General features: G+C 45.6%; 94 protein-coding genes, 1 tRNA gene and 1 pseudogene (2 of these 96 running past the window's edge). 49 read left to right on the forward strand and 47 right to left on the reverse strand.

The features are described from left to right. The 8 genes from hemC to QTP81_RS01170 all read left to right on the forward strand — a co-directional run. Positions 1-845, forward strand: the 3' portion of a protein-coding gene (gene hemC, locus QTP81_RS01135) for a hydroxymethylbilane synthase (RefSeq protein WP_289363119.1). The gene continues 85 nt to the left of window position 1, outside the view; the window shows 845 of its 930 coding nt (coding positions 86-930); the start codon falls outside the window, past its left edge; the stop codon is at positions 843-845. A gap of 14 nt (positions 846-859) precedes the next feature. Then, a complete protein-coding gene (locus QTP81_RS01140) occupies positions 860-1,579 on the forward strand; it encodes a uroporphyrinogen-III synthase (RefSeq protein ID WP_289363120.1) in 720 nt (239 codons plus the stop codon). Between the two features lie 3 nt (positions 1,580-1,582). Next, positions 1,583-2,758 carry a uroporphyrinogen-III C-methyltransferase gene (locus QTP81_RS01145; RefSeq protein WP_289363121.1) on the forward strand — a complete coding sequence of 392 codons (1,176 nt, stop codon included), beginning with the start codon at positions 1,583-1,585 and terminating at the stop codon, positions 2,756-2,758. Beyond that, positions 2,755-3,918 (forward strand): heme biosynthesis HemY N-terminal domain-containing protein, encoded by a 1,164-nt coding sequence (locus tag QTP81_RS01150; protein WP_289363122.1) that lies wholly within the window; start codon positions 2,755-2,757, stop codon positions 3,916-3,918. The genes QTP81_RS01145 and QTP81_RS01150 overlap by 4 nt, the downstream gene beginning before the upstream one ends. A gap of 5 nt (positions 3,919-3,923) precedes the next feature. Next, positions 3,924-4,583: a cupin domain-containing protein gene (locus QTP81_RS01155; RefSeq protein WP_289363123.1), complete on the forward strand. Its 660-nt coding sequence runs from the start codon at positions 3,924-3,926 to the stop codon at positions 4,581-4,583. 191 nt (positions 4,584-4,774) lie between these two features. Next, positions 4,775-6,124: a J domain-containing protein gene (locus QTP81_RS01160; RefSeq protein WP_289363124.1), complete on the forward strand. Its 1,350-nt coding sequence runs from the start codon at positions 4,775-4,777 to the stop codon at positions 6,122-6,124. 13 nt (positions 6,125-6,137) lie between these two features. After that, a complete protein-coding gene (locus QTP81_RS01165) occupies positions 6,138-7,037 on the forward strand; it encodes a MipA/OmpV family protein (RefSeq protein ID WP_289363125.1) in 900 nt (299 codons plus the stop codon). A 241-nt stretch (positions 7,038-7,278) separates the two neighbouring features. Next, positions 7,279-9,330 (forward strand): S9 family peptidase, encoded by a 2,052-nt coding sequence (locus QTP81_RS01170; protein WP_289363127.1) that lies wholly within the window; start codon positions 7,279-7,281, stop codon positions 9,328-9,330. A gap of 26 nt (positions 9,331-9,356) precedes the next feature. On the opposite strand, the gene QTP81_RS01175 is transcribed toward QTP81_RS01170, so the two are convergent. From QTP81_RS01175 to QTP81_RS01185, 3 genes are read right to left on the reverse strand one after another with little or no spacing between them, the layout of a single operon-like run. Next, complete coding sequence (locus QTP81_RS01175; protein ID WP_289363128.1) at positions 9,357-10,439, reverse strand: bile acid:sodium symporter family protein; 1,083 nt, start codon at positions 10,437-10,439, stop codon at positions 9,357-9,359. Positions 10,440-10,441: 2 nt separating this feature from the next. After that, positions 10,442-11,377, reverse strand: a complete 936-nt coding sequence (locus QTP81_RS01180) for an aldose epimerase family protein (protein ID WP_289363129.1) — start codon at positions 11,375-11,377, stop codon at positions 10,442-10,444. An 8-nt stretch (positions 11,378-11,385) separates the two neighbouring features. Next, entirely contained in the window at positions 11,386-12,387 is a 1,002-nt protein-coding gene (locus QTP81_RS01185; protein WP_289363130.1) for a substrate-binding domain-containing protein, read from the reverse strand. 361 nt (positions 12,388-12,748) lie between these two features. Between QTP81_RS01185 and QTP81_RS01190 the strand changes: the two genes are divergently transcribed. From QTP81_RS01190 to QTP81_RS01200, 3 genes are all read left to right on the forward strand, one after another. Further along, positions 12,749-13,360 carry a hypothetical protein gene (locus tag QTP81_RS01190; RefSeq protein WP_289363132.1) on the forward strand — a complete coding sequence of 204 codons (612 nt, stop codon included), beginning with the start codon at positions 12,749-12,751 and terminating at the stop codon, positions 13,358-13,360. 95 nt (positions 13,361-13,455) lie between these two features. Continuing rightward, positions 13,456-14,148, forward strand: a complete 693-nt coding sequence (locus QTP81_RS01195; protein ID WP_289363133.1) for a FadR/GntR family transcriptional regulator — start codon at positions 13,456-13,458, stop codon at positions 14,146-14,148. Positions 14,149-14,192: 44 nt separating this feature from the next. Continuing rightward, positions 14,193-15,467: an alpha/beta hydrolase family protein gene (locus QTP81_RS01200; RefSeq protein ID WP_289363134.1), complete on the forward strand. Its 1,275-nt coding sequence runs from the start codon at positions 14,193-14,195 to the stop codon at positions 15,465-15,467. 54 nt (positions 15,468-15,521) lie between these two features. Here the strand turns inward: QTP81_RS01200 and galK are convergent, their stop codons facing one another. Continuing rightward, a complete protein-coding gene (gene galK, locus QTP81_RS01205; RefSeq protein ID WP_289363135.1) occupies positions 15,522-16,670 on the reverse strand; it encodes a galactokinase in 1,149 nt (382 codons plus the stop codon). Next, positions 16,670-17,701, reverse strand: a complete 1,032-nt coding sequence (locus tag QTP81_RS01210) for a UDP-glucose--hexose-1-phosphate uridylyltransferase (RefSeq protein WP_289363137.1) — start codon at positions 17,699-17,701, stop codon at positions 16,670-16,672. Before QTP81_RS01210 ends, galK begins: the two co-directional genes overlap by 1 nt. Before the next feature lie 334 nt (positions 17,702-18,035). Here QTP81_RS01210 and QTP81_RS01215 point away from each other — a divergent pair, with 334 nt between their 5' ends. The 4 genes from QTP81_RS01215 (at position 18,036) to QTP81_RS01230 (ending at position 24,751) form a co-directional block, all read left to right on the forward strand. After that, a complete protein-coding gene (locus QTP81_RS01215; RefSeq protein ID WP_289363139.1) occupies positions 18,036-20,798 on the forward strand; it encodes a TonB-dependent receptor in 2,763 nt (920 codons plus the stop codon). A 171-nt stretch (positions 20,799-20,969) separates the two neighbouring features. Continuing rightward, on the forward strand, positions 20,970-22,493 hold the full coding sequence (locus QTP81_RS01220; RefSeq protein WP_289363140.1) for a tryptophan halogenase family protein: 1,524 nt from the start codon (positions 20,970-20,972) through the stop codon (positions 22,491-22,493). 20 nt (positions 22,494-22,513) lie between these two features. Continuing rightward, entirely contained in the window at positions 22,514-23,278 is a 765-nt protein-coding gene (locus QTP81_RS01225; RefSeq protein ID WP_289363141.1) for a SapC family protein, read from the forward strand. 9 nt (positions 23,279-23,287) lie between these two features. Further along, positions 23,288-24,751: an SLC5 family protein gene (locus QTP81_RS01230; protein ID WP_289363142.1), complete on the forward strand. Its 1,464-nt coding sequence runs from the start codon at positions 23,288-23,290 to the stop codon at positions 24,749-24,751. Between the two features lie 75 nt (positions 24,752-24,826). Here the strand turns inward: QTP81_RS01230 and QTP81_RS01235 are convergent, their stop codons facing one another. From QTP81_RS01235 to QTP81_RS01250, 4 genes are all read right to left on the reverse strand, one after another. Further along, complete coding sequence (locus tag QTP81_RS01235) at positions 24,827-26,677, reverse strand: S8 family serine peptidase (RefSeq protein WP_289363143.1); 1,851 nt, start codon at positions 26,675-26,677, stop codon at positions 24,827-24,829. 138 nt (positions 26,678-26,815) lie between these two features. After that, positions 26,816-27,559, reverse strand: coding sequence for a metallophosphoesterase (locus tag QTP81_RS01240; RefSeq protein ID WP_289363144.1), 744 nt, complete (start codon positions 27,557-27,559; stop codon positions 26,816-26,818). A gap of 91 nt (positions 27,560-27,650) precedes the next feature. Then, on the reverse strand, positions 27,651-28,523 hold the full coding sequence (locus QTP81_RS01245) for a hypothetical protein (RefSeq protein WP_289363146.1): 873 nt from the start codon (positions 28,521-28,523) through the stop codon (positions 27,651-27,653). Between the two features lie 239 nt (positions 28,524-28,762). Beyond that, the gene (locus QTP81_RS01250) at positions 28,763-30,784 is read right to left on the reverse strand and encodes a VIT and vWA domain-containing protein (protein ID WP_289363147.1); all 2,022 of its coding nucleotides are present in this window, start codon (positions 30,782-30,784) and stop codon (positions 28,763-28,765) included. A gap of 170 nt (positions 30,785-30,954) precedes the next feature. On the opposite strand from QTP81_RS01250, the gene QTP81_RS01255 reads away from it, so the two are divergent. The 4 genes from QTP81_RS01255 (at position 30,955) to QTP81_RS01270 (ending at position 34,278) form a co-directional block, all read left to right on the forward strand. Further along, positions 30,955-31,572 carry a TetR-like C-terminal domain-containing protein gene (locus QTP81_RS01255; protein WP_289363148.1) on the forward strand — a complete coding sequence of 206 codons (618 nt, stop codon included), beginning with the start codon at positions 30,955-30,957 and terminating at the stop codon, positions 31,570-31,572. Beyond that, entirely contained in the window at positions 31,569-33,443 is a 1,875-nt protein-coding gene (locus QTP81_RS01260) for an MFS transporter (protein ID WP_289363149.1), read from the forward strand. Before QTP81_RS01255 ends, QTP81_RS01260 begins: the two co-directional genes overlap by 4 nt. A 172-nt stretch (positions 33,444-33,615) precedes the next feature. After that, on the forward strand, positions 33,616-33,969 hold the full coding sequence (locus QTP81_RS01265; RefSeq protein ID WP_289363150.1) for an esterase/lipase family protein: 354 nt from the start codon (positions 33,616-33,618) through the stop codon (positions 33,967-33,969). A gap of 42 nt (positions 33,970-34,011) precedes the next feature. Continuing rightward, positions 34,012-34,278, forward strand: coding sequence for a hypothetical protein (locus QTP81_RS01270; protein ID WP_289363151.1), 267 nt, complete (start codon positions 34,012-34,014; stop codon positions 34,276-34,278). A 75-nt stretch (positions 34,279-34,353) separates the two neighbouring features. Here the strand turns inward: QTP81_RS01270 and QTP81_RS01275 are convergent, their stop codons facing one another. Next, a complete protein-coding gene (locus QTP81_RS01275; protein ID WP_289363152.1) occupies positions 34,354-36,309 on the reverse strand; it encodes a beta-galactosidase in 1,956 nt (651 codons plus the stop codon). Positions 36,310-36,492: 183 nt separating this feature from the next. Between QTP81_RS01275 and QTP81_RS01280 the strand changes: the two genes are divergently transcribed. The 5 genes from QTP81_RS01280 (at position 36,493) to QTP81_RS01300 (ending at position 46,782) form a co-directional block, all read left to right on the forward strand. Beyond that, the gene (locus QTP81_RS01280) at positions 36,493-38,625 is read left to right on the forward strand and encodes an alpha-galactosidase (RefSeq protein WP_289363154.1); all 2,133 of its coding nucleotides are present in this window, start codon (positions 36,493-36,495) and stop codon (positions 38,623-38,625) included. A gap of 233 nt (positions 38,626-38,858) precedes the next feature. Continuing rightward, positions 38,859-43,349 carry a PAS domain-containing protein gene (locus QTP81_RS01285; protein ID WP_289363155.1) on the forward strand — a complete coding sequence of 1,497 codons (4,491 nt, stop codon included), beginning with the start codon at positions 38,859-38,861 and terminating at the stop codon, positions 43,347-43,349. A gap of 146 nt (positions 43,350-43,495) precedes the next feature. Beyond that, the gene (locus QTP81_RS01290; protein ID WP_289363156.1) at positions 43,496-44,263 is read left to right on the forward strand and encodes an ATP-dependent zinc protease family protein; all 768 of its coding nucleotides are present in this window, start codon (positions 43,496-43,498) and stop codon (positions 44,261-44,263) included. A gap of 20 nt (positions 44,264-44,283) precedes the next feature. Then, on the forward strand, positions 44,284-45,789 hold the full coding sequence (locus QTP81_RS01295) for an inactive transglutaminase family protein (RefSeq protein WP_289363157.1): 1,506 nt from the start codon (positions 44,284-44,286) through the stop codon (positions 45,787-45,789). A 3-nt stretch (positions 45,790-45,792) separates the two neighbouring features. Next, the gene (locus QTP81_RS01300) at positions 45,793-46,782 is read left to right on the forward strand and encodes an alpha-L-glutamate ligase-like protein (protein ID WP_434532957.1); all 990 of its coding nucleotides are present in this window, start codon (positions 45,793-45,795) and stop codon (positions 46,780-46,782) included. Between the two features lie 173 nt (positions 46,783-46,955). Here QTP81_RS01300 and QTP81_RS01305 read toward each other — a convergent pair. Further along, positions 46,956-47,032 (reverse strand) — tRNA-Arg (locus QTP81_RS01305). Positions 47,033-47,233: 201 nt separating this feature from the next. Between QTP81_RS01305 and QTP81_RS01310 the strand changes: the two genes are divergently transcribed. Both QTP81_RS01310 and QTP81_RS01315 read left to right on the forward strand, forming a co-directional pair. Beyond that, positions 47,234-47,635 carry a c-type cytochrome gene (locus QTP81_RS01310; RefSeq protein ID WP_289363158.1) on the forward strand — a complete coding sequence of 134 codons (402 nt, stop codon included), beginning with the start codon at positions 47,234-47,236 and terminating at the stop codon, positions 47,633-47,635. A 66-nt stretch (positions 47,636-47,701) separates the two neighbouring features. After that, positions 47,702-50,293 carry a sensor domain-containing phosphodiesterase gene (locus tag QTP81_RS01315; protein WP_289363159.1) on the forward strand — a complete coding sequence of 864 codons (2,592 nt, stop codon included), beginning with the start codon at positions 47,702-47,704 and terminating at the stop codon, positions 50,291-50,293. Here the strand turns inward: QTP81_RS01315 and rep are convergent. Then, positions 50,290-52,311, reverse strand: a complete 2,022-nt coding sequence (gene rep / locus QTP81_RS01320) for a DNA helicase Rep (RefSeq protein ID WP_289363160.1) — start codon at positions 52,309-52,311, stop codon at positions 50,290-50,292. The genes QTP81_RS01315 and rep overlap by 4 nt on opposite strands. A gap of 135 nt (positions 52,312-52,446) precedes the next feature. On the opposite strand from rep, the gene ubiK reads away from it, so the two are divergent. After that, the gene (ubiK, locus tag QTP81_RS01325; RefSeq protein ID WP_289363161.1) at positions 52,447-52,701 is read left to right on the forward strand and encodes a ubiquinone biosynthesis accessory factor UbiK; all 255 of its coding nucleotides are present in this window, start codon (positions 52,447-52,449) and stop codon (positions 52,699-52,701) included. Positions 52,702-52,724: 23 nt separating this feature from the next. On the opposite strand, the gene QTP81_RS01330 is transcribed toward ubiK, so the two are convergent. The 3 genes from QTP81_RS01330 to QTP81_RS01340 form a co-directional block, all read right to left on the reverse strand. After that, positions 52,725-53,474 (reverse strand): SDR family NAD(P)-dependent oxidoreductase, encoded by a 750-nt coding sequence (locus QTP81_RS01330; protein WP_289363376.1) that lies wholly within the window; start codon positions 53,472-53,474, stop codon positions 52,725-52,727. Positions 53,475-53,487: 13 nt separating this feature from the next. Then, positions 53,488-54,609: a carbohydrate porin gene (locus QTP81_RS01335; RefSeq protein ID WP_289363163.1), complete on the reverse strand. Its 1,122-nt coding sequence runs from the start codon at positions 54,607-54,609 to the stop codon at positions 53,488-53,490. Positions 54,610-54,828: 219 nt separating this feature from the next. Further along, positions 54,829-57,264, reverse strand: coding sequence for an endonuclease (locus QTP81_RS01340; RefSeq protein ID WP_289363164.1), 2,436 nt, complete (start codon positions 57,262-57,264; stop codon positions 54,829-54,831). 264 nt (positions 57,265-57,528) lie between these two features. On the opposite strand from QTP81_RS01340, the gene QTP81_RS01345 reads away from it, so the two are divergent. After that, the gene (locus QTP81_RS01345) at positions 57,529-58,332 is read left to right on the forward strand and encodes a transporter substrate-binding domain-containing protein (protein WP_289363165.1); all 804 of its coding nucleotides are present in this window, start codon (positions 57,529-57,531) and stop codon (positions 58,330-58,332) included. Positions 58,333-58,416: 84 nt separating this feature from the next. On the opposite strand, the gene QTP81_RS01350 is transcribed toward QTP81_RS01345, so the two are convergent. After that, positions 58,417-59,190: a putative porin gene (locus QTP81_RS01350; protein ID WP_289363166.1), complete on the reverse strand. Its 774-nt coding sequence runs from the start codon at positions 59,188-59,190 to the stop codon at positions 58,417-58,419. Positions 59,191-59,655: 465 nt separating this feature from the next. On the opposite strand from QTP81_RS01350, the gene QTP81_RS01355 reads away from it, so the two are divergent. Beyond that, on the forward strand, positions 59,656-59,955 hold the full coding sequence (locus QTP81_RS01355; protein WP_289363168.1) for a hypothetical protein: 300 nt from the start codon (positions 59,656-59,658) through the stop codon (positions 59,953-59,955). A gap of 497 nt (positions 59,956-60,452) precedes the next feature. Here the strand turns inward: QTP81_RS01355 and QTP81_RS01360 are convergent, their stop codons facing one another. From QTP81_RS01360 to QTP81_RS01370, 3 genes are all read right to left on the reverse strand, one after another. Further along, positions 60,453-60,986 (reverse strand): hypothetical protein, encoded by a 534-nt coding sequence (locus QTP81_RS01360; protein ID WP_289363170.1) that lies wholly within the window; start codon positions 60,984-60,986, stop codon positions 60,453-60,455. Between the two features lie 439 nt (positions 60,987-61,425). Continuing rightward, positions 61,426-61,857 carry a hypothetical protein gene (locus QTP81_RS01365; protein WP_289363171.1) on the reverse strand — a complete coding sequence of 144 codons (432 nt, stop codon included), beginning with the start codon at positions 61,855-61,857 and terminating at the stop codon, positions 61,426-61,428. A gap of 56 nt (positions 61,858-61,913) precedes the next feature. Next, complete coding sequence (locus QTP81_RS01370; protein ID WP_289363172.1) at positions 61,914-63,854, reverse strand: ankyrin repeat domain-containing protein; 1,941 nt, start codon at positions 63,852-63,854, stop codon at positions 61,914-61,916. A gap of 302 nt (positions 63,855-64,156) precedes the next feature. Here QTP81_RS01370 and QTP81_RS01375 point away from each other — a divergent pair, with 302 nt between their 5' ends. Further along, the gene (locus QTP81_RS01375; RefSeq protein ID WP_289363173.1) at positions 64,157-64,783 is read left to right on the forward strand and encodes a hypothetical protein; all 627 of its coding nucleotides are present in this window, start codon (positions 64,157-64,159) and stop codon (positions 64,781-64,783) included. Between the two features lie 256 nt (positions 64,784-65,039). Here QTP81_RS01375 and QTP81_RS01380 read toward each other — a convergent pair whose 3' ends face one another. From QTP81_RS01380 to QTP81_RS01395, 4 genes are all read right to left on the reverse strand, one after another. Further along, positions 65,040-65,591: a DUF805 domain-containing protein gene (locus tag QTP81_RS01380; protein WP_289363174.1), complete on the reverse strand. Its 552-nt coding sequence runs from the start codon at positions 65,589-65,591 to the stop codon at positions 65,040-65,042. 837 nt (positions 65,592-66,428) lie between these two features. Continuing rightward, positions 66,429-66,800: a hypothetical protein gene (locus tag QTP81_RS01385; protein ID WP_289363175.1), complete on the reverse strand. Its 372-nt coding sequence runs from the start codon at positions 66,798-66,800 to the stop codon at positions 66,429-66,431. Positions 66,801-68,021: 1,221 nt separating this feature from the next. Beyond that, a complete protein-coding gene (locus tag QTP81_RS01390) occupies positions 68,022-68,975 on the reverse strand; it encodes a Fic family protein (RefSeq protein WP_289363176.1) in 954 nt (317 codons plus the stop codon). A gap of 318 nt (positions 68,976-69,293) precedes the next feature. Next, positions 69,294-71,228, reverse strand: coding sequence for a calcium-binding protein (locus QTP81_RS01395; protein WP_289363177.1), 1,935 nt, complete (start codon positions 71,226-71,228; stop codon positions 69,294-69,296). A gap of 484 nt (positions 71,229-71,712) precedes the next feature. On the opposite strand from QTP81_RS01395, the gene QTP81_RS01400 reads away from it, so the two are divergent. Together QTP81_RS01400 and QTP81_RS01405 are read left to right on the forward strand one after the other, a co-directional pair. Beyond that, on the forward strand, positions 71,713-73,785 hold the full coding sequence (locus QTP81_RS01400; RefSeq protein ID WP_289363178.1) for a hypothetical protein: 2,073 nt from the start codon (positions 71,713-71,715) through the stop codon (positions 73,783-73,785). A 351-nt stretch (positions 73,786-74,136) separates the two neighbouring features. Further along, on the forward strand, positions 74,137-74,742 hold the full coding sequence (locus QTP81_RS01405) for an integron integrase (protein ID WP_289363179.1): 606 nt from the start codon (positions 74,137-74,139) through the stop codon (positions 74,740-74,742). Positions 74,743-75,026: 284 nt separating this feature from the next. Here the strand turns inward: QTP81_RS01405 and ubiA are convergent, their stop codons facing one another. Then, complete coding sequence (ubiA, locus tag QTP81_RS01410) at positions 75,027-75,896, reverse strand: 4-hydroxybenzoate octaprenyltransferase (RefSeq protein ID WP_289363180.1); 870 nt, start codon at positions 75,894-75,896, stop codon at positions 75,027-75,029. Continuing rightward, on the reverse strand, positions 75,889-76,449 hold the full coding sequence (locus QTP81_RS01415; protein ID WP_289363181.1) for a chorismate--pyruvate lyase family protein: 561 nt from the start codon (positions 76,447-76,449) through the stop codon (positions 75,889-75,891). The genes ubiA and QTP81_RS01415 overlap by 8 nt, the downstream gene beginning before the upstream one ends. Positions 76,450-76,641: 192 nt before the next feature. Here QTP81_RS01415 and QTP81_RS01420 point away from each other — a divergent pair, with 192 nt between their 5' ends. Beyond that, positions 76,642-77,019, forward strand: a complete 378-nt coding sequence (locus QTP81_RS01420) for a flagellar basal body-associated protein FliL (RefSeq protein WP_289363377.1) — start codon at positions 76,642-76,644, stop codon at positions 77,017-77,019. Here QTP81_RS01420 and QTP81_RS01425 read toward each other — a convergent pair. From QTP81_RS01425 to QTP81_RS01455, 7 genes are all read right to left on the reverse strand, one after another. After that, positions 77,016-77,861: a rhomboid family intramembrane serine protease gene (locus tag QTP81_RS01425; protein WP_289363182.1), complete on the reverse strand. Its 846-nt coding sequence runs from the start codon at positions 77,859-77,861 to the stop codon at positions 77,016-77,018. The genes QTP81_RS01420 and QTP81_RS01425 overlap by 4 nt on opposite strands. A gap of 2 nt (positions 77,862-77,863) precedes the next feature. Further along, positions 77,864-78,184, reverse strand: coding sequence for a thiosulfate sulfurtransferase GlpE (gene glpE, locus QTP81_RS01430; protein ID WP_289363183.1), 321 nt, complete (start codon positions 78,182-78,184; stop codon positions 77,864-77,866). A 5-nt stretch (positions 78,185-78,189) separates the two neighbouring features. After that, entirely contained in the window at positions 78,190-79,212 is a 1,023-nt protein-coding gene (tdh, locus tag QTP81_RS01435; RefSeq protein ID WP_289363184.1) for an L-threonine 3-dehydrogenase, read from the reverse strand. Next, positions 79,213-80,406 carry a glycine C-acetyltransferase gene (gene kbl, locus QTP81_RS01440; protein ID WP_289363185.1) on the reverse strand — a complete coding sequence of 398 codons (1,194 nt, stop codon included), beginning with the start codon at positions 80,404-80,406 and terminating at the stop codon, positions 79,213-79,215. A gap of 69 nt (positions 80,407-80,475) precedes the next feature. Further along, a complete protein-coding gene (locus QTP81_RS01445) occupies positions 80,476-82,920 on the reverse strand; it encodes a bifunctional diguanylate cyclase/phosphodiesterase (protein WP_289363186.1) in 2,445 nt (814 codons plus the stop codon). Between the two features lies 1 nt (position 82,921). Then, the gene (locus QTP81_RS01450) at positions 82,922-84,118 is read right to left on the reverse strand and encodes a TonB-dependent receptor (RefSeq protein WP_289363188.1); all 1,197 of its coding nucleotides are present in this window, start codon (positions 84,116-84,118) and stop codon (positions 82,922-82,924) included. Then, positions 84,115-84,552, reverse strand: a complete 438-nt coding sequence (locus QTP81_RS01455; RefSeq protein WP_289363189.1) for a type 2 periplasmic-binding domain-containing protein — start codon at positions 84,550-84,552, stop codon at positions 84,115-84,117. The genes QTP81_RS01450 and QTP81_RS01455 overlap by 4 nt, the downstream gene beginning before the upstream one ends. Before the next feature lie 259 nt (positions 84,553-84,811). Here QTP81_RS01455 and QTP81_RS01460 point away from each other — a divergent pair, with 259 nt between their 5' ends. Further along, complete coding sequence (locus tag QTP81_RS01460) at positions 84,812-86,014, forward strand: 3-deoxy-D-manno-octulosonic acid transferase (RefSeq protein ID WP_289363378.1); 1,203 nt, start codon at positions 84,812-84,814, stop codon at positions 86,012-86,014. Here the strand turns inward: QTP81_RS01460 and QTP81_RS01465 are convergent. Continuing rightward, positions 85,999-87,024 (reverse strand): glycosyltransferase family 9 protein, encoded by a 1,026-nt coding sequence (locus tag QTP81_RS01465; protein WP_289363190.1) that lies wholly within the window; start codon positions 87,022-87,024, stop codon positions 85,999-86,001. The genes QTP81_RS01460 and QTP81_RS01465 overlap by 16 nt on opposite strands. Before the next feature lie 155 nt (positions 87,025-87,179). Between QTP81_RS01465 and QTP81_RS01470 the strand changes: the two genes are divergently transcribed. Next, a complete protein-coding gene (locus QTP81_RS01470; protein ID WP_289363379.1) occupies positions 87,180-87,905 on the forward strand; it encodes a 3-deoxy-D-manno-octulosonic acid kinase in 726 nt (241 codons plus the stop codon). Here QTP81_RS01470 and QTP81_RS01475 read toward each other — a convergent pair. The 3 genes from QTP81_RS01475 to QTP81_RS01485 are packed head-to-tail and all read right to left on the reverse strand — an operon-like array spanning position 87,899 to position 90,572. Further along, positions 87,899-88,294: an FAD synthase family protein gene (locus QTP81_RS01475; protein WP_289363191.1), complete on the reverse strand. Its 396-nt coding sequence runs from the start codon at positions 88,292-88,294 to the stop codon at positions 87,899-87,901. The two genes, QTP81_RS01470 and QTP81_RS01475, sit on opposite strands and share 7 nt — an antisense overlap. A 24-nt stretch (positions 88,295-88,318) precedes the next feature. Next, positions 88,319-89,092 (reverse strand): glycosyltransferase family 2 protein, encoded by a 774-nt coding sequence (locus tag QTP81_RS01480; protein ID WP_289363193.1) that lies wholly within the window; start codon positions 89,090-89,092, stop codon positions 88,319-88,321. A 13-nt stretch (positions 89,093-89,105) separates the two neighbouring features. Beyond that, positions 89,106-90,572, reverse strand: coding sequence for a capsule assembly Wzi family protein (locus tag QTP81_RS01485; RefSeq protein ID WP_289363194.1), 1,467 nt, complete (start codon positions 90,570-90,572; stop codon positions 89,106-89,108). Between the two features lie 145 nt (positions 90,573-90,717). Between QTP81_RS01485 and coaD the strand changes: the two genes are divergently transcribed. Continuing rightward, positions 90,718-91,200, forward strand: a complete 483-nt coding sequence (coaD, locus tag QTP81_RS01490) for a pantetheine-phosphate adenylyltransferase (protein WP_289363195.1) — start codon at positions 90,718-90,720, stop codon at positions 91,198-91,200. Positions 91,201-91,206: 6 nt separating this feature from the next. Here coaD and mutM read toward each other — a convergent pair whose 3' ends face one another. The 7 genes and pseudogenes from mutM to radC form a co-directional block, all read right to left on the reverse strand. Then, positions 91,207-92,019, reverse strand: coding sequence for a bifunctional DNA-formamidopyrimidine glycosylase/DNA-(apurinic or apyrimidinic site) lyase (gene mutM, locus QTP81_RS01495; protein WP_289363198.1), 813 nt, complete (start codon positions 92,017-92,019; stop codon positions 91,207-91,209). A gap of 16 nt (positions 92,020-92,035) precedes the next feature. After that, a complete protein-coding gene (locus tag QTP81_RS01500; RefSeq protein ID WP_289363200.1) occupies positions 92,036-92,476 on the reverse strand; it encodes a hypothetical protein in 441 nt (146 codons plus the stop codon). Positions 92,477-92,590: 114 nt separating this feature from the next. Next, a complete protein-coding gene (gene rpmG / locus QTP81_RS01505; protein WP_010179093.1) occupies positions 92,591-92,746 on the reverse strand; it encodes a 50S ribosomal protein L33 in 156 nt (51 codons plus the stop codon). 12 nt (positions 92,747-92,758) lie between these two features. After that, the gene (gene rpmB / locus QTP81_RS01510; RefSeq protein WP_100657584.1) at positions 92,759-92,995 is read right to left on the reverse strand and encodes a 50S ribosomal protein L28; all 237 of its coding nucleotides are present in this window, start codon (positions 92,993-92,995) and stop codon (positions 92,759-92,761) included. Positions 92,996-93,145: 150 nt separating this feature from the next. Next, positions 93,146-93,985, reverse strand: a complete 840-nt coding sequence (locus tag QTP81_RS01515) for a glycosyltransferase family 2 protein (RefSeq protein ID WP_289363207.1) — start codon at positions 93,983-93,985, stop codon at positions 93,146-93,148. A 4-nt stretch (positions 93,986-93,989) separates the two neighbouring features. Continuing rightward, complete coding sequence (locus QTP81_RS01520; RefSeq protein WP_289363209.1) at positions 93,990-94,748, reverse strand: glycosyltransferase family 25 protein; 759 nt, start codon at positions 94,746-94,748, stop codon at positions 93,990-93,992. A 76-nt stretch (positions 94,749-94,824) separates the two neighbouring features. Beyond that, positions 94,825-95,498 (reverse strand): annotated as a pseudogene (gene radC, locus QTP81_RS01525) (RadC family protein). Between the two features lie 87 nt (positions 95,499-95,585). Here radC and coaBC point away from each other — a divergent pair. The 6 genes from coaBC to QTP81_RS01555 all read left to right on the forward strand — a co-directional run bounded on the left by coaBC (position 95,586) and on the right by QTP81_RS01555 (position 100,808). Further along, the gene (gene coaBC, locus QTP81_RS01530; RefSeq protein ID WP_289363211.1) at positions 95,586-96,797 is read left to right on the forward strand and encodes a bifunctional phosphopantothenoylcysteine decarboxylase/phosphopantothenate--cysteine ligase CoaBC; all 1,212 of its coding nucleotides are present in this window, start codon (positions 95,586-95,588) and stop codon (positions 96,795-96,797) included. Positions 96,798-96,811: 14 nt separating this feature from the next. Further along, complete coding sequence (slmA, locus tag QTP81_RS01535) at positions 96,812-97,399, forward strand: nucleoid occlusion factor SlmA (protein ID WP_289363213.1); 588 nt, start codon at positions 96,812-96,814, stop codon at positions 97,397-97,399. Positions 97,400-97,491: 92 nt separating this feature from the next. Then, on the forward strand, positions 97,492-98,064 hold the full coding sequence (locus tag QTP81_RS01540) for a TetR/AcrR family transcriptional regulator (protein ID WP_289363214.1): 573 nt from the start codon (positions 97,492-97,494) through the stop codon (positions 98,062-98,064). Between the two features lie 103 nt (positions 98,065-98,167). Beyond that, complete coding sequence (locus QTP81_RS01545; RefSeq protein WP_289363215.1) at positions 98,168-98,491, forward strand: DUF1820 family protein; 324 nt, start codon at positions 98,168-98,170, stop codon at positions 98,489-98,491. A gap of 18 nt (positions 98,492-98,509) precedes the next feature. After that, positions 98,510-100,279 carry a DUF885 domain-containing protein gene (locus tag QTP81_RS01550; RefSeq protein WP_434532958.1) on the forward strand — a complete coding sequence of 590 codons (1,770 nt, stop codon included), beginning with the start codon at positions 98,510-98,512 and terminating at the stop codon, positions 100,277-100,279. Between the two features lie 7 nt (positions 100,280-100,286). Further along, positions 100,287-100,808 (forward strand): hypothetical protein, encoded by a 522-nt coding sequence (locus QTP81_RS01555; protein ID WP_289363216.1) that lies wholly within the window; start codon positions 100,287-100,289, stop codon positions 100,806-100,808. A 37-nt stretch (positions 100,809-100,845) separates the two neighbouring features. Here QTP81_RS01555 and QTP81_RS01560 read toward each other — a convergent pair whose 3' ends face one another. Next, complete coding sequence (locus tag QTP81_RS01560) at positions 100,846-101,562, reverse strand: TMEM175 family protein (protein WP_289363217.1); 717 nt, start codon at positions 101,560-101,562, stop codon at positions 100,846-100,848. A gap of 130 nt (positions 101,563-101,692) precedes the next feature. On the opposite strand from QTP81_RS01560, the gene imuA reads away from it, so the two are divergent. Genes imuA through QTP81_RS01575 form a run of 3 tightly spaced genes read left to right on the forward strand, consistent with a single transcriptional unit; the run spans position 101,693 to position 106,886 of the window. Continuing rightward, positions 101,693-102,382, forward strand: a complete 690-nt coding sequence (imuA, locus tag QTP81_RS01565) for a translesion DNA synthesis-associated protein ImuA (RefSeq protein ID WP_289363218.1) — start codon at positions 101,693-101,695, stop codon at positions 102,380-102,382. Positions 102,383-102,387: 5 nt separating this feature from the next. After that, positions 102,388-103,815 carry a Y-family DNA polymerase gene (locus QTP81_RS01570; protein WP_289363219.1) on the forward strand — a complete coding sequence of 476 codons (1,428 nt, stop codon included), beginning with the start codon at positions 102,388-102,390 and terminating at the stop codon, positions 103,813-103,815. After that, positions 103,815-106,886, forward strand: a complete 3,072-nt coding sequence (locus tag QTP81_RS01575) for an error-prone DNA polymerase (RefSeq protein ID WP_289363381.1) — start codon at positions 103,815-103,817, stop codon at positions 106,884-106,886. The genes QTP81_RS01570 and QTP81_RS01575 overlap by 1 nt, the downstream gene beginning before the upstream one ends. Positions 106,887-106,904: 18 nt before the next feature. Here QTP81_RS01575 and yfbR read toward each other — a convergent pair whose 3' ends face one another. Then, positions 106,905-107,519: a 5'-deoxynucleotidase gene (gene yfbR, locus QTP81_RS01580; RefSeq protein ID WP_289363220.1), complete on the reverse strand. Its 615-nt coding sequence runs from the start codon at positions 107,517-107,519 to the stop codon at positions 106,905-106,907. Positions 107,520-107,652: 133 nt separating this feature from the next. Next, complete coding sequence (locus QTP81_RS01585) at positions 107,653-110,031, reverse strand: PilZ domain-containing protein (RefSeq protein WP_289363221.1); 2,379 nt, start codon at positions 110,029-110,031, stop codon at positions 107,653-107,655. A gap of 258 nt (positions 110,032-110,289) precedes the next feature. Between QTP81_RS01585 and QTP81_RS01590 the strand changes: the two genes are divergently transcribed. The 4 genes from QTP81_RS01590 (at position 110,290) to QTP81_RS01605 (ending at position 115,318) form a co-directional block, all read left to right on the forward strand. Continuing rightward, positions 110,290-112,470 carry a prolyl oligopeptidase family serine peptidase gene (locus tag QTP81_RS01590; protein ID WP_434532959.1) on the forward strand — a complete coding sequence of 727 codons (2,181 nt, stop codon included), beginning with the start codon at positions 110,290-110,292 and terminating at the stop codon, positions 112,468-112,470. 181 nt (positions 112,471-112,651) lie between these two features. Next, positions 112,652-113,404, forward strand: a complete 753-nt coding sequence (locus QTP81_RS01595) for a type 2 periplasmic-binding domain-containing protein (RefSeq protein ID WP_289363223.1) — start codon at positions 112,652-112,654, stop codon at positions 113,402-113,404. Positions 113,405-113,456: 52 nt separating this feature from the next. Then, on the forward strand, positions 113,457-113,861 hold the full coding sequence (locus tag QTP81_RS01600) for a hypothetical protein (RefSeq protein WP_289363225.1): 405 nt from the start codon (positions 113,457-113,459) through the stop codon (positions 113,859-113,861). A gap of 131 nt (positions 113,862-113,992) precedes the next feature. Next, on the forward strand, positions 113,993-115,318 hold the full coding sequence (locus QTP81_RS01605) for a response regulator (RefSeq protein WP_289363226.1): 1,326 nt from the start codon (positions 113,993-113,995) through the stop codon (positions 115,316-115,318). Between the two features lie 23 nt (positions 115,319-115,341). Here the strand turns inward: QTP81_RS01605 and QTP81_RS01610 are convergent, their stop codons facing one another. Then, positions 115,342-115,343 carry a 2-nt sliver of an ATP-binding protein gene (locus QTP81_RS01610; RefSeq protein ID WP_289363227.1) on the reverse strand. The gene runs 1,483 nt beyond the window's last position, so a 2-nt sliver of its 1,485-nt coding sequence is all that appears in the window; its start codon lies beyond the right edge, outside the window; only part of the stop codon is in view: it crosses the right edge, with 2 bases visible at positions 115,342-115,343.

Here is a 115,343-nt window from a genome sequence, read left to right on the forward strand (position 1 = left end):
TCCGTCATCATCCGGACTTGACGGTTGAGCTTGTACCTATGTCCACACAGGGCGATCGGATTTTAGATACGCCATTAGCCAAGATTGGTGGTAAAGGGCTCTTTATCAAAGAGCTCGAAGTAGCAATGCTCGAGAATAGAGCGGATATTGCTGTGCACTCGATGAAAGATGTGCCGGTCGAGTTTCCTCAAGGCTTTGGGCTTCATGCAATTTGTCCTCGCGAAAACCCTTTCGATGCATTTGTATCTAACACATACAGCTCCATTGGTGAGTTACCCCAAGGCGCAATTGTGGGAACCTCGAGTCTGCGTCGCCAATGTCAGCTGCGCCACCATCGCCCCGATTTGGTCATTAAAGACTTACGCGGTAACGTCAATACTCGCTTGCAAAAGCTCGACAACGGTGAATATGACGCCATTATATTAGCCGCAGCGGGCTTAATCCGATTGGGCATGAATAAACGAATAAAATACACCCTGCCAATTGAGTTATCGCTGCCTGCTGTTGGGCAAGGCGCTGTTGGTATTGAATGTCGCAACGATGACGCGGCGCTAATAAAGCGGCTAAAACCTTTGCAGGATGATGCAACATTTTACCGCGTGACGGCAGAACGCGCCTTAAATGCCCGACTTCAAGGCGGCTGCCAAGTACCCATCGGGAGTTTTGCCCAGCTCAATGGCGACACATTGTTACTCAAAGGATTAGTTGGCAGTACCGATGGCGAGACACTCATAACCGCTGAAGCCAGTGCAAATATTAACGACGCAGAAGCACTCGGGATTTCAGTTGCTGAACAGCTTTTGGCACAAGGTGCTGGGGCGTTATTAGCAGAGCTCCACAGTTAAGCGCGCGGTACACCATGATTGTTATTATTCGCCCTGAACAATCATTGGCAGCCAGTATGGCGTTTTTCGAAACGCATCTGGAAGATTGCACGGGAGTCGCTGTGCAACGCGTGGTAGAAGAGCCCGAGGGTTATAAGCAGCTGATCTGTGCAATTAAATATGCGGCCATCGATACTGCAATTGTGACAAGCCAATACGCCGCGCATGCATTGGCGTATGCGCTGAAACTCAATGAATCCCGGGTACACCCTAAACGCATTATTTGTATTGGTCACAAAACAGCGAGAGTCTTAGTCAATTTTAAAGACCTTTGTCATGTACCGACCGACGCCACATCTGAAGGACTACTCAATGATCCGATTTTAGACGACATTGAGGGCCGAAAAGTTGGCATAATCAAAGGCACTGCCGGTCGTACTCTGATCCATGCAACTCTGGCAGAGCGCGGCGCTCACTGTCACGATTATCCCGTGTACCGACGTCAATCAATTCCCATAAACCATGACAATCAAGAGCGATTAGTAAAGGCTTCCGTTATTATTGTCACCAATGGCGAGGCGATAGAACAGTTAACCAAGCACCCTGTTTTTGTAAACTTAAAACAAAAAACTTGGATTGTACCAAGTCAACGAGTTGCTGATATGGCAAAACGAGCAAGCATTGATACAGTGCACATAAGCGCTGGCGCTAGTGACGCAGCGTTGCTAAAGTGTGTTAATCAAATTTTGGAGTAATGCATGGCTGATTCTGACACCTCAAATACCACAAGTGCTATGACTACGACTTCGGCGGCGGACGAAAGTAAGGTAATTGAGGCCGAAACCTCTTCTCGCGCAACCCAACCTAAACCGAAAACAGGATTGTTGTGGTTTTTCATTACCATCAATTTATTATTGTTAATTGCGGTAGCCGGAGCCTGTGGCTGGTATTACTGGACAAAGTTGCGTGTTGACGATGGACAGCAGCAGCAAATACAAGGCGCTTTAACGACTCAACAACAGGCATTAGCCACTGCCCAATCAGAACTCACAGATGTTAAAAATCAGTTGAATAATCTGGCGCAAACGCAACGTCAAACCTTACAAACGAATCAGCAGGCGATGACTGACGCGCAGTCAACTATTGCAGCGCTGACTCAGCGGATTGAGCTTTTGCAGCTCGAGTTAACGGAAATAGGAGGTCGTCGCCCTTCAGATTGGTTGTTGGCGGAAGCGGATTATCTCGTGCGCATGGCAGGTCGTAAATTGTGGCTTGAAGGCGATGATCGCAGCGCGTTAATGATGCTTGCCGCCGCTGATGCTCGGTTAGCTGACCTTGCCGACCCATCGCTTATCCCAATTCGTCAGTTGTTGGCTGAAGATATGCAAACGCTACGTCAACTGAATCCCACCTCACTAACATCAGTCGCGTTGGCCATTTCTGGTTTGATACCGCAAGTCGACAACTTACCGATATATACTCATTTCCCCGAAGAGTATAAACCCGAACCTCAAGAACTGAGTGAGTCGGTGGGCGATTGGCGCGAGAATCTCAGCCGAAGCTGGGATGCGTTTATTGAGAAATTCATGCGTGTTGAATCAACAACTACGCCAATCAAACCCTTTATCAGCGAAGAAGGGCAATGGCTTGCCCGCCAGCAACTTAAGTTTGCGCTTATGCAGGCCAAAACAGCGGCGCTAAGCGCCGAAGAAACGCTTTACCAACAGTCACTGCAACGCGCAATGGCACTTGTAGTGAACGATTTTGATTTGGAAACGACGGACGTCCAACAATTTAGTCATGCGCTACAGAATTTAATCGAAACGCCTGTCGACAAGCCTTTCCCAGCCGAATTAAGAGCACAAAGGGCACTCGAAGATAAACTCGACACCCGTATCAATGCGTTGTTTGGTAAACAGGAAGAAGCACTATGAAGCGCCTAGTGTTAATTCTTGGAGTTTTCTTATTAATGGTAGTGGCCATGATCGTTGGCTCACAGCTGGTTGAACATAAAGGCTATGTGTTAATCCGGCTGGGTGACATGTCGTTTGAAACCAGCTTTTTAACCTTACTGATTTTGATATTTGGCTCTGTTGTCCTGTTTTTAATAGGCCTTTCAGTTAGCAAGCGCTTACTACGGATTACTCTAGGCTCTAAATACTGGCTTGGTTCGTTTAGCCAGCGCCGGCTGAGCAAAGCCTACTTCAAAGGTATGACCGCCTATTTTGAAGGTGACTTAAACCGCGCAGATCGCTGGTTACAACGCACCCGTTCCGGTGATTTTGATGGCGTCAATTTACTTGCCGCGGGTCAAGTGGCAGCAGACCTTGGTGACCGTGATAGAGCTGAAAAATACTGGCTAGAAGCCGCTGACGAAAGTAATGCCGACTATGCCGCAAAGGTATGTATTGCGAAGAGCCACCTCGCCAATAATGAAGCCGGGAAAGCACTTGAGATTATTGAAGCCCTTAGCGAGGAAGAACAGAAGCGTATTTCCATCGTGAATTTGTGGATCACAATTCTTGCTCACCTGGGTAGATGGCAGGAGATTCAACAGCGTCTACCCCAATGGCGAAAGCCATTAGGCGATGCTTATTCCAGCTGGGCCAAGCAAGCCTCTAAAGGTGAGTTTGCTGAAATAGCCAGCCGCTCGGGTGCAAACGAATTAATCCAACACTGGCATCAGTTGCCTCGTGCGAGCCGCAAAGACAGAGCCAAACAGGCGGCTTACGTGCAACAGCTATTAGACCAAGGAATGCACAATGAAGCCCAAAAACACCTAGTCGAATGGCAAGGCGCGGGCCCGGTTGAAGAACTGTTACCGCTGATGAAGGAGTTGCGTCTGCCTAACCCAGCGCCAGCGGTGAAGCTGTTAGAACACTGGCTCAAACAAGATGAAAATAATGTTGAGTACCTAACCGTATTAGGTGCTATCGCAATGAATTGTGGCAACGATATTCTGGCGGAAAAAGTCCTGCAGAAAGCCATTAAGCTTGAACCTACCCAGGAGCGCCTGCGTATGCTTGCGCAAATCAGTGAGCGACAACAAGACAATGTCCGCGCGTTGGCGTTATACAAACAAAGCGTCGAGTAGGGACAGTGGAACTCAATAGCGATTTTACCCAACGCGTGGTAATCCGTCCGGAAGAATACCAATGGGTTGACAGCCCGATGGCTGGTGTAGAACGCATGATGCTGGACAGGATTGGTGGTGAAGTTGCACGGGCGACATCCATTGTTCGCTACGCGCCCAACAGTGAGTTTCCAGAACACATTCACGGCGGTGGTGAGGAGATCTTTGTCCTTGATGGTGTGTTTGCAGATGAGCATGCGCAATATCCTGCCGGCACATACATTCGCAACCCAATCGGAACGTCACATGCGCCCAAGGTAGGCAGCAATGGGGCAACGATATTCGTAAAACTGCATCAATTTGATCCAACTGACAAGGCTCAAATCACAGTCGATACTCGCAGTGAGCGATGGTCTCCAGGTGTTGTACAAGGATTGTCAGTGATGAGTTTGCACACCTTTGGTAGTGAGCATGTCGCCTTAGTAAAATGGGAGCCTGACACACAATTTCAGCCTCACAAGCATTGGGGCGGTGAGGAGATATTCGTTTTACAGGGGACCTTTTACGACGAGCACGGTGAATACCCTCAAGGGACGTGGATACGCAGCCCACATTTGAGTCAGCACACCCCTTTTACCCAAGAAGATGGTGCGCTAATTTACGTGAAAGTTGGTCATTTGACCTAGCCATCTGATAAGCGTTTGAACCTACCGCCATTGTGATAGATACTGTACAACGTGGCGCCTAGCCACGTGGACTAGTGTTAATCAAGGATAGAGATGGCAATAAATGCTTTCGTTACTGCGCCATAACCTGTTCTTGCCAAAGGCTATTTAACCAACGTTGGTAAGGTAGTCGATTACGTTGAGCAAAAACTATGACAAATAATTGTTGGACTGTTTTGGGTATTGAGCCGACACAAAATAGCCAAATCATAAAACATGCCTACACACATTTATTAAAAGACAGCCATCCAGATGATAATCCCGAGGGGTTCGCGCAATTACAACAAGCGTATGAAGCTGCCCTCAACTATTGCAATCAACCCAGTGATTCTGAAACTACAGTCAAAGAATCCGACACAGAAGTGGATCCTGAGCCGGACTCGAAACCCAACCGCAAAGTTTTCATCGCTGCTGGCTGGTTGTTGGCTATGTTTGTGCTGTTTAGGGTGTTCTCGTTTTTGTCCGACGACCGCAGGCAAGCTGCGCAACAAGCCGAGCAAGAAGCATTAATTGAAGTCAAATGGGAACCTGACCTACTGCAATGTAACGATGTTGTAGACGCCACAGAAACCCCACAGTTTAAGCGTTGTATTGAGCTTGCTAAACAAGGATGGGAAGAAGCTCAGCGACGAGTCGCTTGGGCCTATACAAGGGAAGGTGAACATCAGGACTGGTCTGCAGCGTACGAATATATAACAGAGCTCGGCGAATATGACTATTACATGGACTTTCTTGGCGATATCGTTTTGTTTTTACTCGGTGAAACTGAATCTGCGCAAATTAAAGGCGAACGAGAAATACGTGCAAAGGCCAACTTGCGATTTCCACCTGCGGAGGGATATTTGGCCACTATCTATGGCCTAGAAATCAATCTCCTCGAGCGGGACGCTAACATTTTATGGTTGTTAGAAAGTGCCTATGAAAAAAGCGAAGTCGTGGTAGATGTTTATGAAATGACTCAGGTATACGCCAATGGCATTAAGACGCGGGTTAACTTAGATAAAGCTCGTGCGGTTTTGGCTGACTATGCTGCGAGTAATTCACCCTACAGCCTTGAAGGCGCCGCGTGGTATCTTGCCACTCTCGCAAACAATCAACTACATCCGCCAGAAGTAGCAGTGCAAATGGCAAAAACCATTATCGACTACGAAGATGAGACAGAGTTATATTCTTTTTACGACACATTAGCTGCGGCTTATGCTGCAAACCAACAGTTTGATGAAGCCACAGATACCCAAAAACAAGCGATTGCGCTAATTGATAAATCAAGTCTCTCTGCCGCTGAAGCCGAGCAGGAAAGAGAGAATTACACCGAGCGCTTGGAGTCTTATCAACAACAACAAGCGATTGTTTACGCTGATTTAGTCATTTCAGAAGACGAGTTTTTCGATGACTTGAAAACAGATATTGAAGTAATGTTGATCGAATTATTGGATATCACCGTTGAAGCACCACAAGGCTACACTCCCCCAGTTGCAGATGAAGCTGTGCAATTGGACTAACGGATTATTATCTATGTACAAACCAACATTGCTTACAGCTAGTCTTTTAGCACTGTTTCTAAGCACCAGCACAAAGGCTAACGACACGCGTGAGAATGAGTCCCCCGTGCGTGATTTAACCGGCTTTGAAGGATTAGATGAAGCGCAACCGCTATGGGAGTTTGGCGTCGGTGGAGGTGTTGGTGAAGTACCGAATTATCCGAGTTCTAGCGAGCGCAACTTTATCGGATTGGCTGCGCCTTATGTCATCTATCGCGGTGATGTATTTCGACTAGGCGGAGGCGGTGCGCGTGCGGTTGTTGTTGAAGAAAATGACTTTGAGTTCGATATTTCTTTCGGCGGTGCCTTTTCTGCAGATAGCGATGAGAACACGGCTCGCGAAGGCATGCCAGAACTCGACTTTCTATTCGAAGTAGGACCGCAATTGATCTATCGCGTGAAGGGTTTCGAATTTGCTAACGGCGGAAATGGGCGGTTAAATGCGCGTTTACAAGCGCGCGCGGTATTTTCTACCGATTTCGGCCGTATCGACCAACGCGGTTATGTTTTGGAGCCGACACTCACATACCAGCAGCGCGGCAGGCTATTTAAGGATACCGGCTTGAATGCTTCGCTAAGCTTTACCTTCGCTTCCGAAAAACTGCAGGATTATTTTTATCAAGTCGACCAAGCATTTGTGACCGATACACGAGCAGCGTATGACGCGCAAAGTGGCTTTCTCGGTACGGAATTATCTGTGGGCTTCTCATTCCCGATCGGTGAGCAAGCACGCGGTTTTATCGGTGGAGGTCTGCAATGGCACAGTGGCGCTGCCAATACGGATAGTCCGTTATTCGAAGATACACTGACGTATAGCATTGCGGCGGGTTTTGTCTGGCGATTATACCAAAGTGAAACTAAAGCTAATTGGTAGTCAATAGAGCCACCGGTGCTGATTGACTAGCGTTCAAACTTTATCCATTGCGGCCGCCTCTGAAGCCTGAGCTATATGGATTTTTTTGGGTGGTATTACTGAGCTTGATACACCTTTGCGGACACTTTTCTACACAGCAAAATAGAATGGGCTTGTTAGATTAACTTGTGAGAATAGATTTACATTATGTATCGTAACCACTGCGACAATTCGAATAATAAGATACAGGAGCTAAAACTCTATGCTAAATAAGCTATTTAAACCCTGCTTACTGGCACTGGCTATCACGGCTGGTAGCGCTTCGGCGAATGCCGCTAGCTTTGAAATTGAACATCTGCCGCAAGTACAACACGCTGGCAATATCACCGTTGCGCCTAATGGTAACGTTACGGCTTACACCTTAAGTCAGCCTCGAGACTTAATTGCGGGTGATGAAGACGGTGTAGCCGATACGCATATCTACATTATACGCGATGATGAATCGCCAAGCTTATTTGTCGGCGGTCAGGGCAGCGTTTCTGGTTTGCAATTCAGTGCTGATAGTCAAACGCTGTTTTTCAAAACTCAGCGCGACGGGGATAAAAATACGGCGCTTTACTCGATCTCATTATCCGGCGGTGAAGCGCAGAAGCGGTTTGAATTTGATACTGGGATCGGCGACTACGCAGTCGCTGCTGATGGTAAGACACTTTATTTCGTTGCCCGCCCTAAAGATGACAAAGAAGATCTGACTGGCAAGGGATTTAAAGCCTATGCGTTTGAAGAAGATCACCGTTTAGCGGCGTTGTGGCAGGTTGACCTCAGCGATAGCGATGCTAAGGCAGAGGTGCTTTTTAATACGGGAAATATATCCAATTTTGATTTGTCAAAAGACGGCAAGTCTATTGTCGTAGCTGCCGCACCGACCAATCTGATTGATGACTTTTACATGAAGCGTGATTTACACGTTATCAGTACACAAACCGGAGCAGTCAGTAATACGATTGATGTCCCTGGTAAACTCGGCACGTTTGAATTTTCCGATGATGGCGAGCAAATTGCGTTTCTGGGCGGCACCGACATTCACGACACCTCAGCTGGGGTGTTGATGCTAGCTGATGCCGATAATCCTGAATTCGTCCAACTCACTAAAGATGCTCTACAGCATATTCAAGATATCGATTGGTTAGATGACGACATCCTTGCCGTTGCGCATCGTGGTGTTGAAAGCGCCCTTGTCGTTTATGCAACAGATGGTGATGAAAAGCGCACTTATCGCACATCATCTGACATTGTTGTACGCAGTGCTGATGTGGGTGACGACGAAATTCGCTTTACTGCAGACAGCCCCATGCATCCCCGCGAAGTATTTAAGATCAGGCGTGGCAAGTCAGAGAAACTTACCAATCACAATGCCTGGTTAGCTGATATTGACTTGGCACCACAATCAACATTTAGCTTTGAGGCTCGCGACGGTGCTGTCGTTGAAGGCTTGCTAATCACGCCCAAAGGCGCAGCTCCAGAAGGCGGTTGGCCGTTGATCCTGACCGTACACGGCGGCCCTGAGGCACACTACAGCGATGGATGGTTAACAGCATACTCACTCGCGGGGCAATTCGGAGCCGCTGATGGTTACGCCGTGTTTTATCCTAATTATCGCGGCTCTACGGGTCGAGGCGTCGCATTTGCGAAAGAACATCAAGACGACTACGCCGGTAAAGAGTTTAACGACCTAGTTGATGGCGTAAACGCACTTGCAGAAGCGGGATTAGTTAATCGCGACCGTGTGGGAATCACTGGCGGCTCATATGGTGGGTATGCATCCATGTGGGGCGCGACAGCTCTGACTGAACACTTTGCAGCCTCAGTCGCATTCGTTGGTATCTCCAATCAGGTATCAAAATTTGGTACCAGTGATATCCCCAATGAAATGCACTTAGTGCATTCGTTAAAATGGCCTTGGGAAGACAATTGGATGAACTTAATCGAACGTTCGCCAATTTTCCATGCGGGTAAAAGTACAACGCCGACCTTAATTTTACATGGCGAGGAAGACACTCGTGTACATCCAAGCCAGTCTATGGAGCTATTCCGTTCAATGAAGGTTAGAACTGATACACCAGTTCGCTTAGTGTTTTATCCCGGTGAAGGGCATGGCAATCGCAAAGCAGCTGCACAATATGACTATGCACTGCGCCTGATGCGTTGGATGGATACGTATTTGGCACTAGACGCTACTCGTGATGCGCCGATGCCTGCGTTTGATTTGGGGATGTCAGAGCGTCTCAAAGGTGAAGAAGATGCCACAGAGTAGCCACTAACGAGAAACACAGGCCAGCGCTAGTCGCTGGCTTTTTCGTTGTTGAGCGGCCGATTCCTAAACCAAGCAGCAAGGCTCGAACCAGTGATGTTCATCAACGGACCAAAGACCGCTGGCGCAAGTCCCATAGTCGCCACGCGGCCCATTTCAACGGCGATCCCTGACGCCAATCCCGAGTTTTGCATGCCGACTTCAAACGCTAGTGTTCGAGCCGATGCTTGATCCATTCCCGCTATGCGGCCAACGCCATAGCCTATTGTGTAGCCCAATGCGTTATGCACTAACACAACCACGATGAGCAGCCCGCCAATAGTCAATAAAGAATCTCTGCCTGCTGCGGTGATAATCGCAATAATTATGGCAATCCCGGCCATAGAAATCAGCGGCATGAATCGGTCAAACCAAACCGCACGACCGTGGAAAAAATGGTTAAAGAGCAAACCTGCCATGATCGGCAGCAAGACCATTTTACTGATACTCCAGAACATAGCGAGAAGGTCTATAGCGACAAGTTCTCCGGCAAATAAACCCATTAAGTAAGGTGTAATAAACGGCGCCAAAAGCGTTGATACGGCTGTTAAAGACAGTGACAATGCCAAGTTCGCCTTGGCAATAAAAGCCATTACATTGGAAGCCAAACCGCCAGGCGCGCAACCAACGAGTATTATGCCTGCAGCAATTTCAGGCGGAAAGTGAGTCAAGGTTGCCAATGTAAAACCAATTAATGGCATCATGCTGTATTGGCAAAGCAGCCCAATCAACACATTACGCGGCGTTTTAAATACAGCGGCAAAATCGAGAAAGCTCAGAGACGCGCCCATACCGAACATGATGATCATCAGTAGCGGTACAATTAAAGATGTAGTTTGGAATTCTCCAATGGCTAAAAACCACTGTGGATATTGCAGTGCCACAATGACTGCAGCGAAAATAGTAAAGGTATAGCTAAACGTGGCATAGCGCTCTGAACCCCGTAATGCAATGGCAATAGCAATCATTGTTGCAGCGCCAAAGTTCGCTGCTAGCTCGATAGCACCCAACATCCAGCTGCCAGTTGATACCGCAATAAGGACGCCAACTAAAATCGAGCGTATACGCGGCATTGTTAAGCAAGCTCAATACGATAAACAATACTGTGTTGCTGAACCGTATTAGGTTGTAATATACCTTGTATACCACCGCTACTTTTAGGTGCATCAGCACCAAAATGAGGCTCAACGCAGATCCCTTGGTTTTGCTCAAATTGGTCACCTAAGTAAAAGCCGGTATAAAACTGTGCTGCCGGATAATCTGATGTTACCGTCAACGCCAATTTCTCATCCGCACTGGTGATTCGCGTCTGTTGCACTGTATCGGCAAAGATAAAATTGTGGTCCAAAATTGCCCATGCACTGTGCTGGTCCAAACGCACGGGTTTGGAAAAATCAAACAAGCTCTGATCAACCGCTTTGGGTTTGTCTTTTGGCAAACCATCTTCGTCTTTCGGAACGAAGTGCGTAGCATTTGAGACGATGGTTTGCGCCAAACCTGATAAACCGGAATCAGCGCCATTAAGATTAAAGTAACTATGGCCTGTAGGACCACACACTGTGGCTTTAGGCGATTGGGAATTCATGGTCATATACAACGCATTGCCAATGATTGCGTATTTAACCGTAAAATTAATCGGGCCTGGATAACCATTCCAGCCATCTTCACCTTGCCAGTGTAAGGTCAGTTCAGTATCCGACTGCTCAGATACCTCCCACGTTTGCCGATCTAATGCATTGGGACCGCCGTGCAAATGGTTACAGCCATCGTTGATCGATAATTGAATAACCTGCTTGTCCACTTCGACTTGGCCATTGCCAATCCGGTTAGCAAAAGGACCTGCGACACAGCCGAGATAAAAAGGATCACTGTAATACTCTTGGAGTACTTTATGACCTAACACAATGTGACGCGGCTGGCCATCAACTTGAACCACCCAATCAATAATACGTGCGCCATAGTCGGCTATAGTGACCTGCATGCCAGGTGAAACTAGGTGATAAGTTTGCATAGCTGTCCTTAAATTTTGCGGACCGAGTCTCGCTTAACTATAGTCGGCTGATATTTATAGGTTGTGTCTTCCGAAGGCAGGATCCCTTGCGCGTACTGCAGTGCTAGCTCCGTAGCTTTTGAGGCCATCATTTCGATGGGGTAGCGCAACGTTGTGAGTTTTGGACGACAGTACTTCGCTAACAAGATGTCATCATAACCAATCACTGACACTTCGCGAGGCACATCAAAACCATGGTCGAGTAACATTGCCATTGCGCCGGCTGCCATTGCATCGTTGTAGGCTAATACCGCGGTAAAATCAGCGCCTTTTGACATTAAATTTTGGACCGCTGCTTCACCACCTTCTTGATTGGGCGGTCCATATTCAATGTTAACTTCTGGCAAATCTATATTTGCCGCAGCAAGCGCTTCTTGGATTCCTGCAATGCGATGCAATGGATCATCAATTGGGAAATCACTGGAAATAACAGCAAGCTTGGTATGCCCTTGTCGGATCATATACTCCGCCATTAGGCGTCCCCCCGCTTGATTGTCTAACCACACGCAACGCGAGGCGATTTCAGGGATAAAGCGATTAATAAGCACCATACCCGGTACTTCGCGGGCTAGCTCAATAAGTTGACCATCAGGCAGTGACTTGCTGTGGACTACCATAGCATCACAACGGTGACTCAGCAGCGTTCCTATCGCCTTTTGCTCGTGCTCCAAACCAATGGAGCCACCACTGATAAGAATTTGCGTATCGTGCTTGCGTGCAACTGTTTCTACGCCATGAGCTAACGCGGCAAAAAATGGCTCGTAGAGATCTGCAATAACAACCCCTACCGCGTCACTGCGACTATTTGCTAAAGCTCGTGCATTGGCATTTGGGCGATAATTTAGCTCTTTGATAATAGACTTAACGCGCTCGCGCGTCGCACGACCTACTTTGGGGCCATCGTTCAACACTCGAGAAACCGTTGCTTGCGATACGCCAGCGGCATCTGCGATTTCTTTCATTGTTGCCATAAAACAGCCCCTGCTACTAATTAAAAAGCGACACGCGAACATTATCACGCAAAGCGGATAAATTATGATAAATACGTTTTTTTGTAATTCATAGTTTTTTACATTAAAAAAGTTTGCAAAAACAGGGAAAGCGTATACCCTTATGTAAAGCTTTTGTTAAGTTTAGAACCTCATGTGCCTTACATAGATGTCGGTGAAAACACTCTTGACTTAAGCAAAACGGCCTAAAGCATTGATAAAAATAAGAATAACTGCTGTTTTATGGGTTTGTTAGTTTGATCAGCGAAAGGTTTTTTTTGAATCACAGGGAAACCGCATTCCCTTTCGCCACAAATTAATCTTGGGTACAACGGGACACACTATGAATTCAGAACAACATGTAGTCGTAGAAACTCGCTCAAACAACGCATCTAGCCACCGCGATAAGCGTCGCTCGTTGCACATTGAAACGCAAACTACCTTCGCCGAACTAAGCCCTATCGAACGCTTGGCAATAATTGAAGAATGGCAGGCAGAAAGGGCTAGCACTGGCAACTTTTTGGGCGAGGTTGATTTTATTCGCAGCAAAACCAGCATCCCCGCGCAACAGCAAGACTTGCTCGTTAGTGAGAATCAACACTGGGCAATCTACGTTCCCACCGATAATCGAGCGCCATTTGCGACATTATTAGTGCCTAAAGATGCAGCCAATGCTTTGGATGAGCTTGATCAAGAGCAGCTCGATAGCTTAGCGTGTCTAATTGCTAAGATGTCTACGCGGTATGATAATTTAATGATGTCGTCAGTAGCTTTGTATATTCGTTGGCACACTTCACCAGCAGGTCTACATGCGACACTCGAACCACAGAGTGTCGATTGTGATAGCGCATTTGGCACTATGCGGTTTATTCATACTGACTTTACTGCGGAACAAACAGCCCGTCGTTTATCGAAGTTATCGGACATCCATTTTCGCGACATCTTTAGAATTTAACATCGAGTTAGGGAAAGTAAGCGTGTGGAAGTGACAGGACGCTGAGTTTCATGCTATTTATATGACTTTTAAAGTAGCTGAAGCTCAACGATTAGATGGCAGAAACTTCCACGCTCAACATTACCCAGAACTTAACACATACCCTCGGACTCGCGATTTTGCGTGGCGATTTTGTCGACGCATTGCCGTCGGAGGCTGAAATTTGTGAACGCTTTGGCGTCAGCCGAAGTTCGACGCGAGAAGCGGTTAAGATGCTTTCTGCTAAAGGCCTCATTCGTTCGCGTCCTAAACAAGGGATCCGCATTCAACCAGAACGCAACTGGAATATGTTTGATCCCGACGTATTGAAGTGGACATTAGTCAGTAAACCGACACTGAATTTACTACGTGAGTTTTTTGAGATGCGTTTAGTGACTGATCCACAAGCCGCCGCTTTAGCGGCGCAGCACGCATTACCAGAAAATATCGTGGAGTTGCGTAAGTCGATAGACCGCATGCGAGACGCTGAGTCTGGGTTAGATGACTCGCTAGATGCAGACATTGCTTTCGTGACCGCACTGTTTGAAGCGACCCATAATCGCTTCTTTATACAACTGATTGAATTTACCAGCACGGCATTGCGGGTTACATCGCGATACTCGAATCGGATGCAAGGTGTCAGCTTTTCGAACTTAGCCACGTGTATCGCGGTGTTTGACGCAATCGTACAGAAACAAGCTGACACAGCATTTGAGTTAGTCCAAAACATGCTGACGCAAATGATGGAGACGGTGCTCGCAGACACTTAGTTATTGCGCCCGTCGTAAAGTTTTAACTTAATAACGGGACAATAATGAAACTACGTTACCTTTTCGGTCTTTTTCTTTGCTTGACTTCATGGCCATATTTAGCAATCGATGCAGAAAAAGTGATTCCTCACTTACCTACTGATATTACGCCGGAACTCAGTAATAGAGGCGAGCATCAGGTAGGCGTTAAAACACTATCCGCCGTCAATTTACAACACAGCAATCCACTTGACCCAACTGAAACCGAACGAACATTGGTCTTTGAAATCTGGTACCCAGCAGCAGCCAATACCGCCCCTAACACGAGTTACGAAAATGAGGCCCGTTCCGGCGCGACGTTTAACTTACTGGCAAATGCTGCTCGTGACGTTGCGATAAAGAACGACCAAGATAAATACCCTGTCGTTGTGATCTCTCATGGGTACACCGGCTACCGCACAATCATGTTTCACATTGCTGAACATTTGGCGTCCCACGGATATGTAGTGGTGGGCGTCGATCATACAGATTCAACCAACGCCGATGTGGACTTTACCGTTAACCCTGGCTCGGGATTTTTAAGTACTCTGATGAATCGCGCAACTGACCAACAGTTTGCATTGGAATGGCTCGCTACATCTGAATTCGCGGAACACGTTGATACGAGTAAAAGTGGACTAATCGGTTATTCGATGGGCGGCTTTGGTGCGATTAACACTATTGGTGGTTGTTACGCGTTTACACCTCAACATGTAGCAGCAATTAGTGGCTCTGACGATGAGCAGCAAAACGCGTTATTGACACAAGTGGTCAATCACTGTGCGGCCAAACGCGCCGAAGGCGCTGATGCCAGTTGGCAAGCGGCCGTTCTTATTGCGCCTTGGGGAGGGCAGTTGAAAGTCTATAGTGCTGACTCGATTGCCGCAGTAAAAGTCCCGACATTGTATATCGCCGGCGACTTAGACGATATTTCCGGCTATAGCGGGATCCGCTGGATGTATGAGCAGCACCAAGGAGCTGAAGCGTGGTTATTGACCTATCAAAATGCGCGTCACAATATTGCCCCACATCCTGCACCGCATGCAGCCTCAACCAACGAACTTGATATTGGTCATTACTATGAACCTAGCTGGAATATGGCAACAATAGCGGTAAACAATCAGCACTTTATTTTAGCCATGATGGACTGTCAGATTAAGCAGTCCGCTGACGCGTGCGAATACCTTGCCGTTGAAGGTTCCTCGAATCAAGAAATGATTAACGGCCAATTGAGCGCACCGTGGAAAGGTTTCGACAATCGTTACTCAACAGGCATGATTATGGAGAAAAAAGGGGAGTAACTGCTCTACTGCCCCCTAACGATGCCACCAGCTGCCCAAGTGTGAAGCGCGCGATTAAAACAGGCCCACACAAAGTCCTTGATGTGGTTCACATAGCATAATGTCGGGATGTAACTTAAAGCGCGGTTCGTATTCGTTGTTAACGGCATTGATCACGCGTTGAACATCGTGCTTGGCACACAAGCAAATCACAGCTCCGCCAAAACCACCGCCAGTTTGGCGACATGCACCCTTACCGGCAAGTGCATTCATACAGATATCCACGAGTCCATCGGTGGCCGGAACAGTGATCTCAAAATCGTATTTCAACGATAAATGCGCTTCGTGCATGATTGCGTATAACCTATCGAGTTCGTTTTGCGCTAATGCATTCGCAGCTTGTAGTACTCTATCGTTCTCAGTTATCACATGCTTTGCACGCCGGAAAACCGTATCTGAAAGTTCTTTTTTAACTGCGTTCAACTCATCAAGAGTTGCATGACGCAATGATGATTTTCCCATCACCTTTGCTGCCTGCTCACATGCCAAACGACGCTCGTTGTAATCGCTATCGGCTAATTTGCGGGGATAATTCGAGTTGATGACAAGCAGTGCGAGATCGTCGGGAATAGCAACCGCTCGGGTTGATAAATCCATACAGTCGATTAGCAAAGCCGAATGAAACTGTGCCTCGGCTGATATCAACTGATCCATAATGCCACACTGACAATCTATGAAATTGTTTTCTGCTAATTGACCGGTGCGGGCAATTTGCGCCCCGGTTAATCCCAAGTTGCAACTAAAGTTAAACAAACCACCCACAGCCACTTCGAGTGCAGCCGAACTGGACAATCCGCTACCTTGTGGGACATCACTTGAAATCGCGATATCCATACCGGTAAGGGGAGCACCTGCGTCCATGAGCTCCTTTACAACACCGCGTAGATAGTCTCCCCATGGATACAAGCCGGGATTGATTGGTTCAGCAATATCGAATTGCTCAATGGCTTCTGGATACTGCAATGAGAACGCATTGATGATTGTATCTTCGCGTGGTTTGGCAACTATCAGAGTTTTAAATTGCAGTGCACAGGGCAATACAAAGCCCTCGTTGTAGTCGGTGTGCTCACCAATTAGGTTCACCCTACCTGGAGCAGACACCTTTACTGTTGGCGCGTTACCAAAGTGCTGGGTAAATGCCTGCGCTAGTGCTTCATGTGCCATTATTCTTTCCTTTCCAGATAATGCACTTCACTGCATTGACGTAAGATGTCTGCCGCTAACTCAGGGGTTAAGTCGCGTTGACTTTCAGCCAACATCTCATACCCCACCATGTGCTTTTTCACGCTGGCACTGCGAAGCAGCGGCGGATAAAAATGGGCGTGCAACACCCAGTGCCGTTTTTCGACTAAATCGCTTGGCGCGTTGTGCCACCCCATTGAGTACGGAAAGCTGCAATTGAAAACATTATCGTATTTGGTGGTAAGAAGGCTGACGATTTCAGCAAGCGATTGAGCCTGTTCATCTTTCAGATCATTAAAATCGGCGACGGCATGGCGGCATATGAGTAATGTCTCAAATGGCCACTTAGCCCAATAAGGTACAACTACCACCCAGTCATTATTGAGCGCTACCAGTCGTTCGCGAGCTTCAATTTCACGTTCCGCATACTCAAGCAACATTGCCTCGTTATGTTGCTCAAAATATTCACTCTGATGTCGGTTCTCTCGTTCTATTTCAGTCGAGTAATGCTGATGAGCCCATACTTGGCCATGTGGATGTGGCTGTGAGCAGCCCATGATTTCGCCCTTGTTTTCAAATATGTGGACACAATTGAACTGTTCACTCAACTGTTGATATTGGTCGCGCCAAGTGTCAACAACCGCGAACATTTCGGCAGGTTCTAACTGCGGCAATGAGCGATTGTGATCAGGAGCAAAACATATGACTCGGGCCAGTCCTACCGCAGATTCTTGCGTGAAAAGGTCAGTATTAGGCGTTTCGGCGCTTTGATTACGGGTGAGTGCTGCAAAGTCGTTATCAAACACAAAGGTCGTAGGATATTCGGGATTCGATTCGCCATTCGCTCGAGTATTGCCCGGGCATAAAGGGCAATTGGGATCATGGCTAGGAAGCTTGCCTACCGGTAATTCTTCAACCGCACCAGACCATGGGCGATTGTTGCGGTGTGGTGATACCAACACCCATTCACCCGTGAGTGGATTGCGCCGACGGAATGCAGAATGACTACTCATAGTTAGATTCAGATAATAAATTATTATTTATATGATAATTAAAAAACATAGCATCCAGAAGAGGAATTTAACACAAATAGTTTAACACTCTGATTTATATGGATTTTTTGGGGTGTTGATTTATTAACCTTCCTGCCCTTACGCACTGGCTTGCCTGAATTAAACGCGATTTGTGAATATTTAGTAAGTATATTGTTGCATTTTTCATTGAAACAAGAAAAAATAAAAGTAATTATAATATAAATAAGCTAAGTCTTATTTGAGTATGCGGCATTGCACTGCCAAACATCACAGCGACGAGAACGTTGTAACGTGGACAAAACAGGGGACAACAATGAAAACCAAGCAGAATCCGTTCTTACTTAAGCACACAGCGATCGCCATCGCTGTTGCCGGTGCTATTTCTGCAGCACCAAGTGCTTTAGCTCAACAACCCGCTGGCGCGGATGACTTTGAAGTCATCCAAGTCACAGGCCTTAGAAATAGTATTAAAGCTTCGATGGCTGATAAGAAAACATCGAAGGTAGTTTCTGATGGTATCAAAGCTGAAGATATTGGTAAGTTCCCTGACTTGAACGTTGCCGAATCACTGCAGCGTATTACCGGTGTATCAATCGACCGAGATGGTGGAGAGGGTCAGGCAGTAACCATCCGAGGTTTCGGTCCAGAATTCAACACTGTGTTAGTAAATGGCCGTCAAATTGCTTCTGAAACTCAAGGTCGAGAATTTAACTTTGACTCCGTTTCAGCAGAACAAATTGTTGGTGCGGACGTTTTTAAAACCTCAACAGCCACCATGCAAGAAGGTGGTATTGGGGGCACAGTAAGCCTAATTACTGCTCGCCCTTTCGATTATGAGGGCTTTACGGCCCTAGCTTCAGTCAAAGGTGTCTACGAAAGTTTATCAGAAGAAGTCTCTCCAGCATTTTCCGGCTTAGTGAGCAACACATTCAATGATGGCACCATGGGTGTGCTGTTATCATTAACGCACCAAGAGCGCGATGTACAAATCAATCGGATCCAGACAGCCGGTTGGCGACCAGGCCAAACCATTCAAAATGCTTCTGGCGTTTTGTTTGAAAATGCCTATATACCGCGTAACTGGGATCAAATCGTCGACCAACAAGAGCGCACACGGACTAATGCCAACTTAGTGTTCCAATTCGCACCTTCTGACGATTTAACGATTACAGCCGACGGTTTTGTCAGTAAATTTGAAGTTGACTCACTAGTTACCGACCTGGCGTCTTGGTTCGAACCTGACCGCGTAGGCTCGGGTACGTTAAATCCAGAAACCCGTACTTTGATTCAATTTACTCAAGAGATTGGTAACTTCCCTGTAGGCGGTTCTGGTAATCCTGCGACTGACTTCGTATCAACCACACGTAATTCCCGTGATATTAACAACCATGGCTTTGGTCTGAATGTAGAATGGTTGATAAACGATGTTCTTACTGCAGAATTCGACTTGAATACGTCTGAAGCAGAGAATGATCGCGCAGGTAAAGACCGCTTTAACGTCGTTGGCATTATTAATAATTATGAGTTCGACGGTACCGGTGGTATCCCAACAGTAACTCACGACGGCTTTGGCAATGGTAATTTACCAGATGCGAGCTTATCTCGTCTTCACTACAATGAAAAAGGTAACCAACCTACATTCGAAGACAAAATCACTGAAGCAAAAGCAGACTTCACTTACTTGCCAGATAGCAGCACATTTACGCAGGCACGTTTTGGTGCATACTTACAAGATCGTGAAAAGTCTGCATTCCAAATCTTCGGTAACCAGTGTGCGTTCTGTGGATACGGTACCCCAGCGCCAAATGATGTGATTAACTTCCGTCCGTTCACGGCAGAGAACTTCTTCCCCGGCTTGATTGATACATTCTACACCTACGATGGTGATGCTTATGTTCAGTATCTCGCTGACCAAGGCTTCCCAATCGTACCTACATTGCAAGGCAACGGTTACACGGTGAACGAAGAAATCACTAGCTTGTACATGGATTTCACGTTCGAGTATGACTTAGACGATATGCCAATTATGATTAACATTGGCGCACGTTACTCCGAGACAGATATCGATGTGGAGGCATCACAGTCGTTCTTAACTGATATCATCCCTACGACTGACCTTACCTTATTTAGTAACGTATTTGGTCCAGCTGAGCAAATCGTTGAAGGCGGAAGTTATGCCAACTTATTGCCTTCTGTAAACGTGAAATTTGAGCTGACTGATGACATGGTGTTGCGTTTTGCTGTATACGATTCATTAACGCGCCCAACTGTTAGTCAACTATCACCCGCAACTACATTTAATGAGCCACGTCGTCAGAACTTGACAGCTCAAGGCGGTAACCCAACCTTGAAGCCATTCACTTCTGAAAACTGGGATATCTCATACGAGTGGTATTACGCTGATACTAGCTTATTCTCATTCGCGGTGTTCAATAAGGAAGTTCAAGACTTCATTATTTCTTTGACGGGTGAAGAGCTATATACCTTATCAGACCGCGAAGGTCAGCCAGGTGCTCGCTGTAATCCAACTAACTCAGCGCAGTGTGATGTTGACCCAAGCACTCTAGCCACTGAACTCGTTGGTTTGCAAGAGACTTATCTAGTTACACGTCCTCAGAACAGCGAATCAGCTCGTGTTACCGGTTACGAAATTGCATGGACCCACGCCTGGGAAAATGGTTTCGGTATCCAAGCTAACGCAACAATCGTAGACAGCGACATTGAAGTTAACGCAGATGAGAACCTAACCTTTGCGCTACCAGGCCTAGGTGACTCACAAAACTTGATCTTGTTCTACGAGAAAGACAACTTCCAAGCGCGGATAGCGTACAACAATCGTGAAGCATTCCTACGTCAAATCGACAACGGTTTTAACGGCGAACCTGTTAACACTGAAAGCTTTGGCCAATGGGATATCAGTGCCAGTTATGACATTGACGAAACCTTCACAGTTTTCTTCGAAGGTATCAATATTACTGAAGAAGAACTGGTTCAAACTGGCCGCTTTGCTGACCAAACGTACTCAATTGAGGACAACGGTTCACGCTTTGCGCTAGGTGTACGTGCGAAGTTCTAGAACTCCCGTTCTGTACTAGGTCGAAAGGTCTAGTGTGTACCCGTGGCGGCATTTATTGCCGCCACCTTTTAAGCTAAATAGCGGACATAAAAGCCTATCGATAAGACGCGTTTACATTCTAACTAACTACTTTTATCGTTATGTTTTCTTCTTCTGTTTTCGAGCAATAACATGAGTAATACAATCCGACGCATTGCAATTATCGGTGGCGGAACAGCCGGGTGGCTGGCTGCAGCGGTTATCGCTGCGCAACACAAACAAGCAACTACAGTAGATAAAACACTGACTATCACTCTGGTTGAATCAAGTGATATTCCTACCGTTGGCGTTGGCGAGGGCACTTGGCCGACCATGAAAAACACCTTACGAGATATCGGTATCAAAGAGGCAGACTTATTTCGTCACTGTCATGCCGTATTTAAACAAGGTGGAAAGTTTGTCGAATGGGTAAAAGGTAATGAAGATTTTTACTACCACCCGTTTACCGTGCCAATGGGCTATGGCCGCATGGATTTAGCGCCTTATGTCGACAATATTGAAGACTACGCAGTGCAGACAAACTTTCAGCACCATGTATGTGAAGCAGGCTTAGCGCCACGCACTATTTCAGAGGCTGAGTATTCCGGCCAATGTAATTATGCTTATCACCTCGATGCGGGTGAATTTGCTGAGTTACTCAAGCACCACTGCAAAACAATGCTAGGTGTAACCCAAATTATTGGCACTGTAGAGCAAATTAATCGGGCAGAGAATGGCAATATTGCTAGCGTAACCTTGGGCGACCAGCAAGAAATTGAAGCCGACCTATTTATCGATTGCACCGGCTTTAAATCGCTTTTACTGGGTGAAGAACTCGGTGTGCCATGGGTTAGCGCTGACCAGTACTTATTTAATGATTCGGCACTTGCCTGCCATGTGCCCTATGAGTCTGCAAGCGACCCCATTGCCTCGCATACTATTGCCACCGCGCAGAATGCGGGTTGGATTTGGGATATTGGTTTAACTCATCGGCGTGGAGTTGGCCACGTATACAGTAGCAAGTTCTTAAACGATGACGAGGCCGAAGCTAACTTGCGTCGTTACATAGGCGAGACAAGTCACGATATTAGTGTACGCAAGATTGGCTTTAAGTCAGGCCATCGCGAATGGTTTTGGGAGAAGAACTGCGTGGCGATCGGGATGGCGGCAGGTTTCGTTGAACCGCTAGAAGCAACTGCAATTATGCTGGTAGAAATGTCTTCGCGTTTTGTCGCAGAGAACTTACCGCCAGATACCACCATTATGACCACTATTGCAAAACGCTTTAACAAGCAAATGCAATATCGCTGGACCCGAATCATCGACTTCTTGAAGTTGCATTACATGCTAACGCAACGTTCAGAACCCTACTGGCAAGCACACATACAGCCAGAATCCATTCCTGAATCTCTGCGTGAAGATTTATCCGTATGGGGATTTCGTGGGCCAACCCAAGCGGATTTCGACAGCGCAATTGAATTATTTCCTGCGGCAAGTTATCAATATGTCTTGTATGGAATGGGCTTTAAGCCAAATTTCAATTTACAACCGCACTTATACGCGCAACGCCAACAAGCAGAGCTTATTATGCAGCGCAACCAGCAGGTCACCCAGCAGATGTTGGATCAGTTGCCTGCTCACCGCGACTACATTGAGCAATGGCTCGCCGCTAACTAATTCAGGAAATCATTTTACTCATGGCTACTTTAACCGAACTAACCAGCGCCCAACACAAAGACTTACACATCGTGCCGGATGCTGTAATGCAACAAATTAGCAAGCAACACATGATGAATGTGCATGCCACAGAGATCGCCAACGCGGCTACTTGCTTTCCAGTATTTATCTCGCGCAATAGCATCAATGGACGCTTGTCAATTTCAGCATTGACTAACCTAGTTGCCGGTCACAATCTGTATGTTTCAAACGGCCACTGGGATCCCGTATTTCGTCCCATTGGTCTCCAAACCCTACCGCTGTATCTAATGCAACGCCCAGAAGATCCAAATCAATTTACAGTGGGTTTTGATAGTTCTAGCGAATGCTTTGCAACCTCTGGCGGCGAACCACTGTTTACCGAGGATGGCAAAGCCACCAGTCTGCTGATGGAAAAGAGCAAATTACTGGAGAGCGAGCTAAACATGGTGCGTCAAACCCACGGATTCCTGCAGGCGATGGAAAAACACAACTTACTCAAATCAGTTGACCTGCAAGTGAAGTACGACAATGAACGAGTAAATGTAATCCAAGGGCTTTACACGATTAATGAAGATCAACTTCAGACAATGAATACAGAACAATTTGAGGAATTGCGCAAAGCCGGTTATTTAATGCCGATTCACGCACTTCTGATGTCACTGTATCAAGTCAATGTGTTGGTTAATCGTTTTAATGCTCATTCGCTGACTGAGAAAATTTCCGAGGTAAAAATCGAAGTCAGTAAAAACTTAACTAATAATTAGTAGAGCTCTATGACCAGTCAGACAATACAAATCGGCGTTTTTCTCTTTGTGACCATTCTGATTGGTCTTCTTACCTACTTGCACTGTCGCGGTAAGGGCGATCGGAAATCCAATCAAAACAAAGAGTACTTTTTGGCCGGTGGTGGTTTGGCTTGGTATTTTGTAGCAGGCTCAATAACACTAACTAACTTAAGTACTGATCAATTAGTTGGTATGAATGGCAATCAAATGGCGCTATTAGCGCTATGGGAATTATCAGCTGTTGTTGGTTTGATTGTTCTAGCCAAAGTCTTTTTACCCGTTTATTACCGCTACGAGTGCACTACTACCACCGAGTTGCTTGAAATGCGATACAACAATAAGCACATTCGAGCGATTATCTCTTTATTGTTCTTCCTTGGTAGTGCGCTAATATTCTGCCCAGCAGTGATTTACTCTGGCTCGCTGTTTATGAAGAACATGTTTAACGTCGAAATCCCACTAATGACCATTGCAGCTGCCTTTGCAATAGTTGGCGCAATGTATGCGGTATTCGGAGGACTGCGCGCGGTAGCGGTAAGTGATACTTACTCAGGTGTGTTGCTACTCGCAATGGCGATTTTGGTTGTGTTTCTAGCATTAAATGCAATTGATTATGACTTCAGCGGTATTCCACAAGAGCGCTTAACCTTAATCGGCGACAATGACTCTCCAATCCCATGGCACACATTGCTTACTGGTATGATATTTATCCAGATGTTCTATTGGGGTACCAATCAGGTTATTACGCAACGGGCAATGGCCGCGCCCAATATTGGTGAAGCACAAAAAGGTGTGTTTGCAGCGGCCGGAATACGTTTGCTTATTGTTCCGGCGATAATTGTTATTCCGGGTATTGTTTCATACAAGCTTTATGGCGATATCGGCGATGCAGCGTACGGCACGATTGTTTTTGACTTACTCCCCGATTGGCTACGCGGTATTTTCGCTGCGGCAATGGCTGCAGCGGTGTTGACCACCTTCAACAGTAACCTAAACTCGGCGACTGCGTTGTACGTCTGCGACGTTCACGAGTCCTATATAAATGACAATCCTAACGTGCCTGTATTGAGTGGCTTTGTAACTATTCTAATTACGGTATTGTCTTTGATTTTGGTACAGGTTTATGCCCAAGCAGAGAGCATTATTAACCTGATCCAGCAACTCTATGGTCTTCTCAGCATGCCGATTTTATCAGTGTTTATCTTGGGACTTGTGTTTAAAAACGTGCATGCGCACGCAGGCATCTTCTCAGTGATATTTGGCGTAGCCTTATATGCACTATTGAGCTTTGAAGGGTCACCCATACATGCGCCATTCGGTTTACACTTTATCCACTTGATGTTTATCACGCTTATCAGCTGTGTGAGTTTGTCATTGCTGTTGAACTGGCTGGTTTACAAGCAGGTTCCAGTATTTACCTTAGCCGCGTTAAAAGGCCCCGAGCCAAGTTAACCTTTACAGATTCGCAGTGAAGTTCCCGCACCAAGTGCGGGATGACGCTCGGCGCGGGGGGGGGGTAATAAAATTCTACTTTGCACTCGCGGCCGCTTCTACAGCGCGCTTATCATGCACAACCTTCAAGGCTTGCTCACCGTCAGTTGTTGTCGCGTTGTTAAGAATCGCAATCGCTTCAGTGACCGTGAGTCCAGGGTTAACTGCAAACATTTTTGCGGCGATATTAGCAACCTGAGGTGCGGCCATTGACGTACCCGATAGGTGCAACTCTTTACCACTAGGCACTCGACCTAAAACTTCAAACCCATTGGCATACACATCAATAGATTGGCCAAAGGAAGTGAAGCCGGCAGGGTTGAGCGCTTGGTCAACAGCGCCGACCGTAATCAAATTATCCAGATTTAATCCCGCAGGGACCGACTGAACGAATTCAACATTCTCATCTTCATTACCCGCACCGGCAATAAATAGAACATCTGGCGCTGCAGCAAAGGCTTCGGTAAGCCCAACGCTTAGTTGTTCAAATATCTTCGCTGCCCGAGCTTGCGCAACAGCGGGATCTGTCTCAGTACCCGTTGCGACCAACATTCCTTCAATCATGGGGCGAGTTAAACGCCAGCTCATATTGGCAACTTTTACCCCATTTTCCTGCATAAACTGTGTTGCTTGCTTTGCCGCATCGACTAACTTCGCGACGTACGCTTCATCCATAGGTTGGGTCGGGATCGGATCATCTGGCCATGACATTCGAATATTCATTAATTTTACTGAAGTCAGATTCTGAGCAGCTATATCTGCGACATGCTGACCGTGAATGTAACTTCCCAAAACCGTCAAGCGCTCTTGAAAGTCCAATACCTCCTCGCGCTTCAGTGCAGCCATTGCTTGTTGAGCGCGACCGGCTTCATCACTGTTTATACCGCTTTGTAAATCTTGAATGCCTTTTAGTAGATCCAGCATGTCGTCCAACTCATCGACATACTTATTCGCTTTTGGAAGCAAGCTTACTGGTTCCAATTCATAGTCATAGCCAAACGCTAACCCATACTGATATTCGCCGGCTTTAGCGTCAGTGTTTACCCACATACGGTCACCTTGTAGGGCAGAGTCAACGCCTGTATCCCAAATTGCTACGATAACTTCGCTGCCATTGTCTACTTGAGAGGCTCGCTGTGACCATAGGTCAACTTGCTCAATAGTAGGTAGGGCCTCAAGCACGGCGGTGATTTCACTAATGATAGGCCCCTTTATTTGCTCTAGTGTAATGAGGCTTATACGGGAACTTAAAATTGCTGTAGCCAGATTAGCAGGTACATTATTTCCCATATTGGCGGCTACGGGGTCCATTTGACTTTCAAAAGAACCTAACAGTAAGTCGGTGCTGACAATTTTCATTGTGCCCAAAAGTTGCTCCAAGTTATCCCGAGCAATCTCAACATCGATATCATTCAGGCGTTCCGCAAACGCCACTGTAAAGGCCTGCTCAAATGAAATCGCATCATTCGCTGCACTCTGTTGCATGGCTATCGCAACCGGGTCAGAAGTAATACCTTGGGATTCTCTGGCAGCCGCTTTTTCTTCTAGCGCTTGAATCATGGGGGTGTAAGATAATGCTTCTTCCCATCGCGCGTAATGCATGGCAATCGTGCGCTGCAGTGATAATAGTTCCTTCTGGGTTGTCGCATCTTCTATGGTGTAGTTGTCACTTAGATCAGTAGCATAGTCCTCGAGCTGACGTACCATATCCTCCAATCCCGCACCGCCCTCGCGTACCATTACACTGGGCTTGTCTAATAATTGAATAGTTACACGTGGTATGTCTGCTTCGCTACGGATAACCTGCTTGGTACTCGCCTCTTCAGCCAGTGCATCACTGCAATATCCAATACAAGCTGCAGCTACAAAACCGATAAGAATTCGCATATTCACTCCTTTAGTATTTAACGAATTGTCTCTTCAATGGCTTTAGTCTTATGGCATGGAGATTTATTACAAAAAAGTTTAAATTTTAGAATAGGCCCGACACAAGAATGCACCTTGTGAGTTGTGTCTTCGCCAAAGTTATCGATGCCGAGTAACGCTGAATAGTGTGTCTGAATTGAATTGTTGTTGCGCTGCAAAAGCGCCTAAATCTACCGCAGTGAGTCTCCCACCGAGTGCGCAGCCTGTATCAATGAATAAAGAGTCACCTTTGAATTGTGGTCGCTCAAATATGGTGTGACCGTGCACAGTAAAATCAATGCCGCTTATTGCTGAAATGGTTTGAAATGTGCCGCCAGCACGCTTTCTAGACCACATTAACAAGCCATAAAAATCATCTGGATAGCTCTGCTCAACCCTATACCAGTTTGATTCATCATAACCTGCGTGTGTAATACCAAACCTTGTGCCGCAAACAGTAGCCACTTCAACTATGTAATAACATTGCTCTGAGAGTTTACGGCAAACTTGCGTTAACTCAGCATCATCAACTGCGTGGGTCCAATATCCATCTTCGGCGAGCCAATACTTGAGAAACTTTTTCGACAAAGCAATGGGTCCATTCACATGTTCACAGAGCAGGTGCTCATGGTTACCCGCCACTATATGAAAATAAGGTTTGTCTAACACAAACTCTAAGGTAGCTAAGCTTTGTTTGCCGCGGTCAGCGAGATCCCCAACAAAAACCAACTGGTCAGTACTGGTGTCAAACTTCACCAGCGCCAATAATTCCTTGAGTTCATCTAGACACCCGTGTACATCTCCAACCGCGAAAATTCGGCCGTGCTCAGATTGATTGACTACCTTGAATCGGTTGAAAAGCATCGCTTAAACAAACTTTTTAATATGCATAATAAACAAAAAAGCCAATCTAAATCGATTGGCTTCTTCAACTAGTAACTAGATTTAGTGGTTGTTAAGCGTTGCGACTCTTGCGACGAAAACCAACTAAGGCTAAACCCAATGCAAACAAACCGAGTAGTGCAGGTTCATCCACTGATACGCCTGGAGGATCATGCGCCCAAACACTGAAATGAGACAGACGTTGACCACCGAAAATAGTGCTTGAATCCCACGTACCTTCAAATGAATAGGCCGTATCACCAAGGCTAATATTTAAACCGGAATCGATAAGATCGTAGAAGTTGAAATCATAAACAGCCCAACCACTAGTGGAACTACCGCTATTTGGCCCTTTCATTACGAATGCAAGGTGGTCAAATACTGTTGGACGACCCAGCGCGTTTGTTGCAAAAGGGATTGCCGATGGGTCAACAGACAATGACCATGTGCCATTCATCGAAAACTGCATATTGATAACTTGGCCAATGTTGTAACCATTAATTGAGTCATACTCAAAGTTCAATTGCACATCGTTATCTTCGATATCATCGACACCGCCAAGACGAATCCAACCTGGATCGGTAAAGTCGTCGTCACCATCCAAGTCCACTAAGGAGTCATTTGGATTCGTTAAAAAGTAATCACCGGGGATAAAATACCCGTCTTTGTTCAACTCGCCATTTAACAAGCCTTCACCGAGTAAACCATTATTTGGATTAGGTGAATTACCCCAGTCATTGTGCGGGTTGGTCACATAACCCAAACATTTTGTTGAATCGATCGGATAGGACATACCAGTTACGGCATCGCCACCCGGATTGGTTTCGATAACCGTAATTTGGACTGTGGACGGATCACACAAACCGTTGCTCGTTACCATCGTCGCGTAGCTTGAGAAGCTAGCTGTCGTTATGGCAATCGAAAATAAAATTTTCTTAATATTCACTGTAGTTTCCTTTCTTCTAGCGATATACGCGTTCGCTGCATTTTTTGCAGTACAAAGTTCTTACGCTGTACATTGCAATAATCGGGCCCACTTTTACAACCGTATAAATTTCATACAGTTAGTGAGTTGTAGCTAATTCGACGCAGGTAAAGTGTAAAAAAAACTGACGTTAATATTAGCAATATTCGAATTATTAGTAAAAGCAAGGGCCTTTGCATACGAAGGCCCTTGCTGAACAATTAACTCATTTGTTGCAGTCGTAATTTAAGTTGGCTGTACTTTCGATAGCCAAATACAATTACCACAAATAGCACTAGACCAATACCTAAGCTTCCGCCCGAACCATTTGCATAGGTTGCTCTTGGTTGATCAAACATCGGTTTATCAGCATCAACCCGAGTGTTACTCAATGGGTTGTTGGCACGGTTTTCTCTCGCACGCTGCTCGCGCGCAATGCGCTCACTGTTGCGGCGATCAATGCCCAATGCATCAAATACATCGTCTTCTACCACCAGCATCGAGGTATAATCGGTAACCAAGCCATACTCAACGGCCAGATCTACAATGGCATCTTGGCGGTCAGCATCTTGACCATAGTCTTGTTGCTGTTGCAAAAGTGTCTCTATCTGGCTAAACGCCCATAACCGCTCCAATTCGGGGAACTGCTCACCGTGACTGGGAATATCAAAGCGGCTTGAATAGCTTACTTGCTCTGTACCGCGCTTGGCGTTTAACTCAACGGCAAGTTCACCTTCTCCCCAGTAGTGTCCGAATAATACTAATTGTTGACCGCGATATAGCGAACCGATTTCCACAGGTTGCACATCGGCCACTTTAACACCTGAGAATTCTACCTTGATATCGCGTAGCGATTGATGATTAACCTTACTAGCGGCATTAAGTAATACGCCGCCAATATCATCGCTATTCGATACGTGAATTGCGAAACCATTGCTCATGCGAGTCAAGCTAGTAAGCAATGGTGTGTTTGCTCCATTACCCATAATAAACGTAAACAAGCGAACGTCGCTTTTGTTCATCAAGGATAAAAAGCTCTGTTGCTGCGTTTCACCAACATTGGCTACTCCGTCCGTGACTAACCAAATTGCGCTAGTGCGATCACTGTCCAGCTCATTCATTGCCTTATCTAAAGCAGCATATAAATTCGTACCACCACCCGGTTGCTGCAACTCAAGACTGCGCATAAGCGCTTCCAGTTCACTGGGAATTGCCGGTGTGAAATCACTACCTATCACAGTCGCTCGATCACTAAACACAATGACTTTTACGCGATCGTTGGGTGAGAATTTTTGAAAACCCTCTCGCACTCCTTGCAGCAGCGTTTGGTATTTACCCTCCATAGAGCCCGAATAGTCGAGTACAACGATCCAATCGCGGCCTTGATTTAACGCCTCAAGATCATTCCCCGGTGTCATAGTCATCATAAACGTTCCGCGCTTTTGACCTTCCGCGCGATAGGTCATCATGTCAACACTGCCGGGCAGGTCTGAAGCTAAGCGCCAATAAACCATGATGTCTTGATCAAGGCTAAATGGCTGACGTCCTTCCGTTACCGGATCACGATTGGACATACTCACACTCCATTGTTTAGCAGTCGTTTGTGAAATGTATGCTTGCGGATGCGCAGGTAATCTAAATTCATCCACTGGATAGCTGCTGTTTAACGCAAAGTTAAACTCAAAATCTTGCTGAACCACTTCGTTAGCAGTCCAAAACGCCTTCTGTACCTCATCGGTACCTCCAGACTCCAATGGATAAACAAATCTGGCGATGCCGTGATCGACATTTACTGGCTGGATATAGACTAATTTAATTCTGACATCTTGGCCGGGTTGAACTTGGCTAACGCTAATCTGAAAATCAATAAATGTGTTTTTCTCAACCAGCGCAGCGTTTCTACCTTGCGCCTTTTGATCTTCATACACTTGCCTAGCTTCCTTTCGCTCTAGCACTTCGGCGTGCACCGGGGTGCCATTTATCCAGTAGGTAAATTCTCCAACACTGGCTTGTTCTGGTACTGGGAAAGAATAGATCGCCTCCAGAGGAGCGGTGTGAGGATTGCTAAACACTTGTTCAATTTCTATCACTGCGAAACTGTGGTCTGCGGTAACTTCTACATTGTGACTCTTGATATCCAAGCTCTCTGAGCTACCAATAGGCGTTAACAGCCCCGCGGCTTGTGAGACTTGAGCAAACAAAGAGGTAGTTAAAAACAATAAAAAAGTTTTAATTCGGAACATTATTTATCTCCTATAAAACAGTGTTCGATTTGAAATATTGAACACCGTTCGATAAAAGTCAAGAAAAATAAAACAGTGTTCAATTATTTTTTGTGTAACTATTGACCAACTCATTTTTTGGGGCTAATCTAAAAAAACACTGTTCAATAAGCATTTGGAAAACGCCTGAAATGGGTAGAAGAAACGACCATAACCCTGAAGAATTCAACGAACTCGTTCTGACGCAGGTAGAAGAATTTCTAACTCACCTACCAGCTTCGCAGCTGAGCCTGCGCAAAGTTGCCAAGATGATTGGCTATGCACCTAGCACTCTGATCCATACCTATAAAAATTGGTCGATGCTACTGCTTAAAGTCAACGCTCGTACACTAGACAGGTTGATGGCAACACTAACACCTCTGGAACAAAAATTTACGGATCCGGAACAGCGTTTATACGCAATCGCCGAAGCCTATTGTGCTTTTGCCTGCAAACAGCCGCACCTTTGGACCCTAGTCTTTGAACACAAATTACCTGCCGGTATGGATATTCCGGATTGGATGCAACACCGGATCAATCAATTATTCAGCCTTGTGGCTAATTGCCTTACCGGTATGAACAGCCAAGTGAACGCTGAGCAAACACTGTTATCAGCTAATACCTTATGGGCTAGCGTTCACGGGATCACGCTTTTGGCTCTGGATGACAAGCTGTCATTGAACACCAACACCAACCCAAATGAGATGCTTGTTGACTTGCTCGACAACTACTTACTGGCGTGGAAAAGTGCACAGGGAGAAAAACGATGAGCTCTCAATTTGAATTACTTACCACTCGACGTTTTTTACCTTTTTTCCTGACGCAGGCCTTAGGTGCATTTAACGATAATATTTTTAAAAACTCACTGATGCTGCTGATGGCGTTTACCGCTGCCAGTAATCTCCCCATGTCCACAGACATTTTGATGAATTTAGCGGCAGGCCTATTTATTTTGCCGTTTTTTCTGTTTTCAGCCAGTGCCGGAGAACTGGCCGACAACATGGAAAAATCACGTATCATTCGCTGGGTGAAGCTAGCTGAAATCCTACTGATGTCGTTTGCTGCGATTGCCTTTTACTACGAGCTGTACATGGTGTTATTAGGCTTGTTGTTTTTGATGGGTACGCAGTCTGCCTTTTTTGGGCCAGTGAAATACGCCATTTTGCCATCGCTCGTAAATGAGGAAGAATTGATAGGCGCCAACGCGCTGGTTGAAATGGGCACTTTCGTGGCAATCTTACTCGGCACAATCGGCGCCGGCCTACTTATGGGCTTGGAACAAACGCTGTTCGCCGTATCCTGTGTGCTCGTTGGCACTTCCATTGCTGGATATTTATCTGCGCGCAAAGTGCCCGCAGTCCCAATGGAGAACGAAGCAAAACCTTATAAATGGCAGCCGGTTCGACAAACCAAGCAAGCCATGCGTATTTGTTTTGAACAACGCCCTATTTATCTTTCTATCTTAGCCATCAGCTGGTTTTGGTTTCTCGGTGCGGGTTATCTCACGCAGTTTCCAAACTTCGCAAAGAATTCACTCGGCGGCGACAGCTCAGTTGTCACAGTCTTATTGTGTGCATTTACCATCGGCGTGGCTGTCGGTTCAATGCTGTGCGAGCGCTTGTCTGGGCACAAGATCGAGCTAGGAATAGTGCCTATTGGCTCTATTGGTCTAACAGTATTTGGCATTGATTTATACTTTGCTACACCGGCCAATGTAGGTGATCAAATCCTTGCTGCAGGGGCCTTCTTTGAACAAGCCTATGCTTGGCGTGTATTAATTGATTTATCCCTAATTGGCATTTTTGGTGGTTTCTTTATCGTACCGTTATATGCGTTGTTGCAACAACGTGCCAAGCCACAAGAGCGCGCTCGCGTTATCAGTGCGAACAACATATTCAATGCCTTATTTATGGTGGGCAGTGCATTTTCAGGCATCGTGCTACTTGGTGTAATGGAGCTTTCGATCCCTGAGTATTTCCTAGTGCTGGCCGTGTTTAATGCGGTCGTCGCGGTGTACGTTTATAGCCAGATGCCCGAATTCGTGTTGCGCTTTGTTATTTGGATGTTGGGCCACAGTATGTATCGCGTCACTCATGAAGATTTAAACAACATTCCCGATGAAGGTGCCGCGTTGATTGTGTGTAATCACGTGAGCTATGTTGATGCCATGTTGCTTGCTGGGGCTTGTCGGCGTCCAATCCGCTTTGTTATGGATGAAGGGATCTTTAAAAATCCGGCTTTAGGTTGGTTGTTCAAACTTGCCAAAACCATTCCAATTTGCGCCAAAGCGAAAAACGAAGAAACCTTTGAAAACGCATTTAAACAAATTAAAGCCGAGCTCGACGACGGTAACGTAGTGTGTATCTTCCCAGAAGGTAAATTGACGCGCAGCGGTGATATTAATCCGTTTAAAAAAGGCGTAGAGAGGATCCTTGAAGAAACGCCAGTGCCCGTTGTACCTATGGCGATTCAAGGCTTATGGGGCTCGTTCTTTAGTCACCACGGCAGCGGTATTTTCAAATCCGGCAAACGTTTTTGGTCGAAGGTGAAAATAGTGGCTTCCGAGCCAGTTGCAGCGACTTCAGCTAATGCTGAAATGTTGCAAGACAAGGTCCAGCAGTTACGTGGAGAATACCAATGAAGAACTAGATGAATTCCGGTATGCAAGTGAGTAAATACTAAACCAATCCTGTTACCCCAGCGTAAACGTTAGTGATCTCAAGCAAGGTAATAATTATGCTAAATGAACTGGCGCCCCCCCAGGACGATTATCACTGCGAGAACTACAAGCTCCGCTTGATTGGCTACAAACGTTGGCTACGCTACCAACACTGTTATCGATGCCAAAAGGCGACGGTCGCCCAGTATTGTTAGCTCCAGGCTTTATGGCTGATAAATGGTCGATGCGGCCTTTGAAAGGATTTCTCAATAAATTAGGTTACGAAGCTTACGACTGGAATTTGGGCAGAAATAACGGCGATGTGGATGAAGATATCGTTCGTTTAGGCAGACAAACACTCGAACTGAGCTCAGCCTTAGACAAGCCCATCACGCTTATTGGGTGGAGCCTTGGCGGCGTTCTGTGTAGGGAAGTTGCTCGACTGTTTCCCGACGTAGTAAGAGAAGTTATTACAATGGGCACTCCTGTTACTGGAGGGCCCAAATAAACGGCACCGGGGAAGCGCTATGCAGCGCGGAAAAATATCAACATGGATGAGCTGGAGTTAGAAATTGCCGAGCGTAACGCTATCGGTTTTTCACAACCGATAACCGTATTGTTTAGTAAGCTTGATGGTATTGTTAGCTGGAAAGCTGCGCTTGATATCTATAACAAACAAGCCCGCCATGTTGAGATAGATGGCACGCATTTAGGGATTGGTTTTCACTGTGATTCATGGCGCGCAATCGGCTACACACTAGCAGGCCAGCCGGAACGACTGACCTTTGCAGAGCTAGAAGATTTACTCGTAGAGTAAAAGGAAGGCCCCGTAAGTTAAGCGGCATCCCAGCAAAAAAGAACAACATTAATCAAGGGTTTACTCCGGGGCATCCTAGCGATAAATCGACACGTCATACGGTGAGACGTCGCCACTCCCCATAATCCATTTAGCGCTGACTGGCGCCGGCACAGTTCGAGTCTCGGAAGAGTAATTAAATACCAAAGTGAATTCGCCGCGACGCGCAATCCGCACATCTTCGGGTAAATCCAACACGTCAATCTGTAAGCGCTCAGCTAAACTCTTAAATAAGGTTTTTAACAGCGCCATGTCAGTTAATGTTGCAACATATGTGACCTTATCATTCGCGACAATTGCTGGAGTATTGTCTGCATAGGTGGCGAGTGTTCTCGCTCCCTCAATATTGATGAGTTCTTCCCGCCAGCGGTTACTGTTAAAAACTTCACCGTCTAGAGTTAGCGGCTCATGAATATCCGCGCGCAAAGTTTCAACACTCGCAACTTGCACGCTGATCAGTTCTTGTAACAAACCTGGGGCTAGCTTAGGCGCAAAGGTTAAATCATGGGTTTTTGAACCACTGCGCGGGCCAAATACAAAATGTGCATCGCTATCTTTGCAGCGCTGGATAAAGGCATCATCCACAATTGGCAAACAAGGCGAAACAATTAACGAATAATGAGAAAAATCACCATCAATGGCGACAAAGTCGACGTCAATACCCAACTGACGCAGCGCAGAATAGTATTCAAACTCGACTTGTTGATGATTGTAGCTGTCACCTTGACGTTCGATTTCTGTAACCCATTGGTTAGTTGTCGTCATGATAATTGCTACGCGGGTGTTGACCTTGGCGGTTAAATCAAAACCGGTTGCCGTAAGCTCATCGCGAAACTGCTCAACCTCTTGCCAAGCAATCGATTTTGAATTGTCGACTCGCTTAATACCCGCGTGCATTTGCTCTTGCGCGAATGCTGCTTGGCGCCAACGGAAATAACATACGGTTTCTGCGCCATGCGCTACCGCTTCCCATGACCAAAAACGCACCATGCCCGGCAACGGCCGCGGATTGTGATGCCCCCAGTTCACGGGGCCTGGCTGCTGTTCCATAATCCAAAAGTTACCCTTGCTAATACCGCGAATATGATCAAATGATGCAGTGGAAAAATCCGGATGCCCCGTGCGCATATAACGCCTGAACTGCTCAGGGCCAGCATCGGCATAAAATAAGTCCGTGCGGCCTAAGGGATAATTGTCGTAGCAGGCAAAATCGAGCTTCTCTGCGAGTGCAAAGTTGTCAGTTTGCGTATCTACCATTGGAATAAAGTTATGGGTAATAAAGTGCGATGGACAGAGCTCGCGCAAAATCTCGATCATATCGTTGTGATAGCGGATCACTTGGTCAGAGCTAAAACGACGATAAGCCAGTTGATGAGAAGGCTGTGCTTCAGTAACGGTCAGAATAGGTAAATCAATTTGACTGAAGTTTTGATACTCCATTGACCAAAAGATGGTTCCCCACGCTTTGTTTAAGCGATCAATATCACCGTACTCGTTTTCTAGCCAGCGTTGAAATGCCAGGCGAGCATTTTCTGAGCCCGAGTGAGTGGTATCGTGGCAGGCGATTTCATTATCTGTTTGCCAACCAACCACTGCAGGATGGTCAGCGTAACGCTCAGCCATTACGCGCGTGATACGCATTGACTCGCGATAATAATTTTCGCTCGAGAAATCGTAGTGTCGACGCGAACCGAATCCTCGCGTTGTACCCGTATGAATATCTACCGGTAAAATATCCGGATATTTATCCACTAACCATTTTGGTGGTGTAGCAGTTGGTGTGCACAAGATGATCTTCAACCCTTGTGCGGCAAGAGTTTGTATGGCTTTATCGAGCCAAGCAAAATCGTATTGACCATCTGCAGGTTCCATTTTAGACCATGCGAATTCAGCTAAGCGCACATAGCTTAAACCGAGCTCTCGCATTTCTTGGGCATCTTGTTGCCACAAACTTTCAGGCCAATGCTCTGGGTAATAACAAACGCCTAACATAAATCACTCCTAACAATAGGATCGGTATCTTTGCGAGCCATTTGTAAGCCTCCAAGATGTGCGACCAACTCTTTTAACATATTTATATGATATTTTAATTATTGACGGTATTATTGCGCATTTACAGCCAAACCAAAACTGCTATTTTTAGTAATTAGCGTCGAATGGAAGTGAGAATCCTTTATGCCACAGTTGCCAGACTTTGTTCGCATTACCAGTTTACATACAACCATCGTTTTAGACTGTAGACGACGCGTGCCAGCCGTGTGTTATTTCGGCAAAGTATTATCCGCGAAAACATCTGACCGGATGTTAGCTGATCTACTCACTCGCCAAGAGGCTAAATGTGCCCTGGTCGAAGAAGTCGTTCTTGGATTGACCCCAACCCTAGGCGATGGCTTTACTGGCAACCCCGGCCTTAACGTTGATGATGGAGCGATTGCATGGTCGACTGCACCAAAACTAGTCGCAGTTGAACAGCCCAATTCCGCGGAGGTAACCTTCATCTCAGTAGACGAAACCCGTAATATTGAATTGCGCCATCACCTCCATCTGTGCACATCGAGTGATGTGCTCTCAGCGACAAGTACCATTATAAATCTTGGTAGCAAACCATTGTGCGTAGATGATTTAGCTGCACCCACCATTGCACTCCCGGACCATTTAACCAAGATAATGGCATTCGAGGGTCGTTGGTCTGCTGAGTTTCAAACCCGCACGATTGATTTGTTTCTCGGTGCATATGCCCGCGCTAATCGACGTGGCAAGACCTCTCATGACAATTTTCCCGGTGTTGTTCTACATACACCATCAACCAGCCAAGATAGCGGTGAGTGTTATGGCTTTCACTTGGCATGGAGCGGTAATCACCGCACACGCGTAGAGTTGCTACCAGAGCAGCGTACTTATGTACAAATGGGTGAACTCCTGGGTCGTCGCGAAGTAGTATTGCAAAACGGTGAACACTATCAGAGCCCAAGCCTGCATGTATCGTATAGTGCCGAAGGCCTAAACCGTATGTCGCAACAATTTCATCGTTTTGTGCGCAAGCATTTACTCAAATCACAAGTTCACGATAAACCACGCCCAATCCACTACAACACCTGGGAAGGTATTTATTTTGATCACAATGTAGATGAACTTAAAACACTGGCGGATTTAGCCGCCAATGCAGGTGCTGAACGGTTTGTCCTCGATGATGGGTGGTTTAAAGGACGACGCAACGACAAAGCAGGGCTCGGAGATTGGACTGTTGACGTTAACGTATACCCCAATGGACTAGCGCCTATCATTGAGCATGTGCTCAACAAGGGTATGGCCTTTGGTATCTGGTTTGAACCAGAAATGGTCAATCCAGACAGTGATTTATATCGCAATCATCCAGAGTGGGTGCTGCAAACCGCTGGTAATCCACAAATTAACTTTCGCCATCAGTACGTGCTTGATTTAACTCGGCAAGAAGTCTGTGACTATTTGTTTGCGCAAATTGACGCTGTGCTTAACGAGCATCCACAAATCTCCTACATTAAGTGGGACATGAATCGCGACATAAACCACAGCGGCAATCAACACGGAGTAAGTGCTATTCACGCGCAAACCAAAGCCGTTTATGCCCTTATCCAGCGGGTCAAAGACGCTCATCCGACGGTTGAAATAGAAAGCTGCTCATCAGGTGGTGCGCGGATAGACTTCGGGATTCTTGCGCATACCGACAGATTTTGGACCTCCGATTCGAACGATGCGCTGGATCGCTTACAGATTCAGCGCGGGTGCTCGTATTTTATTCCGCCGGTGCTGATGGGCTCTCATGTAGGACCGCGAGACTGTCACATAACCGGACGCCACTTACCCATAGAGACGCGCATCGCGGTAGCGATGTTTGGTCATATGGGTATGGAAATGGACCCACGCGAGCTGACACCTGAGGAAACGGAGCTGCTTCAGGCTGGTTTTGCATTGCACCGCGATAACCGTGAATTGATTCACCAGGGCGAACTCTATCGAATTGATGAAAATGGCGATAGCATCGACTTTGGTGTGGTCGCAGCAGATAAATCTGCGGCCTTATTCGCCTACAACAGTATTATAGAAACCAAGCGCACCCAGCCGCGCAAGTTCAGGTTTAGCGGTTTAGATCCAGACGCTGAATACCAATTAGACCTCGCGTGGCCACCCAAACTATTTGAATATTCACCATCAATATTGCAAGTGTTCCCTGGGCAAACCTACAGTGGTGAAATATTGATGCAAATGGGTATGCAGTTGCCGGTGGTATTTCCACAAACATCGCTGATTTTTAAATTACAACGCGTTTAGCGTTGCTGTGCCCTGAAGTAAAAGCGATGTAGTTGTTTTACATCGCTTTTGTCTCGCGCCGACCGGCGATTTCTCAATTTGTCTGCTATCTTTGCCTAACTATGCTTTTTTAATCAGCGGTAAAGGTATAAAAATAGGCACCCATGGTTAGTTGTAACTGCCTAAGTGCTAAATCAATTTCGCTATAGTGATTGGCTAGGTGACTCTCGCTACTCGACTTCGGAATTCAAGGCATGATAAATCGCAGTTTTTCTGCTCGTAAGTTAATTTCTCAGACACTTATCTTTCTGTTCAGCTGTATGGTCGTGAGTAGCGCATGGGCAATTGCTGAGCCTCTGCAAAATCTTACAGTTGGAATGCTCAATATCATCGTTTTCGGCGCACTGTTATTCATTCTTGCTTTAGTGATCACGCTAGTTGTATTCAAATTCAAACTGAATGCCAACAATCGCAAAGTCGCTGCCCTGCAGTCTCAAACCAATGATATAAAATTGCACACTGACAGGTTTATCACAGGCATTCTCTACCTAGACGCCCATCATAATATTCGCTATGCCAACCGAATGACCGCCTATTTCCTCGGCCAAAAAATCGAGGACATGCAAGGCCGCCCCGCGCTCCAAGTCTTTCCAGACTCAATAGAGGAGCAGCTACACGCGGCATTACAAGCCAATCAGGAAACTCAAATTCAATGTATGTTGGGCGCGCGCGAGCGTCACGTGCGTATCAGAGTAGCGCCGCAAGAAAAACCCATAGGCGACACATTCACGTTAGTGACTATTGAAGATATCGATAGTTATCAGCAGCAAATTGATTATCAAAAAGCCGTTGTTCAGCACGGCGAAAACACTACAACTTTCGCTAAAGTAGCCGTAGCCGAGATCAGCTTCAATGACGCCAATGTGCGCCTAAATTTGGCCATGGCACAATTACTTGGGTTGGGGGAAGAATCACAAGTAGCTCTTACAGCCTTTGCACAAAAGTTTGCAGCGAACGAAAGCCACGCTTGGGAGCGCGCTTATCAGCAGCTACAGCAAGGCGAGTCAATCGAGCTTAACAGCGAGCTGAAAATCAACGATAAAGTGATCCCCGTTCACATAGCGGGAATTGCATTTGACTATGCCAGTGATAGCCCGCTTAGTGCGCGCCTGATATTTGAAAACCTAAGTCAAGTGACTCAGCTCAAGGTACAGGCTGATAACGTACAAAAGCAAGTGAAAGCACTGCTCGGTGCAAGCCCGCTACCGGTTTACATATTGAATGCAGAGCAACAAATTATTGACTGCAACCGCGCATTTTGTGCGTTCTTTAAACTTGAGTTCAACCAAGTACGCGGCAAGCGTGTACACGACATCGAGCGTTTTGATGAGGCATTCAAAGGGCTTCATCAACAAGGCGATGCGGTAGGGACTCGCAGCAAAACTGCACTTATCCGTGCTGGTGAACGTACCGATGTGCAAATTAATCTGCACCAATTGGCATTTAAGTCAGACAATAAAACGGTGGGCAGTGTCGCTATTGTCGAAGATCTCTCGGCAATAAAAGCACTCGAGAAAGAGGTCGAATTACAGACTAAAGCGCTTAATCATTTAATTAATACCTCACCGATGGGTATTGCCATGATTGACGATGAGGATAACCTCAAACGCGCCAACCCAGCGCTTGGAGAGATGCTCGGTAAGACTGCAGACGCACTCGAGCAGCAGACATTTTATCAACTGTTTAAAAATCCTGAACAATCCGGCACCGCCGCGCGCTTGCTACACAAAGAAGGTCGACTAGACAATTTCACTGCCGATTTACTCTGTGATGATGAGAGTTTTGTTTCAACGCGGATCGACGTTACAAAACTTGCCGGACTGGATCAGAAATATATCTGTTGGGTCAGTGATGCCCGCGAGAAGGCATTCTTAACTCATAAACTTGAACGCTTAATAAACTACAGCAGTATGCCTGTTGCGCTGATGGGCAAACGCGGTTTCACCCAGCTCAATCCAGCAGCTTGCGCATTCTTTGACATTAAAAACGAAGATGAATTTATCGGTAAGTCGCCCGCCAGTCCCGAGCTAAACTCCGACGCAGCTTACACAGCTGAAATTGCCACTCACCTGCAGCGCTTGGAAAATGAGCAACAGGTGCTCACTTTCCCTTGGACTCACCAATATAACGATGAAACACTACCGTGCGAAATCACACTGGTGCCTTTGTTTAATCAACAAGAGCACGTGGCTACGTTGTGTATGTGGGTTGATTTACGCGCGTTGGAGCAAGCCAATGCAGCCCGCCTAGAAGCGGTGAACTTGCGAGAAGTCGCGGAACGTGAAATCGCAGAGAAGCAACAGCTACTAGAGAACAGTCAAGACTTACTGGCTAGCCGTGCACGTTCTCTACAAGATACACAAGACAAATTGCAGGCAGCTGAATCAGATTTAGCGACCAAGATGGAAACTATTCAAGATCTGCAACAAGCGCATAAAGATATCAGTGGTCACCTACAATCTCTTCAAGATGACTATGCGCGCAACCGCGATCTACTTCAACAAAGTCAAGAAGCTAACGCAGAACTGGAGGCCCAGCTGGAGGAATCCAGTGCCAAGGTCAGCAGCTTACAGAAGCAGCGCAATCAGATCGCAGATGCCCTGCAGTATTCGGAGCGCAATCATAAACAAGCACAAGAGCAATTGCGCCAGAGCGAGTTAAATACGCAAAAGCTCAAAGCTGAGCAAGCCAAACAACTCGAATCGCTGCAAGCGTCGCAAGAGCAAATTGATGCGCTTAAATCGTCTATCGATGACAAAGATAAACAAATCCACGATGTCAGTGGGCAAATTAATAGTCTGCAGTCACAACTTATAAGTTCCGGTAAAACCAGTGAGAAACTGCGCGAGCAGCTTATCAACCAGCGCAAGGCTAGTGAAATTGCCGAACAAAAACGTCGCGAACTTGAGCTCACTTGCCAAGCAGCTGAAGCCGAGCTGGCCAACAAAAGTAGCTATGTTGATCACTTGCAGCACGAAATGAAGATGCTCGAGCAAATGTCGCAACAGCAACAAGGTGATATGCAAAAACAAAGGCAGCAACTTGAACAAGAGTTGCAGGCCAAGCAGGAGCAGCTAGCCAAAACCGAACAAGCGCTAGAAGAGACACGGCAACTGACCGAACAAGAAAAACAACAAAGTGCAGCGCGCGAAGCCGAGTTGGCGCAATTACAACGCGAATTACAGGAAGTTGAACAGCGCAGTGAAGAACAGCAACGCAAAATTGCTGAAGCTGATGCGAAATGGGAGCAACAGCAAGCCGAACTGCAAGCAGAATTGCAGGCTCGCCAACAGGAACTGCAAAAAACAACTGAGCAGCTCAACAGTACTCAACAACAAACTGAAGAAGAGAAAGCTCAGTTGGCTGCACTGCTCAAAACCCTGCAAGCCGAACTGGATGATGTAGAGCAGCGCGCAGCGGCGCAAGAGCAACAAATTGCACAAAGCGATCAGCAGTGGCAGGAAAAACAGCAAGCGTTAGCAAAAGAGTTAGCGGCGAAGAAAGCGCAACTCGACAGCACCCAAGAGCAACTCAATGAGCATCGCCAACAAGCCGATAGCGAACGCCTTGCGCGTAAAGCACAGCAAGAGAAGCTGGCCCAATTGAAGCAGGAAATGGCCGATGTTGAATCGCGGGCCGTCAAACAGCGCGAGTTAATGGAAGGTAATGACGAGCAGCGTCGTCAACACCACGCTGAGATTGAAAAGCAAAAGCAACAATTACAACAAGCGCTTGAGCAGGCTGAATCACAGAATCAAGAAATGCGCTCCACATTGGCAGCTAAGCTCGATGCATTGAAGAAAGCGGAATCAACCGTATCGAAAACATTGTCAGACGAACAGCGATTACAGCAGGAGTTAGATGTTGCAAAAGAGCAAACCAATGCGCTTGAACAACGTATCGCTCAGCAAGAAAAACAGGAGCAGCAGCTCAAGCAGCAAGTACTTGAACAACAACAAAGCTTGCAACAGCGCGAAGACAATATTCAAGCACTACAAACAGAGCAAGAGCGCCTGACCAAAGCCCTACAAACGGTTAAACAAGAATACGCACGAAGCAAAGCAGCACTGACCGACCAGTCTTCTAGCCAAGAAGAGTTGACCGCCCAGTTGAAAGCACTCGAAGCTGAACTTAACGACAGTAAACAACAACTAACCAGCAAGGAAAGTGCGCTGCAAGAGGCCCAGCAACAAATTGCCTCAAGTGCAGACAAACTCGCAGCCCAAGAGCAAGCACTCATTGACGCGCAAAAACAAGAGATCAAGCAAGTTAGCGAACAGCAAGCGAAGCCGGAGAAGCAAATTCCGGAGTTTGCCAAGTTGCCGATGCCGGACGACCCCACCATTTGGTTTGACTTGCTGCCATACCTACAGCAAAAGCAAAGTGTGACGTCATTGGCAGTCACATTACAGTCGCTAATCGATGAGTTCCAGCAGCACATAGAGCAACTCGACAAAGCCATTGAAGGGGAAAACGATGCGCAGATACAACTCGCCGCGCGTAAACTGATCCGCGTGCTTGAAGGCGTGCCTTCGGCTCCCTTGTCTGACATGGCCAATCGCCTGCAGTCGTTCTGTGAGAATCGCATGATCGACAACATTGCAATCTTGTGGCCGACAGCGAAGCAAAACCTATTTTCCACATTACGGGTAATTTACTCACATTTAAATGCGGAAATAGATTGATCGATAGGTTCTTGTCGTAGACGCTCAAAGCACATTCATTGTGTTTGTGTTTAACAATACGCATAATCAGTGACTTATAACGCAATGACTTGATTGTTTGCGTTAATGGGCAACCATTGGCTCGATAAGATAATAGGTTTTAATTGATGATACTCAAAAGTAAAAACGCCGCATTCCGAGTAGGCACGTTGGCAATAGTTTGTTTAGGTGTAGTAGCGTGTAAATCCACTGAAACGCACAATTATCATCAACAAACATTGAACAGCCTCGCCCAGACAGAGCAGCGTATCATCGAACAAATTGCCAATGTAGAGAGCCAGCGTAACCAAGACTCTGTGAGTCTTACATCTTTGCGGAGTGAAGTGAATGCTTTAAAAGAGCAGCTCTCGGCCACACAAGCGCTGTTGACCGAATACGTCAACCAGCAAACTGATCAGACCGCAGTAACAGAATCAGAAGCGCAGCAAACGATTGTTACCGAGCGAGGCGATTTTGTCTTGGGAGCGATTGAACACGTCACAGTAGAAGCAATTCAACAGACCTTTGAAGCACGCATTGATACAGGTGCCGCAACGTCTTCTATTAATGCGGTGGATATAGAGTTTTTTGAGCGCAATGGCGATGACTGGGTACGTTTTCATATCCTCGATGAATCCAATCAGCCGAGCGACAGCAACTGGGTCGAGACGCCAGTTATCCGGTTTGTAAATATCCGCCAGGTGTCCAGTACCGCCCCAGAAAGACGCCCTGTAGTTAAACTGTGGACCCAGTTAGGAGAGATGCGCGACCACAGTGAATTCACGTTGGCTGACCGCTCGCATATGAGTCATCCGGTGTTACTCGGTCGCGAGTACATGCGCGATGTAGCTATTGTTGATGTAAGTAAAGAGTTTGTGCAATCGAACCCTGAATAAACGGGTATGGGAAAACAACTATGACCTCAAAAGTCCCTTTCTATATTGCGGTTGCGACATTAGTGATCATCGGTTTAGCGATGAGTATTATTCGCCACCAAACCTACAATGTACCGTGGGTACCGGGTGAAACGCGGCAAATTTGGGACATTGAGGCCCGCATAGAATTTACTGCTAGAGGTGATGCCGTCAGAGCATCGCTGGCTGCGCCAAATACGCAATCTGGCTATACCTTGATTAATGAATCAGCATCTTCGCCCGGTTACGGCGTTTCTTACGTTGATGCTGATGCTGGGCGTCGCATAGAGTGGACCATCCGGCAGGCCAATGGCCCACAAACTATTTATTACCGCTCGCAATTTTTAGTCGATCCAAACGCTAACCGAGACGCTGCACCACCCAAGCAAGCGATCCCCCCTTCTAACTTATCCAGCCTAGAGCTAGCAGCGGGCGAGTCATTGGTTGCTCTGGCACACCAGCGGTCGGCCAACAATCAGTCTTTTACAAGAGAATTGATTAAAGCCATTAACGATCCCGAAAGCCAAAATGCGTCATTGCTGTTGCATGCTAAAAATAAAACCGAAGCACTGTATGCATTGCTCTCGTTAGCAGAGGTCCCGAGTCGAGTGGTGGGCGTAATCGAGCTTGAAGATGGTCGTCGCCGTCAAACTGTGCAACAGATGGTGGAAGTGTGGACTGGCGAAGACTGGCAACTGTTTTCGCCAACAAATACAGCCGGGGCATCAGAACATCCATTACTCATCTGGGACCAATCCAATGTTTCGTTACTCGATTTGATGGGTGGTAGTAACAGTAGAGTGGCATTTTCAATGATTTCGCGGGCGATATCAGCCGTCGAGGCGACTGAAAGCAAGATGGAAGCGGATGGATTGCTGAATTTTTCAATCCACAGTTTGCCACTTGAAGAGCAGGCGATGTTTAAAACCATCATGATGATCCCTATCGGTGCTTTGATTGTGGTTTTTCTCCGCATTTTAGTCGGTCTAAAAACCTCTGGGACCTTTATGCCCGTTTTAATTGCGGTTGCGTTTGTTCAAACTCAGTTAATAACCGGTATTGTCGGTTTCTTATTAATCGTGGGTACCGGCCTCATTATTCGTAGCTACTTATCGCGGCTCAATTTGCTGTTAGTCGCGCGGATTTCGGCGGTGATCATAACCGTTATCCTAATCATCTCGGTGTTTACTGTAGTCGCTTTCAAGATAGGCCTGACTGAAGGATTGTCGATTACCTTCTTCCCAATGATCATCTTGTCTTGGACCATTGAGCGAATGTCGATTTTATGGGAAGAAGAAGGTGGCAAGGAAGTCATGTTACAGGGCGGTGGCTCACTGATAACTGCTGTGCTTGTCTATCTAGCGATGACCAATCAATATTTACAGCATCTCACCTTTAACTTTATCGGTTTGCAGTTAATCGTTCTTGCTGGAATTTTAGTTTTAGGTACTTACACCGGCTATCGCTTGACTGAGCTGCGACGGTTTAAACCCTTGGTGAGGGACTAAATTGTGTTATCCGCGTTAATCGATATCGCCAAGATACCTTCACAACTGCGCAGCAAAGGCGTGTTGGGTATGAACCAGCGCAATCACGCTTTTATTGGCCGCTACAACGACCGGGCAAAATACCCCTTAGTTGATGATAAACTTAAAACTAAAATTATCGCCCAAAAGCACGGTGCTACAACCCCTGAAATGATTGGTGTGATCCGTAATCAAGCGGAGGTTAAAACCATTCATAACATGGTGAAAAATTGGCCGGGGTTTGTGATCAAACCCGCTCAAGGTAGTGGTGGCAAGGGTATTCTTGTCATTGTTGAGCACGACCAAAAAAGCTATAAAAAGCCATCCGGTGCAACTACAAATGCGCAGGAAGTCGAGCGGCATATCAGTAACGTTTTATCTGGACTGTTTTCCTTGGGCGGTAAAACGGATGTGGCCATTGTTGAAAATCTGATCCGCTTTGATGACTGTTTCGATGGGTTTACCTACGAGGGCGTACCGGATATTCGTATTATTGTGTTTAAGGGCTATCCCATTATGGCAATGATGCGCTGCTCAACCGCTGCCTCTGACGGCAAAGCCAACTTACACCAAGGCGCTGTGGGTGTTGGACTGGATATCGCTTCCGGTAAGGCCGTTAGAGCTGTGCAGTTTGAACAGCCGCTGACCCATCATCCCGATACGGGAGTAGATCTTGCTACATTAGCCGTGCCTGAGTGGCGTAAGCTGCTCGAACTTGCCTCTAGCGCATGGGAAATGACAGGGCTGGGTTATATGGGCACAGACATGGTACTTGATAAGACCAAAGGTCCCATGGTGCTTGAGCTAAACGCGCGACCCGGCCTATCGATACAAATTGCCAACGGTTCTGGCTTGATCCCGAGACTACGTCAGATTGAGCGTTTAGAAGAGCCGGTTAGATACCCAACCCCCGAACAACGCGTTGACTACTGCATGGAAAACTTCGCCACCGCACCGAAATTTAATTATCTGTAAAAAGTAACCCATCGCTTTTTTCACGGAATACAACATATAAAAAAACCAGCCGAAGAAGTATAGGGCGAAACAGGTTCCCGGCGAAGTATACTTCGTCCTGTGGAGCGACTCGAGCTCTGCGAGAGGCTGGATAATCCTGCGAGGTAAGGTGAGCGTTCGCGCAGCGTATGCGATGGCGCACCCGATAGGATTCGAACCTATGACCTTTGCCTCCGGAGGGCAACGCTCTATCCAGCTGAGCTACGGGTGCATCAAGAGGGCGCCAATAATACGTGGCAAATGGTGGACCATCAACCGCTTTATGGCGAATATTCCATGCGATTTTAATTATTTTAATGAGCCAGCCAACAAAGTGTCTCGTAAACAGTTGTTCATAGATTATTTCCCGTTATAATCGGAGGGCTTTGCTGAGTAAAAATGCAAGCTTTTTCAAAACGATCTGGAGTCTGTAGTGAAATTGAAAGTATTAGTTGGTTTATCCGCATTATTGTTGAGTGCACTCTCATTGAATGCCCAAGAGATGAGCGACGAAGAAATCGCTGAACGAATTAAGCCTTATGGTTCGGTTCACGTCGCTGGCGCAGTTTCTGCAGATGCAACCCCAGCTGGACCTCGTTCTGGTAAAGAAATTTACGAACAGGCCTGTACTACTTGCCACGCTGCGGGTTTATTAGGTGCACCTACCACCCAAGTTGCTGCTGAGTGGCAACCTCGTTTAGACGAGAAAGGGTTCGATACTGTATGGCAAAATGCTATCAACGGAATTAATGCAATGCCGCCAATGGGTACATGCATGAATTGTAGCAATGACGATATCAAAGCCGCTATCGAGTATATGATAGAGGGAATCTAAGTTTGTTTGGGTGCGGCATAACGCAGCACCCACGCAAAAACCTAGGGATGCTGCTGGTGAGATCACATGACAGATAATTCGAGAGTCGACTTATCCGAAGAAGAGTTACGTGAGCTTATTCCACAACTCCAGCAGCTCACTGAGCAGTACAAGCGTTCGGAGCGAGTACAAAAAGCCCTTTTTGATATTTCAGAACTGTCTAGCTCTGTTAGCGACCTCCCGAATCTTTATCGCTCTATCCACAATATTGTCGGTGGTTTTCTCAACGCTGATAACTTCTTTGTCGCATTTTATGAGCGCGAAGAAAAAGTCATCGACTTTGTCTATTTCGTTGATGAGTACGACGAACAAACGGTTAAGCAAATACCCGCCGAGCAGCTGATGGATGGCATTACTGGTTGGATTCTGCGTACCGGTGAGCACTTGGTTTTCGGCAAAGAAAACGCTGCTGAAGTACTTGGTGAGAAGGGCATTAAGGTCATGGGCTCCATTCCCTCTGACTTCATCGGCGTCCCTCTGAAGCGCGGTGCACAAGTTATCGGCGCCATGGTTGTGCAGACCTATGACGACAGTTTGCGTTACTCAGCGGATGATTTAGAAGTACTACTGTTCGTGAGTCAGCACATCGTCACAACGGTCGATCGCGTAAAAAGTCGCGAAGTCACCGAGCGCACTATCCGCGAACGCACTAAGCAGTTGCGCAAAATTAATGACGATTTACAGGATGAGATTCTCGAACGCCAAAAAGTAGAATCGCTGCAGCAAGCATTGTTCGAAATTTCTGAAGTCGCCGCCAATCTCGATGATGACATGCAAGTGTTTTATAGCAACTTGCACAGTATATTGGCACGTCTGATTAGTGCGCCTAACTGTTATGTCGCGATTTTGGATAAAGAGCGCGAACACCTCGAATTCCCATACTTCAGCGATGAGACAGACTCACGTCCGGAAAAGCGTCCCTTAGGCTTTGGCTTAACTGAATTTGTACTGCGCACCGGTCAAGCGGAGCTTGTTAACCCGTCGCGTGTTGTACAGTTAGTAGAATCGGGTGAATTAGATGTTAGCGTTGCCCAAAATATGCTGGCGAAGTCGAACTCTTGGCTGGGCTCACCACTGGTTGTTGAAGGTGAAATATCGGGCGTAATTGCGGTGCAAACCTATGGCCGACAAAACAAATACGCCAACAAGGATTTAGAGTTGTTGCGTTATGTGTCGCACCATATAGCGGTAGCCATTGAGCGCAGACGACAATCTGATGCGATTCAGAAATACACCCAGCAGCTCAGTGAGCGTGTTGAAGCGCGCACTCAAGAATTGAATCGCGCTAACGAAATTCTCAAAAAGCAAATAGAACAAAGAAAGGAAATTGAGCTGCGTCTCATTCACGATGCGCATCACGATGGACTAACAGACTTGCCCAACCGGACGATGTTCAACAGTCGTTTGGAACTAGCAGTTGCAAACAAGAAACGTCACCCTGAAAACAATTTCGCCGTGCTGTTTATCGACTTAGATCGCTTTAAAGTTATTAATGATACCTTGGGGCATCACGCTGGAGACCAGTTCCTGATCGAAGTAGCGCGTCGCATCGGAACCTGTATTCGCGGTCATGATTTACTAGCGCGCTTGGGCGGTGACGAATTCGTCATTTTGCTCGACAATTTCGACGAACTCCACGATGTTGAAGAAGTAGCATCACGTGTCATCGAGTCGATTGGCGAACCTTTCGTGCTTGAAGGCAAGGAAATGTATTCCGGTGCCAGTATTGGTATTGCGCATTTGGATGTAGCGTATCAAAAGGCTGAGGAAGTCGTGCGAGACGCTGATGCCGCTATGTATCAAGCCAAACAACAAGGTCGTGGCCGATTTGTTAATTTCGACAAGAGTATGCGTGAGCGGCTGTTGGAAGAGCTTGAATTAGAGAATGAATTTAGGCGCGCGCTGCGCGATGCAGAGTTTGAATGTTACATTCAACCGGCGCTAAAACTCGAAGACAACGCGGTGGTTTATTACGAGTGTTATGTGCGCTGGGAGCATCCTACACTGGGTAAAGTAAAGCGTGAACAATTCTGGCAAATTGCGGAGCAATCAGGCCTCACGTTGGAGCTCGACAACTACATGCTTGAAAATGCATGCCGCAAATTGCAGCACTGGGCGACCCTTGATGGTCCCGAAAAAGACTATAAAATTGCCATTAATATGTCGATCAACCACGTCATTCAGGGCAACTTAGTCAATCGTATTTTAGAGTTGATAAAGAGTTACGAAGTTGAGCCACGCAAATTGGTCTTTGAGTTTGACGAAAATGATTTAAACCGCCGCTCTCATTATATCCTGCCCGCAATCAAGAAATTGCGTCGTGTGGGCATTTCTTTGGTATTAGACAACTTCGGCAGTGGCTTGGCGTCACTGAGCTACCTATTCTCATACCCCTTTGATTTTGTAAAAGTCGATCACCGCTTTGTGAAATCATTGCCGCGCTCTCAACGCAATCAAAAGCTGATCCAGTCAATCATGCTGATCAGCGAACATTTGCGTTTCAATGTTATTGCAGAGGGTGTTGATTCATCGGCACAGTTGGATGTGCTGAATAATCTGGGTTGTGTTTACGGACAAGGGAAACACTTGTCTGCATCTATTCGCCTAGAAGAAGCTTAGTCGTTTGAACCGCCAAGCATAGAGCGTAGGTTTGCGATCCCAACTTCGCTCGTCTTTTGTTTCTCTTCCGCTGATTTTTGTTTTTTCTTAAACTCCCACTCCAAATCATCTTGCGGAAGTTCATACAAAAAACGGCTTGGGTCCGGGGTAATCAGTTCACCAAATTGACGCCGCTCGCGAGACATACTAAATACCAGTGTTTGCTGGGCACGAGTAATCCCCACATAGGCCAGTCGGCGCTCTTCTTCAATATTGTCTTCATCGATACTCGATTGATGTGGTAATAGCCCTTCTTCCATACCGACCATAAACACATGAGGGAACTCTAGGCCTTTCGAGGCGTGTAAGGTCATTAACTGCACTTGGTCAGCCTCGCCTTCTTCTTCACCCCGCTCCATCATGTCGCGCAGAATAAAACGATTTACCGCCTCGACCAACGTCATAGGCACATCCAATTGTGAACCGTTGAGCATATCCTTCAGCCACCCATACAACGTGGATATATTCGCCATTGCCATTTCTGCGGCTTTGGGGCTGGGGCTATGTTCATAGAGCCACTCTTCGTATCCCATGGATTTGATCATTTCGCCGACAACGGCCGGGGTATCCCCGCGAGCGGCATTGTCGGCCAGTGTTACCAACCACTTAGCAAACGACTCAACCGCATTGCGACTGGAGCCCGTGAGGTTGGCTAAAAGAGCGTCTTCGCAGCAAGCCGCAAATAGCGAAAGGTTGTTTTGATTGGCAAAATTGCCTACTTTCTCCAAAGTTGCACGACCGATACCGCGATTAGGCACGTTAACTATGCGCAAAAAGGCATTGTCATCATCTTGATTCACCAACAAGCGCAGGTAGGCCATCATGTCTTTAATTTCTGCGCGCCCGAAAAACGACATACCACCACTGATCTTGTAAGGTATCTTGTTGTTCATTAATAGCTTTTCAAACACCCGTGACTGGTGATTGCCGCGGTATAAAATGGCGTAGTCTTTAAAGTTAGTGCCCTGCATAAACTTGTGCGCCATAAGCTCAGCGACAACGCGCTCGGCCTCGTGCTCTTCGCTTTTTGCAATAATGACGCGCAATATCTCACCATAACCCAACTCAGAGAAAAGCTTCTTCTCAAACTCATGGGGGTTGTTTTGGATCAAAATGTTAGCGCTGTGCAGGATACGCCCAGAAGAGCGGTAGTTTTGCTCGAGCTTGATCACTTTTAAATTGGGAAAATGCTCTTTTAGCAAAACCAAGTTTTGTGGCCTGGCTCCACGCCATGAATAAATCGATTGGTCATCATCGCCAACTACAGTAAAGCGTGCGCGGTCGCCTACTAATAGCCGCACTAACTCGTACTGGCTGGTATTGGTATCTTGATATTCGTCGACTAATAAATAGCGCAATTTGATTTGCCATTTTTGCCTAACGTCTGCGTTGCTGCGCAGCAGTAACGTCGGCAACAGGATAAGATCATCAAAATCCAGTGCGTTATAAGCGCGTAAATGATTTTGATACTCTTGATAATACTTGGCAAACTGCGCTTCGGCCGGTGACCTTGCTTGCTTCGCCAAGGCCTCGGGTAACAGTAAATCATTCTTCCAATTAGAAATGCAGGTTTGCAGAAGCTTTAATTGATCTTTATCGCCATCGATTTCCGCCGCTGTGAGATCTTTTAACAGTGCCATACTGTCTTTATCGTCAAACAGCGAAAAACCCGCTTTTAAGCCCAGTTGAGTGACGTGGCGTTTAATAATGTTTAAACCCAACGTGTGAAAGGTAGAGACCATTAAGCCTCGCGCTTCTTTTTTACCCAGGGTTTGCGCCACCCGCTCTTTCATCTCTCGCGCTGCTTTATTGGTAAAGGTAACCGCTGCGATATGTCGCGCTGGCACATCACAATTACGCACCAAATGCGCAATTTTGTTGGTAATTACGCGCGTTTTACCACTACCCGCACCGGCTAACACTAAGCACGGTCCAGAAATATATGTAACAGCAGATTGTTGAGCGGGGTTGAGCTGCATCGAATAAGGTAAATCTAAGAATTAAGCGGCGCATAGTTTACAACAAATCTGCGCCTGTAGTGATAAGAAAGATTGCAACTGCGCATAGCTAGCTTAAACTAACTAGTCATTGAAAACACAAATAAGGCTAATGCCATGTTGGACCCCAAAAAGCTTGAAGAAATCGCCAAACAAATCTCTGATGCCGTGCCTCCAGGGGTTAAAAATATGGCAGAAGAAGCTGAGAGTAAAATCAAGCAAGTTCTACAAAGTCAGCTATCTAAACTCGACCTCGTTACCCGGGAAGAATTTGACGTCCAAACACAAGTGCTGATCCGCACGCGTGAAAAACTTGAAGCACTAGAAGCACGACTCGCGGCACTGGAGACACCAGACAACAAAGACGCATAAGTGTGTAAGCGCACACTTACTTTTTACTGTGCGGTGTAACCACCATCCACGGCATACAAACTGCCAGTAATAAACTGCGCCTCATCACTGAGTAAAAATCCTGTCAGAGCCGCTACATCACGTGGCTGCCCCAACTTACCCAAGGGTTGCGCGGCCGCTTCTTCTGCAACAACATCCGCTTTGTTGTCGCCGCTTTTAGCCACGTAGTTATCAATAGCCTTATGAAATAAAGGGGTTTCGATAGTGCCCGGGCATACAGCGTTCGAGCGAATATTGTATGCGGCATAATCCAGGGCTGTTGTTTTGGCAATAGACCCAAGCGCGGCTTTAGATAGGCCATAGGCAAATGAATGGGTTTTGCCCACTGTGGTTTGATCGGAGCCCATGACGACTATGGCGCCGTTTTTTTGTTTTTTCATCTGCGGCAACACTGCTTTTATTGCTGCGTAGGCGCCTTTAACGTTAAGCGCGAGCACTTGATCTAAAAGTGCTTCACTGGTCTCCTCAATGGTCGCCGATACATGCATTCCCGCATTACACACGAGACGGTCGATACGCCCGTAGCGCTGGACGCACTCTTGGATAACATGGCTCACACGCTCGACATTGCTTACATCACATTCCATCCAGATAGCACCGGTAACTGATTCAGTAAAATCAGCGAGATCCAAATTGATAACAAACGCTCCACTTTTTACTTGTTGCTGCGCGATGGCTAGGCCAATTCCCATACTACCGCCAGTAATAATCGTTACAGGTTGCCCCACGCGTATTCTCCAATTCAGTTTAAAGTAGTTCGTATGCCAGCGATAGGCGCAATCCAACAACCATCGCATCGCGATAAGTAGCACTTGGATTAACGATGTATTGTACATTAGGTTGTAGCACGATGTTGCCATCGAGCATGTATTGATACGTCAACTCGATATTCGTTTCATGCGACTTGCTCACATCGGGATCCATTGCAGCGGCGACCGTTTCGCCGTTGCGCAAATAGGCAATTGCAATGCCAATAGTGTCATCTGGCCGAGCAGGCAAAAGGCCTTGATGCGTAACGCCAGCGGCAAAAAAACGGTCGAACAGATTAAAATTCGAATCGGCAAACCCTAGGCGGTAAAACGCATGAGTTTGCGGCGTGAAAATACTGGACTCGTAGCGCAGGTACAGCCCCAAATTACCGCTATCAGGCTCAGTCTCTGCCGTGTTCGCAAGTGTCAGTGGCTGACTTTTTGAGTATTGCCATGCGCCTAGTAATAATTTGCTATCTCGCTGAGAGAACTCGTATTCGAAAATACTGAAATAACCAGATCCTGAATTGATTTCGATATTAGGTGCATTGTTTGAAGTCTCTGCACCCGGCACGCCATCCATTACTGCTACGCGTACCAAATGATTTTCATTCCAAGCCCACTGACCTCTAACGGCGAAGCTGTAAAATGGATAAATAGAAGGCCCATTTTCTCCTGTGAGGGCTAACTCACTGCCGATACCGTGAGCACTATTGATAAACAGTCCAGCACTATCTAATACATCGAACTCACTGTTGATGTCATACAACCCAAGCTTAAGCGAACCCTGTATCCCAGCTAACTCTAATGTAGCTGTCGCCAACTTGGTAAAATGTCCGCCACCTTCCAAATTTGACACCACTTGGATATCACCAACAATGGCTTCAGAAAGCCCTTTACCATTGGTGTAAAAGCCACTCATATCGGCATTTAATATCCAGTCATCGTTCAATTCAAAGCTGTGGTTGATGTTGATTTCGAAGAGATCTAAATAGGTGTCACCGGTACGTATGCCACCTTGTGTGTTATGAAAATAGTCGCCGGTGTAGGCGAGTTCTACTTGTGTTGCTTGAGCACCTACACACAACAATACCGAACTAGCTACTAATAAGGAGCGCATAATAAAAATCAAAGTAAGCCTTCATTTAAGTCAATACAACAGCAAGGATATACTGCCGCCGTGCGAACCGCAGCTAAAATTACTATCCAGTTACGACCTTCATCAGGTTAGTTTTTGCGTTGGCTTGGTTTCTGTCCCTTCTGCTTTAACTACTGCAAAGAGACATGTACTGATAGAAATGGGCAGCTGACTACGCAGTAGCCAGCCGCCAGAGAATGGTTAAAAAGACTGGTTTTGGTTGACCGCATTTTTCGTATTTTGTCTTGGCGTTTGCCACACAAAATCGCTGTATTGCTGGCCAAATCCAATTAGCTGTAGTGAGTAGTTTCGGCGAGTAGAACTATCTTCGGCTACCCCTATATCATCTGAAGTGAGTCCTGCGGCCGGTCCATTTGTCGCGGTAAAAGTCCCTTCATAACTGATGAACATGACTACAACCCCAGTGTCATCGACCAGAGCTAATCCGTCAGGGCCACCATTTTGAAGTCCTGCGAAATTGAATGCCTGAGTACCGTAGCCGTTTTGTTGATTGGCAATGGTGCCTGACAGGTTAACCGTTTGATATAGCTGTCCGTTGCCGCCATTGTAGGCCACTAAACTCCAACCGTTCAGGTCGGTACCTGCCTGTCCCGCTATTTCAACAAACTCATTTTTGTCACCACCTTTGTTGTCGTAGTGGAATTCATTGATCCACGGCGTAATCACAACCGGCGCAACTACAATAACGTCTGCACTTGCTGTATCGCTGGCGCCTTGATCATCAGTAACGGTTAACGTTACGGTATAGCTTCCGCTAGTAGCATAGCTATGTGATGGTGCCATCACGCTTGCGATAGAGCCGTCGCCGAAGGTCCAAGCATAACTGACAATTGCACCGTCGGAGTCACTACTTTGACTTGCGTCAAATGTGCAGGTTAACGCATCACAGGCGCTGATAAATGCCGCCACAGGTGCTTCGTTGACTGGACCGCCTATAAAACTTTGCCCGCTATTGATTTGACCTGGTGAAGATTGGCTAGGTGCTACCCAATAGAACTCTGAATACCGCGAACCGGCGCCACTCAGTTGTAATGAATACCCTACAGGCGTCGATGATGTTTCACTAACGCCAATGTCGGTGGATTGCAAGCCAGCGGCAGGGCCATCCGTCGCAATAAGCGAGCCTTCATAACTGATAAACTGGATCACATTCCCAGCGTTGTCAATCAACGCTAAGCCATCAGGCGAGCCGTTTTGTAGGCCTGAGGCAGCAAAACTAAGCGTACCCATTCCGTTCGCTTGGTTGGCCAATGTTCCCGATAGCGCTATTGTTTTGTAAGCGGTGCCGCCATTACCGTTGTATGCGACAATACTATAACCGTCTAACACAGTACCTTGAGTACCTGCGATTTCAATAAACTCGCCAGTGTCCGTGCCGTCATTGTCATAATGGATTTCGTTTATCCAAGCAGCCGCTTCAGAGGGCGTTCCACCCCCACTGATAATGCCAGAAACTTCATTACTGAATGCCGATTGATTGTTACTGCTATCAATCGCAGAAACCACATAGAAGTATGTAGTGTCAGGACTGACATTGGTATCCGTATAACTTGTAGTTGTTATGATGCCAGCATTGATACGGCTATAACCAGATCCAGCAACAGTACTGCGGTATACATGATAGCCGGCTAAATCAGGCTCAATGTTACTGTCCCAACCAAGCGCTATGGTCGAGTCATTGCTAACAGCGGCTAGGTTAGTAGGCGCATTTGGCGGCGTCGTATCGCCACCACCGCCAGAGCAGATGTTTTCAAATATACAGCTGGCAAATTCTGGGTGATCAATAAATGGGTTGCGATTGCCCTGGTGTGAAAACACCGCTTCATTGTGGCGACGCTCAAAATCATCAACTGGGTCATTATTGTGCCAGTTGATCAGCACTGAGAGCAGCCCCATGTAGGCCACGTCAATATTAGCGCCCGTATTTGATGCTGCAATTAGCGTGCGGTCATCAGTTAAGATTAAGTCGGGCTCTTGGACACCGGTGACATTGTGCGTTCCGCCTTCGTAACGGACAGCCATGTACATCATGGCTCTGGCGACATCACCTTTACGTGCATCCCAGGTCTCCCAGCTACCATCAGAAAATGAGCCTGCGGTAAAGTTAGAGTCGGCGTTACTGCCACCACGCCCGTTATTTAAAATGGTTATTTTTTCGATACAAGCAACATCGCACTCGGCATACGGCTTATTGCTCCGCGAAGAATTATAACCACTGTCGGCGATAAATAAGTGATGCGCATCAGTATAGGGGTAATTGCTGCTTCCATCAGATGGGAAACCATAGGATTTTGGCCAACTGTGCTCTCGATTATAAAAAGAGTTTCCGCCACCGACTTTGGCGTAAGTTTCATTCTTATAAATAGTGATTACATTATTGGGGTTATCTGGGTCTTCATCAGCAGCTTCTAGAATGTCCCACGTGTCTGTAGAAGAAGACGTATAGGGAAAGCGCTGGTGGTCGTCAATGATCTCATGTAGCGAGCTTCTGAGAGTTGTCGCGTTCGTTTGGTCGACTGTGTCGTAGTATCCCGGCGGAGGCGCTGCAAAAACAGACGAACACAGAAAAATAGTTGGCAGCATAAGCCAACGATGCTTATAGGGTTTGTATTGCATGGTGATGCTCTTTTTATTGTTATTCTGCTTCCATGCGCTCGGTGTGAAATCCGTCGCAAATTTATTCTATGCCAAAAACCGCTCTATTTTGTGACTTTTTTATGAAATTGACACAGCGGCAAAAAATGAGGCAGTTACAAGTAGGTATGAAACTAACGTTATTACAAACCCACAATCATGCGTAACATGGATAGGATCAATATCGGCCTATTCGATAGGCTATACTGAATAGTTCTGGAATTACTATGAATCTATAACGCGTATATGTATTACAGGATATCCCTTTTTTTCTTTTTATTTGCTCTAAGTATATCAATTTACGGCCAGACCAGTGGCGATGCAGAACAAGTAAATCCGGAGGTTTTAAAACAGCCTGATGTGCAACCTACGTTTACGGTTGCAATAAATCACTTTCCACCATACTCAATTCTAAATGAGGGGAGCCCACCTTCTGGAACAAACGTCGATGCAATCAAAATCATTGCCGAAAAGCTGCAAATGCAGGTCGATTATATAGAGTGTCCATTTGCACGCTGTGTTGTTTTACTTAAAAGAGGGATAGCAGATGTTTTCATTGGATTGTCATATGACGAAGAAAGAGCAGAGTTTCTACATTACGTAGAACCGTATATTGCGACAGGCAGCGTCCAAGGATTTTACGTTAGAAAGGATTCGGGAATAACAATTGGCCAATTTACCGACCTTGAGGGTTTAGTTGTAGGTATGATCCGCCACAGCTTGTATTTTGCTCAATTTGATCAGTCTACTTCGGTTACTAAATTTGAAGCGAATTCGCATTCACAGCTCATCGACCTGTTGCTTTACAAACGGATTGATACATTTATTGGTTCTGAAGATAGGTTACGCTACTTGCTGCAGAAAGAAGGTTTGTCGGACCGGATTATACAACAAAAATTCTCCATAGCTGATGACAGGAAAGTCTATCTAGTCCTGTCAAAGCGATCGAAACACACCGGCTCGTTGGAATTAATTAGTGACGCGTTAGCTTACGCTATAAGTAAAAATATATTTAAAATACCTGTAAATGCAGACCACAGTGACGGTTAGCAGAGTCCGTGTCGTCTGCATCTGTGTTACACGCTAGGCAAGCAGTTTAAGGTTGGCCACCTCTGGCTTTAAAAAACGCACCAATTAGAATCTAAAGGTGCCTAACAAAGTTGCTGAGCCTAACACTGACTCGTCCACATCCATACCCAATCCAAATTGGATGGATGCATGTTCATTGAACCAATAATCAGTACCAATTTCGGCAATAGTTGTGGAGTCACCACTGAAGTTATCTTGATTGATGATATCGAGGGAAATACTCCAGTTTTTGCGCATGTAGTAATTCGCAGAAATCTCAAGAGCATCGTCATCATCGCCAGCGATAGCTCTAAAGACAATATCCCAACCAGGGTTAAAATTTTGAGCCCCCCTGTCAAAGCTCACATAACGAGCAAACACAGTGCCGGAATATTCATCACTGTTATTAAAATCATCATCTATAAACAATGCGCTTATCCCGGCACCAACCTCCCAATGTTCGGACACAAAATGCCCCGTTTCAAGCGAGAGACCATGAACATCCTCAAAATCATCTCCAAAGTATTGGTAATTAGCTCGAATATTCCAGTCATTGTCTAAGAACCATTCACCGCCAAGGCTATAAAAATCGAGATCAGCAATGCCAAAATATGATGCATTAACATTATCTGTGCGTTGCATGTAAGGGCTAATGCGATACGCTTGATCGTCTATAGATACAGGCTGTAAATAATATCGATAATTAACCCCGATGAACTGATCATTGGCGGAGCGTATATCGGAAAATCCCATGGAAAACTCGTGATTGATAGTCTCATCCGCATACGCTGAAAAATTAAATGCAAGAAGTGAAAGTGATAGCAACGAAGTGTATTTCAACAATAGTCCCTTATTAGTTGTGATTGAATATGAACTAAGCCTAACGTTGTAATTACAACCCTACATAGGCTTCTCTAACAATAGAGCGGATTGTACTGATAAAAGTTCAAAAATGCTTTAAATCTCTTATATTTATCCACTTATCGCTAACTTTTTGAGCGACTTGGACAATAATCAGTCGTTTGATTTTGAGCAATATTCGAGGCAAAGAATGATCAAAGTGTTCTGATACCTATCGCTGGAGGAACTGCTATCAGGAACGGTCCGCCTCTTTAAAACGGGTTCTTATGTTCACATCACTTTTATTCAACAACTCTATGTGTTTTGAATATTCCGTAAATGCAACCCACTGGACGGATTATCACTATAATAGCAGTGGTGTATTGATTACGAATAGGAAACCGAGGGAAGCTGGTGAATAATATAGATTGCTTTATTGAACTTACAAAACCCCTTCGAGTTGGTATGAAACAATGTACGTCGTGGGCACTATCTTTTTTACTGCCATTTATTGTATTTAGCACTGCATTGGCATCGCCTACAGAAAATGAATTTGAGTCTTGCAAAAAGTTAGCCGTCAAAATACTGGAAGCCTGTTTAGAATACAATGAGGAGGAGTGTTGGGTTAAATCCAAAGCAGACTATGAATCATGCCGCTTAAGCGTGTTAGAAATGCACTCTTCGGAACAGCGTAAACAAAGAGGCAAAGCAGAGGCGGAAGAAATGGAAAGACGACGCAAAGAAACTAAGGAAGACGGGCAATAAATATTTAATGAGCCAACTACCACTTATCGTAATAAAGTTGCCCCGGCTCAGAGGAAAACAACTGCGTAGGTTGTAAACAAAGCTAAAGCCGTAAATGTCGTTCTCTGCTGTGTGGATATTGGAATACGCAGCAACATTGTTACAGCTTGATGTTTATCAATGACATTTACCACACTTTCTTTTTGTCTCCGTACCGAGTTATCCAACCCATCACATAAGCAAAAAGAAAAATAGCTGGCGTAAGTAAGGCATGAGGCTCAATAAAAATCCAGCTAATAAAACCAAGCAACACCACTGTGATATCGGCCAATATAACAGGTGAAAACGCGCAATCTGCGTAAATGACAAACTATCTTAAAATTGGAAATTCAAAAATAGGAAGTACGAAGTTGCGACGGTCCACTCCACATTCGCAGCTGAAGAATGGCCTTGTCTGGCAATGAAAGACAATAAGCGGTCGCTAGATATAATCAGGGGCAAAAACAATTGAATTTGGATCAATAAGAAGCCGAATTGCTATGCTTACAATTATGTTTCATTGGTGTAGAGGAATCTACTTTTTCAGCTTTACCTAAATTCTCTAGCAAACCGAAAAAAAGACCAAATTTGGCCATCCAGTTCATTGACACATAAAGAGCTCGGTATTCAGTTAATATACATCTAAGTGTCTTGAACTCTCTCGCCCTATATTCTCTGGGTATATCCTCAGGGTATGAAACATTTTCTTGCGACAAGAGCCGTTCAAAGTCAATAGGGTTTCTTGTCATAACATGAAGTAAAAATTGTTCCCCTGAGGCTGGACATACAAGTTCCGGAGAAAATATCGCTACTGAATAAAATTCTTCTTCAGTTAAGTCTGAATTTCTCATGAACTGGTCAGTTATCGTCTGATATAAATCTTCAGTATTACTTGATCCAAAGCCTGAACAGAGAATATTTATGTTGTTTAGTGATATTTGATTTCCAGAAACATTAACAGTGTTGGCAAAAGCAAAGTTAAAAAAACTCAAAAGAATTATCGCGTATTTCATATTTACCCACTCAATATTACTGGCCTTTTAATTTATACATTACTTTTGGAGCTTTGTCTTAACGGCGGCTAATTCTCTCTGAAAACGATCTATTAGGACAAGCTCATGGGGGCGCTGTATGTCCTTTTAAATTTTCTGCCATAATATTTAACTAATCTATTGAAATTAAGCTTGATGCTCTTTTTTCGTGCACTGCTGTCTCGAACTGACAGTCAGGAATACGTACGCAATTGAAAAAAGGCCTTGTCTGGCAATAAAAGACAAGGAGCCGACGTTCGCATTTTGGGATTTTTTAACAGTGGATAATTGCGGGTTTGGGGTGTTGTTCAATCAAAAATTGAATGATTACTTTGCCTTGATTGCTGACATTCATAAATGCATAAGGACCTTATTGAAACGAAGACTAAACTATTTGCTGTTGATTTAGTTATGCATCCGGTTAGTTTTCACCGTCTAGTTTCACAACCGACTCAAAGTGCTCATCCCTAAGCTTTAACGCTCTCAGTAGAGCTGACTTCCCCGGAGAAGCGAGACTCGTTAGATTCTTTTGTATTAAGTTTGAGTAATAATCGAGTTGCTCTTCAAGTGAAGAAAACCTCTTATTGATTTTGAAGCCCTTGACCAAAGCTATTAATAAAAAATCGACATTAATTTCAGTCGTTGGATAAGCGCTCCTCTGTAAAACTTTTGAATAGATAACATTTATCCATAGGTCTTTAGTAACGGGATCTTGATTAAACAGTAAGGAGCACTTTCTACCTATCAACAAAACAGTTTTGAGAGTTGGGTATTCGTTTACTTTAACCGTTTGACAAGCCTTCTCATCAGTTGCCAGGAACCACGAGAATTTATTAACTACCAAATCAATCATCTACAGTCTTATCCGTTTAACATCAGTTGATTAGATCTCCAAAATTTACGAGCCACTCAATTAAAGTATACGGCTGGCAAACCAATATCCTCATTTACTCTTAACTCCGGGTGTTTCTCGACTATTTGCTCATAGGTCGCTGGATAGTATGTATTAATGAGCTTCATTCGACGTAAATGGTAGACATCGATACTGGGCTGAAATTGCATAAGACTGTCTATCGTGTCTTCTAGTTTTCTGAGATCTGCGACGTTCCTATTAATGTTAAGGGTTATATGCAGCGGATCTTGGCCGAGAGCATCAGTATGAAACATCACTCGTTTATCTAGTAAATAATCAAGTAACTCAATATCTCGATTGAGTGCGGCATAAAACACCAGTGTCTTTCCAAAGCGGTCACCATAATTAATCGGGGCACCCGCATCGAGCATACTTTCTATCGACGATTTCTTAAGCAACCGCCAAATCGCTAGTTCAGAATAGTCATCTAGCTCGTTACGCAGAGGTGTAGAAAAAACAGCGGGATGAATTTCAGGGCCAAAGCTCAATAATTTCAGCAGTACCCATTGAAGCTGAGTCTCATGAAACGGCGCGGATAAAGCAAGCTCAAGTGCTTGATCTACCTTCTCATCTCTAAATAACTCATAAGCCGTGTTCATCCTATCCATCAAGTCTTCGGTTACCGCTTTTTTCGGAGTAGTTTGCACCATATGTCGATTATAAAAATCTATCAAATACGGATCTATATATGCCAACTCAGCCAGTAGGTTTGCTTGGTCTTTTGTGTGGTCGTCAGTTAATCTCGTGATTACGTGGAATGCAGACTCTGCAATCCACTCATCCCTTAAACTCAGCTTTGTATCTTCACATTGAGATACAACTTTGTGAATGTTCGCTCCACTCCGTTTGTATGCGTACTCTAGAGCTTGTTGCTCTTTAAGAGCAATTATCAAAGGGTGGCTGGGATCAGCCGTAATACTTTGCCTAGCAGGTATTTGGGTAAGGTCCAGATTAAACTCTATCATTAAATCGGCTAACTGCTCTGCTTCAAATTCGTAGAATTTTCTAGGAAAAGAGCCTTTCACCAACTCTGCGGTTTGTGAACTAAATCTGGCGGGAGCATCTAATGCCATTAACTGTTTTATGACTTGAACGGCTTGCTCTCGTTTACCCGAGTAATACCCATGTTGAAGCGCGTGCAACGCCCATTCCATACTTGAACCTAAGTATTCATCCATTGTTAGTTGATGGCCATTATCCAGCAGCGTCTCAACGATTAATGGTCTTGCCGATAATATTGCGTAGTCAAGTAACGTTATCGCGCCAAACCGAGCATAAGAAACTCTATTATGCGGGTCTTCTAGAGCTGCAATCAGCATTAAAATATCTGGTTCAGGCATTGACGCTTCAACTAAAAAGTAAGCAACGTCATCAACGGTTACTTTGGTTTGAGCAATTATCTGTTTTTTTTCTTCAAGAGTTGCCGCTCTAAAGTTTTCAAAAGCAGGGTTAGGTACTTTTATACTGACGTTAAAACCTAAGTCACTCATCGAAGGAAGCATCGCCAATATTTCGGAGGTAATGGATTTATTCCTTTGTGTTAATGGTGCGTTTGCTCTTAAATATTCCAATCTGAAAGATTCAGCAAAATTACGATTTAAAAAATATTCGACTGCGAGAGTAACTTCATTGAGGGAATAGCGTTCATCTTCTATCAACGCTTTCCACGATTGATAGTTTTCTCTGCTCCATTCGGTATTGTAATTTTCGACATCATTCAAAAATTCAGTGCATAGAGCATAGTTTGCAGTATCAAAATCAACTCCAGAATCCTTATGCGCCTCTGTTTCAATTAATTCGTTATTTATTGGGGCAATCACATCATGATTGTCAGTAGCTTGAATAGCACGGGGTTCAGTTTTTGATGGCCAGAGCCAGTATGCTACAACTAAAGAAATGCTTAACAATAGAAAGATAGCTTTTCCGTGCTTTCTCATCCTTTTACTTCTCATATTTCAAGGCAGTTTCACAGAAAGTCAGTGAAAGTAAAGACTTTCGTCGAGGGCATCAATAGTATCAATCAGCGAAGCATAAGCAAACCTATAACTAGAACAGTACATTGAGACAAGGAGCCGACGTTTGGATTGCTTAAGATATTTTTTACTACTGTTTAAGTATCCCCATCCACAGTGTGCTTATGATTCGTCTATCTTAAAAAACACCTCCTCAAATAGCGAAAGGCTTAACACGTAAACAAATTTGAGTTATTTATAGTGGCTGTGACTCTACGGGATAAAGCATGACCAAATTTTTTTTTGTTTTTCTTATTTCAAGTTTGCTGTACTCGAATAGTGCGTTCAGCAATGAATTCGTTAAGGGGATACAAACGTATCAAAATTCAGCATTATGGTTGCTGGCTCCGAGAGGTAAGGTTTTTTATGAAAAACGTACTGTATGCTCTGAGTCAGAGCTCGACATACTAATCGAAGAAGTTTCAGAAGCTTTTCCATTTATATTGGAAGAGGCAATTATTGAAGCGGCAGTTAAATCAAAAGGCTTCGAGGCTGATTTGCATGAATATCGGGGCGAGTTATTCATGCACCTCACAAGCGAAGACAATATGTTGGCGGAGTACTACAAAGCTAATCAATCCCCATATGTCGCAGTAGTTAAAAAAAGGTTTGATGAAAAATATAGTAGTGTTTACGAAAACAGCTACCTTAAAAGTTACCCTTTATTCGTCTCACAGTTTATAGATAGACAAATCATTACCGCACTGGAATTTCAAATAGAGGCGTGTGAACAGCTTTTCAAATCCTTGCGTTATTTCGATGACCGTGAGCTAACTACTTATAACTTATCTAAGTATATATTTTTAAAAACAGCACAACGTTTGGCCGAGATAAGACTTAATGGTAAAAGCTAAGTAAGATCTCATTCATGTAAGCACTTTTGCGCTTTGTTTCCATTGACTAACTACGAAACATGAACGTCGGCAATACGTACTCAGCCGAAGAATAGCCTTGTCTGTCAAAGAGAATTTCCGGTCGTTCGATTTTGACCAATATTCGAGGCAATGAATGATCAAAGTGTTAGCTAATCGTCTATGTTACTGGGGTAAAATCAGAAGTATACTTACCCACTTTGTTTGACGGTCGAGGTCCGCTTGTACCGTTGCGGGTTTACCTACGTGTCGAATCTACCGACTCCGCTCCTTTGGATGGATAAGCAAGTAGATAGAGCAACACAAGTAACCCCGCCACCGGCGCAAAGATGACCAGTTGCCACCAAGGACTTAGTCCGGCATCGCGTAAACGCCGAGTACAAGCAGCGACCCACGGCAGTAATACAGCCAATGTTGCAATCTGTAGTGGCAACGTGCCCATGACCTCACTGAGCAACTTTGCGAAGCCCAACAGCATAGCCACACTAAGCGTGAACCACCAGAAATCTTCTCGTTTGGTAGTACCGGAAAAATCCAGGCCGCTAATCACACCTTCGCGCATCGAATTAAGGGCTACTTGACTTGGCTTCGGCTCTCTTGCCAGCAAACTCTCCGCAGGCACCTCAAAAACAGCTGAGAGTGCTCGCAAAGACTCACTTGAGATATTAGCGCCAGATTCAAGGCGTTGAATGGTACGAAGGTTTAAACCACTCAGTTCCGCTAATTGATCCTGCGACCATTGGCGGGCAAGGCGTAGCTCACGCAGTCGGTTACTGTTCACGTACATCATTTATGTTTCTCCAAAGTCTCACTAGTCGTCGCTATTATGAGACCGTGAGGCACTATACCGTTACGACACAGCCCTGTTATAAGCACGACTTTAGTCTGACTTCGACGTCGTTTTCCTGAATATAGGGGAATATATCTAATTTGTGCATAACCACAAAAATCTCGACAGTCGATTTTGCTAGCAAAATCGACTGTCGGCAACACGTACGCAACTGAAAAAAGGCCTTGTCTGGCAACAAAAGACAAGGAGCAGACATTCGCATTTTTTGATTTGTAGTATTGGATGATTGCGGATTTAGGGCTTTCGCAACTTCAGATATGAATGATCACTTTGCCTTCATTGCTGACGTTCGTTTTTCTTTGGGAAAAATTGCTGGAAGATAGTTTTCACCATAGTCGTTTGTTATGTTGCGGTTTTACGTTTTAGCTTTGACCAAAGCCAAAGAATACATAGAACCTGTACCAGACTATTCAAAACAAATATTAACCAGTATGTTACTTCGCTAAGTTCATTAAGATTTTGAAGGTGCTGCCAAAATAGATTAATTGGCCCATACAGGACCTTTAAACCATTAATAGTGACAAACGAATAAACATGATCAAACGCCGTCCACTTATCAATGTCCTTGAATCCTAATCCCATGGTTGCCCCTAGAGCCAAAAACGAAAACACTATCGTCAGACCAAGGTGAATTAGCGTTCCAATAAAAATATGCTTTTTATTCATCGAGCAACATAACGCCCCGCATAAAGGGCAGCTAGCTGTGGGCTAAAATCGCGTGCAGCGCGAGCCCACAGGTAGATGTCCGCACGAGCGAAGCGAGTTTTAATGCGATTGTTAGCTGACATTGCCAATAACTAACGCTGATTCTTGGTTAATAACGAATTGATATCCAAAAGCTAGGGTGATTGCAAATATACTTAGGACGTTTAGATATAGTGACATTTGCTTATAGCTTGTTTCGTTATCTCTTTTATCGTAGTGGTCAATTACGGTTAGCACAGCGTTAATAGCGCCCGAGAGCAATGCAACGCAGAAAAACAGCAGAGGCATGCCAGTTAATTCAATAGGGCCAGAGCCTCTTACGCCGGGATATACCAAAGCTCCATTAGTGACGCCGTAGAGACACACAGCAATTAGAAACAGTGCCCAAACGATATTAAAAATTCGGGTCGATTTAGAAATTTTATTCGGAGAGTAATCTTCCATGAATCCTCTTGGCAGCTAACAATTTAATTGTGCGCAATTTGCGCGTTATTCTACCGAGCGTGTACTCGTTTTTATCCATAGTGCCACGATTACCAAGTTCCCGAAAGTCATAGAATACAACGTATACCAAACAATTCTGCGAATTGTATTGCGGACAAAAACAAGCGATTGGGTCGTTTTCCTGAATATGGGAGCAAACACCTGTTTAAAACAAACCGAACAAAACTATTCTGCTTTGCTTCCTTAAGCAGACGTTTAAAAGCATTTAACCGACTACCATCAACTAGGGAGCAAATCGCAGCCATTTTAGAAATATACGAATGTCGGCTTTCTTACTTGTTGCCCCACGGGCAAGAAAAGATAAGTAGCCAACGTTCGCATTTTGTTATTTTTAACAGTGGATAATTGCGGATTTTAGGTATCAACCACTACACATATGAATGATCACTTTGTCTTCATTGCTAACGTTAGTTTTTCATTCGCAATAATTTGCCGCAAGGAAGTTTTCACCATAGTCGTTTGTTAGGTGTCATCTTTTTTAAACCTTGATCGGATAGCTGAATAGCCATAGAAAACAGCGAACACCCAGTATAGTGAAGCCAAGATAGTAAAAGTTATTGGTGCATCTTCCACTACTAAAAATTTTTTATTTGCTCCGCTAAAGATTGCCTATTCGTTGTTTGAAGCGTTTTATTTTGATTAGACACCGGCGAAATTAGAATTATCAAAAAAATACAACAGTAATACGGCCTAGTTTTTCATTTAGAGCCTATTTTTTCTAATTTTGACACAATCATGCGGCCTTACCTGGTGCAAAGCAGCTTGTAGTGTAGACCGCTTAGGAAAACAAATTAGTTGGATCTAAAAAGTATCCATTCCAGCAAGAATTTTCGCTGAATGCTCTCTCTAGAAGATAAAGACAAAATATACAAGTACCCAGACTATAACAGAATAGAAAAACTGTAGAAAAGTAAAGACAACATTATCTGTATTAGCATCTACGACACGAACATTGCCTAAAGTTTTTCCTGTTACGTATGAATAAATTAATATTACTGAAAAAATTAGTAAAACCATCATTAAGCCAAAACTCGGGTCTCGCTTAACAGACGTTTTATCGACGGTAAGCACTATAAGTAGTGCAATAAACAATGAACTAAGGGTAACCCCACAAAAACGTTTAAAAGTTGGTTTATAATGATTCAAACCATTCGACTCCTTTTATTTTATCGGCTTTAACACTTCTTTTTTACATATATCGTATAATCGCAACGCCGGCAGAAAGACATGTATTTGAGGTTTATCAAGCTTCGGTTTAAACATCTTTATTATTTTTTTGTCTTTCAAAAAGGTTATGAGAGGCTTTAACTCTGGAGATAATATATTAACATCTTCGAATATAGGTTCTTGAAATAGCGAGTTAACTTGCTGCAATTGAGTACTTAAACCCAACTGTTTAAGGAAAAACTGAAATTTTTGTACGAAGTTCAATATTTCCAATTTACATCTACCTTTTAAGTGGTGTAACCAATTAAAATAATTGCTCATGTAGCGAGAGAGGTGTTCAGTGCCGCTTTCACTTTCAATTGTTTGTACGAGTCGATTGTGTTCTTGGCCTTTAGTGAATGCAATGAACAAAGGAAATGCACAAAATTCATCACTCACACTCATTAAGTACGCTCTAGAAAACCTGCCATTCCCATCCTGAAATGGGTGAATATTTAGAAACCAAAAATAACTATATAAGCAGCCTAGGGAGCCTTTTTTTTTGTATTCTATCCACTTCAAAAACGCATCATTCACTGCACTAGAACCTCGAGGTTTGAAATTATCGTTATCAAAAGGCATGGTCTCTCTCTGGCCAAGGTAAACGTCGCGAACTCTCAGCTTACCAAACGAGCTGTGACCAGTATGTAAAAGGGCGTGGGCACTCAATAGACTTTCAGGAAGATTTGATGACTCATGCATTAGAGCTTTATATAAAGACTCAAAGGCTTGAATTTTGTGCTCAAACACTTTGGCTTTTAGTGAACCCGAATAATAGATTCCATATTTAGCCATCATAAGATCTTGGGCTGGCATCGATTCGAAATTCTTCAACAATTGGCTTGTACTTCCAAAAATAAGCGACAGTTCTCTAAAAACACGGTTGATTTGCGAATCAAAGTCCAACACTTGCCCTATTCCCGATGACCGACTTTGAGAGAAAAAATTATTAGTAAAGCCACTGTCAATCCAGTTGCTCCAAAACCTAAACCGAGTGTCTCGAACATAGGTTTGAATATAAATAAAAGTGCGAGAAATAGCGGCACTAGTAATATAAGTAACCTCTTAAATTGAATTTTCAACTTAAGACTGGCACCACAACTCGGACATTCTGCATGATTGGATAGAAGCAAAAGTCCAAATAATTTGATGCTTAACTTATTTTTGCATTTTGAACAATTCATACAATTACCTAAATGTTAGAGCGTCCCTGCTCATGTTAAAAATCTAACTAAAATCTTCCAGTTGAATATCTTCTATAGATATACGTCTCAGCAAAACAGAAGAATCATCAGATAAGTACAATTTCAGACCTTTATCTGTTTCAGTAAAATCCGAATACTTAGGAATGAATTGGCCGAACTCGGTTCTAATTTTTATTGAATCCTTGCCTGGCACGAAGTCCTCAATTACATCGTGACCTTTTCCTACGACGAACATGTCTTTACCTCTACCTCCAATAAAGACGTCGTCACCTTTTCCTCCACGAAGTGTATCTCTGCCTCTGCCTCCTACTAGTTTGTCGTTACCCTTACCACCTCTTAACAGATCATTACCTTTACCACCACGGATCAAGTCATTTCCGCGGCCACCGGCAACATCATCGTTTCCTGCACCGGACTTAAGGCGGACGCCGGTATCCTGTGAAATGGTTATGGTATCATCACCTCTACCAGTAACAACCCAACCAAAACTTGACCAAATACCATATGCAGATGTACCAATATCTAATACTTGTTCATCGACTCCCTTGAGTGAGAGTAGTACTTGTCCATCCTCTCTCTCAACTACAACTGCGCCATCAGCGTATTCGTGCTTTTTAACTCCTGAACTTTTACTCCCATATAGCAATGTATCTAACGCAACAAAACTAGTACTAGCCCCATTAATTTCAGAATTATATGAAATCTCAGTAACGACAACATTACCATTGACTTCTTCATACTTTTCTTCCCCAATAAGAGAAATCGATGTTAAACCAAATTGACTCGCTGAGATGAGTTCTCCGTCATCCTTCGCATTTGAATTCGAATCTATCCATACAAAAGCACTATCGAATGCACGGTCTAGATGATCAAACACTCCATCTCCATTATCATCGAATGTTTTAAGTCCATCTAAATCAGAGGATCCTCTTCCTGCAAAGCTGGCAAAAGAAAATTCATTGTAATGATCGACTGTTCCACTTCCGTTGTGATCTATTACAAGTATGCCATCCGTAGCCCCCACCCATGAAATTCTCTCTTCAAACCCATCGGAGTCTATATCCATTCTTGCTCTGCTGTCTTTCATTGATAGTAATGTGATACCGTCACCAGTGAGATCAAGCAATATAGGGGGAATAAACTTAGTATCGTCGCATAGAGGATTACCTAGTCCACATAAAAAGTCATCGAACGGATTGTTTATGAAGCTATCCTCATCCTGGAATTCATCATAAACAAAGGCTGATACGTCTAATATTAACTCATACGAAATCTCAACTATTTCTGAGGCTAGCCAGCCCCCAATTAATGAAGCAACTACTGGAGCTCCAGAGCTAGTTAGCACTACACCGGTTACTGCGCCAGCTAAGAAACTCACAGCTGTCAATACAGCTTCGTCTGTATTACCCGCTAAAAAAGCCTCTAACCCTGGGCCTCCAGACTGCAGTGCACTAGTAATGTCTATCAGTCCTGACACTAATTTGGTTAGCTTTCCTCTTTCTAAAACAGAGAGATTTACTCTTGGGTCATCAAGTAAAGCGATTACTGCCGCTTTTAGCTGCCCAAATTTTGTAGTCAGTTCAACGATTTCTGCAGTACTTAACTCAAGAGGTTCCCCAGACCCATTTCCATCTGAGCCGTTCCCACCAGAGCCACCACCTGCTCCGCCACCGTCATCAACAGGATCATCATAATATATCCAGTCGTCGGTATCCCACCAGCCCCCCCAACCAAAGCCTGGCGGGCGATAAGGATCGTCTGCGCTATCACATCTAAAGAACTCTCCTTCCCACCAACATTCAGGATCGTTTGCCATTGCCCTGTTCCAAGTAAATTTCACTTTGGATATTGATGAAAGATAACTGTTTTGTTTTTGATTAGATTCAATGACTTGTATGTTTCCGAACAGTGATACGGTCGCTATTGGAAGGGCAAGCATTATTGGATTAAGCTTCATGTGTAGTCTTTTCCTTAAGTGATTAACAACGATTACTCCCATTGCGATTTAGTTTGCAGTTTGTCGCCTCTATTCATCGTTCTCGAGAACAGTTCACATTGTTGAAAATCCAATGGTAAGTTAATTGTCGACGTGTAAGGGAAGTTAGATGATCTTCCTTTACCATCAGTTGACAAAATTACTTCATGAAAGCGGCTTTGTAAGCTCGAAAAAAACAATTGTGAATGTTCGAATAAATGGACTCATTGTTCTTACAATTAATGTACGCTTTACACATCTCAGTATAATGAGGTGACGCTTAAACTAACCCGATCAGATACGGCTTTTGGGATTTCAAAAAACTGGTTTGGGTAATCGCTACGGATTAAAGCGCTTACCATTTTTGTATGCCATTGATGTTCTCACCAATTAAAGCAGATCGATGAAATTAAGATAGGATGTTTTAATCCATCAACTTGGCCACATAACTATCATAAAGGAATTTATGCAATACAAAATGCGTATATTAGGTGCTGTGCTTCTTGGATTTGTCGCGATTATTGTCGGTATGTATGGCTTCCCATCCTTTGAAGAACATGTACTCAACAGTGATTCAACAAAAATTAATACCTCAGAGCCTGACGGTTCAGAAAAGGAGTACGCTCGAAATATTGAACAAGCATTGCCGATACAAACAGGTTTGATATTTGAGAACGCAAAGCAAATTTATGCGGCAAGTGAAGCTTATAGCCAATGTGAAACAGAGAACAAAGGTGTTAGGGACCGCCTAGAAACCATAAACGAAAGTATCATGAAACATCTTAGGGATATAGATGAAAACAATTTGATTAGAGATGCTGTCTTTTTGCTCCAAGCAGAAGGGTATTTTCAAATTTATGAAGCATTGTCAACTCTTCATAAACTTCAATTGGTTAAGGAAGCAGAACACTTTCAACAAGCTCCGCTCAGACCCACTCAAGAAGAAATCGATGAATTAACAAGTACAGGTTACTATTTGCGGGATGTGTTGGATGCCGTGACGCAATACGATATTGAACTAACTATCATTGGAGCTGAAGTTTTTAGACAGAATAACAATAAACGCGGCCTATTGTTTCGGCGTGGCAAAGACAAACTACTTTGGTCTCCAGATGTTTTCATTGGCCATAATTTGGCAGCTGCCCCAACGTATTTTGTAGACGATATTGCCGCTCAATACCCTGTTAGTCAGTTACTTTTCACTCAAGCAGTTCGCTCTAGAGCAAGTATTGAAGTTTTAGAGAAGTTACTGTCGAGCTTTAACTATAATAACTCGCCGGTATTTACCAAACACAGTCAGCTCCAAACCGCATTGCAAGCGGCAATTGAGATTGAGTCGTTAGAGGTAATGCGCCTAATACTCTCGCAACCCGATCTTCAACATACAGAGTTTTTTTTTAATCCGCTCAATACTATTATTTTTGAAACATTAAACACCGAAAGCCAGGAGTTCACAGACACTCATAAATCGATGATGGCACTACTAGTTGAACGTGGATTTATGGTTGATGTGGTACCGGGGCCTTTTCCCAAAAGCCTTATGTTAGCCGGCTACCCAGCTATGCTTGATCGACCAGTTGTAGACCAGTTGAACGCCTTATCTATTCCACCTAAACACATCGAGAAGCTAAGGATCCATCCTGATTCTGAGTTACCACTAAATCTGCAGGATCAACTGAAACGTGAAGCGTATGATAGTAAGTTGCTATTGGACGAACACAAGGAGAGGGTTAAGACTTGTGATAGCCTAAAGCAAAACTTGCAGTCCTTGGTGCCGCCTCTTGCAAGCATAGATGATATCGTTGCGCATTTGAGTGCAGATAAGGGGTATGTCGAAAATATCCAATTGTTGGAACAACAATCGCTGACTTTGGTTGACGCCTTCTACTCCAAGATGGAAAGAGAGCCCCGAGATACGCAAGGAATTAATGTGATAGCAGCTTCTACTCTCTCATTAAAAGATATCCCTGACACAGTTCAAGCTCAAATTGATCAATTAACTCCGTTTGAACGACACTACCTCACCGAAGTTTACTGTGAAAAATTTGGTAAGCGCTATATGGAAGAAATTTTTGATGCCGTTCAGTACATGAGTTTTAACTTGCTTAGTCATGAATCATGCTTAGCTGGCAGCCCTCATGATTATATCGAGACCGAACGCATTTTTTATCTTCATGAGAATACATATCCAGGCATCGTTTACAGTGAGTTAAAACGCTATGCCATCGGAAAAGCAATAGACTTGTTAGCTGATCCAGCATTCCAACGCCCAAAAGACTTGCAAGGTTACCCTCATGGTCGGGACGCTTTGATGTTGGCGCTGGATTTAAAGCTCGCTGCTCATAGTCTTGATAAAGAAGACTATAAGAAGTTGATTATTGACCTTATAGCAAGAACAGAATTGAAAGCGGAACATTTAAAGCGACTCCATCGGTTGAAAGTTGAACACTTCATGTTCTTTGAAGATATCGCGTTAATTCACCCGCAAATTCGACAGGCCGTTGGGAGCCCCCTTGTAAGATTTAGAACTTTTAATTAAAGGCTCTATAGTCAAAACCACTTATTCTAACTATCTTCTATTGTTTTATATGTCGGTGGGTAATCGTAATATATGAAGTGCCTTTAGCTATAGCGATAAATTTAGAATGGTTGGCTTTTCCATCGACAATTTGAAGTCTTAATACAATGAAAGCCCTCAACTCAACAATTTGTGTTACGAATCTGTATCCACCAACAATGGCAACTAAGATCACTCTTTCAATTTTGAGATGGCGTCAATTAGACAGGTTGATGTATTCACTACTAACTTTCAAAATTGTGGTTTCACCGCGCGCCAAAGCGGGTACCTACAGTCTTATCTCATGAATAGGCACTCACTATCATCAGCCACATGAACGAAAAGTATCAGCTCGCCTTCTCGTTGCTTTATGGGTGTGGTTTACGCAAAGCTGAATTGCTTAAACTGCGCGTCAAAGATATCGACTTTGACGGTAAAAGCGTCTTTGTCTTTCGCGGTAAAGGCGGCAAAGACCGTGTGACGATGTTACCGAACAATCTAGTGCCGGCGCTCAAACAGCAAATCGAGTCAGTCAGGGCTATTCATCAGCGCGATACTGCTGAAGGTGGAGGTGAAACCAGTTTGCCGCCTGGCTTGGCCAGAAAGTACCCGTATGCGATTAAAGAGTTTAAGTGGCAATACTTATTCCCTTCCACATCCCGATGCCAGCACCCTGTGGATGGATACTACTGCCGCCATCACTTGCATTGGACAGCATTGACCAAAGCATTGCGAGCAGCTGTAAAAAAAGCCGGTGTAACTAAACATGTAACTGCCCATACGTTCAGGCACTCATTCGCCACTCAGCTTTTACTTTCCGGCTCGGATATCCGCACGGTACAAGAGTTACTTGGGCACAGCGACTTACGCACGACACAAATCTACACCCATGTGATAGGCCAGCACTCTTCCGGCACACGAAGTCCTTTAGATAAATAAACTGACTAACGTCAGCTTTACGTTTGAAAGCAGTCGTTGAAGCTTAAACACTCAGCGACTGCCGATTTGAATGCAATTTTAGATTGATTTTGGCATTAACGAACGTCGGCTTTACGTACACAGCAGATCCCCGACTACTCTGCGGTAGCAGTGTTTTACTGTTTACAAATACAACCTTGCTGTTCATCAGAACGATGGGATGACGAAGGTTCAACTTCAGTCTAACTTTTTAATTCAAGACTAACTTACATTACGCTTATGCAGCACCGCTATTGCATAGGCCACTATAACTGAATGGGCCACCAGTAATGCATCGCAATGCCAAGGGTTACAGCCATACCAACCCAGTGGTTGTTTAAAAATGCCTGAAAACAGGCGTCTCGTTCACGTTCGCGGATCAAAAACAGTTGTCGCCCTAACAATATAGTCGACACTAATAAACCTAAGTAATAAGGCAGAGATAACCCCAAATAAACACCTACCCAAACAAGACCGGCTAGCGTCAAAATTTGTAAGCTAGCAATCATCACGCGATCATATTGACCGAACAATATGGCCGTTGATTTAACCCCAATTAAAATATCGTCGTCGCGGTCAACCATGGCATATTGTGTGTCGTAGGCAATGGTCCAGCATAGGTTTGCAGCATATAAACCCCATACCCAATTGGGTAATTCCCCCAAAATCGCCATGGCAGCCATAGGGATAGACCAACTAAACGCGGCTCCCAAAACCACTTGTGGCAAGTGCGTGTAGCGTTTCATAAAGGGGTATATTGATGCCAGAAGTACGGCTACAAAGGATAAATAGATAGTTTCGATATTAAGCTGTAGCACCAGAGCAAAAGCAATCGCAAGTAAAACAAAAAACAACCCCATTGCTTGTTTAGTCGATACATCACCGCGGGCCAGTGGTCGCTGAGCTGTCCGCTTTACTTTGCCATCTACCTTGCGGTCAGCAATGTCATTAATCACACACCCCGCCGAGCGCATCACGACCACACCCAAAGCAAAAATAACGACGATTTGCCAGCTTGGATATCCTTCCGCAGCGATGAATACCGACCAAAACGTTGGCCAAAGTAACAGATAAATACCGATTGGCTTATCGGCTCGCATTAACTGCCAATAGGCGGTGAGAGTCTTTTTATCCATGGCTATCCTTGTGCTGATGGATATATGCAGGTGCAGCTGGCAAAAATACTTCAGCCACCGACATTTGTGTATCGAGAAACTGAAACATTGAGCGGCGCCCATACAGAGCAGTCATGCCGTCAGTAAATGCGGAGACAAGCTCATTGGGTAAACCAGCGCCAAGGCTTTCACAGTCCAATTGACACAATTCGAAGTTGCCGCGCACAAAGCGTTCATCATTAAAAATTCGTTGGCCTAACGGTTGAGTGCCGAGATCCAACAATTCGCCATTATTTATAGCCACTGGGATGACCGAACGGGCATAGACCCACGGCTGTTTATCACCCCACAGAATCACTTCACGAACGTAATCTCCGCTGGATACCGGTTGAGCGTGATACAACACTTGCACATTGAATTGTCGACACATGCTTTGCAATCGCTCGGTCAGAGAGCCAGTGTCCATTAGCCAATTAGCCAAATAGGGATCAGCGACAGGCACAGCTGTTGAATCGGTCCAGTCAATGGCGAGTTCTAAGGGTTTATCTAAGCTTAGCGCAGTAACGCAATTCAAAACTTTTTTACTTCAGGCGGTTATTGCCGATAATAATAACATTGGGACATTGAGAATATCTATATACCAGAATAATCATCGCTTTTTTTTGATTGGCTTTGGTAAAATTACGCTATGCTAAAATGCATAAGTCAGGTTGATGGGGTAAATATGCAAATTAAGGGTTGTATTGTGAAGCGATTACTAGCCAGCATGATGGTCGTTATTAGCATGGCAATTCCAGCGCATTCACTTGCACAATCTCAAATTGCTTATATGGGCTTAGAGCCTGATATCGTCACCAACTACTTAAGTGGTAACGCGCGAACTTTAGGCTTTGTAAGAGTGACCGTTGAGCTCATGTTAGATGACGCCGACAACATTGAAATCGCTGAACACCACATGCCGTTGTTACGCGCGATTGTGATTGAAATCATTGGTCGTCAGCCCGAAGATAAAGTGAAGTCATTGACGGGCCGCGAAGATATTCGCCGAACTATTTTGCAGACCTTACAACAACGCCTTGAGGAAGAAACTGGCCGGCCGGTAGTCAAAGACGTTATCTTTACGAAATATTTGTATCAGGGTTAACGCTTCTGTGTCAGCTTGGCTATTTGCACATACAGCCAAGCGAGCATGCATCCAGTAATCAGGCCAACAGTATGTGCGGTATTCGCCATAGATACCCATAACACATCAGCGTAACCAATCACCAGCCACACCAGTGCAAGACCAATCCACGCTTTGGGTAAGCTCAATTGCCAATCAGGCTTCAACCAACCCAGCCACCAAACAAAACCCAATAAAGCATAAACAACACCCGATAGCCCACCAAAATTAGGGCCTGAAACCAATAATTGTGCGATGTTTGCTAGCACTGAGGTTAATGCAAAAATCAGCAGTAGTGTTGATAGCCCAAGCTTTCGCTCTATTTGCGCCCCCAAATAAAACCACCCCAATAAATTGAAGGCGATGTGCATAGCTGAAAAATGGACGATGCTCGGTGTGAATAAACGCCACCAATCGCCCTCGTACACCAGAGCATGCCACGGGATAATGAACAGCCACTGCTGGATCCAACTGCCACCACCGATCAGCAATAAGAGATAAACCACAATACAAAACAAGCCAATTAAACTCGTCAGTGGTGTACGCAAAATGTCACTGAGGCTAGGCAGTGCAAGTCCACTTTGCCCAATCTGTTGGCTTTGTTCGCCAAATTCCCACGCGTTTTGTTGATATTGCGCTGCGCTGGGATTGGCTAAAAATGCACGGGTGATATCTACAGCCTGCTGCCAGTCTTCTTCGCGTTCAATAAGTACTTGATGACCAGTATCAACTGCTTGATAGCGAGCTGATAGATTTTGGGAAATGAGTTGCGCGACCAAAAGCCGCGCCGCTGCTTCATGCTGAAACTCAATCAGCGTTCGCACGTTTATTCGCCAGACTCAACAGGATACTGCGCGCGCCAAGCCTCGAAACCACCATCCATGCTGTAAACGTCTTCAAATCCTTGATGGACCAGGTATTGAGCCGCTTGTTGGCTGCTGATACCGTGATAACACACAACGATGACCGGCGTTTCATAATCCGTTTCCTGGCTAAACTGGTGCATAGTGCCATTGGTTAAATGAAACGCTTTGGGCATATGTGCAGCGACAAATGACTGCTCGTCACGAATATCAACAATGGCAACCTCGCCCGCTTCCGCTTTGGCAAAGGTTTCTTGTGGACTAATGTGCTTAAACTCACTCATAGGTACTACCAATTCAAAATGACTTTGCCAGATTGCCCCGAGGCCATCGTGTCAAAACCTTGCTGAAAATCATCGATTGCAAATTGATGAGTGATTATCGGCTTTAAATCCAAACCGCTTTGCAGCAGACTAGCCATTTTATACCAGGTCTCGAACATTTCACGTCCATATATGCCTTTAATAGTAAGACCTTTAAAAATCACCTGGTTCCAATCAATAGCGACCGAATTAGGTGGAATGCCCAGCATGGCTATTTTTCCGCCGTTGTTCATATTTTCAAGCATGCTGTCAAATGCGCTAGGTACACCAGACATTTCAAGCCCAACATCAAACCCCTCGGTCATACCCAGCTCTTGCATTACTGCTTTGAGATCTTGCTCCGCCACGTTCACCGCGCGTGTTGCGCCCATTTGCTTTGCCAATGATAAGCGATAAGGGTTTACGTCAGTGATCACCACATGGCGAGCCCCCACATGCTTGGCCACTGCAGCAGCCATTATGCCTATTGGACCAGCGCCGGTTATCAGTACGTCTTCACCGACCAAATCAAATGCCAGAGCGGTGTGTACAGCATTGCCAAAAGGGTCAAAAATCGAGGCTAAGTCATCACTGATATTGTCGGGGATCTTAAATGCATTAAATGCAGGGATTACCAAATATTCCGCAAAAGCGCCTTGGCGATTTACCCCAACCCCTTCGGTATTGCGACACAAGTGACGGCGGCCAGCACGGCAGTTTCGACAATGACCACAAGTAATATGACCTTCACCAGAAACGCGGTCTCCTTTTTTGAAACCTTGCACTTCACTGCCCATATCAACCACTTCACCCACGTATTCGTGTCCGACAATCATAGGCACCGGGATGGTTTTTTGTGACCATTCGTCCCAGTGAAAAATATGCATGTCGGTGCCGCAGATGGCTGTCTTTCGAATCTTGATGAGCAAATCATTGTGCCCCACCTCTGGGATTGGATTGTCTTGCATCCAAATACCGGGTTCACGATGTAATTTGGCTAGTGATTTCATTTATATAACACCTAATTCTTTGCCGACTTCAATAAATGCATCAATCGCTTTGTCGACATGCGCCAGTGAATGAGCCGCTGACATCTGTGTACGGATCCGCGCTTGCCCTTTAGGTACCACTGGGTATGAAAAGCCGATCACATAAATGCCTTTCTTCAGTAGACGATCAGCCATGTCGCTGGCTAATTTGGCATCGCCCAGCATGACCGGAATAATTGCGTGATCTTTACCCGCCAAAGTAAAGCCAGCAGCCTCCATACGCTGACGGAAATGTGCCGCATTGCGTTTTACCGCATCGCGTAAGTCTGCGCCATTTTCCATCATTTCAAACACTTTGATCGACGCCGATACGATTGGTGGAGCAACTGAGTTTGAGAACAAATACGGGCGCGAGCGCTGGCGCAACCACTCAATCACAGGTTTTTTCCCCGAGGTGTAACCGCCTGACGCCCCTCCAAGGGCCTTGCCCAATGTACCGGTAATGATGTCAACGCGACCCATCACATCACAATACTCATGTGAACCGCGGCCATTTTCACCAACAAAACCAGTGGCATGGCAATCATCAACCATCACCATCGCGTTATACTTTTCAGCTAAGTCGCAAATGCCTTTTAGGTTGGCAATAATGCCATCCATAGAAAACACCCCATCTGTTGCGATTAGCTTGTAACGCGCTCCATCGGCATCGGCTTTTTGTAACTGCTGTTCCAGTGCTTGCATATCGTTATTTGCATAGCGGTAGCGTTTCGCCTTACTCAAACGCACACCATCAATGATGCTAGCGTGATTCAGTGCGTCGGAAATAATCGCATCTTCAGGCTCTAAAATGGTTTCAAACAAGCCACCATTCGCATCGAAGCATGACGGGTACAAAATAGTATCTTCAGTACCTAAAAACGCGCTGATTTTGCTCTCTAACTGCTTGTGAATATCTTGGGTACCACAGATAAAGCGGACCGAAGCAACGCCAAAGCCATGACTGTCTAAGCCTTCTTTGGCAGCTGTAATTAGCTCAGGATGGTTCGCCAAGCCAAGGTAGTTATTGGCACAAAAGTTTACGACGTGTTCACCTCCAGCAACCGTGATATCAGCTTGCTGTTGAGTTTGAATAATCCGCTCTTGCTTGTATAAACCCTCTTGTTTCACAGTTTCAATTTGGGCATTCAAATACGCTAAAAACGCTTCAGACATGGCAACCTCCAGAAAATTTTGGCGCTATAATAATCAACCTGCCCGATGGCGTACAGATATTACCTTTGATTATTCGCTGTGAACCGGCAACGGGAGTTGCCATATACCGTCGATGCACGATTTATTGAGTGCTTGCCAAATATCTTTTTCATCAATGGGTTTGGCAATGTAGTAGCCTTGGCCTAAGTCGCAGCCGAAGTGATTTAACAAGTCAAACTGCTCCGCTGATTCAATGCCTTCTGCAACAACTTCAATGCCCATACCGCGCACCATGGTTAACGTGCTGTACACAATATTCCTATCTCCCTGATCGTCCAGCATACCTTTGACAAAAGACTGGTCAATTTTCACGGTGTCAGCAGGCATCGCTTTGAGATAACTCAGGGACGAGTAACCCGTCCCGAAGTCATCAATTGAAATTCTGCAGCCCAGTTCCCTCACTTGATTCATCACGTCACATGCACGCGTCAGGTCGTCCACTAATGCTGTTTCCGTTAGTTCCAGTTCAACCCGGTGGGCCTCGATATCGAAGTGGCGCAATTGTTGACGCAAGTACTCCACCAGGTTGGCATCGAGGAACTGTGAGGCAGACACATTAACAGCCATATTTAGTTGCCCAAAACCATTTATAGTCAGCTCAGACAGAATGCTAAGCGAACGCGCGATTATCCAGTAGTCAACTTTTACCATGAGCGAAGACTTTTCGAGAATCGGTATAAATTCAGCAGGTGACACAAAGCCTTTTTGTGGATGTTTCCAACGAATTAGTGCTTCAAACCCATGTAAGCGATGCGTTTGCAAATCAATTTTTGGCTGTAAGGCTAAATAAAACTCATCACACTGCAAGGCGTTGCGCGCTTCATTTTCTACCTCAACACGGCGGATCAGCTTTAAATTCATCGATGCGTCGTAGGTTCTGTAAACGGAGCCAGAAACCGCTTTTGCTTCATACATAGCAATATCCGCATGTCGCAACAGCTCAACCGCCGTAATATCGTGCTCACGGGTCACTGCAATACCAATGCTCACCGCCACAAAAAACTGCAAATCTTTAACGTTCACCTGCTTGGCAAAAGCATTGATAATCTTTTCAGCGACAACATTTGCATCTTCCGTGCGTTCAATATCAGTGAGCAATATTGCATACTCGTCGCCACCGAAACGAGCCGCGATGTCGGTTTCGCGTAGTTGCTTGCTGATCCGAGTGGCCACTTGTTTTAACAAACTATCGCCCACCCCATGCCCGTGCGTATCATTAATGCTTTTAAAGTCATCTAAATCGAGGAACATTAATGCAACTGCGCGATTGGTGCGTTTTAATGAGGCAATGTGTTTGTCGATCTGAAACATCAGCATACTGCGATTAGGTAAGCCGGTTAGGGCATCAAACATAGCCATTTTTTCGAGTTGGACCTGATCGGCAAGGGCTTGCTGGTTAAGTTGCTCAAGATTGGTCGCTAGAGAGTCGGCGGAGGCTTCAAGTTGGTCTAACTCATCTTCAAACCAGCGCTGTCGTAGGATCCGAGTATCGCGAAACTCTTCGAACCGGTTTTCGGCGAGCAGTGGTAAACGCTGCGACAAGTTCTCCAGTTTCAGTCGATATTGCCGTAACAACACGCTGAGCATCAACACGAACCCAAAACTCAATAAAATAGCAAAACCAATAACAATCCATTGATAGTTCTGTAAGGCGTAATAGCGATCGCTCACATCAGTTACCGCGAGTGCATAAAACCTATTTTCTGGATTACCTGCTAACGGCATTGTCGTTATTAGTAAGGCCCGATTATCATCGTGAACGACATGCCCATACTGGTAAAAATTTGGATAGTTTAGGTCATCTGGCAATAGCCCGATGAAATGTGCAAAGCGCTGACGGTTAACTTCGGTTAGCTGGCCTTGTAAGGTTATATCCACCAGAGATTGCTCTGGCATTGATACCACAGCGATTTGCGCTAATGTTGAGCGTGCAAATGAGGCCAACACTTCAGCTAGCGTGTACTCCACAACGACAACTGCAATTCCAGATGAGGTCATAATCGGCACGCCTAAAATACGCACACAATCTCCAGCGCAAACCAGCTTGCTTTCTGGTCGTTGAAAACGCATAACATCGTTTGCGACGGCATTCATAGCGACCGAATCGGTGAGTTGTTCGGAATAAAGCGTACGCTGTCCATTGCGTGTAAAAAATGCGATATCTTCAACTTGCCAGCGCATTGTCAACTCTTCGTATTGGCTACTCAGTAACCGTGCATATTCATCCTCTTTTTGAACACTTTGCAATTGCGCATCACTGGCAAAGTTTTCCACAAAGCTAACCAGTCGATCATTGATAAAACTACTGAGAAGCTGATATTGCTTGTAGTATTGCATTTGAATTTGGCGTTGCTGCAGAGTCAGATCAGCATTCGAGCGATAGATCAGTAGGCCACCTAGCAGCGCACTAAACAGCACTAACAGTGAAATTAAAACCAACACTAATTTTTGCGCAACACTGACTTTTTTTGCCATATCAAAACCAATACATCATTTGCACTGACCACAAATCCCAATACTCTTCGTCTACAGCATGAATATCTCTCACCAATAAGGGCGTTAAGCGGCCGGCGCCACGGACGCGGTTGTATTCCAATTGAAGGTTTACATTGTCCCAAATGGCATACTTTAGACCGATAGTTGCAGTATCCATATAACCGAAATAGTTTGGGGTTTGCCCGCCTGAAAGCTGATTTAATTGATTGCCGTTGCGATCTTCTCGATTCAAATCATAAAGATCGATGCGCGAAAGTAACGAAAGTCGCCGCTGGGGCATAAACAAAATTTGTACATACCCACCTTCCGCGGTTGAGTCACTAAAAAAGCCGTTAGAAATAGCGTTTTGGTAAAGCGAACTTTCGCGCATTATCTCTGACGTGAATTCCCAATACTGGCTCTGGTATTGAGCCGCGAGAGATATACGTTCAACATTAGCAAAGCCATCGACAAAGGGGTCTTGCGCGTCTGACTCGTAGCTAAAATCCGAATCAAGCCAGTTGGCACCCAACGTGAGTGTATTACTTGATGACGACCAATACACGCTAGCTTGATGAACAAAATCCTGCTCAATATCGCCGCTGGCCATATGGCCGAGTAATTGACGCGTTGACTCACTACCGATTGAGGAGCGACCGTAACTCCAGTTGATTTCCCACTCACCTGTGTCAGATAGCGTATTGGCTCGCAGTGCGATGCCATCACTGCCCAACGCGACATCGCGGAAACTGTCAAAATAAATTGACTGTGGTAACACGTTGCTGGGCCTGGTGTGAGGCACATCACGGGTCGATGAGTAAAGCCAATGATAATTTTTATAACGGCCCAAATGGACATTTAAATTGAACTGAACGCCTCTAACCGCGTGCCAATCGATAAACAGGTAATCGACGCGAACGCCTTGGGGAAAACGATCGCCAGCATTGAGATACACAACCTGCCCATTGGCGCTTATGTGATCGGTAATACCTATACGCCCGTTAATGCCGACTTCGGTTAAGGCAAATGATAAATCACCATCATCATTGATAAAGTTCGAACCCTCAGCACGTTGCACCCCTTGCGCAATAAAACCGTTCCACTGTAATTCATCAGCGAAACTACTCGCGGCATGGAACAGTATAAATACCACCATCCCATGATACAGCCATTGCGGGCATTGAAGTTGATTTCTCATGGGCTTTCTACCTCAATGATTTTTACATTTGTTGGTGTTGTTTCTGTCAGTAGATAACCAATAGCGCCTGGTGTACTTGCGACCAAAGATCGCATTTCAGCATTGTTAACTGCCACAACCGGCGGTGAAGCTTGACCGGAATAAACTAATTTATTCCACTCGCGCTCGAGTTGATAAGGAAACATTTGTAATTGCTGACGCAGAAACGCGATGTGCTGCTCATTATCACTTGATAAAACAATTAGACTTATTGCGGAACCATCTTCCCACGTGCGTTGTTTGAGAGAAAAAATACGTCGTAATTGACGCTGAGATACGGAGTTCTGGGTGACGTCTGGGTGCGCGATAACACGCATTTCAGCGCTTTGTGCATGCACTGAAAAGGACAACATAAGCCAAATTGCATACACCAACCAAGTCAATCGCAAAAGCACGTTAGATCCATGTTTAGAATTTTTAACCTTCCACTGTTTCAGTGTAGTGCATCCTGAGGGAATTGCGCTGTCTAATGCAAAACAGAGTTTAACTTGCCAAAACCCTATGATTGTCTCCACAATATGCCAATGCACTTATTAGCTAAAAGTAATAGAACACTTGCATAAAACATCGAAACGTTTTCTGGGCTTCCTTATCGTCTATAACCTACTTTGGACACTTTTACTGCCCCTACTGATATTGATTAACCTGTCCAAAATGGTGCTCAAGGTTGCTGGTTATGACCGCGCGCGCCTTGCAAGATTTGGAGTGTTTCGGAACAGTTTGCAGACAACCGACCTGCTTTGGCACTGCGTCTCTGTTGGCGAAGTCGCGGCCGTTACGCCTCTAATTAAACAACTTAAACAACAGCATCCAACACTGACAATCACCTTGACCACGACTACCCCCACCGGTGCAGCGCAAGCCCAAGCGAGCCTGAATGGTTTAATCCAGCACTGTTATTTGCCTTATGACCACACGTGGCTAATGGCGAAACTGCTCAAACGGATAAAACCTCATTTGTTACTCATTACCGAAGTTGAGATTTGGCCTAGCTTGTTACACCAATGCGCTAAGCGCAGTATTCCTAGTATTGTAGTTAATGCCCGCATGACGCAGCGTTCTGCACGTCGTTATGTAAAGCTGGGTCACCTGTTTAAACAAACAATTGGCTTAATCGATGTGATCAGCGCTCAGGGGCAAGATGATTGGGAGGCGTATAAAATGCTCGGAGCAACTGAACAACAGCTGCAGAACAGCGGTAATATAAAGTTCGATATTGTCGCTAATCACACGAGCAACGAAAAAATACAGAACTTAGCTCTGCATTGTCGGCAACGGTCTGCAAAGATCGTAATCGCTGGTAGTACCCACGATCCAGAAGAACAAATGATCATTAGTGCGCATCAACGTTTGCGCCAAAAGCACCGGCAGCTAATTACTTGCATTGTACCGCGTCATCCGCAGCGATTTGATGAGGTTAATGACAAGCTCACTAGGAGTGGAGTCCCATTTCAACGCTTGTCTGAAATGACCGAGCTTAGCGCGCAAACTCAAATAATTTTGATTGATGCCATGGGACTTATGCAAGCGTTGTTTGCAATTGCAGATGTTGCGTTCGTCGGTGGTAGCTTTGCTGAACGTGGCGGACACAACGCTCTTGAGCCTGCCTTGTATCAAGTGCCAATCGTTATGGGCCCCAGCCAGTTTAATAACCCTCAAATAACCACAAAATTAGCCGCTGCTGGTGCACTAAAAACGGCTGATGATGAATCAATGCTTATTAATTTCATCGATGTATGGTTAGAGGATAAGAATTTGCGCGAGAAAGACGGCGCAAAAGGTTTACAAGTTATTGAGCAAAACCGCGGTGCGCTTACCAACAACCTGAAACTAATTGAGCGCTACATTGCAAATTGATGAGCATCGCCCAATAGTTGCTCAATTTGTTGCACCACCATTTTGACTTCAATTAGGGCCATCAAGTCATCACCCTTAGCGCGTTTACCCCAACTCAACGCTTGCCATTTTTTACCGGTTTGTTGCTCTATAACAATATCGTACACCGAGACAACATTATCGAGATTGTTATAAGGGCCGGTGCGCCGTGGATTACTGTGAGCATATAGACCAATGACTGGGGTACCCACAGTAGTCGCCATATGCGCGGGCCCAGTATCTGGGGCAATCACTAGCTCAGCTCGCTGAATGAATGCCAAAAGTTGTTTTAATGACGTTTTACCGACCAAGTTATGCACCGGGTGCTTTGCCTGAGCTACGATTTCGTCAGCGAGTCGGGTGTCCAAAGGCGAAGGTGCGCCGCAGACATATACCTTCAACCCACGCTCATGAAGATGATCGGCTACTTGAGCATAACGCGACGTTTGCCAACACCGCTCGGCTTTAGACGCCGCAGGGCAAATCACCGCGTATGAACCGCTCCCGTCATGGAGCTGCTCGGCAGCAGTAAGATCAGCCTCGCTCATCGGCATCTGCCATTTCGGTTGTGCCGGCGTAGCAACGCCTATCGCATTGGCAAACCCCATAAAGCCTTCGAGCACATGAGCGTGCTGCTGCTCTGCAATTTGGCAATTTGTGAACAGCCCGTGCAATTCTTTGCTGCGCTTTTTATCAAAGCCTATTTTGACTTTAGCGTTGATAACCGTTGATGCCCAATTGGCTCGGAAGGCAACTTGCATCATAAATAGCGCATCGAAAACTGTGTCAGCAAAACGCTGTTTTAAATCAACGCGAGCCTGTTTACCTTGTTTCTTATCAAACACAACAAATTCGATGTCAGGCAAATCTTTGAGTAGTTGATACTCGATTTTGCCGATCACCCAGGTGATTTGAATATCTGGCCGCGCAGCCTGAATAGCCTGCACCATAGCCACAGCGTGACACACATCCCCAATTGCAGAAAGACGCATAACGCACAAACGAGCGTCTGATTTGAGCGTGATTGGTGCTTGTTGTTTGAGAAATGACAGCAAAGTATCTGACTTTAGTTCACACGAATGGCGCTAATTTGATTACAATTAGCGTTAATTCTCAAGTTTTATCAGGCTTTCCGCTTTTTTTGCGTATGTTAGAACACCGCCGAGACACAAACAGTGACCTGTTTATTGCTAGTGCCCAATGCGCTGAGCTTGATTTGCCCACCATTACCACACAATGGTTTAGGGCAGATCCCACTATGACCAACTTAACGTTATCAGGCTCTGCTCAAGGACGCGGCACAACGCACTTCCTGCGATATGGCGAGCATGTCGAACTCGTCTTGCGACACTACAAACGCGGCGGTTTGATCGGTAAAATTTTAGACGACCAATTTTGGTTTCGAGGGCTTAAACAAACACGGCCATACCGAGAATTGGCGTTACTCGAACAGATGCATCAGTGGCGATTACCTTGCCCGCAACCGATAGCAGGACGGGTACATCGGAGCGGTTTCGTGTGGCGGGGTGATCTACTCACTGTACGAATTCCAGATGCGCTCGATACCCACAACGTATTAATTGAAAGGCCGCTGTCGGAGTTCGAATGGCGTCACATTGGGGCGACCATAAAGCGTTTTCATCAACGTCAGGTGTACCACCACGACCTGAATATTCACAATGTAATGTTAGATGCTGAAGGCCAAGCGTGGCTTATTGATTTTGACAAATGTGCAATACGCTCAGGTGATGAATGGAAAGCCCAGAATCTCGCGCGTTTGAAACGTTCGCTGAATAAAGAGTTAGCCCGCTGTGCGACTTATCACTTTAGTGAAGAGAACTGGCCGCTGCTACTTGAGGGTTATAATCACTGAGTATCTTTGATGATCTCAATAATTTCAGTGGTGGAAACCGACGGTGTGCGTGGCAAATAGCGCACTTCACATATATCACTAAAGTGGTCAAACTTACCGGCCCAATCATCACCCATAACTAGAATATCGGCATTAGCGTCTTTGATATACTGAGCTTTTTGTTCAAGCGAGTGCTCAACAAAGACTTCATCGACAAACCGCATTGAGGCAATAATTTCGATGCGATTATTGAGATTATAGATAGGTAGTCGACCTTTTTTCGCCAAATTGAGCTCATCAGATGAAACGCCAACAATTAAGTGATCGCCTAGTGCCCGTGCCTGTTTGAGGATCCGAATATGGCCAATATGACAGACATCGAATGTACCGAAGGTAATTACACGAGTCATTGAGTGGCTAGCTCCTCTAGCAGGTTAATCTTTATGCTTGCGCAGATGCAGCTCTAACAATTTGGCTTCTTTCAAAAAAGCATAATGAGCATTAAGTGCCGCGAGAATCAGACCGCGACGCCCAAAGAAAATCATGCGTTGTAGAAATAACTTACGCACAAATTCTATCGGACCGATTAGGATTAACTTGAATAGCGAGGCGCTTTTGCCTTTCGCGTATTTCTGCTCAGCTTTGAGCGAAGAATAAGTATTGAGCTTATCCATCAGCACCGATATTTGGTCATAGCCATAGTGATCAAATGCCGCTTCGACACATAAGGTTGTGCCATCGCACTTAGCTGTTTCATGTACTTTTTGGTTCACATCAAAAGCGGCTTTAGAGCGACGGTAAAAACGCACGTTATTGGGCTTTTTGATCGTCGCCGGTGGCATTTTGCCAATAAACAAATCATTGCGATTAAAGCGCACAGCATCGCAGTCGTTGGCAGCTATCGCTTGCTTGATGGCAGTTAACATCGGCTCGGTAACTACTTCATCAGCATCTAAATTCAATACCCATTCTTGCGAGCACTGTTCAAGTGCGAACTGCTTTTGACCTGCGTAACCCAGCCATGGCTGGTGAATAACAGTTGCCCCAAAGTCTGTGGCTATTTTCGGCGTATCATCGGAACTGCCCGAATCGACCACAATAATTTCAGCAAACGCAGATAAACTCGCCATTAAACGTGGTAAATGCTGAGATTCATCTTGCGCAACAATAAAAACGCTCACCGGCAGTTTAGGGTTTTCTGGTGCCATAGGCCGTTTACCGTTACTCAGTTATGGCGTATCGCAAATGCAGATATAGGTTGTAATCTGTCTCATTGTCGCGCTGATCGAGATTGAATTCGCGCTGCGCAATATTGCCACCTATCTTGATTTGCCAGTCGCGCCATGCGGTCTGGTAGTAACCACTAACATACCATAATTCTTCTTCTACGCTATCCGTCAATAGCGGTGACGGTGCTTCACCATCGGGGTTAAGCTCAATTTTACTGAGCTGCCAGCCAATTAAATCTCGGCTGGTAGGGTGATAGTAACCACCAAACGTAATATGTTTAGCATCGCTGTCAAAGGTGCTGCCGATGGCTCGGTCATAGTAACGGTAACCATCTGGATAGATGCTCGACTCGTAGTAACAATTTTTTCGGTCACTGCCGTCGTTGCCGCATGCTACGTTAGTGTCGCTGGTTTCTAAATACAACTTAGCACCCTGCCAATAAGTTGAAAAACCGTATAAGTATGCGTTGTCGGTTACGCGGTAGGTATCGATTGCATCTTCGCCCACGCGCTGGGCATAAAGCGACATAGGCGTATCAGCCAGCATAAAGCTGTACTTCAAATCAAAACCGGCAATGTGGTTACCTTGTTTGGTAAAAAGGGCTGAATCACAACTAGACGAGCCGTCTGCGCAAATATTTTGAAACGTAATGACATCGATAAAATCACTAAACCCGTTTGGCTGACCTTCCCCACCCCACATTGCTGACCATGCAGCGCCAAGCTCCAATCCCTTCACTGGGCTAAAAGTTAAACGCGTACGCCAAAGCCTCGTGTCTGGAATGGCTCGTTCGCTTTCAAGCTGACCCAGTTGCGCGGTAAAATACCATGAACCCAACCAACTCAACCATTTTGACTTTGACGCTTCAGTCGTCGCTCGGGAAATGCCCACTGAAGGCACCGGACGAGCATTATCGGTCAATATCAAGCTGGTCGCATGCGCAGGCCCCCACCACTGATCCATGGCGCTTACGGCAAGTGTCCAATCGGCAACTTGCACAGCAACATAGCTCTGATCAAGGTTGCGCTCGCCACCAGGTTCCAAATTAACAGACAACTGTGCTGACCAACGACCACTGGTAACCTCAGTCGTATTGGTTAAAAGCGCAGACGGCCGCTGCTCGCCGTTAAACGCGGTGAATCGCGAAGGATCACTGGCACCATATAGCTCTAAATAGCTATCCACACTTTGTAATTGTTCTTGACGTAAATAGTGACGCAGGCGCAGCACGGCAAGGCGCACATGTTCTGGATATTGGCTCTCATCGAGTTGTTTTAATTGATTAGCAATGCCTTTCCACGGCACAGGGTAGGTGTTAACCACCGAGTCCAGCGCGCGGTATTCTGTGAGCGTAACCAGATCATTGTGCAGCTGAGGATCTAGCGTCCCAATCCATGGCGTCGCCGCCGCTTGCAAGCTCGCAACGGTCAGGATGCTTCCAATCAATATTTTACGCAATTGCTAACCTTTGTATTACCAATCCAATTGGCGCAGATACTAGCTGAACTTGGCATTGATATATAGGCAATTCAGCGAATAAATTGCATCAAATTTCGATTCAATGTTATGTTTTGGCTGTTTTTAATGGAACAAACGACAATATATGCATACTCGAGCGATTTACCCTGGAACCTTCGATCCCATCACAAACGGTCATGCGGATTTGATTGAACGCGCAGCGCAAATGTTTGCGAGTGTGTTAGTTGGGATTGCGTCCAATCCCAGTAAAAAGCCGCTATTCACGCTCGAAGAGCGCGTCGACATGATCAAACAAATCACAGCGCATTTAGATAACGTAGAAGTTATTGGTTTTACAGGGCTGTTAGCCGATTTCGCTGATACACAAAACGCCACGGTGTTGATCCGAGGTCTGCGTGCGGTATCAGACTTTGAGTACGAGTTTCAACTTGCCAATATGAATCGTCGTCTCAATCCAAAGCTTGAGAGTGTCTTTTTAACTCCTGCCGAGGAAAACTCATTCATTTCTTCTACCTTGGTTAAAGAGGTGGCATTGCACCGGGGCAATGTCAGCGAGTTTTGTCATCCCGTTGTGCAACAGGCACTAAAGGACCGCCTGCACAAATAAATCTCCTTAGCGCTGACAGCTCGGACAATAAAACGTATTGCGTTGCCCGATGGTAACGCTTTTTATTGTCGTGCCACACGCTTCACAGTCATCACCCGCCCGGCCATACACGCGTAAATGTTGTTTGAAGTAGCCGGGGTTACCATCGGCCTGAGTGAAGTCCTTTAGCGTAGTGCCTCCCTGAGCGATTGCAGCAGCGAGGACACTGCGAATATGACCTGTCAGCACTTCATAGCGCTTTTTACTGATTTTACCCGCAGCGCGACGCGGATCGATACCACTTAAAAACAATGCTTCGTTGGCGTAGATATTGCCAACTCCAACAACCACTTGATTAGTCATTATAAAGGTCTTAACGGCCACATTCTTACCTCGTGATAATTTGTACAAACGCTCATCATCAAAGGCGTCAGTCAGTGGCTCAGGGCCAAGATTCGCTAACAATGCTAGCGGAGGTTCATCAGGGGCTTGCCATAAACACGCGCCAAAACGGCGCGGATCGTTCAAACGCAAACACTTGCCACTGGCGAGTACCACATCAATATGATCGTGTTTGACCGTAGGTAGATCCTGGTCAACAACGCGTAAGCGACCTGACATCCCTAAATGCAAAACAATACTACCGACGTCGGTATTTAGAAAAAGATACTTCGCACGTCGGGTGACCGACTGGATCTGATGACCAACCGCTCGTTGCACATCATCAGGTACCGGCCAACGCAAGCGCTTGTCGCGCACAACGACAGCGGTAATCGATTGTGATTCTAAATGTGGTGCGACACCCAAACGGCTAACTTCGACTTCCGGTAATTCGGGCATAATGACTCTCGTGGAACTAAAATAATAATTGTTTCAATACGATATCTTCTAATCGATAGGTGTTAGCGCCAATTTCTACATAGCCGACATTGGGCGTTTGCCAAAACGTAAGCTGCACGGCATCTGGATTGCCCGCTAGCCACACTTGGGCTGAATATTGCGTTAACGGGTCAGTAGGTAATTGCGCTAGCGTTAAACGCGCCGAATGCCACGCTTGGATCACTTCTTGCGCATCCACGCCTTGAATGGCTGGATTAATCACTCGCCAATCCGTTCCAATGCGTTCCAATCGCGCATCCTCGAGTTGCACCTTCAATACCAAATCGTTTTCTTCGATAAGACGCAATCGCGAATCCGCTTCTGGGCGTGGCAACCACGTATCAATATTAAACAGCATGATCATCGCAAGCATGGCGAAAATAAGGATGTTGTTAAATGCACGTGCAGATAATTTCACTGGGGAAAACTCGGTTGCAAAATACCCTGCCAAGCATAACGAATCGACCGCGGTAATCAAACGCAAAAAACCCGGCGACGGCCGGGTTTTCAAAAGGAGACAAAAAGTAACGAATTACTTAATTTTGGCTTCCTTAAACATCACGTGTTGACGGATTTTTGGATCAAATTTTTTGATTTCCATTTTGCCCGGCATGTTACGCTTGTTTTTGTCTGTGGTGTAGTAGAAACCAGTGCCAGCAGTTGATACTAATTTGATTTTATCACGCATGGTTTAGGCTCCTTAAACTTTTTCGCCACGAGCACGGATATCTGCTAATACAGTATCGATGCCTTTCTTATCAATAATACGCATGCCTTTTGGCGTTAGGCGTAATTTAACGAAACGGTTTTCACTTTCAACCCAAAAACGGTGGGTTTGAAGATTTGGCAAAAAGCGACGACGAGTCGCGTTGCGCGCGTGCGAACGATTGTTACCAACCGCAGGACGCTTTCCAGTCACTTGACATACTTTTGACATTTTTGTCTCCAGAACAACGTTTACTATGTTGCTACTCTTGGTTGCTTCTAACTTTGCTGCTCTTCTCGAGCACGTTACAAGCAGGAGTAACTAACCATCAATTAAGAGGGCGCATGTTATACAGCAAACTAAGGCCATGATCAACCTAATTTATTGAAGATCTGTTGCAGATCGCTCGATCGCCTGTTTGATCCCATAGGCGGTCTCAGTCAATTTCTTGCGTTTAGTGGTTGCGCGAATTGTTGCGTTTTTATCACGCATTTCTTGAGTGACATACCCGCGCGCGTGATCAAGGTGCAAACAAATTGCTGAATAGCGGATTTGTTTGGACTTAATCCCACGATTGAACAAGCGTTCACCAAGCTCGCGATCTTCACCGCCATATTGCATTCGCTCGTCAAAACCATTGGCCGCGAAAATATCCGAACGCCAACCTGAAACATTGTGCCCATTCCACGTTGCCTTGGTCGGTGTCAATGCGTTTAGCAGTTTCTCTTTCATTCCTGAGGCGGTGAGCTTCATGGTTTTATGCGTTTTTTCCAAACCGTGCTCAACTAACCAGTCGAGTTCAAATGCTTGTCCTGATTCAATGTTTTCGCGATTGACCGCTTTGCTGGTTTCCATCGGCAATTTGAAATAGCCTCCAGATAGGAAATAACCAGGCTCTCGTCGCTCCATGTGCACGGCAAGAAAGTCTTTGCGCAGCACACAATCACCATCGGTGAATAATATGTATTCTCCCTCACTAGCGATTAGTGCTTTATTTAATATACGGGTTTTTTGAAAGCCGTCGTCGGGTTGCCAAACATGTTTAATCGTACGACCACTCGCCGCTTCAAATTGCTCAATTGCAGCCTTTGTGTCTGGTCCCGAGCCGTCATCAGCAATAACGATTTCAAAATCCTGAAACGTTTGATAATGCAAGCTCCACAGTGTTTTCAGCATCCATTCCGGTGAGTTGTAGGTTGAGAAAATCACAGACAACTGCATGAAATTACCTCTTATTAGCCGCGATTAGAGCGGCGATTTTATGCTTTGTATGATAGCGGTTTTGCCAGAAAAAATGCCACATATTGCGCAGCTTTTGCCATTGACTGCGTTGCGCGCGATTACGTGATGACTGTGCATCAATAACACTCACTTGGTCGCTACGGGGCACTGCAGCATAGGGTACTAAGCCGAACACATCGAGTTGTTTTTCCCACCAGTATTGTAAATCAACATCAATAGGACGGTGAAAACATTGGGTATTCGCCAACAGTTTTTTCGCCCCTTGCAAACTCACAGCTTGAGCGCATGTGCGAGCGGGCAATTTGTTGTAAATGACCCGCTCATATCTCGGCATTTTTTCTGCGTATACGACCCGTCGCTTGCGCTTGTGTTCTGCTAGTTTCACATAATCCCAATCCGCCGGGAATTGACTAACTGCCTGAATAACCTCGGGGAAGTTCGCTTTAAGCTCAACATCATCTTCGACAATAACAGCAAAATCTAACTGATTTTCAACGATATACTGCCAAGCCTTTCGATGACTCAGATAGCAAGCTATCTCGCCTCGGGTCAACTTTTTATAATAGGCGTCAAGATGCTCACCGTCATAAACTTCACCAACTTGTACTTCGGACAGCTGTTGACCGTCTACGGCGTCAATGCGCTCAAATGGAATGGCCAGTGCCTCCAACTGCTGATTCATCAGCGCCATTCGCTCTGGTGAACGCGCTAAGTTAATCACCAAACACGTGTGATTACTCATGTATTGTTGCTTCCATTTCCCATGATTGTTTAGCTATTGCTCTAAATTCCTACCGCGAAACCAACTTACCCAATCGTCATATTAGGCCGCGTTGGGCAAATGATACCGTATTTGTGTGAGCGACAACAAAGTGATCCAGCACTTCTACATCAATTAATTGTAGTGCCTCAGTAATGCGCTCGGTAATTCGGATATCTGCTTGGCTAGGTTCCGCTACACCAGAAGGATGGTTGTGCACCAATATAACCGCAGCAGCGTTGTCGTTAATTACTTGGCGGACAATCTCGCGAGGATAAACTGCAGCTGCATTAATGGTACCAAAGAACATCGGCCGAAACGCAATTAGATGGTGCTGACTACTGAGCATAATAAGCGCAAATACCTCTTGCTGATAACCACGCATCTGTAACGCCAAGTATTTTTCAACATCGTCGACACGGCCAAACACATTGCACAGCTTAAGCTGTGTCTTGAGAAATCGAGTCGCAAGTTCTAGAGCCGCTTGCAATACTGCATACTTAGCCTCTCCAATCCCACTGACTGGCTAAATTCAACTAAATCAGCCAATAATAAGTTAGCCAATCCTTTGTGCTTGGCAATCGCGAGACGGGCAATTTCAAGCGCCGAATATCCGGGTAAACCTGAACCTATTAGCACTGCCAATACTTCAGCATCTGTTAAAGAGGCCCCCCCGTGACTGACGATTTTTTCACGTGGTCGTTCAGCAATTGGCCAATCAGTGATTTTCATCTGTAACATCCCTTGTTACTATTTATTGCATAACCTTAACCCTAAACGGTGTTGTAAGGCATCGCCTAAAAGGTCAGTACACATTTCATGCAATTGAATAATCACAATATTCTACTGGGAGTAACCGGCGGAATTGCAGCCTATAAAGCGCCTGATCTAGTCCGTAAGCTAACAGCTAAAGGCGCTAATGTACGTGTTGTTTTGACCAGCTCAGCAATGGAATTTGTGAGCCCGCTAGCGCTCCAGGCAGTATCCGGTAATCCCGTTCATCACGATCTCTTGGACCCGGCCGCAGAAGCAGCAATGGGTCATATCGAGCTTGCCAAATGGGCCGATACCTTATTAATTGCACCTGCAACGGCAAATTGCTTAGCCAAACTTGCCCATGGATTAGCCGACGACCTGTTGTCGACATTGTATTTAGCCACAACGGCTCAAATTGTGATTGCCCCAGCGATGAATCAGCAGATGTGGGCGGCCCCAGCGACAACTAACAATTTAGCGATTTTAACCAAGCGCAATACCGTGTTTATTGGCCCCGACAGTGGCGAGCAAGCCTGTGGTGATGTAGGCGCTGGTCGCATGACAGAGCCGGAAGCAATCGCTGATGCACTTGCGCAATTAATCGTACCACCAACATTACCTGCGTTAGCCGATAAACATATTGTCATTACCGCCGGCCCAACCCGTGAAGCACTGGATCCAGTGCGTTATCTGACCAATCACAGCAGTGGCAAAATGGGTTATGCCATTGCCGCAGCCGCCGCCAAAGCGGGAGCAAAAGTCACGCTTATAAGCGGACCAACAGTATTGCCAGTCCCTCAGGGGATATCTGTGCACAAAGTTGAAAGCGCAGCGCAGATGCATCAGTGCGTCATGGCTGAGATGCCGACCTGCGATATTTTTATCGCGACTGCTGCGGTTGCAGATTATCGCTGTGCCCAAGTGGCCGAGCAAAAGATCAAAAAGAATTCGGATGAGTTAACACTTACTTTTGTTAAAAACCCTGATATTCTTAAAGACGTAGCGACATTAGCGGAAGCCCCTTTTACCCTGGGTTTTGCTGCGGAGACGCAAGATATTGAGCATTATGCACGCCAAAAAATGGCCAACAAAAAATTGGACATGATCGCTGCAAATGACGTATCAAATGCCGATATAGGATTTAACAGTGACCAGAATGCTTTGTTAGTACTCTGGCAAGACGGTCAAGAAGCGTTGCCAATCGCCAGCAAAGACAAGCTTGCTGAGCAGTTAGTTACGTTACTAGCCAAACGATTCGAAGAAAAACAAAAATAGCACGGAACCAGGTAATGCCAGCGACCAAAAAACCCAATCGACGCGCGCAAATTCTTCAATGCTTAGCAGGAATGTTGGAAACCAACCCCGGCCAACGGATCACAACCGCGAAACTCGCAGAGCAGGTAGGAGTGTCTGAAGCTGCGTTGTACCGCCACTTTCCTAGCAAAGCAAGAATGTTCGAAGGTTTGATTGAGTTTATCGAAGAAACTTTGTTTTCGCGTATTAACAAGATTGTGGCTGAAGAAAAAGACGCCACTGCGCGTTGCCAGATGATTTTGCATTTGTTGTTGGGTTTCGCAGAGAAGAATCCGGGTATCACACGTATTTTAAACGGTGATGCATTGCTCGGCGAACAAGAGCGCTTGCGGGCGCGCATCGCCAAGTTGTACGAGCGTCTAGAGACCCAATTTAAACAAGTATTACGCGAAAGAAAGTTGCGTGAAGGCAAAGAGTTACCAGCCGACGAAGGGATCATTGCTAACTTACTAGTGTGCTATGCGGATGGTCGCATCAACCTATTTATCCGTAGTGAATTCACCCGCAAGCCCACCGAAGATTTTGCAGCGCAGTGGGTATTTATCCGTAACCGCTTCTTTTAAATACACGGGCGACGATTAGGTTGCCTGTTCGCTTGACTCCAACAGAAATCACATTAGGCTTAAGAATAGAAGTTCTCGAATAGGAGCGGACCATGCCGCGCGCGCCCATGTACGATCTTGATGATGTAATGCATCAAGCCATAGACGTCTTTTTAGAACACGGTTTTCACGGCGCTGTGATGGACGAAATAATTGCCCGCACTGACTTTAATCGGCGCGGTTTTTATTTAGAGTTTGGTAGCAAACAGGCGTTTTTGTATCGAGTCCTAGAGTATTATCAAAACACTCAATTACACGATGTGCTTAGTGCACTCGAGCAACACCAAGGCATTCAAGCCATTCATAAATTCTTCGAGCGCTATTTAGATTTAGTCCAAGGCCGTGGCTGTTTATTGGTTAATTGTATAACCGAGCTGGGCCATGACGACGAGAAGATCCGCGACATTGGCAGACACTATATCGATCGCTTACAAATTGATTTTATTGCCAGCTTAGAGCGCGCCGTGAGTGCTCACGAGCTTTCAAAAGACACGCCCATTGAAGCTGTCGCATTACAGCTTACCAGTTACGTGCAAGGCTTCGCTGTTAATGCAATTTTAGTTCAAGACAACCAAGAGTTGCGCATTGCCACACAGACCCTATTGGGTAGCGTTAGCCGTTATTAGTTGGCATAAAATCATTACAATTTGGTTTTGTAATCCACTTCTGAACGTAGCATAACGCCTATTAAGTCGTTAAAATCCACGGCGTTGTTATGTAGGAAATTATATGAGTCAGTCAAAACCGCTTTTTCGTATTCAATTTGTCAGTAATGGCGAGCGCTATGAGCTCTATGTACGTGAGTTAAGCCAAGCGAGCTTATTTGGCTTTGTTGAGATTGGTGACTTTGTGTGGGATGCGCACACGAGTTTAGTAGTAGACCCTAGCCACGAAAAACTCAAAGACGAGTTTTCTGATGTCACCCATACTTATATTCCCATGCATAATGTTTTGCGTATTGACGAAGTTAAAAAGCAGGGTACTGCTAAGATCACCGCGTTGTCAGATAAGGTGACAGCATTACCAACACCCATTTATACGCCCAAAAAATAACCCACAGGACTATCGCCCATGAAACCATTTCGGCTGTATCGCTTTTGCACAATTGCCGTATTGTGCCTGTTACTACCCATGAATGCTTGGGCGACCAATGCCAGCGAACGATTAACACAATTGGTTGACGAAATTTGGCAATACGAATTACAAAGCTTCCCACGCTTGGCCCGTCGTCAGGGGATTACTGATTACGACGATCGCCTAACTGATATTTCGGCTGATGCACTGGCCCTGCGCAACAAGCAGTTCCAGACTTATCTAGCAGCGCTGGATAACATCGATCACGCACAATTAAACCAAAGTGAGATCACAACGTTACTCATGCAGCAATATCGCATTCAGAACTATGTTGATCAGTACCGTTACAAGCAGCATTTTGTGCCGATCACCTCTGAATATGGTTTTCATAGCAGCTTAGCTCAAATCCCCGGACAAGCGCGCTTGAATAACGCGATAGATGTGGAAAATTACCTTAAGCGTTTAGCACTGGTTGGCCCAACAATTGAGCAAAACATTGCATGGATGAAGGAAGGGTTAAAGGTTGGTATGACTCAGCCCAAAGTGGTGCTAGCCGGCTTTGAGGAATCGATTGAGCCATTAATAGCAAAAGAGCCACATAACAGCCTTTTTTACCAGCCAATAGCGAACCTAAGTGAAAACAATTTCAGCGTCGCTGATATCGATAAATGGCAAACCGCTGCCTTACTATTAGTGGCTGAGCAGATTAATCCTGCCTATCAGGCGTTCTACGACTTTTTAGTCGAAGATTACATCCCCAATGCACGTGATGATATTGCCGCCGTTAATTGGCCGAACGGCGAAGACTTTTATCAAAACCGTATTCGCTACTACACCACAACAGATTTAACTGCTGCCGAAATCCATCAGATTGGTTTAAACGAGGTTGCCCGGATCCGTGCGGAAATGCAGGAAATTGTCGATGCGTTGGAGTTTGAGGGCGACATTAACGAATTCATTCAATTCTTGCGTACCGACCCGCAGTTTTACGCTAAAAGTGCTGACGAACTATTAATTTATGCCTCCTATATTTCGAAAAAAATGGATGCCAAACTACCGCAACTGTTTAAAAAATTGCCTCGCACCCCCTATGGTGTAGCGCCAGTTCCCGATAGCATCGCTCCCAAATACACCACCGGCCGCTATATTTCGCCATCACGGGATGATCAGCCTGGCTATTATTGGGTGAATACCTACGCGTTGGACAAGCGCCCGTTATACGCGATTCCGGCACTGACGTTACACGAAGCTGTACCTGGCCATCACCTTCAAATTTCGCTAGCTAATGAGATGGAAGGGTTACCACCAGTGCGTCGACAGACCTATATATCGGCGTTTGGTGAAGGTTGGGGCTTGTACTCTGAGTTCTTAGGTGTAGAAGTTGGTATTTACGCTGACCCTTATGATGATTTTGGACGTTTAAGTTATGAAATGTGGCGGGCGTGTCGACTAGTGGTTGACACCGGCATGCACACCATGGGCTGGTCACGCGATCGTGCACTTGCGTATATGTTAGAAAACACCGCATTGTCAGAGCATAACGTAAAAACCGAAATTGACCGTTATATCTCATGGCCTGCACAAGCGTTGTCGTATAAAATTGGCGAAATAAAAATTAAACAACTGCGCGCTGAAGCTGAATCACGACTAGGCGAAAACTTTGATTTGCGTGATTTTCACGATGCTCTGCTGGCTCAGGGCTCAGTGCCGTTGTATATTCTGGAGCAAAATATTGAGTATTTTATCCAGAGCAATCTGTCCAAATAAAAAGTGAGTGAGTAGTATGGTTTCTGCCGGCATTATTGCCATTATGTTTATCGTGTTGATTTATTTTGTAGTGCGAGGACAGGGACTACAGCGCGATGTGAAATTGGCAAACAACGCCACTAAGAATCAAGCGCGTCGGTTAAAGTCAGCACAACAGCAAGTAGCATTTATGGCGCACGAGTTACAGCGAATTTTCTTATCGCGTTTGGAATCGCTTAATAAGCGCGGCTTGCTGAGTCAAGACGATTATCAAATTGCCTATTTCATATTAAATCGCTTCGAGTTTGTTTTAATGAACTGTACAGAGCACGGTAGTACTGTCGAAGAAGCCGTTAATCGTGCGCTTATGCATCAATCAGTAACCATTGAACAAGTGAATGAATTTATTAAAAAGCAACCCAGTGAAGTGCGCGTAGCGTGGTGCCAAAATACTCAAGATGGTTTTATTGCCGCTTGTCGTGGGATCAGCACGGGCTCACTAAACAGCAAGGCCGCAGACAGCGAAGCCGCTGCCGTTGCAGAAGGCTAATCTATTCATAGCAATACCGTTGCAGAAGTAACCTTTGCTATTCCTCTTGAGCCGTGCTGATTGATTGCCACTTGTTATCGCGATGGCGATTTAGCCACATACTAAATGGCCATAAGGTAGCGTAAACGTAAGGTGAGTAGGGCATCAACCTTTCAGGTAGCGCCAGGGCAAAAATCAGTGCCAGTGAGCAAACAGCAGCATTTACTCCCCAATGTAACTGGTAAGTTTTGGTTTCAAATCTTTCCCTATCCGTTAACTCAATCTCATCGGCACAGTCAAGTGCATGTTGAAATAAGCCCATAAAGTTTACGCTGAGCAAAATAAAACCAATCGCATAAAAGGCGAATACAAAGCGCAGCTCCCAATACTCTCTGATTTGCAATTCAAACGGAAAATAGCCACCGCTAATAGACATAAACAGGCCTTGCATCATCAATCGCAGGGGATAAATGTACACCAGCACAATACACACCAATAATCCACTGAGCACGATGGTACGATTATCTTCCAGACCGTACTGGCGTGACCAAGTGGCATGACTGTGCCAGACCCAAAATATTAGGGCGCAGCTGGCGACAAAGCTGGGTATATTTTTAACCGCGATGACAAAGTCATCGATGTTGTTGGGGATTTCATCAAGACTTATTACCAGCATGGTAATGGCAAATGCAAAAGAGGCTGCAACAAAGGTTTCGATCCGCGTCATAGCCTCGCCACGTAGGCGGATAGGCGGTTGTTTTGCAGTTTGAGTCATAGCGTGGTTCCCTGTTCGGCTATGCCTTGTAGCATGACACATCAACACAAAAATCTGAATGCTTGTTTCATACTTGCACAAATAAGACAATCAATTATACTGTATATCCGTACAGTATAATTTTGTGTTTATGTCAGCGTTAATCACTCATTTAAAAAACAAGCAATTGGTGTGGCAAGCGTCGCAGCAGGCACAAACCGCTGCTGCCAAAATCGCCACAGGTGTCGCAGAGCTTGATCAGGCACTCAATGGCGGCTTCCCCAAACAGGGCGTTGTGCGCATTAATAGCGTCATGGGCATTGGCGAGTTAAAACTGTGCATGCCGATTATTCAACAGCGCCAGCAAGACAAACGACAGTTGTTTGTTATGGCACCACCGGTACAAATCAATGCCGAAATGCTAATTGCCCATGACATTGCTATCGAGCAAGTATTCTTTGTTGCTAACGATGACAAGGCCAACCAATTATGGGCCTGTGAGCAATGCTTAAAAAGCGGCTTGTGTCACACCGTATTGCTGTGGCAATCCAAGCTGTCATTAACCCAAGCTAAGCGCTTGCAAGTGGCCGCCGAGCAAGGCGATTGCTTATTGCTGCTATTTGAATATAACAGCGTAGCGCAACCGCTGCCGATTAGCTTGTCGATGAACCTCAGCCGCGAGCAAGACGTCTTACACATCAATATTGCTAAGCAGCGCGGCGGCTGGCCGGTCAGTGATCTGACCGTTAAGCACACGCTCAACAGCATTCGTCAACGTTATCAAACCGTCGCACAGCCCCATACTAAAAATAATATCGTTGCGTTACATGCCCAGCGGTAGTTGTTATGCAGGGGTTGTGGGTTTACGTACGCTTTAAGGCGTTACAACTAGGCACTATTGTCGACAGTGATGGCATTGCGGCGCAGCATACCGCAAATCCTATTGCGATTTATGATGCACTGAATAATCAGCTGTGTCAGCTCAATCCGGCAGCACTTAATCAAGGCTTAAAAATAGGCATGGGTCTGGCTGCCGCAAGCGCATTATGTGCCGAGCTCACCATCATCGAATACGATGCAGACAAAGAAAGTCAGCAGCTTCTGGCCATTGTCCAACAGCTCTATGGCGTAACCGCTGATATCAGTTTGGACAAACCCGATGGCTTGTACTTGCGCATCGACAATATGCTGCGCTTATACGCTGATATCGATAGTTATTGGCACACAGTTCAAACCTTACTCAGTGAGTTTCACTACGACTACGCCAGTGCCTACTCAATCTCTGCCGCCAAGGTTTTAGCCCGAGCGCGATATAACCGCATCAGTTTAGAGCAGCGCAATTGGCAACAAGCACTGCGCCGTTGCCGCCTCTCTCACAGTGCGCTCACAGAGAAACAAGTGACAGCCCTACAGCGCGTCGGTATTAGCTCGTTTGACGACTTATTTACCCAGCCTCTCAGTGCCATTGCCGCTCGATTTGACGGCCCAATGCTGCGTTATTTGAGTGAGCTTAAAGGCGAGCGTTTTGAGCAGCTAACCTTGTATCGACCTGCGCAGCAGTTTATTCGCTATTCAGAACTGCTGTACGAAATTACCTTGGCCGAGCGATTACTCAAGCCGCTGGAGCACTTGCTGCAAATGCTCGAACGCTACTTGATCCAGCGCGCCTTAGTCGCCTTTGATTTAACCGTTGAGCTGCACCTACGCGATAAACAGCAACAGCAGTGGCAGCTGCACAGTGCACAAGGCGAAAACCGCACGCAAGCCTGGCTCACCATCGCTGGTGTTAGCGTTGAACGCCTAACGTTAGAAGCGCCGGTACAAGGGCTCACTCTTAAAGCTCAGCAACTGTCGCATGTAGTCGCTGCTAACGATGACTTATTTGCGGGCAAGCAAACGCAAATGACCACACTGCAGCTGATTTCACGCTTACAGGCAAAGATGGGTAAGCAAGGCGTGTATCAACTGCAAATGGCGCATGATCACCGCCCAGAACAGCTTAACCAAGTAGTGTATCCGGCCGACGGGCAATGGTCAGCTAGCCAAAAAGCGCCGCCAGTCTTTAGTGACAGACCTTCACTGCTGCTCAAAGAGCCTATTCCATTAACCCAAGCCAGTAAGGTGTTAACGCCGCCAGAGCGAATAATCGCCGGCTGGTGGAGTGATTCCCCCTGCGAGCGCGACTACTTTATTGCCCAAAATGACGAGGGGCAGTACTTGTGGGTGTTTCGCGATCACCACAATCAGTGGTATATCCACGGGTATTTCGCCTGATGTATGCCGAGCTGTTTTGCCAAAGTAACTTTTCTTTTCTACACGGTGCCTCGCATCCTGAGGAGCTTATCGCCCGCGCCGATTTTTTAGGTTACTCCGCATTGGCAATTACCGATGAATGTTCAGTGGCAGGAGTGGTACGCGCCTACACCGAACAGCAACACAAACAACTGGGTATCAAGCTGATTGTCGGCAGCTATTTTCGCCTTAATGACCATTTTCAATGTGTACTCTTGAGCCCGAATCAAGACGCCTACAGCGAGCTTTGCCGGATTATAACAAACGCGCGCAGACGTGCCGACAAAGGTCAGTACGAGCTGGATGAATGGGACTTAAAAAGCATTAAGCACTGCCTGTTTATCTGGCTCCCCGAGGTTGATACCGAACAGCACGAGCACTGGGCTCAGTGGCTGCTTAAGCACCATCCGGCCAGAACCTGGATTGGCGCCCAGCGCTTACTGATAGCCAATGAAGATACGCATATTCAGCAGCTGCAGCAATTAGCTGAAACCTTTAATCTACCGATTTGTGCCTGTACCGGTGCACTGATGCATGAAACCGAGCGATTGCCGTTACAACATGTACTCACCGCCACCCGCTTGGGTACTTCGGTTAAACAGCTTGGCCGGCAAGCTTTAAGTAATGCTGAGCGCAGCTTGCGCTCCCTCGACAAGCTACAAAAACTTTATCCCGCCGAATGGCTAGCCGAAAGCACCAATATCGCTAAGCGTTGTAGCTTTTGTATGTCGACCTTGCGCTATCAGTATCCGCATGAGCTCATCCCGAATGGCTTTGATGCCCAGATGTATTTGCGTTTGTGCGTTGAGCGCGGCATTAAGAAACGCTTCCCCCAGGGGTTGAGCGATGACATTCGCGCCATCATCGAAAAAGAGCTGCGCCTGATCGCCGAGCAGCGCTATGAGTATTTTTTCTTAACCATTTTCGACATTGTGCAGTTTGCCAAACAGCAACAGATCCTCTACCAAGGACGCGGCTCGGCAGCCAACTCCGTGGTGTGTTACTGCTTGGAAATTACCGCGGTCGATCCGCGTCAAATCAGTGTGCTATTCGAGCGTTTTATTTCCAAAGAGCGCAACGAACCACCCGATATCGACGTTGATTTTGAGCATGAGCGACGCGAAGAGATCATCCAGTATATTTATCGCAAGTACGGCCGCGAGCGCACGGCACTGGCCGCCACAGTGGTGTGCTATCGGTTTAAAAGCGCCCTGCGGGAAGTCGGTAAAGCCTTGGGGCTGAATCGCTCGCAGCTGGACTTTTTTATTGCCAATGTGAATCGCCGCGACCGCAATGTCAGCTGGCAATCGCAGCTGCATGAGTTGGGCTTAGACGGCGACAGCGCAATCAGTCAGCAGCTGGTAACTCTGGTTAATCAACTGATGGGCTTTCCGCGGCACTTATCTCAACACGTGGGCGGCTTTGTGATCTCATCAGGGCCCTTGTACGAGCTAGTGCCGGTAGAAAATGCCAGTATGCCTGAGCGCACGGTTATTCAATGGGATAAGGATGATTTAGAGAGTTTAGGGCTACTCAAAGTCGATGTACTTGCACTGGGTATGCTGACCGCTATTCGCAAGAGCTTTGATATGCTCAAACGCAACTACGGTCAAACCACCAGCATCGCAGACATTACCCGTTGGGGCGATGATCCGCAGGTCTATCAGATGGTGCAAAAAGCCGATACCGTGGGTGTATTCCAAATTGAATCGCGCGCACAAATGTCGATGCTGCCGCGCTTAAAACCCAGCTGTTATTACGACTTGGTGGTGCAAATCGCCATTGTCCGCCCTGGTCCTATTCAAGGTGATATGGTGCATCCGTATTTGCGCCGCAGGGATGGCAAAGAATCGATTGAATACCCGTCTGAAGAAGTTAAAGCGGTACTGAGCCGAACCATGGGCGTACCGATTTTTCAGGAGCAGGTGATTCAACTGGCAATGGTAGCGGCTGGCTTTACCGGTGGTGAAGCTGATCAACTGCGCCGTGCTATGGCCAGTTGGAAGAAGAACGGTAAGCTGCTGCAATTTCGCCAGAAGTTGATCAGCGGTATGCGCAAAAAGGGCTATGAAGAAGCCTTTGCTGAGCGCTTATTCGAACAGATTTGCGGCTTTGGTGAATACGGCTTTCCGGAATCCCATTCGGCCTCATTTGCCGTGCTGGCCTATGTGTCGTCATGGCTGAAGTACTACTACCCAGAAGCCTTTTACGCCAGCTTGTTAAATAGCTTGCCCATGGGTTTCTATAGCGCTTCACAGCTGGTACAAGACGCCAAACGCCACGGTATTCACGTGCTTCCCGTATGTATTAATCACTCCCAATACGACCACTTTCTGGTAGCGCATAACGGTGGCTTTGCCATGCAATTGGGGCTGCGGCTAGTTAAAGGTTTATCGCATGATACGGCGAATCGTTTATTGCAACTGCGCCCACCCGAAGGCTTTAGCAGCATTGCGCAGATCCGCAACCTCAAAGTGAATCAACAGGAGCTACAAGCACTGGCCAGTGCTAATGCCTTTGCGCAACTAGCGGGCAATCGCTTTCAAGCGCGCTGGCAAATTATGGAAACGGTGTCGCAATTACCGCTACTGCAAGACCAACAAGATCCGCATCAGCTGAGTTTAGTGCCCAACGACGTAGATAACTTACTGGAAGATTATCAATCAACCGGGCTTTCACTGGCCAGCCATCCGATCGAGTTACTCCTCAAAGCGAATAAGCTACCACGCTTTACGCTAACCAAAGATCTAGTCAACAAGCCACATAAGTCAGTGGTTACGGTGATCGGTTGTGTCACTGGCCGACAAGCCCCCGGCACGGCATCAGGGGTAACTTTTATTACCTTGGAAGACCCAACTGGTAACGCCAATGTGATTGTCTGGCAAGCCTCGGCGCGCGCACAAAAGCAAGCGTATTTAAAATCCACGGTGTTACAAGTGAATGGTATTTTAGAACGCGGCGATGGTGATGTTATTCACATTATCGCCGGGCGTTTGACGGATCTAAGCCACCTGCTCAGTGAGCTAGATGTTAAAGCGCGGCATTTTCATTAAGCGCAAGACAGCTATATTTTAATGCTTGGCGTCATCCATCAAGGCATCAATGGTTTTAATCCAACCTTCGTTGAAGTTATCGATAAACCACTGAACACATGGCATGGTGCTGGCGTGTTTTTCTATCTTGGCAGAAAGATTTTTTAGTGCATCAGCAAAGTCGCTATTTTTGGCTTTTTCGACTTCTTCTCGGCACTTGTACCAAGCGGCCAAGTCATCGGCCGCTTTGATAATGGCTTTGTCTGCATCGGGTACGTCTTTTTGGATAATAAACGCTGAGAACACATCTTTAAGTGGCTCCGGTAAAGAATTTGCACACATACGCTCAATCTCATCCTCAAAAGCTTTAATCTCTTTAGTGATCGCTGGCGTCGCGTATTTGACCGGTGAGGCTAAATCGCCACTCACACCCTCGGCACACTCGTGATAGAGGCCCAACAACGCGACCCGCTCACAATTGTGCTCTGCGCCAAATAAGCGATTATCAGTTTCTGCCAGTAAATGGGCGATAACCGATACATTCAAGCAATGGGAGTGCAGATCGATGTCGGTTTGCACGAGGTTATCGTTCCTATTCCAGCGCTTGATAAAACGTTGACGATAGATCCAAGCGAGAAAGTTGCTTTTGCTCATTGATGTTTTGCTCGAATGTTAGAAAGATTGAATAAACCATTAAGGGAACATCTAAAGGGTAAACCAAACACGATTAACTAAAAAGTGGGAAGTGGCACTGGCAGTGCTAAAACGAGTTATACGTGGATATCACTCAGTCCTTTGTACTTGCCGTATCGACTTTCCCATCTCCCGGATCTTGCGGGTGACGCGGGGCAATACCAAACCGGAGTAGTACATTGTGGAAGCAACTGACATTGGTGATGTGGAGCACGTGGGTATAGCCCTTTTGCATGCTTAAGAAATTTTGGTGGGCATTGATATCGATTTTCGACAACAGTGCCAAGCGCTTCTTGGTCATCGGCGTTTCGGGCCTGCTGCAGGTAATGGCACACAGGTGGGTAACGCAGGCCTCAGCGGTACCTTTGAGTACATGCTCAGTGATCAATTTACGCGTTTTACCGTGTAAAAATTCATCCAGCTCGATATACACAATTTTCTTATCTTTGTGTTTAACGGCATGTACAACATAAGCATTTTGCTCGGCGGTTTTCAGTAAGTTATCTAATACGCCCGAACGCGGTTTACTCGCGTCTTTATCCGCTAAAAATCCATGTAAAAGAACTTGCGTACCCATATTTTCAAATGGGTATAAATCGTAACTACCAGGCCGATTGTAAACGGTTTTTAAACGGTCGATAGTAAAGCGATTATTGGTTATGAGTACCGCATCACAAGGCAGATTGCGAATACATAGCTCCCATAAAAAGCGGAAGCGATTTTTTTGTCGCGTACTTAAATCACGCGTTTTGAAATACTCAACGTTGTCACTAAATACCCGATTGAGCTTCTCTGCATCTGCGGCCTTATTTTCCTCTGGAAGCTTGAGGTGTAAAGAACCACTTTCTTTGTCAAAGTACACGACTTGGTATTTTTGCCCCGATAACATAAGCGCCTCAACCGAGACCTTTACCGTTTTTTCAATCTGTGCATCTTGTGGTTTTGAAACCGTAACCTTTAAGCCATGGGTGGAAATATCGTTGAGCGTTGCGGGATAGCCGGAGAAAAAACCGGTCTTTACCTGTGCATCCATCTCTACCGCAAACCGTGGCTCACTGCGCCGGTCAGACTCGTTTTCTAAAATCGGAATGGGCGGTTGCTCAGGTGCTTGCTTAATAATGGGGCGCGGAAATGGTCGAAAGGGCTCGGGCTCAGCGATGGTCAAGTTTTCAGCCCAATTAGACACATTCTTACAGAATAGAATATGTGTCACGCGTTCCAGTAAGGGGTAATCATTTGGGATAATATCGTGAATATCGTAGGCCGTTTGCTTATGCATTTCGTCGATGGCAAACAACCGACACTGGATAACCTTGAGCTGATCAGACTCAGTCGCCAACTGCACAAACTGTTTGAGAAGCTTTAACTTAGCAAGCTCCCGATGAGTAGACGCAACTGGCGTTACACTCTCTTTGCCTTTTAAATTACCGGTTAACAGGAAGGTTTCCTGATGCGTCTCTAGCTCTTTAACGAGACGCTTAAACCCGTCTCCGCCGGGTAGATCGTCAGCAGCACTAAAACCGTCATTGTAAGCTTGGTTGGTTGTTAGGCGAAGTTCTAAATCAGCCGTAACGGCATAGTCGGTGTTAGTAATAAATACTGGGATCCACGGCGAGTGGTTGAGGATCCTATCGCGCTCGAGATCTTGCAGAACCCGTTCGATTTCTAAATCGCGCTGCAAGGGGAATTGATGCACCACATTTTGAATATACTTTTGCCAAGCCGCTTTTACTTTGCGCGACACACTATCAGCAAAGGTTAAACGGCTCTCAAAGGCCAGCGACACTTTGTTAAAAACGCTTTCGTGGTAGATAAATCGAATGGTTACACTGTTGTTCGAAAATCCGCTGACTGGCGGTAATACAAAGGCAAAGGTCTCGGGCTCGCCCTCAATAACCGGAGCGCGTTTGGTTTCGATGATCATGCCCTTGTAATTCATCGACGTAACCGGGCACTTTTTGCCTTTATCAAATTCCGCACATGTCACCACAAAATTAGGGTGGATGGCTAAATCGTCGGCAAAATCCAAATCGTTGAATGATTGCGACTCGACTGAAAAGGCTTCTGCGATTTTTTCTTGCTGTTCTTGCTTAATAAGAGACTGGTAATGCTCTGAGTTCATCACCGACTCATAAACACCTACCGTGTAGCGGTCGAGAAAGCGACCAGTTTCACGCTCGAGGATCTCTTTACCCACTTTATCCAAGCGCATATCAATGCCGAAATGCTTGAACTTCATCACTGGGAAACGTGCAAATTCTGAATTGTCGGCGCTAGCATCGGTAAGCGCGGTTAAGCGAATAACTTCATTTTTGATAATTGTGCGGACACGACTGGATAACTTACCAGAGAACTTATTGAGGCTCTCCAACAGCCTGTTTTGCTGCTGCATCGGGATAAGCTTATCAATTAGCGGTTTGTATTTTTTAATGACGAGTGATTCGTCACTAATTTTAGTGTTTTTGTCCGTCATAACGCCGCGAGTAAATGGGTTATTCTTATTATTTTTATTTGCGGTTACTTTGGTTCTACCAGAAGGAAAAATTGATTGCAATTTAAACAATTGATTAATTTGCGCTAAATAATAGCCAGATTAATAAAGATCTTCGTTGAATAGACGCTTTTCCGCGCAAAAATGGTTTAGGATAAAGGCGAACCAAGTTATGTGGGCCAACCAGAAGCGTTGTGTTCCCATATAACTCATAACACAAAACAACAGGTTAACGACAACATGAAACAACCAGTTAAAATGGGACTGGCAGCAGTTGCTGTGGTAACCACGCTAAGCGCGTGCCAACCACAAACGGCTGAATTGCCAGCGACTGATGCAACAGATTCTGCAGAAACCACCGCAATGACAACAATCAATGTAACCTATCCTACAACGGCAAAAGGCGATGTAGTGGATACCTACTTCGGCGTTGATGTCGCTGATCCTTACCGTTGGTTAGAAGACGACCGCAGCGCCGAAACAGAGGCTTGGGTTGTTGCACAAAACCAAGTGACTCAGGGTTATTTAGCTAATATTCCTTATCGCGATCAGATCGCTGAAGTAGTAAAAAACCTGATCAATTACGAGCGAGTCACTGCGCCTTTCCAAGAAGGGGAATACACCTACTTTTATAAAAACGATGGTTTACAAAACCAGAGTGTTGTTTACCGTCAAAAAGGTGATGGTGAGCCTGAAGTATTTATCGATCCAAACAAATTCAGTGAAGACGGCACAGTATCATTGGCAGCACTAACCTTCTCTGAAGATGGCTCACTGGCGGCATATCAAACGTCAACTGGCGGCAGTGACTGGCGCGAAGTTTATGTCATGAATACCGAAACCAAAGAGCTAATTGCAGACAAACTCGACAATGTAAAATTCAGTGGTTTGGCGTGGTACAAAAACGAAGGTTTTTACTACTCAAGCTATGACAAGCCTGAAGGCTCTGAGCTAAGTGAAAAGACGGATCAGCACAAAGTTTACTATCACAAAATTGGTACCAGCCAAGCCGACGACATACAAATCTTCGGTCACACCGAAGCTGAGAAGCATCGCTACGTTTGGGCCGGCGTAAGTGAAGACAATCGCTTTCTATTTATCAATGCCGCTAATTCTACATCGGGCAACCGCATGTATATGCGCGATCTCACCAGCGAGAATACTGATTGGGTAACGGTTAAAGAAGACATTACGTCAGATGTTTACGCCCTGACTACCGATGGCGACCGCTTAATACTGGTCACTAACGAAGGTGCGCCCAATACCAAGATTGTTGTAGCCGACGCAGCAAATCCAAGTGTTGAGAACTGGCGTGACCTGATCCCTGAAACAGAAAATGTACTAACGCCGAGCACAGCTGGTGGTAATATTTTTGCTGAGTATATGGTTGATGCTATCTCGCAGGTCAAGCAGTACGATTTAAAAGGCGAGCTGATCCGCACTGTAGAGCTTCCGGGCATTGGTTCTGCCGGGACATTCTCGGGCAAAGAAAACGATACCAAAACATACTTCACTTTTACTAACTACAGCACGCCTACCACTATCTACAGCTTCGATATTGAGTCAGGCGCCACTGACGTATTTAACCGTCCAGCGACGGCTTTTGACGGCGAACAGTTTGTCTCTAAGCAAGTGTTTTACACCTCAAAAGACGGTACTAAAGTGCCGATGATTATCACACACCACAAAGACACCGAGCTAAACGGTAAGAACCCAACTATGTTGTACGGCTACGGTGGTTTCAACGTCAGTTTAACGCCCCGTTATAGCTCTACAGTTGCTGCATGGCTCGAACTCGGTGGTGTTTATGCGGTACCGAATATCCGCGGTGGCGGTGAATACGGTAAAGCGTGGCATCAAGCGGGTACTCAATTGCAAAAACAAAATGTGTTTGATGACTTTATTGCTGCAGGTGAGTACTTAATCGAGAACAACTATACCAGCAGTGATTATCTTGCTATACGCGGTGGTTCAAATGGCGGCTTATTAGTCGGCGCTGTGATGACCCAACGCCCTGATTTAGCGAGCGTTGCATTACCGGCAGTAGGCGTACTCGACATGCTGCGCTATCACACCTTTACTGCAGGTGCTGGCTGGGCGTACGACTACGGTACGTCTGAGCAAAGCGAAGAGATGTTCCAATACTTGCTGGGATACTCACCGGTGCACAATGTGAAAGCTGGCGTTGAATATCCAGCAACGATGGTAACCACAGCCGATCACGATGATCGCGTAGTTCCAGCGCACTCATTTAAGTTTGCTGCCGTACTCCAAGAGCACCAAACAGGCAGCAACCCAACCTTAATCCGAATTGAAACGGATGCCGGTCACGGTGCAGGCACGCCGGTTAGCAAAACGATTGAACAGTATGCTGACATTTATGGCTTTACCCTGTTTAATATGGGTATCACCGAACTTTAAGGCGCCCCTCGACGCACCTTAAGGGTCATGGTAAGAAAAAGCGCGCCAGCCGCTGGTTAGGCGCGTTTTTTATGCACGGTACTCTCTGTTCAGTAATAAAGACACCTGCATCTGTAACATTAGGCAAAGTCTTTTTTTACTGCTAACTTTAATTAACGACGCGAAACCAAAGAACGATTACATGGGCAAAGTAATAGGCATTCTGCTATTTATTTTTAGCTTGGCCAATGCGGTTGCAAAAGAGCAAGTCTCTATAGCTGACGATTCAGGCAGTACGCACACGCCAGTCGAAATCACCTTAGCAGCACTGGAGTTTCCGCCACTGGCATACACGCAAGCGGGCTCGTCTGAATGTATCGGTTACGCCATAGAGCTTGCCCGTTTGATCGTTGAAAAATACGGCCATACACTGAATGCTATATGCGCTCCCGCGATTCGTGTTTATCGCCTAGTGCAAGCTGGCGAAATAGATATGACAATCAATATTAAATCGACTGAGCTTTTACATGACTACGTCGATTTTATTGAGCCAGAGTTTGGTAATTTAGAGTTGATCTTCCTCAGCCATGAGCAAGAGGGCTTTGAAAATTTAATCAGTGCAATTCGCGGTTTTGATTATCACGGTTATCGGCAAAAATTCGAAGCCGAAGATTACGTATTTCAAGATACGCCAGGCAGCATTGATGCAATAAAAATGTTCGTCCGCTCTCGCACACGTCACCTTATCACCTACAAAGCACCGTTTAAGTTCTATCTCGAGCAAAATGGGTTTGAACTACCGCCAACCGTTAAGATAGAAAACTTAATGGAGTTGCAAACGTACTTTGCCGTCTCAAGAGCGTCTAAACACAACGCATTGATTAAAGAAATACTGCAAAAGCACGTTGAAGCGACTCATCTTAAATCTTTCTCGGAGTTGCTACCCTTTTATTGATAATGGATCGATTATTGCTCTGCCTACAACAAAGTATAAATAGGTAAGACTTATGAGTACGCAAAACCCTGCCACAGATCCGGTGGTAATGCGCTTTGTTAATGCCATGCCAGAGCAGATAGCCAATAGCCTGACTTTGGAGCAATTAGTTGGCATTCAGCATGCGTTAACGCGACGTGATGCGAATAAACACACTGTTGATGTACGGCTTACGTTAAAGCTACCCTTTGTGCCCTCAAGCTTTTATCTGGTGCTACTTGGCGGCAAAAACCGTCGGCAGATATCAGAGCGTGAGCGATGGTTTGCTGGCCTATTACTACTGCTGCTCATAACCGGTGTCATCACCTTCGTGATCTTTGTTGGAATTATAGCGCTGTATCTTCTCAAATCGGCACTAGGCATTGACTTATTTCCAGATAGTTCGACTGGGATCTGGGATTGGTTCAATCCATCGTAGTCTTTGCATTTTGCAAAATAACAGTCTCAACTTGCGAATCCATAATTACTGATTTCTATTAGCCATTGTTTTTAAAGTGATTTTTTATTGGCATACCCTTTGCCCAACATCATTACTGATTGGAGAAGGTGATGTATAAACAATCAAATACAATGATGACAACAGCGCATAAAAGAACAGAGTCGAGTATTGTGCCTACATTACTGCTTGTAGATGACGAACCGGATATTTTGGCTGCTCTGCAACGCTGCTTACGCAAAGAGCCGTTTACAATATTAACGGCTGCTAATGGTGTGGAGGCTAAAGCCTGTTTGCAATCGGAAACAGTCCATATATTGATGACAGACTTGCGGATGCCGGGCATGGACGGCGAATCCTTACTTGAATACGTTGCTGAGGCACATCCGTCGGTATACAGAATAGTGCTTACCGGCTATGCCGAACTCGCGTCAGTTAAGCGCGCGGTCAACAATGGCCATATTCAATGCTATTTAGAAAAGCCTTGGGAAAACGCCACAGTTGTCAGTGCATTAGATCAGGCGCGGTTTGAAGTTGAAAATAAACAATCTGAACGTCGCTACATTCAAAAGGTTACATCGGCGCAGAAAAAGCTTACCGTTCGAAATAGCGCGTTAGAAAAAGCTGTTGTTGCCCGTACCAAGCAATTGCGTGCAACGCTTAAACAAGTGCAAAACGAAAAATTAGCAGCCACGCAGATGCTGTTTAACATGTTGACGATTTGCCCGCACTTAGATCCACAATTCGCACTGAACGTCAGTGATCTGTGTGTAAAAATTGCACGTTGCATGCAGTTACCACAGGAAGATATCGACACCCTTGAGCTATCGGGTAAGTTTTGTGAAATAGGTCTAATTGGGGTTGATCACGCGTTGTTACGTACACCCATTAACAAGCTCAATTTTCATCAACAGCAATTGTATTTTGGCCAAGTGGAAAAAGCCGAACAACTGCTAGCTCCGGTCAGTCACTTAGAAGGTGTACTCGACACCATTACCCAGCAGTTTGAGCAACCCAATGGCTACGGCTCACCGATGCATTTGTCTGCAGACCAGATTGTTGTTACCGCGTCAATATTGGCGGTTGCGCGTGATGTTTGGTTACTGGCCTCAGGTCGGTTAACCGGTAGCAAAGTATCTGAGACCGCGATACGTTCGCACTTGGAACATCACAGTGGTAAAAAGTATGCTGAACAGGTGGTTGAAGCAGCACTGCAGCTGAATAAGTTATCGCGGGAATATGTACTGCAAGCCAGCACTCCGGTATCAGCCCTTACACCGGGTATGACGCTAAGCGAAAACCTGTACTCGTCAGCTTTTTTGCTGATTTTCCCCAAAGGCCACGTACTCACTGAGCGTTCGATCAAGCGGTTGTTAGCCATTGAATCCAATAGCGGTGAATTGCTAAATATCCATGTAGCGGACGCCGGGTCAGAATAACGATTGCCGAGAAAGAAGTAGCGTC

The sequence above is a fragment of the Neoalteromonas arenosi genome (assembly GCF_030362855.1).
Classification (GTDB): Bacteria; Pseudomonadota; Gammaproteobacteria; order Enterobacterales; family Alteromonadaceae; genus Alteromonas_E; species Alteromonas_E arenosi.

Excerpts from the sequence above, each read along its gene's own strand:
- QTP81_RS01595 (WP_289363223.1), top strand. The coding sequence starts at position 112,652 with ATGGGCAAAGTAATAGGCATTCTGCTATTTATTTTTAGCTTGGCCAAT.
- QTP81_RS01545 (WP_289363215.1), top strand. The coding sequence starts at position 98,168 with ATGAGTCAGTCAAAACCGCTTTTTCGTATTCAATTTGTCAGTAATGGC.
- rpmB (WP_100657584.1), bottom strand. The coding sequence starts at position 92,995 with ATGTCAAAAGTATGTCAAGTGACTGGAAAGCGTCCTGCGGTTGGTAAC.
- QTP81_RS01295 (WP_289363157.1), top strand. The coding sequence starts at position 44,284 with ATGACCTCAAAAGTCCCTTTCTATATTGCGGTTGCGACATTAGTGATC.
- QTP81_RS01480 (WP_289363193.1), bottom strand. The coding sequence starts at position 89,092 with ATGGCACCAGAAAACCCTAAACTGCCGGTGAGCGTTTTTATTGTTGCG.
- tdh (WP_289363184.1), bottom strand. The coding sequence starts at position 79,212 with ATGAAATCACTAGCCAAATTACATCGTGAACCCGGTATTTGGATGCAA.
- QTP81_RS01465 (WP_289363190.1), bottom strand. The coding sequence starts at position 87,024 with ATGCGTCTTTCTGCAATTGGGGATGTGTGTCACGCTGTGGCTATGGTG.
- QTP81_RS01475 (WP_289363191.1), bottom strand. The coding sequence starts at position 88,294 with ATGACTCGTGTAATTACCTTCGGTACATTCGATGTCTGTCATATTGGC.
- QTP81_RS01190 (WP_289363132.1), top strand. The coding sequence starts at position 12,749 with ATGAATTCAGAACAACATGTAGTCGTAGAAACTCGCTCAAACAACGCA.
- QTP81_RS01250 (WP_289363147.1), bottom strand. The coding sequence starts at position 30,784 with ATGTTCCGAATTAAAACTTTTTTATTGTTTTTAACTACCTCTTTGTTT.
- QTP81_RS01385 (WP_289363175.1), bottom strand. The coding sequence starts at position 66,800 with ATGGAAGATTACTCTCCGAATAAAATTTCTAAATCGACCCGAATTTTT.
- QTP81_RS01375 (WP_289363173.1), top strand. The coding sequence starts at position 64,157 with ATGACCAAATTTTTTTTTGTTTTTCTTATTTCAAGTTTGCTGTACTCG.
- QTP81_RS01515 (WP_289363207.1), bottom strand. The coding sequence starts at position 93,985 with ATGCAGTTGTCTGTGATTTTCTCAACCTACAACTCACCGGAATGGATG.
- imuA (WP_289363218.1), top strand. The coding sequence starts at position 101,693 with ATGTCAGCGTTAATCACTCATTTAAAAAACAAGCAATTGGTGTGGCAA.
- mutM (WP_289363198.1), bottom strand. The coding sequence starts at position 92,019 with ATGCCCGAATTACCGGAAGTCGAAGTTAGCCGTTTGGGTGTCGCACCA.
- QTP81_RS01600 (WP_289363225.1), top strand. The coding sequence starts at position 113,457 with ATGAGTACGCAAAACCCTGCCACAGATCCGGTGGTAATGCGCTTTGTT.
- QTP81_RS01275 (WP_289363152.1), bottom strand. The coding sequence starts at position 36,309 with ATGTTAGGCGTTTGTTATTACCCAGAGCATTGGCCTGAAAGTTTGTGG.
- QTP81_RS01215 (WP_289363139.1), top strand. The coding sequence starts at position 18,036 with ATGAAAACCAAGCAGAATCCGTTCTTACTTAAGCACACAGCGATCGCC.
- QTP81_RS01570 (WP_289363219.1), top strand. The coding sequence starts at position 102,388 with ATGCAGGGGTTGTGGGTTTACGTACGCTTTAAGGCGTTACAACTAGGC.
- QTP81_RS01240 (WP_289363144.1), bottom strand. The coding sequence starts at position 27,559 with ATGCTTTTCAACCGATTCAAGGTAGTCAATCAATCTGAGCACGGCCGA.
- QTP81_RS01280 (WP_289363154.1), top strand. The coding sequence starts at position 36,493 with ATGCCACAGTTGCCAGACTTTGTTCGCATTACCAGTTTACATACAACC.
- QTP81_RS01150 (WP_289363122.1), top strand. The coding sequence starts at position 2,755 with ATGAAGCGCCTAGTGTTAATTCTTGGAGTTTTCTTATTAATGGTAGTG.
- QTP81_RS01225 (WP_289363141.1), top strand. The coding sequence starts at position 22,514 with ATGGCTACTTTAACCGAACTAACCAGCGCCCAACACAAAGACTTACAC.
- yfbR (WP_289363220.1), bottom strand. The coding sequence starts at position 107,519 with ATGAGCAAAAGCAACTTTCTCGCTTGGATCTATCGTCAACGTTTTATC.
- coaBC (WP_289363211.1), top strand. The coding sequence starts at position 95,586 with ATGCAATTGAATAATCACAATATTCTACTGGGAGTAACCGGCGGAATT.
- QTP81_RS01235 (WP_289363143.1), bottom strand. The coding sequence starts at position 26,677 with ATGCGAATTCTTATCGGTTTTGTAGCTGCAGCTTGTATTGGATATTGC.
- QTP81_RS01270 (WP_289363151.1), top strand. The coding sequence starts at position 34,012 with ATGGATGAGCTGGAGTTAGAAATTGCCGAGCGTAACGCTATCGGTTTT.
- QTP81_RS01210 (WP_289363137.1), bottom strand. The coding sequence starts at position 17,701 with ATGAGTAGTCATTCTGCATTCCGTCGGCGCAATCCACTCACGGGTGAA.
- QTP81_RS01220 (WP_289363140.1), top strand. The coding sequence starts at position 20,970 with ATGAGTAATACAATCCGACGCATTGCAATTATCGGTGGCGGAACAGCC.
- QTP81_RS01575 (WP_289363381.1), top strand. The coding sequence starts at position 103,815 with ATGTATGCCGAGCTGTTTTGCCAAAGTAACTTTTCTTTTCTACACGGT.
- QTP81_RS01145 (WP_289363121.1), top strand. The coding sequence starts at position 1,583 with ATGGCTGATTCTGACACCTCAAATACCACAAGTGCTATGACTACGACT.
- QTP81_RS01355 (WP_289363168.1), top strand. The coding sequence starts at position 59,656 with ATGAAACAATGTACGTCGTGGGCACTATCTTTTTTACTGCCATTTATT.
- QTP81_RS01230 (WP_289363142.1), top strand. The coding sequence starts at position 23,288 with ATGACCAGTCAGACAATACAAATCGGCGTTTTTCTCTTTGTGACCATT.
- ubiK (WP_289363161.1), top strand. The coding sequence starts at position 52,447 with ATGTTGGACCCCAAAAAGCTTGAAGAAATCGCCAAACAAATCTCTGAT.
- QTP81_RS01255 (WP_289363148.1), top strand. The coding sequence starts at position 30,955 with ATGGGTAGAAGAAACGACCATAACCCTGAAGAATTCAACGAACTCGTT.
- QTP81_RS01185 (WP_289363130.1), bottom strand. The coding sequence starts at position 12,387 with ATGGCAACAATGAAAGAAATCGCAGATGCCGCTGGCGTATCGCAAGCA.
- QTP81_RS01550 (WP_434532958.1), top strand. The coding sequence starts at position 98,510 with ATGAAACCATTTCGGCTGTATCGCTTTTGCACAATTGCCGTATTGTGC.
- QTP81_RS01360 (WP_289363170.1), bottom strand. The coding sequence starts at position 60,986 with ATGAAATACGCGATAATTCTTTTGAGTTTTTTTAACTTTGCTTTTGCC.
- QTP81_RS01260 (WP_289363149.1), top strand. The coding sequence starts at position 31,569 with ATGAGCTCTCAATTTGAATTACTTACCACTCGACGTTTTTTACCTTTT.
- QTP81_RS01345 (WP_289363165.1), top strand. The coding sequence starts at position 57,529 with ATGTATTACAGGATATCCCTTTTTTTCTTTTTATTTGCTCTAAGTATA.
- QTP81_RS01460 (WP_289363378.1), top strand. The coding sequence starts at position 84,812 with ATGGTGCTCAAGGTTGCTGGTTATGACCGCGCGCGCCTTGCAAGATTT.
- QTP81_RS01585 (WP_289363221.1), bottom strand. The coding sequence starts at position 110,031 with ATGACGGACAAAAACACTAAAATTAGTGACGAATCACTCGTCATTAAA.
- QTP81_RS01170 (WP_289363127.1), top strand. The coding sequence starts at position 7,279 with ATGCTAAATAAGCTATTTAAACCCTGCTTACTGGCACTGGCTATCACG.
- ubiA (WP_289363180.1), bottom strand. The coding sequence starts at position 75,896 with ATGGATAAAAAGACTCTCACCGCCTATTGGCAGTTAATGCGAGCCGAT.
- QTP81_RS01340 (WP_289363164.1), bottom strand. The coding sequence starts at position 57,264 with ATGCAATACAAACCCTATAAGCATCGTTGGCTTATGCTGCCAACTATT.
- QTP81_RS01195 (WP_289363133.1), top strand. The coding sequence starts at position 13,456 with ATGGCAGAAACTTCCACGCTCAACATTACCCAGAACTTAACACATACC.
- QTP81_RS01180 (WP_289363129.1), bottom strand. The coding sequence starts at position 11,377 with ATGCAAACTTATCACCTAGTTTCACCTGGCATGCAGGTCACTATAGCC.
- QTP81_RS01560 (WP_289363217.1), bottom strand. The coding sequence starts at position 101,562 with ATGACTCAAACTGCAAAACAACCGCCTATCCGCCTACGTGGCGAGGCT.
- QTP81_RS01285 (WP_289363155.1), top strand. The coding sequence starts at position 38,859 with ATGATAAATCGCAGTTTTTCTGCTCGTAAGTTAATTTCTCAGACACTT.
- QTP81_RS01395 (WP_289363177.1), bottom strand. The coding sequence starts at position 71,228 with ATGAAGCTTAATCCAATAATGCTTGCCCTTCCAATAGCGACCGTATCA.
- rpmG (WP_010179093.1), bottom strand. The coding sequence starts at position 92,746 with ATGCGTGATAAAATCAAATTAGTATCAACTGCTGGCACTGGTTTCTAC.
- rep (WP_289363160.1), bottom strand. The coding sequence starts at position 52,311 with ATGCAGCTCAACCCCGCTCAACAATCTGCTGTTACATATATTTCTGGA.
- QTP81_RS01520 (WP_289363209.1), bottom strand. The coding sequence starts at position 94,748 with ATGAGTAATCACACGTGTTTGGTGATTAACTTAGCGCGTTCACCAGAG.
- QTP81_RS01380 (WP_289363174.1), bottom strand. The coding sequence starts at position 65,591 with ATGATGTACGTGAACAGTAACCGACTGCGTGAGCTACGCCTTGCCCGC.
- QTP81_RS01335 (WP_289363163.1), bottom strand. The coding sequence starts at position 54,609 with ATGCGCTCCTTATTAGTAGCTAGTTCGGTATTGTTGTGTGTAGGTGCT.
- QTP81_RS01365 (WP_289363171.1), bottom strand. The coding sequence starts at position 61,857 with ATGATTGATTTGGTAGTTAATAAATTCTCGTGGTTCCTGGCAACTGAT.
- QTP81_RS01445 (WP_289363186.1), bottom strand. The coding sequence starts at position 82,920 with ATGGCAAAAAAAGTCAGTGTTGCGCAAAAATTAGTGTTGGTTTTAATT.
- QTP81_RS01165 (WP_289363125.1), top strand. The coding sequence starts at position 6,138 with ATGTACAAACCAACATTGCTTACAGCTAGTCTTTTAGCACTGTTTCTA.
- QTP81_RS01405 (WP_289363179.1), top strand. The coding sequence starts at position 74,137 with ATGAACGAAAAGTATCAGCTCGCCTTCTCGTTGCTTTATGGGTGTGGT.
- QTP81_RS01315 (WP_289363159.1), top strand. The coding sequence starts at position 47,702 with ATGACAGATAATTCGAGAGTCGACTTATCCGAAGAAGAGTTACGTGAG.
- QTP81_RS01160 (WP_289363124.1), top strand. The coding sequence starts at position 4,775 with ATGACAAATAATTGTTGGACTGTTTTGGGTATTGAGCCGACACAAAAT.
- QTP81_RS01200 (WP_289363134.1), top strand. The coding sequence starts at position 14,193 with ATGAAACTACGTTACCTTTTCGGTCTTTTTCTTTGCTTGACTTCATGG.
- slmA (WP_289363213.1), top strand. The coding sequence starts at position 96,812 with ATGCCAGCGACCAAAAAACCCAATCGACGCGCGCAAATTCTTCAATGC.
- QTP81_RS01590 (WP_434532959.1), top strand. The coding sequence starts at position 110,290 with ATGAAACAACCAGTTAAAATGGGACTGGCAGCAGTTGCTGTGGTAACC.
- galK (WP_289363135.1), bottom strand. The coding sequence starts at position 16,670 with ATGGCACATGAAGCACTAGCGCAGGCATTTACCCAGCACTTTGGTAAC.
- coaD (WP_289363195.1), top strand. The coding sequence starts at position 90,718 with ATGCATACTCGAGCGATTTACCCTGGAACCTTCGATCCCATCACAAAC.
- QTP81_RS01470 (WP_289363379.1), top strand. The coding sequence starts at position 87,180 with ATGTTAGAACACCGCCGAGACACAAACAGTGACCTGTTTATTGCTAGT.
- QTP81_RS01605 (WP_289363226.1), top strand. The coding sequence starts at position 113,993 with ATGTATAAACAATCAAATACAATGATGACAACAGCGCATAAAAGAACA.
- QTP81_RS01175 (WP_289363128.1), bottom strand. The coding sequence starts at position 10,439 with ATGCCGCGTATACGCTCGATTTTAGTTGGCGTCCTTATTGCGGTATCA.
- kbl (WP_289363185.1), bottom strand. The coding sequence starts at position 80,406 with ATGTCTGAAGCGTTTTTAGCGTATTTGAATGCCCAAATTGAAACTGTG.
- QTP81_RS01290 (WP_289363156.1), top strand. The coding sequence starts at position 43,496 with ATGATACTCAAAAGTAAAAACGCCGCATTCCGAGTAGGCACGTTGGCA.
- QTP81_RS01420 (WP_289363377.1), top strand. The coding sequence starts at position 76,642 with ATGATGGTCGTTATTAGCATGGCAATTCCAGCGCATTCACTTGCACAA.
- QTP81_RS01140 (WP_289363120.1), top strand. The coding sequence starts at position 860 with ATGATTGTTATTATTCGCCCTGAACAATCATTGGCAGCCAGTATGGCG.
- QTP81_RS01400 (WP_289363178.1), top strand. The coding sequence starts at position 71,713 with ATGCAATACAAAATGCGTATATTAGGTGCTGTGCTTCTTGGATTTGTC.
- glpE (WP_289363183.1), bottom strand. The coding sequence starts at position 78,184 with ATGAGTGAGTTTAAGCACATTAGTCCACAAGAAACCTTTGCCAAAGCG.
- QTP81_RS01370 (WP_289363172.1), bottom strand. The coding sequence starts at position 63,854 with ATGAGAAAGCACGGAAAAGCTATCTTTCTATTGTTAAGCATTTCTTTA.
- QTP81_RS01450 (WP_289363188.1), bottom strand. The coding sequence starts at position 84,118 with ATGAGAAATCAACTTCAATGCCCGCAATGGCTGTATCATGGGATGGTG.
- QTP81_RS01540 (WP_289363214.1), top strand. The coding sequence starts at position 97,492 with ATGCCGCGCGCGCCCATGTACGATCTTGATGATGTAATGCATCAAGCC.